General features: G+C 70.2%; 71 protein-coding genes and 6 pseudogenes (1 of these 77 running past the window's edge). 43 read left to right on the top strand and 34 right to left on the bottom strand.

Translation table 11 applies throughout. The annotated features are described in order from the left end of the window. Positions 1-146: 146 nt before the first annotated feature. The 7 genes from ACGFZN_RS31985 to ACGFZN_RS31955 form a co-directional block, all read right to left on the bottom strand. A complete protein-coding gene (locus tag ACGFZN_RS31985) occupies positions 147-1,886 on the bottom strand; it encodes an APC family permease (protein ID WP_393861928.1) in 1,740 nt (579 codons plus the stop codon). A 353-nt stretch (positions 1,887-2,239) separates the two neighbouring features. Beyond that, on the bottom strand, positions 2,240-3,898 hold the full coding sequence (locus tag ACGFZN_RS31980) for a hypothetical protein (protein ID WP_393861927.1): 1,659 nt from the start codon (positions 3,896-3,898) through the stop codon (positions 2,240-2,242). Positions 3,899-4,214: 316 nt separating this feature from the next. Further along, complete coding sequence (locus tag ACGFZN_RS31975) at positions 4,215-5,336, bottom strand: alpha/beta hydrolase (protein WP_393861926.1); 1,122 nt, start codon at positions 5,334-5,336, stop codon at positions 4,215-4,217. 154 nt (positions 5,337-5,490) lie between these two features. After that, on the bottom strand, positions 5,491-6,366 hold the full coding sequence (locus ACGFZN_RS31970) for a polysaccharide deacetylase family protein (RefSeq protein ID WP_393861925.1): 876 nt from the start codon (positions 6,364-6,366) through the stop codon (positions 5,491-5,493). 229 nt (positions 6,367-6,595) lie between these two features. Then, positions 6,596-6,883, bottom strand: a complete 288-nt coding sequence (locus tag ACGFZN_RS31965) for a hypothetical protein (RefSeq protein WP_393861924.1) — start codon at positions 6,881-6,883, stop codon at positions 6,596-6,598. A 557-nt stretch (positions 6,884-7,440) separates the two neighbouring features. Next, positions 7,441-8,280, bottom strand: a complete 840-nt coding sequence (locus ACGFZN_RS31960; protein ID WP_393861923.1) for a polysaccharide deacetylase family protein — start codon at positions 8,278-8,280, stop codon at positions 7,441-7,443. 1,046 nt (positions 8,281-9,326) lie between these two features. Further along, complete coding sequence (locus ACGFZN_RS31955; RefSeq protein ID WP_393861922.1) at positions 9,327-9,761, bottom strand: hypothetical protein; 435 nt, start codon at positions 9,759-9,761, stop codon at positions 9,327-9,329. 476 nt (positions 9,762-10,237) lie between these two features. Between ACGFZN_RS31955 and ACGFZN_RS31950 the strand changes: the two genes are divergently transcribed. After that, positions 10,238-11,401: a metallophosphoesterase family protein gene (locus ACGFZN_RS31950; RefSeq protein WP_393861921.1), complete on the top strand. Its 1,164-nt coding sequence runs from the start codon at positions 10,238-10,240 to the stop codon at positions 11,399-11,401. Positions 11,402-11,503: 102 nt separating this feature from the next. On the opposite strand, the pseudogene ACGFZN_RS31945 reads toward ACGFZN_RS31950, so the two are convergent. Further along, positions 11,504-11,623, bottom strand: a pseudogene (locus ACGFZN_RS31945) (DUF5701 family protein); the annotation flags it as partial. Positions 11,624-12,207: 584 nt separating this feature from the next. Here ACGFZN_RS31945 and ACGFZN_RS31940 point away from each other — a divergent pair. The 6 genes from ACGFZN_RS31940 (at position 12,208) to ACGFZN_RS31915 (ending at position 20,561) form a co-directional block, all read left to right on the top strand. Continuing rightward, positions 12,208-13,035 (top strand): FAD binding domain-containing protein, encoded by an 828-nt coding sequence (locus tag ACGFZN_RS31940; protein WP_393861920.1) that lies wholly within the window; start codon positions 12,208-12,210, stop codon positions 13,033-13,035. Continuing rightward, positions 13,032-15,749: a molybdopterin-dependent oxidoreductase gene (locus tag ACGFZN_RS31935; RefSeq protein ID WP_393861919.1), complete on the top strand. Its 2,718-nt coding sequence runs from the start codon at positions 13,032-13,034 to the stop codon at positions 15,747-15,749. Before ACGFZN_RS31940 ends, ACGFZN_RS31935 begins: the two co-directional genes overlap by 4 nt. Positions 15,750-15,755: 6 nt before the next feature. Then, entirely contained in the window at positions 15,756-16,727 is a 972-nt protein-coding gene (locus tag ACGFZN_RS31930; RefSeq protein WP_393861918.1) for an antibiotic biosynthesis monooxygenase, read from the top strand. Between the two features lie 353 nt (positions 16,728-17,080). Next, entirely contained in the window at positions 17,081-18,181 is a 1,101-nt protein-coding gene (locus ACGFZN_RS31925) for a hypothetical protein (RefSeq protein WP_393861917.1), read from the top strand. A 266-nt stretch (positions 18,182-18,447) separates the two neighbouring features. Continuing rightward, entirely contained in the window at positions 18,448-19,659 is a 1,212-nt protein-coding gene (locus ACGFZN_RS31920; RefSeq protein ID WP_393861916.1) for an NAD(P)/FAD-dependent oxidoreductase, read from the top strand. Then, entirely contained in the window at positions 19,656-20,561 is a 906-nt protein-coding gene (locus tag ACGFZN_RS31915) for an RNA polymerase sigma-70 factor (RefSeq protein WP_393861915.1), read from the top strand. The genes ACGFZN_RS31920 and ACGFZN_RS31915 overlap by 4 nt, the downstream gene beginning before the upstream one ends. Before the next feature lie 123 nt (positions 20,562-20,684). On the opposite strand, the gene ACGFZN_RS31910 is transcribed toward ACGFZN_RS31915, so the two are convergent. Beyond that, positions 20,685-22,223 (bottom strand): nitrilase-related carbon-nitrogen hydrolase, encoded by a 1,539-nt coding sequence (locus ACGFZN_RS31910; protein ID WP_393861914.1) that lies wholly within the window; start codon positions 22,221-22,223, stop codon positions 20,685-20,687. Positions 22,224-22,358: 135 nt separating this feature from the next. On the opposite strand from ACGFZN_RS31910, the gene ACGFZN_RS31905 reads away from it, so the two are divergent. Together ACGFZN_RS31905 and ACGFZN_RS31900 are read left to right on the top strand one after the other, a co-directional pair. Then, complete coding sequence (locus ACGFZN_RS31905) at positions 22,359-23,600, top strand: sensor histidine kinase (RefSeq protein ID WP_393861913.1); 1,242 nt, start codon at positions 22,359-22,361, stop codon at positions 23,598-23,600. Continuing rightward, a complete protein-coding gene (locus ACGFZN_RS31900; RefSeq protein ID WP_393861912.1) occupies positions 23,597-24,268 on the top strand; it encodes a response regulator in 672 nt (223 codons plus the stop codon). Before ACGFZN_RS31905 ends, ACGFZN_RS31900 begins: the two co-directional genes overlap by 4 nt. 203 nt (positions 24,269-24,471) lie before the next feature. Here the strand turns inward: ACGFZN_RS31900 and ACGFZN_RS31895 are convergent, their stop codons facing one another. Together ACGFZN_RS31895 and ACGFZN_RS31890 are read right to left on the bottom strand one after the other, a co-directional pair. Further along, positions 24,472-26,277, bottom strand: coding sequence for an alkaline phosphatase family protein (locus tag ACGFZN_RS31895; protein WP_393861911.1), 1,806 nt, complete (start codon positions 26,275-26,277; stop codon positions 24,472-24,474). A 490-nt stretch (positions 26,278-26,767) separates the two neighbouring features. Then, positions 26,768-26,915 (bottom strand): annotated as a pseudogene (locus ACGFZN_RS31890) (GNAT family N-acetyltransferase); the annotation flags it as partial. 124 nt (positions 26,916-27,039) lie between these two features. On the opposite strand from ACGFZN_RS31890, the gene ACGFZN_RS31885 reads away from it, so the two are divergent. The 4 genes from ACGFZN_RS31885 (at position 27,040) to ACGFZN_RS31870 (ending at position 30,923) form a co-directional block, all read left to right on the top strand. After that, entirely contained in the window at positions 27,040-27,570 is a 531-nt protein-coding gene (locus tag ACGFZN_RS31885) for a hypothetical protein (protein WP_393861910.1), read from the top strand. Positions 27,571-27,637: 67 nt separating this feature from the next. Beyond that, positions 27,638-28,132, top strand: coding sequence for a MarR family winged helix-turn-helix transcriptional regulator (locus ACGFZN_RS31880; protein WP_393861909.1), 495 nt, complete (start codon positions 27,638-27,640; stop codon positions 28,130-28,132). Beyond that, a complete protein-coding gene (locus ACGFZN_RS31875) occupies positions 28,129-30,435 on the top strand; it encodes an MFS transporter (RefSeq protein WP_393861908.1) in 2,307 nt (768 codons plus the stop codon). The genes ACGFZN_RS31880 and ACGFZN_RS31875 overlap by 4 nt, the downstream gene beginning before the upstream one ends. Before the next feature lie 194 nt (positions 30,436-30,629). Continuing rightward, on the top strand, positions 30,630-30,923 hold the full coding sequence (locus tag ACGFZN_RS31870) for a hypothetical protein (protein WP_393861907.1): 294 nt from the start codon (positions 30,630-30,632) through the stop codon (positions 30,921-30,923). Here the strand turns inward: ACGFZN_RS31870 and ACGFZN_RS31865 are convergent. Continuing rightward, complete coding sequence (locus tag ACGFZN_RS31865) at positions 30,904-31,254, bottom strand: hypothetical protein (RefSeq protein ID WP_393861906.1); 351 nt, start codon at positions 31,252-31,254, stop codon at positions 30,904-30,906. The genes ACGFZN_RS31870 and ACGFZN_RS31865 overlap by 20 nt on opposite strands. Here ACGFZN_RS31865 and ACGFZN_RS31860 point away from each other — a divergent pair. From ACGFZN_RS31860 to ACGFZN_RS31840, 5 genes are all read left to right on the top strand, one after another. Continuing rightward, a complete protein-coding gene (locus ACGFZN_RS31860) occupies positions 31,235-31,669 on the top strand; it encodes an alpha/beta fold hydrolase (RefSeq protein ID WP_393861905.1) in 435 nt (144 codons plus the stop codon). The two genes, ACGFZN_RS31865 and ACGFZN_RS31860, sit on opposite strands and share 20 nt — an antisense overlap. 449 nt (positions 31,670-32,118) lie before the next feature. After that, a complete protein-coding gene (locus ACGFZN_RS31855; RefSeq protein WP_393861904.1) occupies positions 32,119-33,057 on the top strand; it encodes an ATP-binding cassette domain-containing protein in 939 nt (312 codons plus the stop codon). After that, on the top strand, positions 33,054-33,905 hold the full coding sequence (locus tag ACGFZN_RS31850) for an ABC transporter permease (RefSeq protein WP_393861903.1): 852 nt from the start codon (positions 33,054-33,056) through the stop codon (positions 33,903-33,905). The genes ACGFZN_RS31855 and ACGFZN_RS31850 overlap by 4 nt, the downstream gene beginning before the upstream one ends. 35 nt (positions 33,906-33,940) lie before the next feature. Continuing rightward, positions 33,941-35,233 (top strand): sensor histidine kinase, encoded by a 1,293-nt coding sequence (locus ACGFZN_RS31845; protein ID WP_393861940.1) that lies wholly within the window; start codon positions 33,941-33,943, stop codon positions 35,231-35,233. Further along, positions 35,230-35,898 (top strand): response regulator, encoded by a 669-nt coding sequence (locus ACGFZN_RS31840; protein ID WP_393861902.1) that lies wholly within the window; start codon positions 35,230-35,232, stop codon positions 35,896-35,898. Before ACGFZN_RS31845 ends, ACGFZN_RS31840 begins: the two co-directional genes overlap by 4 nt. A 185-nt stretch (positions 35,899-36,083) precedes the next feature. Here the strand turns inward: ACGFZN_RS31840 and ACGFZN_RS31835 are convergent. From ACGFZN_RS31835 to ACGFZN_RS31815, 5 genes and pseudogenes are all read right to left on the bottom strand, one after another. Beyond that, a pseudogene (locus ACGFZN_RS31835) lies at positions 36,084-36,323 on the bottom strand (DUF2236 domain-containing protein); the annotation flags it as partial. A 715-nt stretch (positions 36,324-37,038) separates the two neighbouring features. Beyond that, positions 37,039-38,697: a ricin-type beta-trefoil lectin domain protein gene (locus ACGFZN_RS31830; RefSeq protein ID WP_393861901.1), complete on the bottom strand. Its 1,659-nt coding sequence runs from the start codon at positions 38,695-38,697 to the stop codon at positions 37,039-37,041. A 650-nt stretch (positions 38,698-39,347) separates the two neighbouring features. Beyond that, positions 39,348-39,992 (bottom strand): polysaccharide deacetylase family protein, encoded by a 645-nt coding sequence (locus tag ACGFZN_RS31825; RefSeq protein WP_393861900.1) that lies wholly within the window; start codon positions 39,990-39,992, stop codon positions 39,348-39,350. A 353-nt stretch (positions 39,993-40,345) separates the two neighbouring features. Further along, entirely contained in the window at positions 40,346-41,620 is a 1,275-nt protein-coding gene (locus ACGFZN_RS31820) for a glycoside hydrolase family 6 protein (RefSeq protein WP_393861899.1), read from the bottom strand. Positions 41,621-43,225: 1,605 nt separating this feature from the next. Then, complete coding sequence (locus tag ACGFZN_RS31815) at positions 43,226-43,576, bottom strand: hypothetical protein (protein ID WP_393861898.1); 351 nt, start codon at positions 43,574-43,576, stop codon at positions 43,226-43,228. A 283-nt stretch (positions 43,577-43,859) separates the two neighbouring features. Between ACGFZN_RS31815 and ACGFZN_RS31810 the strand changes: the two genes are divergently transcribed. Further along, positions 43,860-44,234: a DUF2690 domain-containing protein gene (locus ACGFZN_RS31810; RefSeq protein WP_393861897.1), complete on the top strand. Its 375-nt coding sequence runs from the start codon at positions 43,860-43,862 to the stop codon at positions 44,232-44,234. Positions 44,235-44,263: 29 nt separating this feature from the next. On the opposite strand, the gene ACGFZN_RS31805 is transcribed toward ACGFZN_RS31810, so the two are convergent. Then, positions 44,264-45,082 carry a hypothetical protein gene (locus ACGFZN_RS31805; RefSeq protein ID WP_393861896.1) on the bottom strand — a complete coding sequence of 273 codons (819 nt, stop codon included), beginning with the start codon at positions 45,080-45,082 and terminating at the stop codon, positions 44,264-44,266. A gap of 352 nt (positions 45,083-45,434) precedes the next feature. Here ACGFZN_RS31805 and ACGFZN_RS31800 point away from each other — a divergent pair, with 352 nt between their 5' ends. Continuing rightward, positions 45,435-45,911 carry a MarR family winged helix-turn-helix transcriptional regulator gene (locus tag ACGFZN_RS31800; RefSeq protein ID WP_393861895.1) on the top strand — a complete coding sequence of 159 codons (477 nt, stop codon included), beginning with the start codon at positions 45,435-45,437 and terminating at the stop codon, positions 45,909-45,911. A 133-nt stretch (positions 45,912-46,044) separates the two neighbouring features. On the opposite strand, the gene ACGFZN_RS31795 is transcribed toward ACGFZN_RS31800, so the two are convergent. Continuing rightward, positions 46,045-46,458 (bottom strand): SsgA family sporulation/cell division regulator, encoded by a 414-nt coding sequence (locus ACGFZN_RS31795; RefSeq protein WP_393861894.1) that lies wholly within the window; start codon positions 46,456-46,458, stop codon positions 46,045-46,047. Positions 46,459-46,578: 120 nt separating this feature from the next. Further along, the gene (locus ACGFZN_RS31790) at positions 46,579-46,950 is read right to left on the bottom strand and encodes a hypothetical protein (RefSeq protein WP_393861893.1); all 372 of its coding nucleotides are present in this window, start codon (positions 46,948-46,950) and stop codon (positions 46,579-46,581) included. Positions 46,951-47,757: 807 nt separating this feature from the next. Here ACGFZN_RS31790 and ACGFZN_RS31785 point away from each other — a divergent pair. From ACGFZN_RS31785 to ACGFZN_RS31775, 3 genes are all read left to right on the top strand, one after another. Then, entirely contained in the window at positions 47,758-48,279 is a 522-nt protein-coding gene (locus ACGFZN_RS31785) for a hypothetical protein (protein WP_393861892.1), read from the top strand. Between the two features lie 153 nt (positions 48,280-48,432). Then, complete coding sequence (locus ACGFZN_RS31780; protein ID WP_393861891.1) at positions 48,433-48,831, top strand: gas vesicle structural protein GvpA; 399 nt, start codon at positions 48,433-48,435, stop codon at positions 48,829-48,831. Positions 48,832-49,221: 390 nt separating this feature from the next. Further along, positions 49,222-49,470: a hypothetical protein gene (locus tag ACGFZN_RS31775; protein ID WP_393861890.1), complete on the top strand. Its 249-nt coding sequence runs from the start codon at positions 49,222-49,224 to the stop codon at positions 49,468-49,470. 310 nt (positions 49,471-49,780) lie between these two features. Here ACGFZN_RS31775 and ACGFZN_RS31770 read toward each other — a convergent pair whose 3' ends face one another. Beyond that, positions 49,781-51,022: a PucR family transcriptional regulator gene (locus ACGFZN_RS31770; RefSeq protein ID WP_393861889.1), complete on the bottom strand. Its 1,242-nt coding sequence runs from the start codon at positions 51,020-51,022 to the stop codon at positions 49,781-49,783. A gap of 222 nt (positions 51,023-51,244) precedes the next feature. Between ACGFZN_RS31770 and ACGFZN_RS31765 the strand changes: the two genes are divergently transcribed. Both ACGFZN_RS31765 and ACGFZN_RS31760 read left to right on the top strand, forming a co-directional pair. Continuing rightward, entirely contained in the window at positions 51,245-51,895 is a 651-nt protein-coding gene (locus ACGFZN_RS31765; protein ID WP_393861888.1) for a carboxymuconolactone decarboxylase family protein, read from the top strand. Continuing rightward, on the top strand, positions 51,888-52,697 hold the full coding sequence (locus ACGFZN_RS31760) for an SDR family NAD(P)-dependent oxidoreductase (protein WP_393861887.1): 810 nt from the start codon (positions 51,888-51,890) through the stop codon (positions 52,695-52,697). The genes ACGFZN_RS31765 and ACGFZN_RS31760 overlap by 8 nt, the downstream gene beginning before the upstream one ends. A 194-nt stretch (positions 52,698-52,891) precedes the next feature. Here the strand turns inward: ACGFZN_RS31760 and ACGFZN_RS31755 are convergent, their stop codons facing one another. Both ACGFZN_RS31755 and ACGFZN_RS31750 read right to left on the bottom strand, forming a co-directional pair. Then, on the bottom strand, positions 52,892-53,050 hold the full coding sequence (locus ACGFZN_RS31755; protein WP_393861886.1) for a hypothetical protein: 159 nt from the start codon (positions 53,048-53,050) through the stop codon (positions 52,892-52,894). A gap of 395 nt (positions 53,051-53,445) precedes the next feature. Next, entirely contained in the window at positions 53,446-55,653 is a 2,208-nt protein-coding gene (locus ACGFZN_RS31750) for a putative Ig domain-containing protein (RefSeq protein WP_393861885.1), read from the bottom strand. Between the two features lie 1,064 nt (positions 55,654-56,717). Between ACGFZN_RS31750 and ACGFZN_RS31745 the strand changes: the two genes are divergently transcribed. From ACGFZN_RS31745 to ACGFZN_RS31715, 7 genes are all read left to right on the top strand, one after another. Further along, positions 56,718-58,964, top strand: a complete 2,247-nt coding sequence (locus ACGFZN_RS31745; protein ID WP_393861884.1) for a HAMP domain-containing protein — start codon at positions 56,718-56,720, stop codon at positions 58,962-58,964. Between the two features lie 15 nt (positions 58,965-58,979). Beyond that, the gene (gene pgsB / locus ACGFZN_RS31740; protein WP_393861883.1) at positions 58,980-60,443 is read left to right on the top strand and encodes a poly-gamma-glutamate synthase PgsB; all 1,464 of its coding nucleotides are present in this window, start codon (positions 58,980-58,982) and stop codon (positions 60,441-60,443) included. After that, complete coding sequence (locus tag ACGFZN_RS31735; protein WP_393861882.1) at positions 60,440-60,922, top strand: poly-gamma-glutamate biosynthesis protein PgsC/CapC; 483 nt, start codon at positions 60,440-60,442, stop codon at positions 60,920-60,922. The genes pgsB and ACGFZN_RS31735 overlap by 4 nt, the downstream gene beginning before the upstream one ends. A gap of 44 nt (positions 60,923-60,966) precedes the next feature. Then, on the top strand, positions 60,967-62,049 hold the full coding sequence (locus ACGFZN_RS31730; RefSeq protein WP_393861881.1) for an NlpC/P60 family protein: 1,083 nt from the start codon (positions 60,967-60,969) through the stop codon (positions 62,047-62,049). A gap of 52 nt (positions 62,050-62,101) precedes the next feature. Then, positions 62,102-64,027 (top strand): ArnT family glycosyltransferase, encoded by a 1,926-nt coding sequence (locus tag ACGFZN_RS31725; protein ID WP_393861880.1) that lies wholly within the window; start codon positions 62,102-62,104, stop codon positions 64,025-64,027. A gap of 449 nt (positions 64,028-64,476) precedes the next feature. Continuing rightward, entirely contained in the window at positions 64,477-65,559 is a 1,083-nt protein-coding gene (locus ACGFZN_RS31720) for a S1 family peptidase (protein WP_393861879.1), read from the top strand. A gap of 906 nt (positions 65,560-66,465) precedes the next feature. Beyond that, positions 66,466-67,116, top strand: coding sequence for an HAD family hydrolase (locus tag ACGFZN_RS31715; protein WP_393861878.1), 651 nt, complete (start codon positions 66,466-66,468; stop codon positions 67,114-67,116). A 421-nt stretch (positions 67,117-67,537) separates the two neighbouring features. Here the strand turns inward: ACGFZN_RS31715 and ACGFZN_RS31710 are convergent, their stop codons facing one another. Then, positions 67,538-67,876 (bottom strand): hypothetical protein, encoded by a 339-nt coding sequence (locus ACGFZN_RS31710; protein ID WP_393861877.1) that lies wholly within the window; start codon positions 67,874-67,876, stop codon positions 67,538-67,540. Between the two features lie 267 nt (positions 67,877-68,143). On the opposite strand from ACGFZN_RS31710, the gene ACGFZN_RS31705 reads away from it, so the two are divergent. The 5 genes and pseudogenes from ACGFZN_RS31705 to ACGFZN_RS31685 all read left to right on the top strand — a co-directional run bounded on the left by ACGFZN_RS31705 (position 68,144) and on the right by ACGFZN_RS31685 (position 75,760). After that, positions 68,144-68,791: a tetratricopeptide repeat protein gene (locus tag ACGFZN_RS31705; RefSeq protein ID WP_393861876.1), complete on the top strand. Its 648-nt coding sequence runs from the start codon at positions 68,144-68,146 to the stop codon at positions 68,789-68,791. Positions 68,792-69,763: 972 nt separating this feature from the next. After that, positions 69,764-70,804, top strand: coding sequence for a LacI family DNA-binding transcriptional regulator (locus tag ACGFZN_RS31700; RefSeq protein WP_393861875.1), 1,041 nt, complete (start codon positions 69,764-69,766; stop codon positions 70,802-70,804). Positions 70,805-71,535: 731 nt separating this feature from the next. Continuing rightward, positions 71,536-72,234: pseudogene (locus ACGFZN_RS31695) on the top strand (coagulation factor 5/8 type domain-containing protein); the annotation flags it as partial. Positions 72,235-72,364: 130 nt separating this feature from the next. After that, the gene (locus tag ACGFZN_RS31690; protein ID WP_393861874.1) at positions 72,365-74,539 is read left to right on the top strand and encodes a discoidin domain-containing protein; all 2,175 of its coding nucleotides are present in this window, start codon (positions 72,365-72,367) and stop codon (positions 74,537-74,539) included. A 126-nt stretch (positions 74,540-74,665) separates the two neighbouring features. Beyond that, on the top strand, positions 74,666-75,760 hold the full coding sequence (locus ACGFZN_RS31685) for a DUF1996 domain-containing protein (RefSeq protein ID WP_393861873.1): 1,095 nt from the start codon (positions 74,666-74,668) through the stop codon (positions 75,758-75,760). A gap of 220 nt (positions 75,761-75,980) precedes the next feature. On the opposite strand, the pseudogene ACGFZN_RS31680 reads toward ACGFZN_RS31685, so the two are convergent. The 4 genes and pseudogenes from ACGFZN_RS31680 to ACGFZN_RS31665 all read right to left on the bottom strand — a co-directional run. Further along, positions 75,981-76,118, bottom strand: a pseudogene (locus ACGFZN_RS31680) (IS110 family transposase); the annotation flags it as partial. Positions 76,119-76,145: 27 nt separating this feature from the next. Then, a complete protein-coding gene (locus tag ACGFZN_RS31675) occupies positions 76,146-76,655 on the bottom strand; it encodes a hypothetical protein (protein WP_393861872.1) in 510 nt (169 codons plus the stop codon). Between the two features lie 899 nt (positions 76,656-77,554). After that, complete coding sequence (locus tag ACGFZN_RS31670) at positions 77,555-77,704, bottom strand: hypothetical protein (RefSeq protein WP_393861871.1); 150 nt, start codon at positions 77,702-77,704, stop codon at positions 77,555-77,557. A 238-nt stretch (positions 77,705-77,942) separates the two neighbouring features. Then, positions 77,943-78,353, bottom strand: a complete 411-nt coding sequence (locus ACGFZN_RS31665) for a DUF302 domain-containing protein (protein ID WP_393861870.1) — start codon at positions 78,351-78,353, stop codon at positions 77,943-77,945. A gap of 618 nt (positions 78,354-78,971) precedes the next feature. Between ACGFZN_RS31665 and ACGFZN_RS31660 the strand changes: the two genes are divergently transcribed. The 3 genes from ACGFZN_RS31660 to ACGFZN_RS31650 all read left to right on the top strand — a co-directional run bounded on the left by ACGFZN_RS31660 (position 78,972) and on the right by ACGFZN_RS31650 (position 82,413). Then, positions 78,972-80,231, top strand: a complete 1,260-nt coding sequence (locus ACGFZN_RS31660; RefSeq protein WP_393861939.1) for a multicopper oxidase family protein — start codon at positions 78,972-78,974, stop codon at positions 80,229-80,231. Positions 80,232-81,064: 833 nt separating this feature from the next. Further along, positions 81,065-81,295, top strand: coding sequence for a hypothetical protein (locus ACGFZN_RS31655; RefSeq protein ID WP_393861869.1), 231 nt, complete (start codon positions 81,065-81,067; stop codon positions 81,293-81,295). Between the two features lie 950 nt (positions 81,296-82,245). Next, positions 82,246-82,413, top strand: a complete 168-nt coding sequence (locus tag ACGFZN_RS31650; protein WP_393861868.1) for a hypothetical protein — start codon at positions 82,246-82,248, stop codon at positions 82,411-82,413. 228 nt (positions 82,414-82,641) lie between these two features. Here the strand turns inward: ACGFZN_RS31650 and ACGFZN_RS31645 are convergent, their stop codons facing one another. From ACGFZN_RS31645 to ACGFZN_RS31630, 4 genes are all read right to left on the bottom strand, one after another. Beyond that, positions 82,642-83,778: an epoxide hydrolase family protein gene (locus ACGFZN_RS31645; RefSeq protein ID WP_393861867.1), complete on the bottom strand. Its 1,137-nt coding sequence runs from the start codon at positions 83,776-83,778 to the stop codon at positions 82,642-82,644. After that, a complete protein-coding gene (locus ACGFZN_RS31640) occupies positions 83,744-85,051 on the bottom strand; it encodes an MFS transporter (protein ID WP_393861866.1) in 1,308 nt (435 codons plus the stop codon). Before ACGFZN_RS31640 ends, ACGFZN_RS31645 begins: the two co-directional genes overlap by 35 nt. Continuing rightward, positions 85,048-85,629 (bottom strand): TetR/AcrR family transcriptional regulator, encoded by a 582-nt coding sequence (locus ACGFZN_RS31635; RefSeq protein ID WP_393861865.1) that lies wholly within the window; start codon positions 85,627-85,629, stop codon positions 85,048-85,050. Before ACGFZN_RS31635 ends, ACGFZN_RS31640 begins: the two co-directional genes overlap by 4 nt. A 70-nt stretch (positions 85,630-85,699) precedes the next feature. Then, positions 85,700-85,903 carry a hypothetical protein gene (locus tag ACGFZN_RS31630; protein WP_393861864.1) on the bottom strand — a complete coding sequence of 68 codons (204 nt, stop codon included), beginning with the start codon at positions 85,901-85,903 and terminating at the stop codon, positions 85,700-85,702. A gap of 306 nt (positions 85,904-86,209) precedes the next feature. Between ACGFZN_RS31630 and ACGFZN_RS31625 the strand changes: the two genes are divergently transcribed. The 3 genes and pseudogenes from ACGFZN_RS31625 to ACGFZN_RS31615 all read left to right on the top strand — a co-directional run. Continuing rightward, the gene (locus ACGFZN_RS31625) at positions 86,210-86,665 is read left to right on the top strand and encodes a histidine kinase dimerization/phosphoacceptor domain-containing protein (RefSeq protein ID WP_393861863.1); all 456 of its coding nucleotides are present in this window, start codon (positions 86,210-86,212) and stop codon (positions 86,663-86,665) included. Beyond that, entirely contained in the window at positions 86,635-87,327 is a 693-nt protein-coding gene (locus ACGFZN_RS31620; RefSeq protein WP_393861862.1) for a sensor histidine kinase, read from the top strand. Before ACGFZN_RS31625 ends, ACGFZN_RS31620 begins: the two co-directional genes overlap by 31 nt. 104 nt (positions 87,328-87,431) lie before the next feature. After that, positions 87,432-87,676 (top strand): annotated as a pseudogene (locus tag ACGFZN_RS31615) (VOC family protein); the annotation flags it as partial. A gap of 178 nt (positions 87,677-87,854) precedes the next feature. Here the strand turns inward: ACGFZN_RS31615 and ACGFZN_RS31610 are convergent. Continuing rightward, a complete protein-coding gene (locus ACGFZN_RS31610) occupies positions 87,855-88,628 on the bottom strand; it encodes an alpha/beta fold hydrolase (protein WP_393861861.1) in 774 nt (257 codons plus the stop codon). Between the two features lie 1,107 nt (positions 88,629-89,735). Continuing rightward, on the bottom strand, positions 89,736-89,883 hold the end of the coding sequence (locus ACGFZN_RS31605) for an MFS transporter (RefSeq protein ID WP_393861860.1). 1,040 nt of this gene lie beyond the right edge of the window; the window shows 148 of its 1,188 coding nt (coding positions 1,041-1,188); the start codon falls outside the window, past its right edge — the gene reads right to left on this strand; it ends in the stop codon at positions 89,736-89,738.

Here is an 89,883-nt window from a genome sequence, read left to right as displayed (position 1 = left end):
CACGATGATCCCGCCAGCGACCACCCCGCTTCGGCGTGCGGTCCGGGAGTAACGGCTCGATCCGCGCCCACTGCGCATCTGTTAACGGCACACCCCGACCAACGACCGACTGATCCAAACGAAACTGCCTAGCTCTGAGTGTGACGTTACGGCTGCGGCTCCCGGGACCGCCCCTGCTCCCGCTCGCGGAGCTGCGAGGTCGGTGGCGGCAGCAGCGGCTCCACGCGCCCGATATGACGTTTCGAGGCCCACACCATGCCGCAGAACGTAGCCAGGGCCATGGCCCCCACACCCCCGCCCCACAGATAGAACGCGAGATGGTGGGGAGTACCGGGCTTCGGGTTGCCGAGCAGGGTACACATCAGCAGCAGTGCCAGCATGCCGAGAAGGTATGCCCCAGCTTGAGCGGCCGGGTCGGAGCCGAGCCGGCGAAAGCGCGTCACATGCTCCCGGGCGTCGTAGAACCGTCCCAGCGTGGGGAACTGCCGTGCCAGGACCGGCAATCCGAGCAGCAGCAGGCAGCCGGCGGCGAGCACGGCCATCCCGTGCCAGAGGTCTGTCCAGCCGGCTCCGTAAAGGATCAACGCGATGAGGACGAAGCTGATCCAGGCCGCGTGCCGGCGGACCCGATTGCGGCTCGGTGAGACCGCCGGCAGCTTGTCGCGCAAGGAGACCAGGGCTACGCCGGGAACGGCGTACACGACGAGGGTCAGCACCCCGTCGGCCGCGACCAGGCTGTGCCATCGCCCGCCCATCGCGAGCAGCGCGACCACCCCGACGACGAAGTCCACCGCCAGCACCAGCCAGTAGACGTCCCTGCCGCGCAGGGTGGTCGTACGCATCGTCTGCAGGCCCCGGTGGGTGAGATGGGCGCGGCTGAGCGTGGCGACCTCGCGGGTCAGGGCATGGGTGAAGACCAGCCCGGCGCCCATGGGAGAGAGCACCGAGTTGATCCGCAGGCACCACCCGAGCCAGGCCATCGACGAGGCGAAGGCGAACTGGGTGTAGGGGGAGTCCGGACGACCCGGATCCCACTGCCCGTGACGAGAGTTGAAGACGATCTGGAGGAGGATGTAGAGGACGGTTGTGCCGACGATCGTGCCGTAGACCGCCCAACGCAGCCGGGCGGACTCGGTCAGCCGACCCTCGGCCTTGACGTTTCCGGCGAAGTCCAGTGGGCCCTGGAACCCCACATAGGCGTAGATCACCCCGCTGTCCACCACGGCGGCCAGGACCGCGCCGAACCCCCCGGCGCCTGCGGACCCGTGCTCGGCCTCGCCCCCGGCTCCGTGAGGGTGATCGAATCCCGACAAGACGAACAGGACGATGGTGAGCAGCGGGACCATGACCTTCACCACGGTCAGCCAGGAGTTGCCGATCCGCACCAGCCGCGGGACCAGCAGATTGGTCGCCGAGATCACCGCCATCAATACCAGCGTGCAGACCCAGCCCCAGGCGGTCAGGGTGGTCCCGGGACCGATCAAGGACGTGTGCAGCTCGGAGGAGAGGCCCTTGGTCATGGCCATGGACTCGCTGGCGGTGTTGATCGCGTAGAAGATCCACAGCCCCGCCGCGGCCACGATCGCCACCAGCGGCCCACTGCTCTGCAGCGGAAGGAAGATGAGCCCTCCGGTTTTCGGGGCTGCCGTCCCCAACTCCACCATGACACCGGCCACGACCAGCATCACCAGCCCGCCGATCAGCCAGGCCCACGGAGCATAGGCACCGGCCTTGTCGTAGGCGTCGACGGCGCCCAACAGCCAACCGGAGCCGATCGATCCTCCGGCGGCCAGCCCGAAGAGCTGGAACAGCGAGAGCCGGCGCCCTTCGTCGGAGGGTATGGACTCCTTCGACCGGCCGCTGGTGGGCCGCACCTGCAAGGCCATCCTGCTCTCCCCCGAGTAGCGTCCGCTGATGGTTGGCACCTGGTGTGACGACAGGTTACAACTCGCAGTTGGCTTTGTCTGATGCTTCGTCAGCGCACTGGCGGCCCATGTGGTGTTCCAGGTTGCGTGTGAGAGGTGGTGTTCTGACTCCTGCCTCATCGGGGCGTGTCGGCCGGCGTCCACCCACACATCGTGGCGTCCGGTTCTCCGGCGCCGCGCCGACCCTGGGGCGGCGCGGCGCCTCGTCGTCACCGCCGCAGCCGGGAGTGGCGTGGGCAGCGGCGGCCCCGTCTCAGGGCCAGGCGAAGATCAGCTGTCACAGCCCGCAGCTACGTCCATGCCACACCCCGGGGTCATCGGGCTGTCGGGGAGCCGTAGCGGTGGCCTTGAGGCTGCTGGGTCGTCGGGGCCGGGGTGGCGGAGCCGCTCGTCGGCGAGGCGGCCGGGGTGGTGGCGGTCGGACCTGCGCCCCTGCCGGCCGACGGGGTGCTCGGCGACGCGGGCGGTGTGCTCGGCGACGTGGACGGGGATGTGCTGGTCGTCGGAGCGGCCGAGGGTGATGTCCGGCCGGGCACGGTCAACGCCGCGTCGGTGACCATGCCGTCCGCGTTCGTGGTGAGGACGACGGGGTCGGCGGCGCCGAGGAGATGATCACAGCCCAGGTTGGTGAACGTCTGATTGGCCCGTGCCGCGAGGAAACCGAAGAGGTTCGGCGCCATGGCCGGGTCCGGCGAGGGCGCCTTCTCGAAGAGCGCCTTGTCCTTGAAGACGCGCTGGATGCCGGCCGGATCACGGAAGAGGGTGGTGCAGAAGGCCGCTCCGTCACCATCGGCTCCGGCACGGACCGCGGGCATGTCGACTCCGGTGCGGTACGCGTTGGTCTTCGCGACGCTGTCACGGCCGTCGACGAGCGTCATCGGGTCGTTCCGCGGGACCAGCGCGATCGGTGCTTTCTGGTGTGCCGCGGCGGACAGTTCGTCCAGCGCGAGGGCGGGGGTGGCCCGGCCGTCGCCCGACTGGTCGGGCGCGGTGAACGGCTTGCAGCCAAGGGCGGGGTCCATGAACTGGGTCAGCAACAGGTTGTCGCTGCCGTTGGCCAGGTCCCTGGGGGCGCGCTTGGTCGCCGACCCGGCCCTGCCGTTGTGCCGGTGATGTCGGTCGCCGCGGTTGGTCAGCCGTGCGGCCTTCTTGAGCGCGGCCCTGCTCGCGGCGTTGTTCTGCGCGGTACGGCCGTGCGCGTCGGCGAGGTAGTGGGTCACCACGTTGTCGCTTCCGTCCTGGTCCACCACGGAGAAGTCCCGCGTGGTCGGGCAGGGCAGGCCGTCCTTGGCCTTCCCGAGCGCCGGAACCCTGAGGTGCCCCTTGGCGATCTGGGCGTTGGCGGCCCGGAAGAAGGCCGACGCATTGCAGTACGCGAACTGGCCGAAGACCGAACCCGGCAGGCCGTTGACACACTGACCCCGGGATGGAGCGGCCCGACGGCCACTTGCCCGCAAGGTCAGGTCGGCGCCGTTGAAACCGAACCAGATGCCCACCGTCGAGCCGCGCGGGACGGAGGGCCGGACGGTGGGCGCGGCCGGTCTCGTCCCCTTGTCGATCACCAACGGGTTGTAGACGGTCAGCCTGCCGTTCGGGGTGATGATCGCTGCTTCCACGAACGCCGACTGGTCGGGGTTGGCCTCATGACAGGGGCCCTGTGCCGGATCGGTCGCGACGAGTCTGTACGGCGTGGCCAGGCCGCGGGCGGTGAGCGGATTGTCCGGCACCAGCAGCGTGCAGCTGGGGTCTGGTTTGCCGCCCGCCGCGTCGGGTCGCGCGGTCTGGTTCCCCTGCGGGCGGTGCTGGGCACGGACATCCGCCGCGAACACCGACCCCGCGACGACGGCGAGAATCACGGGGCCGCCGATCAGCGCGAGTGACATCTTCGACAGCTTCCGGTGCCGGGCGTGCTCCCGCCGCGCAGTACGCGACGACTGTGTCAGGTCCTTGCGGGCCACTGCGGTGCTCCTCACTGTGCGTCCTTCCGTGGGGAGTCGCCCACGGTCGCGCGGGCGCACGACGGTCGTGACAGTGCGGACCCTTCTGGGCGCGGCGGAGGGACAGAGGACCGGATCGCCCCGCACAACGGATCCAATCGCGGTACGTGCCGCGCGCACGGGCGGTTCAACGGCCGCGCCGGTCATTGCCGAACCTTGAACGAACGGGAGACTGAGTCCATGGCGGCGCTGACGAGAGGTCAGCTGGATGGGATACCGCCTGCGTCCGGAGAGATCTCCGCCGTCGGCATGCGGCTTCCCGACCTACCGCGGGGCAGTCGGCGCCGATGGCTCAGTGCGCCACCAGTCGCTCGCTCATCCACTGCAGCATCGGTGGGATCTCCCGCCGCCAGGTGTTGAAGTTGTGCCCGCCGCTCGGGAGGATGATCGACGAAATCCTGGTCACGTTCGTGTCCTGCACACTCTTGATGAACTTGAGCGCGTCCTTGTAGTTGTGCTCGCCCACCCGGCTGCTGGTGACGAGCAGCGACGTCTCGGGCGCGGTCAGATGCTTGATCGCCCAGAAGAGGTCGGCGCGATTCTGCAGGTTCTTGTCCCCGTGGAAGAGGTCGCCGGTGGTGGGGTCGAGCGGCGCCTTGTAGTACGGCGACAGGCCGGCCGCGGCGGCGTACGAGGCCGGGTGGTGCATGGCGACCTTGAGCGCGCAGTAGCCGCCGGTCGAGTCGCCGACGATGCCCCAGCTGGCGGGCGTCTTGTCCACTCTGTACTGGGCCATCACCGCATCGCGCAGATCCTTCGCGAAGAAGGTCTCGGTCTGCGGGCCACCGGGAACGTCGACGCACTCGGTGTCCCGCGGCGGCGCCACGGTCGGGCGCAGCATCACCAGGATCATCGGCTGCATCTTCCCGGCCTTGGCCAGTTGCAGGGCGGTACTCGGGTAGTGCAGCTTGTTCACGAGCGCCTCGGCCGTGCCGGGATAACCGGTGAGGACCACGGACACCGGGAACTTGCGTGCGCCGTTCTTCGGCTGGAAGTACTCCGGGGGCAGGTACACGTACGCCGGTGCGGCAAGGTGGGTCGTCCGGCCGATGATGTCGACCTTCTGCACCTGCCCGGCCACCTGCGGCAGTGTGCTGCTCGCACCGATGACCTTGGACGTGGAGACCACATGGAGGGGGCTGTTGCCGCCCGCTGTGTGGTCGACGACCACTCCCTGGCCGTTCTCCTGGCCGAACAGGTCGGCCCAGCTGGCGTAGAAACCGAAGGCCTGGTTCACGGCGAGGCCCACCGAGGCGAAGAGCGCCAGCTGGGTGGTGAGCAGCAGGCAGGCCCGCCCGCTGACGGTCCGCCAGTCCTGCCGGGCCAGGCGAGGCCACAGCCAGACCGTGCCGAGGAACAGTACGACGGCGAGGACGATCGCCAGCATCAGTACTTTGTTGCTCGTGAGTCCCATGGGCTGTTTCCTGCCTGCGCTTTCCGCCCGGCACCCGCCCGCGCTTCCGTGCGAGGGCCTGTCCGGGGCTTTCCTTGGTCTTCGACCCGGGATTCCCGTGGGGAGTCTCTCCCCGGGACACCGTGCGAGAGGGCGTGACGTCGCCGGGGTCGGTTCAGTGTCCGGCCGGCGGTTGGATGTAGTCCTCCAGGCGCGCCACCGCGTAGCCCTGTTCCCGAACGCGCTTGAGCAGATTCGCGAACATCTCCGTCATGGTGGCGCCCTTCAGCTCCGCCGGGCCGCGGAAATGGGCGAGGATGATGTCGCCGGGACGCAGCTTCTTGTCGGGTTCCTGGTATTGGATATTGCGCACCTGCATGGTCTCGCGCCACCAGACGATCGCTCGGGGCCCGCACGCTCCCACGGCGATCCTGGTGTTGTTGTTGTACGCGCCGTAGGGCGGCCGGAAGAGGAGCGGCGCGGTGCCGTACTGCTGCGTGAGGATCTTCTGGTCGCCGCACACCTCCTTCTTCTGGCGGGCCAGTGGGAGGGTGTTCATCGCGGGATGGTGCAGGGTGTGGTTCTGAATGTGGTTGCCCATCGCCTGCAGCGGCTTGAAGTACCCGTAGTCCGACTTGATGGCGTCGTTCATCAGGAACATCGTGATCGGGACCTTCAGGTCCCGCATCATCTCGATGAACCTGGGGTCCTTCTCCAGTCCGTCGTCGACGGTGATGAAGACGACCTTCTGGGATGTCGGTACGTGACTGAAGACCGGAACCGGGCCGGTCGCGGACAGTTTGATGGGCTTGTCCGCCGGGGGTTCGGGAGCCGCGGGCAGCGGTATCAGGCCCCACTTGTGCCAGGCGGCAGTTTCGGCCGCACCGTGCGACGCGGTCCCGGGCCTGCCGCCGGAGGTGGCGGACGCCGACGAGGTCGCCGCAGGACCCGTCGCGCTGCCACCGCTCGCACCGCAGCCGCCTACCAACAGGGCCAGAAGCCCGCTGGCCAGCGGGGCGTAGATCCTGACGCCTACGTTGCGTCGCTTCACCGTACCGGTCTCCTGACTGCAAAGCCGACCCTGACTCTGCTGGGAACCTAGCCGCGGTATGAAAGGCGAAGTTCAGCGCCATGAAAGGCAAAGTTCAACGGAAGGTGAGAATGGGACCGAGACCGGCATCCCCCGGCACCACGCGGGCCACCACGGCGAGGCGCACGGCAGAAGGCGTCCGGTGCGGCGCCCGAAGGAGCCACGCAGCATCGCCTGACCGCCAGGCCAGCTACCTCTCCTCGCAGGAGGCGTCGAAGGCGACCGTCAGACCCGCAAGGGCGCGGTCGCCGGGGCCGAGTGGCCGGTCGCGGAGGAACATTCCGGCCTCCGCGTCGACGAAGGGCGCCGCGGAGTGGTGGGTGACGGCCACCGCCTTGGGCGCGTGGTCGAGCCGGACGTGGAGATGATCCAGGCGCCGTCCGAGGGAGCGGGTGCGGAGCCCGTGGCCGCTCTGGACGGCGGCGCCGGCTCGGCGGGCTGCGGGTGCGGCCGAGCACGTGGCAGACGCCGGCCTCACGGAACACGGTGGCCGCGCGCTCCTCGGGATCGTCGGCGTCGACCGGCACGTAGGCCGCTCCGCAGTGCAGGACCGCGATGATCGACAGGTACAGCTCCGCGGTACCCGACGGCACCGTACGCCCACCCGGTCGCCGGGGCCGATACCCCGCTCGGTGAGACGTCGCGCCCGGGTGCGGGGCTCGGCGCACAACTCCCGGTAGGACAGCGCCTCCGCGCCTGTGTCCAGCGCGGGTGCGTGCGGGTGCAGCGCCGCCGTCGTCTCCAGGACGTCGACCAGGGGGCGGGGCGGCGCGGCCGCCGCGGAGCGGAAAAGGGCCCGGTTTGCCGGGACTTCCGGGGGTGAGGTGAGATGTCGAGCGCGGTCGAGGTCAAGGTCGTGCCTCTGGATGTCCATGTCCGACGGGCCGGTGGGCCCTTTACGCCCTGTCAGGCACCCTCTGCATGCATGACATGTTCACCAACTCGGCGTAATTGATTCACGACCTGCCTGTGGGATGATATTTATGAACCAAATGCCAGGATTCACTCCGCCGTGCGTGGGCCCGCTCGGCCGCCTCACCGCACCGGGAAGCCGAACGCGTAGCCCTGTTCCTTCAGCCGGGGCAGGAGCGCGGCGAGCGCGGCCACCGTCTGCGACCGGTCCCCGCCGCCGTCGTGGAAGAGGATCGTGGGACCGTTGCGCAGTTCCCGCTCCACGGTGTCGACGATCACCCTGACCCCGGGCCGCCGGTAGTCCTCGGTGTCGATGTTCCAGCCGAGCGGGCGCATCCCCAGCGATGCGGCGATCTGGCGGCTGTACGGGGTGAAGGCGCCGCCCGGCGCGCGGTAGTACAGCGGCTTCACCCCGTCGGAGGCGCGCTCGATGATCCGCTCCGCGTCGACGACCTCGCTGTGCTGGTAGGAGGCCGGTTTGCGGTCCATCGCCGTGTCGTGGCGGACGCTGTGGTCGCACAGCCGGTGCCCGTCGGAGACGACCAGCCGCACCACGTCGGGATACCTGGCCGCGTTCGCCCCGGTCATGCAGAAGACCGCCTTGACGCCGTTGTCCCTGAGCACCTTCAGCACGCGCGGCGTCCAGACCGGATCCGGACCGTCGTCGATGGTGATATCGACGGCGTCTGCTCCCTTGTCCGAGGCGTGGGCGATGTCCATGCTCACCACCGGAGCGGGCAGGTGCGGATCCGGCACGGACTTCTGGTCCGCCGGCGGCCGCTCCGAGGTGTAGAGCGGCGGCGACGGCGAGGCGGTCACCGGCCCCCGGTCGCCCGGACGGCCGTCCGTCGTACTGCCCGTGTGACCCCATGTCGGTCCCAGCATCGCGGCGACGACCACCGTGGCGACTCCCGCGAGCACCGCCCGGGTTCCTTTCTGCACCCCGTGCCGCCCCCTGTTCATGTCCTCGGTGTTCCTGCGTTCCTGCGCCCTCGCACGCACCGGGCAAGACGGCCGGTTCCCATCTGCTACCGGTTCGGGACCCTGCAGCAGGCTCCGGCTCGCTGCGGCCCTCAACCGCCGGGCGCCCGGGGTGAGTTCCCGGTCACGAGCATAGCTTTCCACCCTTCGCAAACGTGCAACCGGGGGGAGCCACGCGGTGAACCAGCCGTACGGAAGAGCCGCTCCCGTTCTGCCGGGCGGCGGACTCCGCCCGACCGGCCTCCGGGGCTCCGCCGTACTCGCCCGGTGTCGGGTTCCGGGCGTACCGGCCGTTGCGGCTGGTGTCGATCACGAGGTGGCGCAGCTCGCCGGCCGGCGGGGCGCCCATATGCTGGTCGAACCAGGCGTCGGTCCACCGCCAGGTGGTGGGGTCCGTAGGGGAGACGGCATTGCCGGGGGCGCCGTGGCCGGGACGGCGGAGGAGTAGGACTGGCCGGCGCACCAGTGGGTGTGGGCACGTGCCTGCTCGGCCGTCGCCGTACCGGACCCCGGCGGTCAGCAGTCGCTGGGCGTGTCGTCGGCAGCCTGCCGCTGTACGTTGCCGGCGTCCAGGCAGAACGCGGTGCGGGGCGCAGACCAGGTGCCGGGCCCGGGCCTTCAGAGTGCCTTCAGGGTCTTCCACGGCGTGGGCGAGGTCGGCGATACGGGCGGCCGTGAGCTCGCCTGACGGATCGGTGGCGGGCCCGCGGTCCCTGGGAAGGTCGGCCAAGCCGGCCGAACGCCGGCTGTGCTCGCGTTCACTTGCTCTCTTCCCGAGCCTTCCTGGCACCCGGGTCCGCGGTCGGGGCGTGCAGCGTGGCTGCGTAGCGGTGGACAGCGGTTGCCGCGTGGCCGAGCAGCTCATTGCGGACGAACGAACCGGTCGGCCGGCCAGGGACCGCCGCCCCTGGCGGGGCGGCGGCCGGTTGCGCCTTCCTGACCAGCAGGCGAAGGATGCGCCGGGATGCCTGGGAGCGTTCGGCGTGTGACCGGAACACCTTAGGGGCGGTGGATGTGCTGAGTCGGGGTTACGAGTTGCTGCGGCGGCGGGCAATCAGCATGGTGCCGGCGCCTGCCGCGATCAGAGTGGCGGCTGCACCGCCCATGACCGCTTCCTTCGTGTGGTCGGCACCGGTGTGGGCGAGCTCCGGCTTGCCCGGGTGCTTTTCGTCGCTGTCGCAGCCGTGCTCGTCCGAGTCGTGGTCCTTGCAGCCCTTCTGGTCGGACCCGTGCTCGTCGGACCCGTGCTCGTCCGAGCCCTGCTCGTCGGACCCGTGCTCGTCGGACCCGTGCTCGTCCGAGCCCTGCTCGTCGGACCCGTGCTCCTTGCACCCCTGCTCGTCGGAGCCGTGCTCCTCGCAGTCGCGCTCGTTCGAGCCGCGCCCGTGGTCAGGCGTATGTGCCTGCTGCGGGGTGGCGGGGTGGCCGTCGGCGTAGGCGGTCGTCGCGCCTACCAGCGGCACGGCAAAGAACGCAGCGGCCACGGCTGCTGACGCCACAACAGAACGCCATCGAGACGTCGTCTTCATCGTTTCCACTCTCCTCGGCTTGGGACGCCCGTCTTCGGTGAGGGCAACTCCACCACCTGGATAACGGAGCGAATGGTGATCCAATAGCGCAAATCGCATGATGTCTCGATCCATCGCCCGGACGGGGTAGCGCGCGGGACTCCGCTCCTTCGACCGGCCGCTGCGGGACCGGGGGGCGGTGGTGTCCCGTGGTACTGGTGACGTCGGGCTCCGGAGCAGTGGCGGCGCTGTGGGCGGAAGACCGGCAAAGGGACTTTCCGGGAGGGCGAACCGGATGATCACGCTCCCTCCCGGCTGGCGGCAGGTGAGAGGAAGAGCAGTTCACCGGGCCGTTGGAACGTGTTGGTAGCGGCCGCCGGATCTACTGCTTAACGTGCGCTGATCACTCCTCCAGTTGGAAGGACACGCGCATGAGACGCGCCACCAAGGTCTCCGCCGCAGCTGTCGGCCTGGCCGTCCTCGCGGTCACCGGCACCGCCGTCGCCGCCGCTCACCAGAGCGGCAACGACTGGCCCTACGCACACCACGGCTCGGCGTCGTACACCCTGGCGGCTGTCGGTGACATCGCCTGCGAGCCCGACGACTCCGAAAACGCCGGCACGCCCACGTCGCTCAAGTGCGGCAGCCCGGCTCTGGGCGGTGTGCGCGCCGAGTTCGCCACCGCTAAGCAGGCCACCGACATGCACCCCGACGCCGTGGCGCTGCTGGGCGACGAGCAGTACCAGGTCGGCAAGCTGACCGACTTCGAGCAGTCCTTCGAGCAGGCATGGGGCGGGCTGAAGATGCTCGAGCGTCCGGCGCCTGGCAACCACGAGTACTACTCGTACACCAAGAAGGGCGACAACGAGGCCGCGCAGAACGGGGCCGGCTACTTCGGCTACTTCAACGGCCACGACCAGGCCGGCACACCGAACGCGCAGGGCCAGGCCGGCGACGACACCGCCGACCGGCAGGGGTGGTACTCCTACAACCTCGGCAACTGGCACATCGTCTCGCTCAATGCCGAGTGCAACTCCGACGCGTTCAACCAGGACTGCTCCACCACGGACAACGGCCTCCTCGGTCAGGAGACCCAGTGGCTCTCGCAGGACCTGGCCGCCAACACGCGTCCGTGCACGATCGCGTACTGGCACCAGCCGACGTTCAGCGCCACGACGGCCTCGACTGCCGCGGTTCCGGCGTCCGCGCCGGGCGCCGGCGGCATCGAGGGCGCGGCGGCCGACGCGTGGTGGAAACTCCTCTACCAGCACCACGCCACGCTCGTCCTCAACGGTCACGAGCACGCGTACGCCCGGCTCCGCCCGATGAACCCGGCCGGCCAGTACGACCCGGACCACGGCATCCCGGAGTTCATCGTCGGCTCCGGCGGCGAAGCCCTCGACACCCTCGCCGGCACGCCGGGGAATTACGACAACCCCAACGTGGTCACCGCCCAGGCCGGCGCCTTCGGCGGAATGAAGCTCACTCTCAAGCCCAACGGCTACAGCTGGGACTACAAGCCCGTCCTGCCGGGCCCGGGCTTCGACTCGACAGCTCTGCAGTACCACGACTCCGGCAGCGGCACCTGCAAGTGAGGCTCACCCTCCCTTCACCCGTGGGGGCGTGAACCGGACGTCACTTCAACTGCGAAGCGGTCATCTGGTTGTGCGGCCGCTGCCCCGCCCGGTCAGGCTGCCGCGACCATCGCGCCCGGTACCCTTGCCGACCCATATTGCCGGCGTGTGGGTGTCCAGGACGCCGTTGGCTTTGCGCAGGCGAGAGCCGATGGTCATGAAGCAGTGGTTGCGCCCCAGGATCGGAGCAGCGGCGCCAGGGCGGAGGCGGGGACGTGGCCGGGTGAAGAGCGAGCAGGGTGCCGCCGCCGCCCGTAGTGGCCTCGGCAGCTCCGGCGAAGCTCGTTGAGTCGCTCGGCCTGTGCGCTCAGGGCCCGGAGTGCGGGGGAGAGTCGCCGAGGTGGCATGCGTCCTGCACGCCGGCGGCGCAGCGCATGTCACCCGGCTCACCGGGCAGCGGCAGGACGATCATGCCGGCATGCGTCCTGCACGCCGGCGGCGCAGCGCATGTCACCCGGCTCACCGGGCAGCGGCAGGACGATCATGCCGGTTTCTCAGCCCCTCCGGGGTCGGCCGGCGATGTGGGCGACTGATGAACACGGTTACAGTCCGGAGTGCCTCGAACGCCTACAGTCATCCATCGGTCGAGCCGTCGTCCGCATGCTGCGATAGGCTTGAGCAGAGACGTCTGTGCCCGGTACTCCCTCGCGGCTCGGTCGCCCCGGACGTCGCGGCATGGGTGGACGACGTCTGATCGGTCAGCGGGAAACCACCAGGCCGGAAGACAGTTGCCTTCCCGTAGGTCCGTACTTCTGTAGGTCGGTTTCATGGACCTGAACACCATCACCGAAGTGATCCGGCGACCGTCCGAGCGGCCAGGTGTGGACTGGCACGAGGGCGACGCCTGGCTGGCAGGCGGAACATGGCTCTATTCCGCGGAGCAGCCGGACCTGCGACGGCTGATCGATCTGACGGCGTTGGGCTGGGAGCCTCTCGTGCCGACGGACGAGGGCCTGGAGATCGGTGCCACGTGCAGCATCCGCGACCTGTACGCCTTCCCGTGGCCGCAGGCCTGGACCGCCGGAATCCTCTTCCGGAAGAGCTGTGAGGCCTTCCTGTCCTCGTTCAAGGTCTGGAACGCGGCGACCGTCGGCGGAAACATCTGCATGTCCTTGCCCGCCGGCCCGATGATCACGTTGACCGTCGCGCTGGAGGCGCAGTACGAACTGTGGGCGCGCGACGGTTCCGTGCGTTGCGTCGACGCCCTCGACTTCGTCACGGGCGACCACCGCAACGTCCTCGCCCCGGGGGAGATCCTGCGGCGTATCGCCATTCCGGAGCACGCCCTGCGCAAACGCACCGCGCACCGTCGCTTCACGCTGACCCGGCTGGGCCGTTCGACGGTGTTCCTCGTCGGCACGCAGCGGCTGGGAGCGAGTGATCTGCTGCTGACCGTCACTGCCGGGACCACGCGGCCGGTCCGCATCGCCTTCGACTCCCTGCCCGACGTTCCGACCCTGCGGCAGGCCATCGACGCCGTGCCGGCCGACGTCTGGTTCGCCGATCCCAATGGAACCCCCGATCATCGCCGGCATCTCACCCGGCACTTCGCCGAGGAGATCTGCCGCGAACTCACGGCTGGGGACCTGGCATGAGCTACCTCGTCAACGGCAGGAACTTCGGCCGGGAACCAGCCCCCGGCCAGTGCCTGCGTACCTTTCTGCGCGAACTCGGCCACTTCGGCGTCAAGAAAGGGTGCGACGCGGGCGACTGCGGAGCCTGCACGGTGTGGCTGGACGGCGTACCGGTTCACAGCTGCATCACCCCCGCGTTCCGGGCGGACGGCCGTGAGGTGACCACGATCGAGGGCCTCGGACGGCCCGGCGCCCTGCATCCCGTGCAGCGGCAGTTCGAGGAGGCCCCGGGGTTCCAGTGCGGCTTCTGCACCGCAGGGATGATCATGACCTCGGCGACCTTCACCGAGGACCAGAAGGCGGATCTGCCACGGGCTTTGAAGGGCAACCTCTGCCGCTGTACCGGATACCGGGCGATCGAGGACGCCGTGAGGGGCGTCAGCGCGGTGGAGGAGGCAGCACCGGGCAAGGCCGTCGGGACGAGCGTCGGCGCTCCCGCGGGCCATGACGTGGTGACGGGTCACGCCGAGTTCACCATGGACACACACATCGACGGCATGTTGCACCTCAAGGTGCTGCACTCACCCCACGCGCACGCCCGGATCCTCTCGATCGACAAGAGCGCCGCCCTCGCGGTACCCGGCGTCCACCGGGTCTACACCTGGGAAGACGTACCCCGCAGACGCTTCACCACGGCGATCCACACCGACCACCTGGTCGACCCGGACGACACCTACATCCTCGACGACACGGTACGCTTCGCAGGCCAGCGTGTCGCCGCGGTCCTGGCCGACACGGTCGGGGCGGCCGAGGAGGGCTGCCGGCGTCTCGCGGTCGAGTACGAGGTGCTGCCGGCGGTGTTCGACCCGGAGGCGGCGATGGCCGACGGCGCACCCCAGCTGCACGGCGCCCACGATCCGTTCGTCCGCGACCCCGCCCACAACATCCTGCTGGAAATCCATGCGCACATCGGTGACGTCGACGCGGGATTCGCCGCGGCCGACGTGATCCACGAAGGCACGTACTCCTCACCGCGGGTGCAGCACGCGCATCTGGAAACCCACGGTTCGATCGCCTGGATGGAGGACGGCAGGCTGAACGTCCGCACCAGTTCCCAGTCACCGTCGATCGCGAAGGTCAAGCTGGAGTACCTCTTCGCGCTGCGTCCCGACCAGCTGCGGGTGTTCTGCAAGCGCGTCGGCGGCGGATTCGGCGGTAAACAGGAGGTGATCGCGGAGGACCTGGTCACCCTGGCCACCCTGGACACCGGACGGCCCACCTGTCTCGAGTACACCCGTGAGGAGGAGTTCACCACGGCATCGCCGCGGCACCCGATGACGCTGACGGTCAAGCTGGGCGCGAAGGCGGACGGAACGCTCACCGCCTTCCAGGTACGCAACGTGTCGAACACCGGCGCCTACGGCAACCACGGCGGCGAAACGCTGCACGCGGGCGGAGCCGCCGTCATGATCTACCGCTGCCCCAACAAGAAGTACGACGCGTTCTCCGTCTACACGAACACCGTGCCGAGCGGGGCGCTGCGCGGTTACGGGATGACGCAGCCGGCGTTCGCCGTGGAGTCGGCGATGGACGAACTGGCCCGCGTCCTTCACATGGACCCGCTGGAACTGCGCCGGCGCAATATCGTGCGGCCCGGTGAGCCCCTGGTCGCCATGGATGACGGCCCCGACGACGTGATCTTCACCGAGGACGGACTCGCCACGTGCATCGACCTGGTGGGCGATGCCTTGGCCCGCACGGCCGGCCAGTCCCCTCCCGGCCCCGAGTGGCTCGTCGGAACGGGCGTGGCGAGTTCTCTGCACGAGACCGCGCCCCCCACGGAACACCTCTCCGAGGCCTGGGTCACCCTGGGCGACGATCTCATCTACGAACTCGCCGTCGGAACCCCCGAGTTCGGAGAGGGTACCTCCACCGCCCACGTCCAGATCGCAGCCAACCAGCTGGGCACGACACCCTCGCGGATCCGACTGGTGCAGTCCGACACCGACCGCACGGGATTCGACACGGGCGCCTTCGCGAGCGCGGGCCTCTTCGTGGCGGGCAACGCGGTTCTGCGCGCGGCCAATGCCGTGCGCGACCGCATCCTGGACTTCGCCGCCGCGCACACGGGCGTCCATGTCGTGATGTGCACGATGGACGACGACGGCGTCGTCTGCGGGGACCGGCGGGTGTCGCTGGCCGAACTCGTCGCGGTGGCCCGGACGCGTGGCATCCGTTTCACCGCCGCACGCAAGGCATACGGCTCTCCCCGGAGCGTCACCTCCAATACGCAGGGGTTCCGCGTCGCCGTGCACCGCGTGACCGGTGAGATACGGATCCTGTACAGCGTGCATGCGGCGGACGCGGGAGTGATCATCAACCCGGCGCAGGTCCGGGGACAGATCGAGGGCGGCGTCGCCCAGGGGATCGGCTTCGTGCTGACCGAGAACCATCACATGGACGACAACGGCGTCATGGTCAACCCCAACCTCCGGAACTACCGCATCCCCGCCTACGCCGACATCCCGCGCACCGAGGTGCTCCTGGTGGGCTCGGCGGATTCGGTGGGGCCCATGCGGGCCAAGGGGATGGCCGAGTGCTGCATCAACCCGGTGGCGCCCGCGCTCGCGAACGCGGTGCATGACGCCACGGGCGTCCGCTACCGCGCGCTGCCGCTGACTCCGGAACGCATTTACGGCCGACTCCCCGCCGCGCAGTCGGTTCCGGCAGGCTGAGCCACCATGAACACCGGGAAGAACATCGGCGCCGTGGCGACGGCGATCATCGGCCAGAAGGTCCTGCCCGGGATGGAGCGCGAGTTCGAGTCGTGGCAGCAGGGCCTCAACACCGCCGCCTCCTACTACCCCGGTTTCCTCGGCGCCGAGATCTCACCGCCGACGCCGCTGCAGCCCGACTGGGTCGTCGTGTACCGGTTCGACTCGGTGGCGCATCTGCAGGCGTGGATCAACAGCGAGACCAGGCAGACCTATCTCGACGTCGGCGCGAAGTACTTCGACGGTCCGGCGACCCAGCAGGTGGTCAGCAGCGGCACACAGTCGCTGGATCCGCTGGTCACCGTGGTGGTCACCCACCGCGTCCATCCCGACCACGTCGACGACTTCCTCGCCTGGCAGCACCACATGGTCCGGGAGGAGAGCAAGTTCGAGGGGTTCCGCGGCACGGAACTCTTCCGCCCCATCGAGGGGCTACAGGAGGAATGGACCACGCTGTACCGCTACGACAGCGCCGAACACCTCGACGCATGGCTGACATCGCCCGAACGGCAGGAGATCCTGGCCGAGGGCGAGAAGTTCAGCGACTACAAGCTGCACACGATCGACAATTCGTTCGGCAGTTGGTTCGCCTTCGAGGGCGACGGCAAGGAGGCACCGCCGCCGCCCTCCGAGACCAGGACCTCCCTCGCCGTCTGGGTCGGCCTGTACCCGACCGTCGTACTGCTGACCCTTGCTCTGTCCCCGCTGCACCTGCCGCTCTGGATCGGCCTGCTTGTGGGAAACCTGCTGTCGAGCTTTCTCATGACCTTCCTCACCATGCCCTTCTACGTGAACCCGTTGCTCGGGCGGTGGCTGCGGCCGTCACCGGACGAACCCGCAAGGGCCAACCTTCGGGGCCTCGGCGTCGTCGTGGCGGCGATGGGCTTTTGGGCCGTCGTCTTCTACTTCGTCACGGTCCGGTTCTGGACACTGCCCTGAACGGCAGCCGCCGGCGAGCAGCGGACTCATTGCCGCTTCGGCCCGGAACCGGGTCATGTCCCATCTTCATGTGACAGGTTGGCCAGGTCCGCCCGGCGCGGTCGGAGATGGTCGGACGTCGGTTGTGCCGATAGTATCCTGCGCCGGTGAAATCACCTGGTTCCTCGATGAGTTGGCGACTGTGGGGGTCCGTGTGCGCGGGTCTGACCGTTGTCGCGGCGACCTTGATGTCCGCGTCGCCGGCTGCGGCTGCCACGCCGTTCGCTCCTTTGCCGTCCTCGACGGTCAGCTCCTTCACACTGAACATCGATCGGACGTCGGACTATGACGCCTACGGGGATGCCATCCGCGGGGTGGAGAAGACCGGCGCCGTCAAGCGAGTGACGCCCCTGGAAGTGGCCGAGTCCGGGCAGCACACGGGACGGGCGGCGCTGTGCCATGACACCGGCCTGGACGGATCCCTGAAGTACGACGGGTTCTGCTGGGACACGACCGACGACGACACCAGCGCCTACTCCAGCGGCGGAGGCTGGCACCCTCAGGGTTTGACCGCCTCCCACGACGCGACGGGCGACACCTACGACGGCCACCACCTCTACCTCGCGTCCTGGTACTACGGCGACGGCACCACCGAGAACCAGTACGGTCGCATCACCATCGCCGAGTCCACCGGCACCTCGGTCACCTACGGCCACGTCCTGCTCGTACAGCCGACGGGCAACGCCGACTCGGGCGACTTCATACCGGTCACCAACATCCATGCCGACGGCATCGTCTGGTACGGCAACAAGCTGTTCGTGGCCAACGGTGGCGAACTGCTCGTCTTCGACATGCAGTACCTGTGGAAGATGGGTTCCACCTCGAGCGGCGACGTCGGCATCCGGGGCGGCGTGTCCTCTGCTCGCTACCACCAGTGGGCCCTGCCGCTGCAAGGCCGCTATTACACCGGTGCCCGGGGCCTGGATCCGCGCGCATGCGCCGGCGGCAGTGGCAGGGCGTGTCTGGGCTCGCTGAGCCTGGACCGGTCGTCCCGGGGACCCGCCCTGGTCTCGGGCGAGTACCGCACGCACGACGCAGGTGCCGGAGGCCGGGTCATCCGGTGGCCCCTGAACGACAGCACCGATCTGCCGCGCGCCGACAACGGCTCCACCGTCGGCACGACGACGGCCGGCGCCGCCTACAGCACGCCGGTCTACCAGATGCAGGGTGTGGCCACGGACGGAACCTGGTACTACATGGCCGGCGAGTGCCCCACGAGCTGGGTTGCGGACCCCATCGCCCGCGGCGCCTACTCGTGCATCCACCGGGCGTCTGCGTCGGGAGGAGAGCCCTCCGTCATCACGCGGTCACCCAGCCTCACGCAGAACCTCTCGTACAGCACCGCCTCCGGCCGCCTGTGGGGACTGAACGAGTACACAGGCCACCGCGTGGTCTTCAGCATCGACCCGCCGTGATCGTCGGTACGCCACGCCGCTGGTGAAAGACGCCAGGCGTCACGGCAGAAAGGCGACACGGCCCGTCCGGGACCTCGCCGTCCCGGACGGGCACGACGCCGGTCACCAGGCCCTCCGGCTGTGCACGCGCTGCAGGGTCAGGAACGCCGAGTCCGCGAACCGGACCACGAAGGCACTGTGTCATGCATCACATCGATCTGATGTCACGGACTGGCCCGCGGCCTCCATCCCCTGGTCGTCAACAGCGAGTGCAGGAGGGCAAGGCGATGAGCGCACGGCACGAAACCGGCACGGAGAACACCACCCACCGCGTTCTGGTCCTGGGCGCGGGTTACGCGGGCATGTCCGCGGTCATACAGCTCGCGTCCCGGGTGAAGCGGCGCGAGGACGTGCAGGTGACCCTGGTGAACGCACAGGAGCGGTTCATCGAGCGGCTGCGGTTGCACATGACGGCGACCGGACAGCAGCTTGCAGAGCTGAGCGTTCCGGAGCTGCTGGAGGGGACGGGTGCACAGTTCGTTCGGGGCTGGGTGACGGCGGTGGACGCGGACGCACGGACGGTGCGGATCGACGACGACCGGGTCCTGCACTACGACACCCTGGTGTACGCGTTGGGCGGCGTGGCCGACACCGCTGCGGTGCCGGGCGTCGGCGACCACGCGTACACCCTCGACAGCCTCCAGGACGCCGAGATGCTGGCCGACCGGCTGTCGCGGCTCGGCAGCGGCACGGTGGTGGTCGTCGGCAGCGGGCTGACCGGCGTGGAGTCGGCCGCGGAGATCGCCGAGCGGCACCCGGAGCTGAACGTCGTGCTGCTGGGCCGGAAGGAACCCGGTGCCGCCATGAACCCGAGGGCCAGGAGGTATCTGCAGTCGGCGCTCGGCCGCCTCGGTGTCCGGGTGCGCAGCGGCGTCGAGGTGGCAAAGGTGCTGCCGGGGTCGGTGGAACTGGCGGGCGGGGAGAGCGTCGCCGCTGACGTCGTCCTGTGGACGAGCGGCACGCGGGTGTCGCCGCTGGCGGCCGCCGCCGGACTGGCCGTCGATGAACGTGGCCGCATCGTCACCGACGCCATGCTGCGTTCGGTGTCGCATCCCGACGTGTACGCCGTCGGTGACGCCGCGGCGATCCGGCAGGGATACGGCGTCATGCACGGCACCTGCCAGGGCGGGATGCCGACCGGCGTGCACGCCGCGGTGTCGATCGTGCGCACACTGAAGGGCAAGCGGCCCAAGCCGTTCCGCTTCGGCTATTACCACACACCGGTGAGCCTGGGCCGCCACGACGCCGTGGTGCAGTTCACCCGCCCCGACGACAGTCCGCGACGCATTCATCTGACCGGTCGGCCGGCGGTCCGGTACAAGGAGACGGTGACTGCCTCGCCGTGGCCGACGTTCGGCCGCATGAAGAAGATGCCCGCCTCGGGGGCGTTCTGGCCGCACGGCGGTCGCTTCACCCGCGTCACCGAGGGTGCCGAGTGAGCGCCGACCAGCAGGTCTTTCATGACTACCGCAGGCTGCTGTTCTCCGTGGCCTACCGCGTCCTCGGCTCCGCGGCCGACGCCGAGGACGCGGTGCAGGACGCCTGGATCAAGTGGTCGTCCGCCGACCGTTCCCAAGTGGCCGATCCCAAGGCGTACTTGACGAGGATCGTGTCCAACGTGGCGCTGGAGCGCCTGCGTTCGACCCGGCACAGGCGCGAGACCTACGTCGGCCCGTGGCTGCCCGAGCCCATCCTCACCAGCGGCGACACCGCCGACGCGGTCACGGACGCCGAGTCGGTGTCGATGGCGATGCTAGTGGTGCTGGAGACGCTGAGCCCGCTGGAGCGTGCGGTCTTCGTGCTGAAGGAGGTCTTCGGCTTCAGCCACGCCGAGATCGCGGAGGCGGTGGAACGGTCCGAGGCGGCGGTACGACAGGCGGCGCACCGAGCGCGTGAGCACGTACGGGCCCGGCGGCCCCGGTTCGCCGCCGACCGCTCCCGGCAACGCGAGGTCACCGAGCGGTTCTTCGCCGCCGCGACCGGTGGTGACATCAACACCCTGATGGAGCTGCTGTCCCCGGACGTCACCCTGTGGACCGACGGCGGCGGCAAGGTCCGTCAGGCGCTCAAACCGGTCGTGGGGGCACAGACGGTGGCCTCGTGGTTCGCGGCCATCGGCACGGTCGCCTACCAGGGCGTCCAGCCCGCCGACATGCGCGCCGAACTCCTCGAGATCAACGGCGGCCCGGGCATCGTGTTCACCGCTCCGGACCGGGTGATCGCCACCGTCACCTTCGACTTCGGCCCCGACGGCCGCATCACCGCCGTCCACAACGTCGCCAACCCCGACAAACTGCAGGCCATCACGGACGGCACCGCCCACGACGTTCCGACGCGGTGAGCGTCCGGCGCCAATTGAGGGACACCGCTGCCTTTCTCGCGGTCCTGTCCGTCGGCAGCGCCTCCACGGGCGAAGGCGTCTTCGTGACGGAGTGGACGGCGCGCGCGGCAGTCGCCCGGTGCCTCACCGGTCCGCCGGGCGCCGGGGCCGTAGGACGGCGGTGGCCGCGAGCGCGGCGAGCGCCGTCAGGCAGAGCCAGGCGAACGCGTCGCCGACGCGGCCGTAGACCGTCGTGGCGCCGTGCACGGGGACGTAGGCCACCATGGTCTGCCGGTCGGTCGTGAAGAAGTCCGCGGTGGCGAGCACATGCCCCTCGGCGTCGTAGGCGGCCGAAACGCCTTCGGCGTCCTGGCGGACCAGGGCGTAGCCGTTCTCGACGGCGGGCAGGGCGGCCTTGGCGGTGTGCGCGGCGCCGTACTCCTTCCAGTCGTGCGACGGCACCAGCATGATGTCGGCCCGGGTGCGCATCAGGGCCGGGAAGTCGGCGTCGTAGCAGATGACGCCGGCGAGGCGGCCGTATGGGGTGCTGACGACCGGGACCCGGCCGTCGCCGGGCGTGAAACGCTCGGATCCCGGGATCGGGTGGGCCTTCTGGTAGGTCCACAGCACCTTGCCGCGCGGGTCGACGAGCAGCGCCTCGTCGCGCCCGTAGGCCGGCGCGGCGGTGCTGTAGAGGCGCACCCCGATCTCCAGGTACACGCCCGAGTCGCGGGCCTGCCGCTGCGCCGCGGCGACGGCGGCGGCCTCGTCCTGCTCCTGGGCCCGCACTGCCTCCTCCGGCCAGATCACGATCTTCGCTCCCGCGGCGGCCTCACGGCGGATGGCCGCGAGCAGGTCGTCCTCGACCGCGGTCATCGCGGGCCGCACCGCGGCGGCGGGGGCGGCGGCGACGCCTCCCGGCGCGTCGCCGTACCGGGCGAGCGTGGCCTTGAGCCTGGCGGTCGCGCCGCGGGCCGGGGTGACACCGGCGATCCGCACGGTCGGGCCGTGCGGCGGGAGGATGGCCAGTCGGGCGCCGCCCGCGAGCAGCACGCCGAGCAGGACGGCCCCGCACACCAGGCCGCTGCGCCAACTCGCATGCTGCCAGATGCCGTTGAGGGTGCTCGCGGCGTAGGCGATCAGAAAGCCGACGCCCCACGGGCCGGTCACCGCGACGATCTGGAGGAGCGGGAGGTCCGCGTGCTGGGTGACGGCGAGGGAGCCGTACGCCGTGCCGAACGGGGAGACACGGGTGATCAGGAACTCCACGCCCGCGACGGCGGCCGGGAAGACGAGGGACGCGGCCGCCGGGTGCAGGCGGACGTGCAGCAACCGGTCGGCGACGAACGGCAGGGTCTGCAGGGCGCTCAGGGCGAGGGCCCCGGCGAGCACCACGGCGTTGCACCCGATCGCCGATTCCTGGATCCAGAACGCGGCCGCCGCGCAGTGCGCCGACCAGACCCACAGGGCGCCCGGCCAGGGGCGGCTCAACCGGGTGAAGCGCAGCAGCAGGACGGGGAAGACCCAGGCGGCGGCAGCAATGTCCCACCGGCCACCGACCGCGAAGAGCAGGGCGGCGGTGCCGAGCGGCAGGAGGGGCCAGGTGCGGGCACGGGACGGCGTCCGCGTCCGGGGCCGGCCGGTCGCGGGCCGGGGCGAGGGCTGTACGGCTGTGTTCGACATGTCCGGGACGCTAGGGCGGCGGACCGGGCGCCGCCTCGGGCGCGATGCCGATCCCGGGGACCGGCGGCGCATCTTTCGATGCGCGCCCGGCGGACGATCCGCCGCGCCCGCGTGTCGTCTAGCCTGACGCCCGAGATGAGCGCCCAGTTGAACGCCCTGCCCCGAGCGGTACGACACCGGCTCGCCGGCCGGCCGCGCCTGACCGACGCGATGTGGGTCGGCGGGCTCACGCTGCTCGACGCCCTGACGGTGGCGGACCGCACGCCCCAGCCGCCCGCCTGGGGCGTGGCCCTGTGGGGGGCGCAGACCGTGCCGCTGCTGTGCCGGCGGACGCGTCCGCGTGCCGTGCTTCTCGCGATGACCGGGCTGTACGTCCTGTTCCAGGCGCTCGGCCCCATCCCGGCGAAGGTGCCCGGACCGTTCCTGCTGATGCTCGGCGTGTACGCCGTGGCCCGGTACACGCCCGCCACGGCGAGTGCACCGCTCGCCCTGTTCACTCTCGCCTCGGCCGCCGTCACGGACGCGCTGACCGGACACTGGGAGCCTCCGCGGCTCGGTTCGCTGGAGCCCATCAGCCTCACGACGTTCGCCTTCTTCTTCGCCCTGGCCTGGCTGCTCGGGCACGGGCGGCAACGGATCGACGCCGATGCGGCCCGGCTGCGCGAGCTGAACCGGCGGCTCGAGGCCGAGCGCGAACTCAACGAGCGCCAGGCAGTTTTGACCGAGCGCGCCCGCATCGCCCGCGATCTGCACGACGTCGTCGCCCATCACGTCAGCGCCATCGCCCTCCAGGCACGGGCCGCCGAGGACGTGCTCACCTCCGGGCCGTTCCAGCCGGAGGAGGCCGCGCAGGGGGTCGGGGTCATCGCGCGGACCGCGGACACGGCACTGGCCGAGATGCGCCGGCTGCTCGGGCTGCTGTCCTTCGGTGAACGGGATCTCGTTCCCGAGCCGTCCCTCGGCCGTCTCGACCGTCTCGTACGGGTCGCGGCCTCGGCCGGGTGCCGGGTGGCGTGCGCCGTCGAGGTGGACGGGGGGTCGGCGCCGGCCGCCGGAATGCAGGTCTCGGCCTACCGGATCGTGCAGGAGGCGCTCACGAACGTGGTCAAGCACGCCGGTCCGGTCGCCGTGCGCATCGCGGTGCGCGGCGACGAAGCCCGGCTCACGGTTCAGGTCGAGAATGACCCGCCGGCCCCGGGACACCGGCCGGTGCCCGGCACCGGACGTGGACTGGTCGGGATGCGGGAGCGCGCGGCGGCCTACGACGGCGTGCTGGACGCAGGTCCGCGCCCGGACGGGGGCTGGCGGCTGCGTGCGGTGCTCTGCGCGCGTGGGGCCGGCCCGGTCCGGCGCCCTGCCGTGCGGGGGGAGCGATGACCGTACGCGTGCTGGTGGTGGACGACCAGGAGATCGTGCGGACCGCACTGCGGCTCGTCATCGACCGGCGCGAGGGCCTGTCGGTCGTCGGTGAGGCGGGCGACGGGGAAGAGGCGGTCGCCCTGGCGGCGGCGCTGTGCCCGGACGTGGTGCTCATGGACGTGCGCATGCCGGGCACGACCGGGGTGGAGGCGACCCGGCGCATCGTGCGGGAGTGGCCGGGACCCGGGCCCGTGCCGCGCGTGCTGGTGCTGACCACGTTCGACCTGGACGAGTACGTGCACGCGGCCCTGCGCGCGGGCGCCGTCGGCTTCCTGCTGAAGACCAGCCGGCCCGAACAACTGGCCGCAGCCCTCCGTGCGGCGGCGGAGGGCGAGCCCGTGCTCTCGCCCACCGTCACGCGGCGCCTGATCGACACCGTCACCGCGCTGCCGACGGCGCTGCTGCCGACGACGCCCGCCCCCGCGCCGGCGGGCGTCCCGCTGACCGAGCGCGAGGTCCAGGTCCTGGTGCTGGTCGCGCGCGGTCTGTCCAACGCCAGGATCGCCGCCGACCTGGGCCTGAGCGAGGCGACCGTGAAGAGCCGGGTGAACCGGATCCTGACCCGGCTGGGCCTGGAGAACCGGGTCCAGGCCGCCCTGTACGCCCACCAGGCCGGTCTCGCCTGATCCCGACCGCGCGCGGCGCCGACGGGCGACGGAAACCCATCGCCGTGAGCGCCACTCCCGCCACGCCGCACACCGAGCTCCCGCCCACGCGCCGGACCGCGCGAGCGAAAGACGCCCGCTCCGGCACGTCGCGGTCGGCCGCGCCTGTCTGCAGACCGCCCGCCGCCGGGACACGCGGGCCCGGTTGCGGCGGGCGGGCCCGGTCAGGCGACGGTCAGGGTGAACGGCCCGGCCAGGACCGAGTAACCGTCATTGGCGAGGTAGTAGGCGTCGTACGTGCCCGCGCCGCCGAGTGCGCCGGTCGAGAAGGTCAGGGCGCCGGCGGCGTTCGGTGCGTAGGACCAGGTGAGCGAGGACCGCTGGCCGGGAGTGACGCCCGCGGGATAGATCCCGATCCAGTTCTTGGCGCTGACCTGGGCCGGTGAGGGCACGGTGTAGCGGAAGGTGACGTTGCCGCCGTCGGACACCGCGTTCAGGTCGCCGGTGAGCGTCGGCGTGGTCGCGGTGGACGGGGCGAACGCGGCGTTCAGCGGTGTCGCGTAGGTGTCGTTGGCGGTGAGGCCGGGCAGGCCCAGGGCGGCTTCGATGGTGCGCCCGATGCCGTAGTGGTCGTAGTGGAGCGGGCTGCTGGTGCCGGCCGGGACGGTGCCCTGGGAGCCGACGAGCGTGGTGACCACGTGGTCGTAGCCCTCGTTCTGGCTCTCGTCCCAGGTCAGGATCAGCAGGGAGCGCTGTTGCGCCCAGGCCGGAGAGGCGAGCACCGGCGCGAGGGTCTGCTTCAGCCAGCCGTCCTGGGTCTTCAGGCTGGTCGCGTTTCCGTTGCCGGAGGCCTCGCCGTCGTAGTAGTCGTCGGCGGCGATCCAGGAGAAGTCCGGCGTGGTGGCCGAGGACTTCAGGTCGGTGGTGAGCTGTGTGGTGTCGAACAGGTGGGCCGCGCAGCGTGTGGCGTCGCCGCTGATGTCGGTGTAGTTGATGAAGGGCGCGTCGTCGGGCTCGTAGTAACTGTCGTGGTCGTTCTTGGTGTTGCAGGGGGTGCCCATGCCCTGCTCGTAGGCCTTCCAGGTCTTGCCGGCGGCCTCCAGGGTGTCGCCGAGGTTGCGCTCGGGCGAGTTGATGTTCGGGAAGTACGTGGCGCCCTTGGCGTAGGTGTCGCCGCCGGCGACGGCCAGGTAGTTCTCGTCGCTCGGGTGGTAGACGCCGTGGGCGTCGGCGAGGGTGGTGCCCTGGGCCATGAGGCTGTGCATGTACGGCGTGTCCGCCGGGTCGTTCATGACCTCGGAGTAGTCGGTGTTCTCCATCATGACCATGAACACGTGGTCGTAGCCGGGGACCTTGGAGACCGGCGGGGTGAGCGGGGCGGGCGCGGTGACCGGGGTGTCCAGGCTGAGGGACAGGTTGTCCAGGTAGCCGGTCTCGCCGCTCGTCGACAGGAACTGCACCTCGACCTGGATGGACCGGGTGCCGGCCGGGACCGCGCCCGTGGTGCTGCGCGCGAGGAATTTCGTGGCGAGACCCCGGTCGCTCGCGGACACGGTGGGCAGTTCGGCGGCGCCACCGACGAGGCGGCCCTGCGCGTCATGGAAGTGCAGGCCTACAGCGACGTGGCCGCTGTAGGTGGTCCAGCCGCCGAGCCAGCCGGAGAGGTCGTAGTGCACTCCTCCGCCGTCGATGGCCGAGGCGGCCGAGGAGACGTCGACGGTCTGTGTCATCGCGCCGTCGCCGAAGGCGCCCGGCGCGAAGAAGGCCTTGCCCGGGGTGCTGCCGTCGCTCGGCAGGCCGAAGGAGGCGACGCTGTGGCACATCACGTTGAGACCGCCGGCCTCGGTGGTCCAGCCGGGCACGGTGGTGGCGGCGGTCCAGTCCTGGGTGCAGTACCCTCCGCTCTCGGCATCGCCGTTGACGATCAGGTTGCCGCTGCTCCCCGTCGCCAGGGCGGGGGCGGGAGCGGCGACGAGCAGTGCGCCGAGGAGGGCGAGCAGCCCGCCGAGGGATCTCCAGCGCAGTCGCATACGTGGTACCTCGTCCCGTTCGTGAGGATCCCGTGCGGGTGTTGTCCGGCACGGCCTGACTGTGCACGTCGAACGGGACATGAGTACTCGTCGTGGCTGTCGAACGGAAGAACCGCGACCAAACTTGACCAGACAAGTTCGCGGCCGGTGGGGCTGCCCGTACCGCCCGGGCAGGTCTTCGAGCAGGCGGCCACCGCGGGCAGGCCTCGACGCATGGCTCCCCGCACGCCGTCGGCGGAGGCCGAGGACCCGCCCGCCGTCACGACGACTCCTGCTCTCCGCTCACGCGTCGGCATACCAGCCGAGTGGGGGAGCGCAGACCCGTGGAAGTCGTCCCGATTCGCCTTGCGGGAGGCTGCCCCACGCGCCCGAGCGGCGAGGCCGCCGAAGGCGGCTGAGACAGCGGAGATGCAGGTGTCGACGTTGCTCAGGGCGGTCAGCGGCCGCAGGGCAGTCGCTGCCCACGCCGGCGCTTCCCGTTGCCCAGGCCCTGCGCACCGAGCTGTGTGAACGCCTTGTCCAGCAGGCCCCGCGAGCCCTCGGTGGCATACCCCCTGCCCCAAACCCGTCTGCCGCAGCCGGTAGCCGAGTTCGGCCTCGTCCAGCGGGCCGTCCTGCTCCGGACGCAAGATGAACCAATCGGGGGTCCTGCTCCATTCGGGCGGCGCGGGCGCATCGGACCGGCCCTTGGGTGGTAGGCCTGGCCGGTGTCCGGGCGTGTCATCCGACCGCCGGTCGCGCATGCGACGATCAGGAGTGAGGATGCTCGCTGCCCCCGTTTCCCATCCCTCCGGTGACGAACGACGCCCCCGGTTGCGAGAGCGGTGGCGTCAGGTGCTCGACCACCGCACCGGCCCCACCCAGCGCTCGCTCATGGCGGCCTGGCTCGGCTTCGGCTGTACGTTCGGCACGGCACGGCTGATCACGCACGGAATCCGGGGCGGCTGGCTGCCCTGGGGGAACGTCTCCGCCGGCAGGACACACCTGCACCACTACAACTTCGGGATCGCCACGCTCGGGGGCGTCGGACTGGTAGCGGTACGCGGGGACCGGGCCTGCGTAGGCCATCCCTGGATCGGCGCCCTGTACGGCGCGGGCTCGGCGCTGATCGCCGACGAGTTCGCCCTGCTGCTGGACCTGGAGGACGTCTACTGGGCCAAGCAGGGACGCATCAGCGTGGACGTGTCTCTGGGCGTCCTCAGCGCGCTGGGCCTCTACCTGACCGCGGCACCGTTCTGGCACGAGATCACCCAGGTCACCGGCAACCACGTCCGTCGGCGCCTCGCCTCCTGAGCCCCACGGAATCTCCATACGGAAATTTTTATAGGCTGCCTATATAGGAGGGTGATACTTAAAGGGTGTGGACCACAGCTCCGAAGACCCGGACGCCCGGCAGACCGCCCGTGCGCTGGCGGATACCGCCTCGGCCGTCATCAGGGCCGTGGCGGACCGCCGTGGCATGAGCTTCACCGCCGCCTCCACCCTGGCCCGACTCGAACGCGAAGGTCCCGTCCGGCTCACCCTTCTGGCGGCGGCGGAGGGCGTGACCCAGCCGTCGATGACCCAGTTGGTGCAGCGGCTGGAACGCCAAGGTCTGGTGCTGCGCGTCGGCGACGAGGCCGACGGACGAGTGACCCTTGTCGCGATCAGCGACACCGGGCGGCAGGTACTCGCCGCACGCCGAAAGGCACGGGACGCCGGCCTGGCCGATCTGGTGGCCGCGTTGCCGGACGACGACCGGCGAGCACTGGGCGCCGCGATGAGGGTCGTCGCTCCGCTCGTCCAGCGCATGCTCGCAAACGGTCCGCAGCCGATTCCCCCGCCTGAACGGCAAGACAACGGGAGCGAGGAATGACGACCAGGGAGACCGATCACATACCTCCTGCCGCCGGCAGAGCGGGGCGCCGTCGAGGTCTGATCCGCTCGGACCATCCCGGCTACAAGTGGGTAGCGCTGACCAACACCACGGTCGGCATGCTCCTCGCCACCATCAACAGTTCCATCGTGCTGATCTCGCTGCCCGGCATCTTCACCGGCATCCGCCTCGACCCGTTGCAGCCCGCGAACGTCAGCTACCTGCTGTGGATGCTGATGGGCTACATGCTCGTCACCGCCGTCCTGGTCGTCGCGCTCGGCAGGCTCGGCGACATGATGGGCAGGGTCCGCATCTACAACGCGGGCTTCTTGATCTTCACACTCACCTCCGTGGTTCTCTCGCTCGACCCCTTCCACGGCGGCAGCGGGGCGCTCTGGCTGATCGGCTGGCGGATCGTACAGGCCATCGGCGGTTCGATGCTGATGGCCAACTCCGCGGCGATTCTCACCGACGCCTTCCCCCTGCGGCAGCGCGGCATGGCGCTGGGAGTCAACATGGTGGCGGGCATCGCCGGCTCCTTCCTCGGGCTGGTCCTCGGCGGAGTCCTGGTCACCTGGAACTGGCGCTCGATCTTCTGGGTCAACGTCCCCATCGGCCTGATCGGCACGGTGTGGGCGTACAAGTCCCTGCACGAGACCGGTGTGCGCAGGCCGGGACGCATGGACTGGTGGGGCAACATCACCTTCGCCGTCGGCCTGACCGCGCTGCTCGCCGGGATCACCTACGGCATCCAGCCGTACGGCGGTCACACGATGGGCTGGACCAACCCGTGGGTGCTGGCAGGGCTGGCCGGAGGTGCCGCCCTGCTCGGGGTCTTCTGCGTCGTGGAGATGAAGGTCGCCGAGCCGATGTTCCCGCTGCGCCTGTTCCGCAACGCGGCCTTCGCCGGGGGCAACGCCGCCACCTTGCTGGGCGCCGTCGCACGGGGCGGACTGCAGTTCATGCTCATCATCTGGCTCCAGGGAATCTGGCTGCCGCTGCACGGCTACGACTACGCCGACACTCCCCTGTGGGCGGGCATCTACATGCTTCCGCTGACCGTAGGCTTCCTGCTCGCGGGGCCCCTCTCGGGTGCGCTGTCCGACAAGTTCGGCGCGCGGCTGTTCGCTGCTTCCGGCTTCATGGTGATGGCGCTGTCGTTCGCCGGACTCCTCGTCCTGCCCAGCGACTTCTCCTACTGGGCGTTCGCCGCCCTGATCCTGCTCAACGGCCTGGGCGGTGGGCTGTTCGCCGCTCCGAACACGGCGATCATCATGTCGAACGTGCCGGCCGACGCCCGCGGTGCCGCCTCAGGCATGCGCGCAACCTTCCAGAACGCCGGCATGGTGCTGTCCATGGGGGTGTTCTTCTCGCTCATGGTGGCCGGGCTCTCCGGCACCCTCTCCCACACCCTCTCGTCCGGGCTGACCGCCCAGGGCGTCCCGGCCGGCGCCGCCCACAACGTGGCGCAACTGCCGCCGGTGGGCGTCCTGTTCGCCGCGTTCCTCGGGTACAACCCGATCCAGCACCTGCTCGGTCCGGCGATCCTCGGCCACCTTTCGCCCTCGGCCGCGGCGCATCTCACCGGACGCGAGTTCTTCCCCCATCTGATCTCGCAGCCTTTCCACGACGGCCTGGTCGTGGTCTTCTCCCTCGCCATCGTCATGTCCGTGGCTGCCGCGCTCGCTTCCCTGATCCGAAGCCGCACCGCGGTGGCGACGAGCCAGACCGGGCCGTCGGCCCCGGCCACCGCGCCGACCCCGGACCCGGCCGAGGCCGGCCCGTCGGCCGGGGTGCTGCGCGGCCGGGTGTGCGACAGCGCAGGACGGCCCGTCGCTCACGCGGCCATCACCGTGGTCGACCGCTCCGGCCGGCAGAGGGCGCTCACCAGGACCGGCGAGGACGGCACCTACTCGCTGGCGACGGCAGAGCCCTCCTCGTCGTACACGCTGGTCGTCTCCGCCGAGGGGCACCGGCCCGGTGTCGTACGGGTGACCTCTGGGACCGAACCCGTCGTCACGGACGTCACGCTGGCCGGCATGAGCACCATTCAGGGGACCGTGCGCCACCAGCACACCGGTCTCCCCGTCCCGGACGCGCGTATCACCCTGCTCGACACGTCGGGCGAGGTGGTGACCTGCGCACTGACCGTCGCTGACGGCACGTACACCCTGGACAACCTCGCCCCGGGCACTTACACCGTCGTGGCCTCGGGTTACGCACCGGCCGCCGTGGACGTGGCGCTGCGGGAGGGAGACGACCGGCAGGTGGATCTCCGCCTGGGGTTTGACGACGCCGGGTGACGGACAGCCGGATGAGGAAGCCGGTGCGCGTCGAACGTCCTTCCACGGCGAGCCGTGGGAACAGGGGCAGTGCGGGCGCGCCGGCCGGCAGTCCACGGTCCCGGCCGGCAGGCGCCCCGGGCCTCGAGCGCAGGAGGAGCCGTCGGACCGTCTGCCCAGCCGATTTCCCGTGACCAGGAAAGGACCCATGGCACATGGCTGCCGATGCGAACTCCCGCAGGATCACAGGGAGAGTCCAGGGCAAGGACATCACCCTGGTGGGCCCATTGTCGAAGGACGAGATCCGGAACAAGGTGTGGTGGTGGCAAGCTCCCACCGCTGAGACCCCCGAGGAGCGGCAACACCGACGCCACGAGTACGACCACGACCAGCGGGACGTGATCGCCACTCTGGGCGGGTACTACACGGTCCCCGGCGACCCCCGGTCCCCCGAAGCCGACGAGCTGGTCGACATGGTCCACACAGAGCTCAGCCCTGACCGGCAGTGACCTGCGCGCAGACGAGCGAAGTGGTCCAGTAGGGGCCCGGCCTGCCGTCGTCCCCCGACTCGGTGTACCCGGTGAGCAGGCCGGTGTCCGGGGCGCCGTCGGCGGCCAGGCCGGGGACGGCACGGTTGGTGGCGATTCGCTTGCCGACGCGGACGCGCGGCATCGACGCGGGGACGACCCTTCTGGTAGGCGGGCTGCGCGTGGACCAGGCTGGTGCCCCTGCGCCGCCCGCGCTGACGCCGAGGTCGGTCCACGTGCCGTGGTCCAGGGAACCGTAGTCGTCGGACCACCCGGTCTCGAAGGCCCGGTTGATGATCGACCCGTACCGCACCAGCGTGCTGCGGATCGGCCTCGGTATCGACGCGGTGATCCGCAGCGTGTACGACGCCCAGTGCGGACCTGCCTGTCCGCGCCTGGACTCGGCCGGCCTGGATCAGTGGCGGCGCCCCCTGCAGGTGCCGGGCGCGGAGAAAGCGCTCTGGAGCATGCTGGCCGCCGGGGTGCCGGGCCTGCCCGCCGACCAGGTGGCCCGGTTCGCCGGAGTGCACATGCCCAAGTCGGTGGTGTTCGGCGCCCAGGACGACGTGTTCACCCGGCAGACACCGCAGGAGACCGCCCGACGCATCGGCGCACCGCCCGCGACCCTCGTTCCAGGCGCCCGGCACCTGACGATGATCTCCAGCCCTCAGGCCGTCGCAAGGGCCGTGGACAGACTCACGGAGGCCTCGGTCAGGTCATCCCGCTGACCCTGCCGTGTCCGTCCCGGAGCCAGAGCCGGTGTCACCGGGTGTTCCGGGATCATGCCGTGCGCCCAGGCGACATGGTCGGTCTCGGCGTCAGAGCCTGGTTGTGACCAGGTACGGGCGGTGCGACTTGGCCGCAGCCGGCTCTTCGTCCAGCAGCCGCCGGTGAAGGTCCCCGCCGACATCCCACAGGGCCACCGTCGGCAGCCGTATCTCGGAGACGAACCGCTTGACCACGTGATCCGCATCAAGCGCCGCCGCGGCCGGGGCGAGGTGGCGCCCTCGCCGCCGTTCCGCATCCACGACGCTGCCGGAGCCGTAGTACCCCGGTACCACCCGCCCGGCGGTGTTCGGTCCCCGGGTACCACCGGATCGGGGAGATCGTGGTCTTAGCGTGGCGGAGGAGGCGTCGGGGGTGCCCGGACGCCGTCGGTCCGAGAGAGAGAACGCGAATGATCGAGGCCCAGCAGCTCACGAAGAGGTATGGGGAGAAGACAGCCGTCGATGGTCTGGACTTCACCGTGAAGCCGGGTACGGTGACCGGATTCCTCGGCCCCAACGGAGCGGGCAAGTCCACGACGATGCGTATGATCGTCGGCCTCGACGCGCCGACCAGCGGCTCCGTGTCGGTGAACGGGCAACACTATGCCCGCCACCGGGCGCCGCTGCAGGAGGTCGGGGCGCTGCTGGAGGCGAAGTCGATCCATCCGGGTCGCTCGGCGTACAACCACCTGCATGCGCTCGCGCTGACCCACGGCATTCCGCGTCGCCGGGTCGAGGAGGTCATCGAACTCGCCGGTCTCGGCGGCGTCGCCAGGAAGCGGGCGGGTGCCTTCTCGCTCGGCATGGGGCAGCGGCTCGGCATCGCGGCGGCCCTGCTCGGTGATCCGCAGACCGTGATGCTGGACGAGCCCGTCAACGGGTTGGACCCCGAGGGCGTCCTGTGGATCCGGAACCTGCTCACCTCCCTTGCGGCCGAGGGGCGCACGGTGTTCGTCTCCTCGCACCTGATGAGCGAGGTGTCGCTGGTGGCGGACCATCTGATCATCGTCGGGCGCGGCCGGCTCCTGGCCGACACGACCGTCACCGACCTGGTCCGCGAGGCCGGCGGCGACACCGTGAAGGTCGCGACGAACGACCCCGCGCGGCTGCGGGAGGTGCTGGCCGGGCCGGGCGTGGAGATCACCGGCCGCGTCGGCTCCGAGGAACTGCAGGTCACCGGGGTGTCCGCCCGGGAGATCGGGCTGGCGGCGGCCGAGCACGGGATCCCGCTGTTCGAGCTGACAACGAAGGCGGTGTCGCTGGAGGAGGCATTCATGGAACTGACCAGGGACGCCGTGGAGTACCACGGCTCCACCACCGGTACCGAGACCTCCGGGAGCGCGGCATGAGCACTCTCACGGCAACTTCTGAGACTCCTGAGACCGTTCCGGCCGATCGGGCCCGCCCCGCCTACCGGGTGACCGGCCGGCGCGTGCTGGCCTCGGAGTGGGCCAAGCTCTGGTCCCTGCGCTCGACCTGGATCACCCTCGGCCTGGGCTTGCTGTTCCTGGTCGCTTTCGGCGTCATCGCGGCGAGCCACTACAAGTCCAATCTCGACTCCGGTCGGCACATGGACCGCGACTTCGCCACGGCGACCGCAGTGAGTTTGTCGCTGTTCGGCACGAACTTCGCGCAGTTGGCTCTCGGCGTGCTCGGCGTGCTGGTCACGGCGGGGGAGTACTCCACCGGCATGATCCGCTCGACCCTCGCGGCCGTACCACGCCGGCTGCCGGTGCTGTGGTCCAAGGCGACGGTGTACGGGCTGGTCGCACTCTTGGTCGCGACGGCCGGCGCGTTCGTCGCCTTCCTCATCGGCAGCCAGATCCTGTCCGGCACACCCGCCGCCATGGGCCTCGGTCACGCCGGCGTCGTACGCAGCCTGCTGGGCGCCGGGCTCTACCTCGGCCTCGTCGGCGTGATCGGCGCCGCTCTCGGGGCGCTGCTGCGGTCCGTCGCCGGCGGCATCTCGGTCCTGGTCGCCGCCCTCATGCTGGTGCCCGGACTGGTCTCCCTGCTGCCCACCTCGTGGCAGGGCGACATCGACCCCTACCTGCCGAGCCACGCGGGCGAGTCGATCTTCGCGCTGACCCATGACTCCACCACCCTGTCGCCCTCGGCCGGGCTGCTGGTCTTCCTCGGCTGGACGGCGCTGGCGCTGGTGGGGGCGGCGTACCGGCTCCTGCGCAGCGACGTCTGAGCAGCAGCCACCTGCATCATGGTCTGGTGACCTCCATGACCTCCGTGACCATCGATGACCTCGGCGGGATAGGGCCGCTGGTCGCCCGGCTCGGCCGGGCCGGCCAGCGGCTCCGGCACGCCGACCGGGCCCGTCCGTGGGTGCTGGACACCGCGGTGGTGGTGCTGGTCTTCCTGATGTTCTGCCTGCCGGACCTGCTGCACGGGATGGACGGGGACGGCGACGGCCCGCGCCGCTTCCACCTGGTGTTCACCCGCCCGCCCACGGCCGGGATGCTCGTGCTGCAGGCCGGGCTGGTGCTGCCCCTGCTGTGGCGGCGACGGGCGCCCGCGGTGGCCTTCGGCGCCGTCACGGCCGTGTTCGCCGTCCAGTGGTCCCTCGGCGTCGCGCTCCGTGCGGACGTCGCCCTCCTCATCGGCCTGTACAGCCTGGCGCTGCACGGACGGTTGCGGCAGCTGCCGTGGGCCTGCGTGACCATGGCGGGGGCGCTGGGCCTGGTCGCGGCGCGGGTCTCGGCGGCGGTGTCCGTCTGGGACGCGCTCTTCTTCCTGCTCAGCACGGCGACCGCCGCCCTCGCGCTCGGCCTGATGATCCGCATCCGGCGGGCCCAGCTGGCCGGGCTGCGGGACCGCGCAGCCCGGCTGGAGATCGAACGCGACCAGCGGGGCAGGCTCGCCGTCGCGGCCGAGCGGACGCGGGTGGCCCGCGAGATGCACGACATCGTCGGCCACAACCTGTCCGTCATCATCACCCTGGCCGACGCGGGCGCCTACGCCACCGCCGTCGCCCCGGAGCGGGGAAAGGAAGCCCTGCACCTCATCGGCGACACCGGTCGCCAGGCCCTGAGCGAACTGCGGCGGGTGCTGGGCGTGCTCCGTGAGGCGGACGGCCCGCGGGGCGAGCCAGAACTGAGCCCGCAGCCCGGTCTCCCGGACATCGACGCGCTGTGCGAGGGCGTGCGCGCCGCCGGCCTGGAGGTCGTCTACCGTACCGCCGGTGACGTCGACGCCCTGGACAGCGGGGTGCAGCTCACGGTCTACCGCATCGTGCAGGAGGCCCTGACGAACACCCTCAAACACGCCGGCGCCGGTGCTCGTGCGAACCTGTCCGTCGTCGTGGAGGACACACGGCTGACCATCACCGTCCAGGACTCCGGCCCACCCGCACCGGTCGGCCGTCCCGGCACGGCGAACGAGGAAGGACACGGCCTGGTGGGCATGCGGGAACGAGCGGCTCTCTACGGCGGACACGTCAGCGCGGGTCCCGCGGGACCGGGATGGAAGGTACGCGCCACCCTCGACCTCGCCCCCCAGGGCGGTGCCCGGTGACCACCGTGCTCGTCGTGGACGACCAGTCGCTGCAGCGCTATGGCTTCCGCATGCTTCTGGACTCCGTACCGGAGACGGAGGTCGTCGGAGAGGCGGCCCACGGAGCCGAAGCCGTGCGCAAGACCGCCGAACTCCGCCCGGACGTCGTCCTCATGGACGTACGCATGCCGGGCATGGACGGCATCGAGGCCACGCGCCGCATCGTCGCCGCCGGCGACCGCTCCCGCATCCTCGTCCTGACCACCTTCGACCTCGACGAGTACGTCCACGCGGCCCTGCGCGCCGGAGCCAGCGGCTTCCTCCTGAAGGACGCCCGTCCCGAGGAACTCCTGGCCGGCATCCGCGCCGTGGCCGTCGGGGACGCGGTCATAGCCCCCGCCCTCACCCGGCGCCTGCTGCACGAGTTCGCCCGGCTCGTGCCGTCCGGCGGCGACCGCTCCACCGAGGATCCGCGTCTGAGCGCCCTCACCGACCGTGAGCACGAGATCCTCGTCGCCATCGGCAAGGGCTGGACCAACGGCGAGATCGCCGAGCGTTTCGTCCTGTCGGAATCCACGGTGAAGACGCATGTGGGGCGCGTCCTGTCCAAGATCGGCGCCCGCGACCGCGTCCAGGCGGTGATCTTCGCCTACGACCACGGCCTGGCCCGGCCCCAGCCGGACTGAGGGCGGCCTTCGTGCCTGGGCAGGCAGCGCACCGGCTTGTGCCCCCTGCCCCAAGGCCGCGGTCGCCTCAAGCCCGACTTTCCGGACCTTGTCGACCTGAGATGCCGTCGGCCGGTCCTCCACCTCGGCGTGAGGGATCCCGAAGGGCTATGACCGGACGACGTCGTGGCCGTGCCGGTGATCGGCTACCTGGTGCTCATGAGACGGATGGTGGTGGCGGGTGGTGTCCATCGGTGGGTCGTTGCAGATTGCTGCTGACACCTGAGTCTTTCTTCAGTTGTTCGGGGATGGCTTAGTGCACGACGCGTCCGCGGGTGAGGGAGAACAGTTCGAAGACGGCGGATCAGGGCGGAGACGATGGGGTCGAAGAAGGTGCCGGGCACGACCTCCTCGCAGAGATCGATGAGTTGCCGGGTCGGATGGGCTCTGACGAGGGCGTCCGCACACGACGAAGACCTGCGCACCCGGCCTGCCACCTGATGGACGCGCCCAAGTCGCCCTCGCCAACGCTTCCAGCGGCCGGCCGGCACTCGTGCACTCCATGGAGAGTGGGTGAGGCCGAAGTCATCAACCCTATCTTGGTGGCCCGGGCGCGGGTGGGACAGCACCGCCTGATGGAACGGGGGCCCGGCCGTCGAAGACACCGACCGGGCCCGCCTGCTGCGTATCCTTCCCGATCCCCCAACAGGCTGCACAACCACATCCGGGCCCTCACCGGGAGACCGGCCGCGGCGAGTTGGGGATCGTCGCGGAGGAGACCGGCGCGGTCATCGTCTGCTGCGCCCACCTCAACCGCGGCTCCGAGCATCGGGGACAAGCGGCCGATGGTGGCGGACCTGCGGGACTCGGGGCAGATCGAGCAGGACGGCGATCATCCTGCTGCACCGGCCGGACGCCTACGAGCCCGGCAGTGCACACGCCGGCGAAGTCGAACTCATCGTCGGCAAGAACCGCAACGGCCCCTGCACCGTGACCGTGGCCCACCGACTGCACTTCGGCCGCATCCGGGACATGGCCAGCGCCGACAGGAGAGGAGAAGGCCTCAGTGGATCGCCTGCGCAGTGGCGATGCACCGAAGGGCCGCGGTTGAGGTGCGGCCCTTCGACGCGCCCCGCTTGCTTCAGACAGGGCTCTGCTTGCTCATGCCGGCGAGAACTTCTGGGCGGCGGAGCCGTTGCAGTCCCAGATCTGCAGGCGGGTGCCGTTCGCGGTGGCACCCGACGGCGAGTCGATGCACCTGCCGGTGGTCGGATTGGACATCGAGCCGTCGGCGTTGGCGACCCAGTTCTGGTAGCCACCGCCGTTGCAGTTGGCCAGCTGGAGCTTCGTGCCGGCCGCGTTCACACCGCCCGCGATGTCCAGGCACTTGCCCAGCGTGCGCAGGGTCTGGCCGTTCCAGGTCCACTTCTGGTCGAGCGACGTGGCCTGCTGGCAGTCCCAGAGCTGGACCGCGGTGCCGTCACCGCCGGTGTCGTCACCCGCCACGTCCACGCACTTGCCGCCCGGTCCGTAGATCGGGGTGCCGATGGCGAACTGCTGGGCGGCGGAGCCGTTGCAGTCCCAGATCTGCAGGCGGGTCCCGTTCGCGGTGGCACCCGACGGTGAGTCGATGCACCGGCCGCTGGTCGGGTTCCGCAGCGAGCCGTCCGGTTGCCGCACCCAGTTCTGGTAGCCGCCGCCGTTGCAGTTGGCGAGCTGGAGCTTCGTACCGGCGGCGCTGTTACCGCCCGCGATGTCCAGGCACTTGCCGAGGGTCTGCAGGGTCTGGCCGCTCCAGGTCCAGTGCTGGTCCTTGGCCGCCGACTGGCAGTCCCAGAGCTGGACCGCGGTGCCGTCGCCGCCGGTGTCGTCGCCCGCCACGTCCACACACTTGCCGCCGGGTCCGGTGATCGTCTGACCGCTCACCGAACCGCCGCCACCGCCTCCGGAGCCGGGCGCCTTGTTGTAGACGGCCACCGAGTCGATGACCAGCTTGCCGCCGGACACCGTGGACGCGTTCGGACCCCCGCCGAAGGCGTCCGGGAAGCCGCCGCCGATCGCCAGGTCGTAGATGATGAAGAAGGGATGGTCGACCGCGTCGGACCAGGTCGTGGCGTCCACCTGGTTGGCGTTGATCGTGTAGAAGTTGTTACCGTCGAGATAGAACCTGATCTGCTCCGGCGACACCGAGCGGTCGATCTCCACCGCGTAGTCGTGGAAGCCGGTCTGGCAGCCGGAACAGGCGCGTTCACCCGAGCCGATGCCGGTCGACTCGTTGCACGGTCCACCCGGGTTCACACCGCAGTGCAGGGTGCTGAAGACGGAGCTGCGACCGTTGATGTCCTCCATGACGTCGATCTCGCCGGACTTCGGCCAGGTCACACCGTCGCGCAGCGGCGCGCCGAGCATCCAGAACGCCGGCCAGTAGCCCGCGCCGTTGGCGGTGGTGACGTCGGGCTGCTGTAGGACGGACTCGATGCGTACGACACCGCCCGCCGGGGCGCCGAAGCTCGCCGACTGGGTCTCCACGCGCCCGGAGGTCCATCCGCTGCGCGCGTCGGAACCCGAGTGCAGGGCCTGGAGCACCAGATGACCCTGACCGTCGTAGTAGACGTTCGAGGTGCTGTTGGTCATCGTCTCGATCTCACCGGTGCCGAAGTTGCTGCCCGGCCCGGTGTCGTACTTCCACAGGCTCTGATCGATGCCGGTGCCGGATGCACCGTTGAAGTCGTCGCTCCAAGTGAGTGTGAAGCCCGACGGTGTCGGGGGCACTGATGCCTGGGCGTTCAGTGTCGTGGTGACGGTGGCCGCCACAGTCACCACGACGACGGGAATCAGAGAGAGCGCTCTCTTCCATCCGCTGCGCTGTGCCCTTGCGGGGGGTAATTGCATAGGTCTGGCCTCCGAAGAAGGACATGATCGCGTCTGTTCGCTATGCCGCCTCTGGTGATCTCCATCAACGGTGAGGAGTGCACGCGCCCTTGCAGATCTGGATGACGACGAACGGGGCGACGGTCGTCGCTTGGACTGCCGTCGACTGGCAGGCCCACAACGGACGGCCGGGTCTCGTTCCGCAACCGGGGGATGCATCACCAACTCTGGTGAGGATTCCTGGTGTTGAGCCATGTGGAGTTCTGTGCGAAGCAGACGGTATTGGCCCAGACCAATACCGTCAAGGCTGCGCAACAGACTGAGAAGGGCTTGGGTGCTGAAGTCCGTGGCTCGACAAGTAGAGGGCGTTCGGCCTGTCGGACGAGGCGCCTTGGACACCCTGACCCGTGCGCACGACACCCGGGCCGTCGGAACGTCCCCGCGTCGGCGGGCAGGTCCGGGGTCAGGCGTGTCCGAGACCACACCGCGCGGAAGATCCCCGCTCCTCCGCGCGGCGACGGCGGTCTCCCGGCCACCCCCACCGAGCGCGCCTGTCGGGTACCGGCCCGTGTTGCGGCGCCTAGTCGGTGCCGTCGTAGTTACACGGGCCTTCGTCGGGAGAACTCCGCGTGCCGGTTCACTTGGCGCCGCCGGGGGCGGTGGTGGTGTCGCGGAGCCATGCCGAACGGATGCAGCACGTACAGCGGCTTCACCCCGTCGGAGGCGCGCTCGATGATCCGCTCCGCGTCGACGACCTCACTGTGCTGGTAGGAGGCCGGTTTGCGGTCCATCGCCGTGTCGTGGCGGACGCTGTGGTCGCACAGCCGGTGCCCGTCGGCGACGACCTCCCGCACCACGTCGGGATACCTGCCGGCGTTCGCCCCGGTCATGCAGAAGACCGCCTTGACGCCGTTGTCCCTGAGCACCTTCAGCACGCGCGGCGTCCAGACCGGATCCGGACCGTCGTCGACGGTGATATTGACGGCGTCTGCTCCCTTGTCCGAGGCGTGGGCGATGTCCATGCTCACCACCGGGGCGGGCAGGTGCGGATCCGGCACGGACTTCTGGTCCGCCGGCGGCCGCTCCGAGGTGTAGAGCGGCGGCGACGGCGAGGCGGTCACCGGCCCCCGGTCGCCCGGACGGCCGTCCGTCGTACTGCCCGTGTGACCCCATGTCGGTCCCAGCACCGCGGCCACGACCACCGTGGTGGCCCCCGCGAGCACCGCCCGGGTTCCCTTCCGCACCCGTGCCGCCCCTTGTTCATGTCCTCGGTGTTCCTGCGTTCCCGCACTCTCGCACGCACCCGGCAGGACGGCCGGATCCCTTCGGCCGCAGGTCCGGGACCCGCGGCCGGCCTCGAGACGCCGCGGCCCTCATCCTCCGGGCGCGCGGGGTGAGTTCCGGGTCGCGAGCATAGCTTTACAGCTTGCGCAATCGTGCGACCGGGGGCACGCGTACGCACGGTGAACCGGGAGCACTCGCCGTAGGACCCGTCCCGCCGTCGCCGGTGTTCATCGCCGCGACGATGAGATCGTGGCCCGTACTCCCCGAGAGGAAACGGCTCGGTGGCCGGTGCGTGCGGAGGCGCGCGACCGGTTCAGCGGTTGAACGTCAGACGCGGTACCGCGTTTGCGGCGAGCGCGTGGGCCTGGTCGGGCCACCAGGCGCCGGCGGGCGGATCGACGATGCCGTACTCGGGGTCGATCGTGCCGCCGGTGTTGCGCGTGCAACTGCCGTCGGATTCGCCGGGAGTCTTGATCCACAGGTAGGCATCGACGAGCGGTACGCCGGTGTCGGCGGTCGGGCGTGGACCGAGACCGCGGCCGGGTGCGTTGCACCAGGCCTCCGGGTCCCCGCTGTACTTGCCCGGCGGCGGGGTCCAGGCGCCCTGGCCGTTGCGGCTCGTGTCGATCACGAAGTGGTGCAGCTCGTCGGCCGGCGAAGTGCCCACGTGCTGGTCGAACCAGGCGTCGGTCCACCGCCAGGTGGTGGGGTCCGTGGGGGAGACGGCATCGCCGGGTGCGCCGTCGTTGGGGGCGGCGGACGAGTAGTACTGACTGGCGCACCAGTCGGTGTGGCCGCGTGCCTCCTCGGGGCCCTCGGTGGCGAACCACATGCACTTGGCGATCCAGGTGCCGTATCTGGCGTTGTGGTCGGTGGGGTGGTAGTTGGACACGTTCAGGGCGAAGCCGTCGCCGTACTGGACCCCCGCGTCCAGCAGTCGCTGGGCGATGTCGCCGACGGCCCGCCACTGTACGTTGCCGGCGTCCAGGTAGACCGCGGTGCGGGGCCGGGCCTTGAGGGTCTTCACGGCGTAGGCGAGGTCGGCGATGCGGGCGGTCGTGAGCTCGCCGGTCGGATCGGTGGTGGGCCCGCAGTCCTCGGGAAGGTTGGCCAGGCCGTCGGGTTCGACGACGACCACCGCCTTGTCACCCCCGATGCCGGCCGCGAAGGCGTCGATCCACTGGCGGTAGGCGGCGGAGGATGCGGCTCCGCCGCTGGAGTACTGCGAGCAGTCCCGGCCGGGTATGTCGTAGGCGACCAGCACGGGCGTCCGGCCGACGGCCCGGGCCCGGCGGACGAGCCTGTTCACCTTGGCGCGGACCTCGTCGGGCGTGCCGCCGGTGAACCACTGGGCCTGTGGCCAGCTCGCGAGCCTGGCCATGTTCGCGGCGTTCTGCAGGTCGCCGTGCCCCAAGTCGACGCGGGCCTGCTGCGCGGCCTCGCTGTCGGGATCCACGTAGAACTTTGTGGCCGGGGTGATGAGGTTCTGCGCGGGTGCGGCCTGCGCCTGTGTCGCGGTGAGGGCGGCGCAGACGGTGAGCGCCGCGATGGCGGCGGCCGCGCGGCGCCGTAGGGTGCGTGGGTTCATGACTGCTCCTGACGTGGTGGATGGTCGGGGTGCGTCTGCCGCTGGGCGGGCTGCCGACCGCCTGCGCGGCAGACGTTGACCGGTGGCCGCGGCAGGCCGCGGCGGACGGTGCCCAGGGCCCGTGACGGGACAGGACCGTGGCCCCGCCCGCGAGGCCCGGATCAGTGGCCGCAGGGCAATCGCGTAGGCGATCTCGGGGTGGAACCGTCCTGCCGGGGAGCCCGCTTGGACACCGCGGCCGCCGTCGGACTCACCCGGGCTCGACTCGGACACGCCTCGGTGCCTTCGTCCGTCCGAGTGGGGCCGGGAGGTGCGGCGGTCCCTCCAGCACGCTCGGTGGTGCGGCCCCAGGAGTTGAGATCGGCGGGCCGCCGGGGCGCGGGCGAGGGAGGAGCTGATCGGCCGTCACCGGCACTGACGGCCGTCCACCGCTTCGCGCTGGAGCCGAGGTCCACGTAGAACCCGGTGGCCGGGGCGGCCGGATCGGCGGCGCGGGCGGACGGTGCGACGGCGAGCGCTGCCACGAGGGCGCGGAGTCTGCGGCGCATGACGGTACCTCGGTTTCCTGGCAGGGATGCGCCGCACGTTCTCGTCCCGACATGCGACGTCCTGGGGAAGAGCGGTGGTACGACGTTCTGGGTGGGAGCGCTCCCATTTGAAGCGTTCCTCATAGGCGCTGAGAAGTTCTGGGGTGTGGCCGGTATCGTGTTTCGTTCTGATGAACCTGTCAAGTGCTGGTGTGCGACCCGCACTTCAACGGGCTCTGGGGCCCTGGGGCCGGAAGCGCTTCGAGTTGACCGGGCCCGGCCGGGACGCTTGCGCCGGGGAGCCGATGCCGGGAGCCGAGGCCAGGAGGGGCGGGCTCACAGTTCATGGCGGAGGATGTGCCGCGCCGGTGGTCGGCGCTCGCCGAGGTGGCCCAGCGCGTGGGCGTATCCCGCTCGGTGGCCTACGGCGTCCTCGACACCCCGCGCGTCAGCGCGCCTCACGCGAGGCGGGCGAAGCGCGCTGTCCGGCGACTCGGATACGTGCCCGGTCCGACCGCACGCCCTCCAGTCACCCGGCCCTCACCCGCCGGTCACCCGCCGGGTCACTCGCCGGACGGGAGCGGGCCGCCCTGATCGTCGCGGAAGAGAATCCGCCCCGATCGGTAGCGGAAGAGCATCCGTCGCGGCGTCGCGTCGGCGTTCCGTCGACCGTGCTCACGCGTGGCTCCTTCGGGACGTCGCGGTTCTCTCGCCGCGGCCGGATGCCTTTCACGGGAGGCTGCGATCGCCTCGAGGGTCTGTGGCCAGATCCGCCAGAACGATCCGACGGCGAGCCGTGATGCGTCCTGGACGGGCCTCAGGGGCGCGACAGGGCTTCTGTCTGGTGCGCCCTGGTAAGACGCACGTCGGCTGCGCTCGCCTCCACGAGCCCTCCTGGTGCCCAGGGGCGGTGGTCGGGGATGTCGGCGGCCGTAGCGGAGGTGGTAGGCCGCCGCCACTGGTGCGCGGCGGCGGCCGGCGGCGCGTTCCCGGCCGGCCGATCAAAGATGCTGGGAGGCCCGGGGGTGCGGTGTGTGACCGGGACGCTTCGCGGGATCGGTGGATGTGGCGGGGCGAGTTACGGGTTGCTGCGGCGCCGCGCGATCAGCATGGTGCCGGCGCCTGCCGCGATCAGAGCGGCGGCCGCACCGCCCATGACCGCTTCCCTCGTGTGGTCCGCGCCGGTGTGGGCGAGTTCCGGTTTGCCCCCTGTCTTTTCGTCGTTGTCGCAGCCGTGCTCGTCGGAGCCGTGCTCGTCCGACCCGTGCTCCTTGCAGCCGTGCTCGTCCGAGCCGTGCTCCTTGCAGCCCTGCTCGTCGGATCCGTTCTCCTCGCAGTCGCGGTCGTCCGAGCTGTGCTCGCGGGTGGGCGTGTGTGTCTGCTGCGGGGTGGTGGGGTGGCTGTCGGCGTAGGCGGTCGCAGTGCCCATCAGCGGTGCGGCAAAGAAAGCAGCGGCCACGGCTGCTGACGCCACAACAGATCGCCGTCGAGACGTCGGCGTCATCGTTTGCACTCTCCTCGGCTTGGGACGCCCGTCATCGGCGAGGGCAGCTCCACCACAGGGATAATGGAGTGAATGGGAATCCGGCACACCGTCCGGCCCGCCGCGCCGGCATGGGTCGCCGTCGCTGGCATCTCTCGGCAGTGAGGGACTCTTCTGTGCGGAAGACGATGACCGCTGCGCTGGCGGTGGCCGCTCTGGTCACCGCGGGATGGTGACGGCACCAGCCGCACAGGCCCAACCGGCAGCCACACGCCAGGCTGACGGACGCATCGACAAGGACCCCATCCAACCAGGGTGTTCAGGCGACGCGCAGACGGTGGCGTACGTGAACTACGGGCACCAACAGCTCCAACTGCGGTACGGCAACACCTGCAAGGCCGCGTGGGCACGACTCGTGAATGCCGTGGTCGGCACCCCCTTCCAGGTGGAGGAATCCTCCGGCGGCCGCGTCGTAGCGGAGATCACACTGATCCCACCGGGCTGCACCACCGGCTACAGCAATCAAGGTCACCCGCGGGGTCGGCTCCCGTACCGCTGTCCTGGCCCGGTCTTCTGGCCAGGGTGCCCGAGCGGCCACGCGTAACCGCCCTGGGCCGGTCCCTTCGGTGGTCGTCAGCGTACGGTGAGGCGGCTGCTCCAGGCAGCGCTCCAGCCGCCACGCCAGATGGCCAGACCTGCGTAGGTGAAGGTGCAACCGACGCCGATGCCCCACTCGTCACCTTCGTACCGGACCGTGGGGTCAGCCAAGGCAGAACGGAGGCTGCCGAGAGGAATCACGGTGAAGGCGTCGCTGTCGGCCTCGGGATGGTGCTGCACCTCGATCCAGCCGGCGCGGACAAAGGGCAACAGCGGAGCCAGTTGCCGGTCGATCCAATCGAGGCGCGCGGCGCCACTCAGATCGTTCGGCGGGTCCTCCCAGACACCGAACGGACCGGTCAGCATGCCGCTGGCCTCAGCGGCGCAGACCAGGACGTCACGCTGGGCGGTGCTCAGCTCGTCCCAGGCGGGGAGACCACTGACATCCGCCGTCGGGTACATATCGCTGCCCCACCGCTCACGTACGGCGTCCGGCGCGGCAAGACGGAAACGGCAAGGTGAATCGGGGTTCCAGACCCAGTTGACCGGATCCGCGAGAACGACACGAAGCTGCTCGCCCGTCACGGCAGGGGCGGAAGCGGCGGGAGCACAGCCCTCGACCTCCCGGACGCTGACGAGTCCACGCTCGGTGAGCCCCAGGAGCACAGCGCCAAGGCGAGGAACCAGTTCCCCTTGCTCGGCCTCCGAGTAGCTGCGCGGAGGCGGGGCATCCTCAGCGCCCGCCCAGCGCAGCGCCGTACCGATGGCCTGAATCGTCCCGGCCAACGGATTCTGGGCCACGGCCCGACGCATCAGCGTCTGTTCGGCGATGGTCAGAGAGTCCCAGGAACACATGACACGAATGGTCCCACCTCCTTCGCTGATCCACGACTCTGACAATGACTCGCGCAAGCGTCGGTGCGTCCTGCTGCAGGTGTCGGATCGCGGAGGACTTCACGGGCGGCCGGTGTCTCCCGCGGAGCCGGATGCGCGGGAACGGTCTCAGCGACGAGGGAGGGCACGGGCTCTGAGGGGGCAGCCGCCCGACGACCAGAGGTCTCTTCTCCCCGCTGGCGGCTCCGCTTCGGCGGCGCCCTTTGACGGCTGGAACCACGGCGATCGACGACCGGATCGGCCGACCAGTTGTCAGCGCCCGGCGTCATAATTGATCAGAATGACCCGTGCGCGTGGGAGGAGTGGTCACAGGATGGCATCACGAGCGGATTCCGCAGCCGATCCAGATCCCTTCTTGTCGGGACTGTGGCGATCGATGATGGAGATCCACAACGCAGTGCTCCGTGACATCGAATCCGAGCTTGCGAAACACCACCGGATTTCCCTCAACGAGTACGACACGCTGGTGAACATCCCGCCCCAGGGCATTCGCCTGCGCGAGCTGAAGAACCGCGTCGTACTGACTCAGAGCGCGGTCAGTCGGGTGTGCGACAGGCTGGTGGAGCGCGGCCTTGTCACGCGCTTGCCCGTGGCGGAGGACGCACGCGGCGCGGTGATCCAGCTGACGGACGCCGGCCGGAAGCTCCAGCGCAGAGCCGCCCGTACGGATGCGGAGGTACTGGAGAGGGCGTTCGCCAGTCGGCTTTCCCGGGCTCAGCTGGAGTCCCTCCGTGACATTCTCGTCCAGCTCGGTGCCGGCGATCACCCGGAGAGCAGTGGCGAAGGCTGACCCGCCGGCAGGGTGATCCCGACTTCACGTACGTCCTTTCCAGGGCCAATGGACGATTCCCGGTGACCAGACGCTCGACGTCCGCCGAAGGTGCCCCGCACTCCCACTTGCTCCGGCAGAGATGCCGCTCCGCTCAGCTGTCCGCGAAGATGTGCGCCAACTCGCTGTCCACGTCGAGGTGTTCGTGCTCGATGCCGGGTGGTACCGCTGCGTCGGTTCGTTGGAGGAATGAAGCGAGCTGCTGCGCCGGGGCCTCAAGGAGCGCTGTGCCCGTGGGGGAGGCAAGGGTGACGCGCATGGCGCTCCGCGCGGGTGACTGGATCGGCCGCACGTGGACGTCGCCTTCTCCAGCAGGCTGGTGCAGCCCTTCCGCGAGCAGTTCGCGCGCGAAGACCCACTCGACCGTCTCGTCGTCGCTGATGCGGAAGACCACACGTACGGCGTAGGGGTCGGTGGATTCGTACCGGAGCGTCATCCACACCGGCACCGAGGACTCCTGCGACACGACAAGATGCGCACGCATGTCAGTGAGAATCGTCGTGATCACGTCCTTGGTCCTTTCCGAAATGCGCGGGGCAACCCGCCGCGCCAGGACCGGAGTGGCACGCGGAACGGGCGGGTCCTGGACGGTTTCCGCGAAGCAGCCGGGGCGGCTCCTGTGTCGGAGTCAGTCGGCCTTGGTGTGGGCGGGGTGCTGGGTGTCGTGGTGGAGGTGGGGGCAACCGGAGCGGTGGTGACTGTCGAAGGTCATCAGCTGGTCGGAGACCCACGGGAAGTAGCGGGGGTCCAGACTGCCGTGGGGGCGCTGCACGCGCCCGCTGCCGAAGAGGGCCAGCTGGTCGGCCACCCACTGGCAGCGCGGGTCCTGTGTGTCGCGGTGGCCGTGAGTGAGGGGGTCGGCTGTGGCGCCGGCGGCGGTCTGATGGTGCCCGGCGGTGAGTGGGGTTGCCGGGGCAGAGCCTGCGGCGCCGAGGACGGCGCCGCCGACGAGCGCTGCGGAGGCGCTTGCGGTGAGGATGCGTCGTGTGAACCTGTTCATGATCGCTCCTGTTCGGGTCCCGGGTTTGCCGTGACCCTGACGGTGATTCGGTGTCTCCGAAGGTAGGCCAGAAACGTTGATTGAACAATTAACTAAGTCGGTGAGGCGGGTCACGTAACACCAGGTCACGCCCGCTTCTCGGAATGTGGGCATTCGGCTCAAGATCTCGTTCGAGGGCCGCACAGCGCTTGGAGCCACATACGGGAGAGCTGTCGTCGAGGCTTAATCCGTCATTGGTCAGAGCCGGCCGGATGCAGGGTGAGGACGGCCTGGACGCGGCAGCCGGCGGTAACGGCGTCTCCCCGAGTCCACCGTGTGGTGCTGGCACGACAGATGATCGACCTGCTCGCGGGCAAGAGGCCGCGCCTGGACCGGGCACTACGCAAGGCGGCCAGACCCAGCGGGGCGGTCGCGCCGATCGACGGCCCTTGATCCCCGTCCAGCGCTGTACCGGGAAGGCGAACCGGCCCAACTGCTGCGGCAAGCACTACCGCCACGGCCTGCACTTTCTCGCCAGACCGACGAGGCGGGCCGCCTGGGCCGGACCTCCGTCGCCGGGCCCGGTCGGACCCGCGACGCCACCGCCACCTGCTGCGACAAGACCGTCCGACACCCCAAGGCCAGGTCATCGTCACCGGCTGCAAGGCCGCCCGCCACCGCTCGATCGGACCTCCTGCTCCGTTGCTGCACCCTCGGATGGGGGGGAGTGACGATCTCCCTCCGACCCCGCCTCACCGCCTTGCGCGTCGGACTCGCGGCTGACGGGCGAGCGGGCTGACCTTTGATGAACCCGCGGAACGTAACGGCGTGGCCAGGCGTGCCCTCGTCGACCTTGAACACGGCCGCACACCGGCAGGATCACCACCCGGTGCGGCCGGCGCGCCGCCGGCAGCCGGCGGGGACAGCGCGGGCGGGACGCTGGCCGCCTGCGCGGCTCTGGCCCGGCGCGCCCGGAACGAGCCGTTGACCGCGCAGGTGCGGCCTACCCGCCGCTGGACCCCGGCTGCACCGGTCCCGCTCACGCGCGGGGCCCGCACGCGTTCCCGGCCGCGGACGACCTGCGGCGGGCGTGGCGGATGTACCGCGGCGGCGCGGGGACGGCCGTACGCGGACCTGCGGGACGGCACTCACGGCGAGGGCGGCGACACGGTCACGCGCCAGAGCAAGGAACGGCACTTCGAACGCGCCGTGGAACTGCTCCACCCCTACGCCGTCCAGGTCCTCCAGGAGTTCGACGCCGCCCTGTTGCTGAACACCGGCGAGGTGACCGCGAGCGGGGTGCGGCGCACCGCGGACGGAGGGCTCGGGGCCGAGTGGACCCTGTCCTGACCCGAACAGCGGGAGGCGGGTTGCCTCTCGCCAAGCTCGTACATGTGTTTGTGTGCGGGAAGCGGGGCTACTCGCTCTCCGGAACAGCCTGCATCGCACAGCAGGCAGCGTCGGCGGGACCATGCGGAGACAGATGGCAAGGGGCTGGTCGCCATGACCGTTGCGACACAGCAGGGCGGCGGGGGCGGTACCAGCGGCCTGTACGACGTTCTGGAACTCATCCTCGACCGTGGGGTGGTGATCGACGCGTTCGTCCGGGTCTCCCTCGTCGGTATAGAGATACTCAAGATCGACATACGCGTTGTGGTCGCCAGTGTTGACACCTACCTCCGCTTCGCCGAGGCGTGCAATCGCCTCGACCTGGAAGCGGGACCGAGCAAGCCGGCCGGGCTCCCGGAGCTCACGGGACAGCTGACCGAGTCCGGCGCCCGCGGCAAGACCAAGGGCGCCCTGTCGGGCGCCGCGGAGACGATCGCCGATGCGTTCCAGCAGGCACGTGACGAGGGCCGCCAGAGGCAGGCCGATCGCGCCGCACGCAGCAGAGGGGAGTGAGGGGGAGACGTCACCCATACGGGATCATCCGGGCCTCGCACTCGCCTTCACGCCGTGACCACGAGACGTAGCCCACAACCCCGATCCCGGGCCGCATTCGTTGTCTGGAGCGTCGTTCCGGTTTGCGGCTGCCGGCGGGCACCCACGAAGCGCTGGAACCTGGTCTCCCGCTCGCCGACAGCTCGCTCATCGCATCCACCGACGGATGCGAGCAGGAGCTGAGGATTCCGCCACACCACATCGGGACCCGCGTAGGAGGTGCGGGAGGTGCGCGAGACCGGCTGTGCGTGTGCCGGGCAGATCGTTCAGCGGTGAGCCGGGGGCCGGCTGAGGGCGGGCGCGGGTTCGTGGGGTCCCGACGGTCACCCGCAGGAAGGCAGGAGGAGATCGATGATCACTGCGGATCATGTGCGTGACTTGCTCAACCGTACCGAGGGGGACGCGACGCTCGTGCTGCTCCGCGGCCGAGTCGAGGTGATGGAGTGCGCCGACGCGGACGCAGAGCGTTGTCGGGGCGCGATGAGGATCGTCTCCCGCCGGGATCTTGTCGAGCGCCTGGGCGGCGACCGGTTGGCGTCCGGGGACCTCGAGGCGGTGGCGGCCGAGCTCGACTCGGTGGTGACGCATCAGGGCGGTTGAGAGTGCCCGCGCCGGAAGGAACCGCGCCCGGCCACCGGAGCGGATTCGAGGCAGCGGCAGGCAGGTCCAAGGTCGATGCCATCGCACTCGCCTTGCTGAATGTCCCATTCGATGACGCGGCGGGCGGGCGATCGAAGATCGACGAGGACGCCTCCACCCGCTCTGCCGGGCCTGCGGTGACGGCTGCGGCTGGTCTGGGCGTGACCACGTGGATTTCCTGACCGTTGCGCAGGTGCGAAGAGTGGCCTACGCGTGCGTGCATGTGGAAGGAATCGTGCGAGACGAAGCGGGCACGGAACGCGCAGCGCGATCAGCCTTCGCGCGCCCGTCGGCGGACGCGGCGGCCCTGAGGGATTGCTGCGGGTCCGCCTGCCCGGTCGTGCGGGGCCTGTGCCGATGTCGTGCCCAGCTCTCGTGCGGCCAGGGCCCAGCTGAGTTCCACCACGGTCTCCAGAGCGTCCAGGCTCCTGCCGGTCAGCTCCTCGAAACGGCGCAGCCGGTAGCGGACGGTGTTGACGTGGACGTGTGCGCTGCGGGCGACTTCGCGGACCTGCCGGCCCTGCTCCAGGTACGCCCGCACCGACTCCTCGATCAGCGTACCGAACTCTCCTTGCGCCTCCAGGGGGCGCAGGTAGCGGTCGCACAGCAGATCGGCGAGTTCCGGTTCGGCGACGACCGCCGCCCGCCAGGACAGGTCGCTCAGGTCGTACACACCGCGCAGACCGTAGGCACGGGCGGCCTCCAGCATCCTGCCGGCGGCACGGAAGGAGCGGTGCGCCGCGGTCAGGTCCGCCGGCGGGCCGAGCCCCGCCGTCACCGCCAGGTCACCGGTCTTAGGCTTCCCCTCGACGACTCCGGCGACTGCCTCGTCCAGCACCGTGAGCAGCGCGCTTCGACCGTTCCGGCGGCAGTGGAACTCGAGGGAGCGCGACAGCGTGTCCGAAGCCGCGTCGCCGTCCGGCACGGCCCTGACGGCCCGGTACGGCCGCGACAGGTCCAGACCGTAGATCGCGGCGCCGCTGTGGATCTCCGCCGCGCTCAGCGTCCCGTAGAGCAGTCCGCGCAGGAAGTCGGCGCGGCGGCGGGCGTCGAACAGGGCTGCGGTGACCTCCGTCTGCCGGTGGACCGCGGCGATCTGCAGGCTCGCGACATCCGCGAGTTCCCAGAGGCAGGTGGTGCGGTCGATGACGAGACCGGGGTCGAGACCGTGTTCGGTCGCCTCCGCGATGAACAGATCCCGTATCGCGCTCAGCGCCCGGCGGAAGGCGCGGAGCCCGTCACTGAGCGGCACGCCCTGGGCGACCCGGTCGCGGGCGACTTCTGCCTCGCAGAACTCTTCGGGTGGAGGCACCGTCCCCTCTCGCAGCACGGTCAGAGCCCGCCGGAAATGCCGGTGCCAGATCTCGTCCAGCAGTTCCTGCGGCACCGCTCGGTAGGACGGGATGTGATCTGTCAGGTCCGCGTGCAACCGCCCGCCCAGGTGCCCCTGCTGACCGGCCATCGCGGCGATGACCTGTTCGAGGGGCGCTGCCGTACCCGACTGTCCGGGCATGGACCTCACCTCCGCCCTTCCAGAAACCCGCCGTTGTGCAACGGAACAATATGCCGACTTCCTCCCTTGGCCGGCGAGCCGGCGACAGGCGCCCGCCTCCGGCAGGACAGTGGCACTGCGGCGGAAGCAGCGCGCAGGCGCTCGCAACGCGGCGCCGATCATCCGTGCTCCGACCGCCGCCATGGCAACGATGCACCCCCGACGAACCGTGCGGAGACCTCCATGCCCGACGATCACCCCCCGCGGCCCCGCCCTGCTGCCGCCGACACCGGCCCGCGCCTGGCGCCGCTGCCCGAGGACCGCTGGGACGCGACCACCCGGGAACTGCTCGCCCCGATCCCCAGGGATGCCGACGGCCGCGTCGCCAACGTCTTCACGACCTTGGTGCGCCACAGCGGCCTGTTCCGGCACTTCCTGCCGTTCGGCACCCACCTGCTGCGCGGTGGCCGTCTTCCGGACCGGACCCGGGAACTGCTGATCCTGCGTACCGCGTACAACACCCGGGCCGGTTACGAGTGGGGGCGGCATGTACCCCTGGCCAGGGCCGCCGGGATCACCGGCGAGGAGGTCCGGCGGGTGGGCGCGGGCCCGGACGCCCAGGGGTGGGCGCCGGCCGACGCCTGTCTGCTGCGTGCCGCCGACGAGCTGCACCGGGACGCACGCCTGTCCGCTGCCACCTGGTCCGCACTCGCCGCGGACCACGACGAGGCGCAGCTGATCGAAATCACCATGCTCGTCGGCCAGTACCACATGGTCGCCTTCTTCCTGAACTCCGTCGGCACCCCGCTCGAGCCCGGCTATGCAGCGGAAACGCTGCCCGCCCCCGCCGAAGCCGGCCGGGACGCGGCGGAAGGAGCACACGGTGATGTCTGAGCCCCTGCACCCCACCACCCGGCCGAACGGCCTCCTGGCCGGCCGGAACGTCCTGGTCGTCGGCGCCGGCACCCGCCCCAGCGATGATCCGGGGGCCCCGGTGGGCAACGGGCGGGCGGTGGCCGTGCTCGCCGCCCGCGAAGGAGCCTCCGTGGCCTGTGCCGACGTCTCCGCCGGCGCCGCGGCGGCCACCGCCGCACTGGTCGGCGAGGAGGGCGGCCGTGGCGTCGCCGTGGTCGGAGACGCCACGGACCCCGGCCGGTCCTCGGCCGTGGTCGCCGAGGCCCTCAGCGAACTCGGGGCACTCGACGCTCTGGTGGTCAACGTCGGCATCGGCCTCGGTGCGGGCCTGGCGGGCACCTCACCGCAGCAGTGGGAGCGCGTGCTCGCGCTCAACCTGGGCGCCCCTTTCCTCGCCGCCAAGTACGCACTGCCCGCGATCGCCGACGGGGGCTCGATCGTCTTCGTCGGTTCCGTGGCCGGCCTGCGCGCCGCCACCAACTCGCCCGCCTACGACAGCTCCAAGGCAGGCCTCTTCGGTCTCACCCGGCATGTGGCCAAGGAGGGAGCGCCGCGTGGCGTCCGCGCGAACCTGGTCGTCCCGGGGCTGATCGACACGCCGATGGGCCGCGAGGCCTCGGCCCGACGGGCGTCGCGTACCGCCTCGTTCACCCGCATACCGCTCGGACGCCAGGGCACCGCCTGGGAGGTGGCCGAAGCCGTCACTTTTCTGCTCTCCGACCGTGCCTCCTACATCACCGGTCAGAGCCTGGTGGTGGACGGAGGACTGAACGCCGTCTGAGCAGCCGGAGCCAGTCCCGGGGTGAGGGCGGTCCCCGGCGTGCGCGGCGCCGACCGGGACCGCCCCGCCGGCTCGGACTCCTCGGCCGGACCACAGGCGCCGCGCTCCGTTCCCTCGCCGGGCTCCCTCGCCCGGGGACGGGGTGGCGGATCCAGCGGGAGGGGCCGCGGATCGCGTGCCAGGTGCATGCGTTCTCAGCCGTCGCCGCCGCGTACGGCGCCGTGCGCAAACGACCGCGGCGGCACTTCCTCGCTGTGCGCGACCATCAGCCGCCCGCGTCGCCTGTCGACATGAACTGCATCCGGCCACACGCAGCTGCGGCGGCGCGCCAGCTCGGCCAGGTTGTCGATCACGCCGTGCAGGGGAGTGTCGCAGGTGGCACCACCATGGCGCCCCGCAATGCGCCGCAGCCTCGTCCGCAGCCCCGAGGTCTCGACACCCGTCGTGTCGTCGGGCCGCGAGACCGCACGCTCACGGTCCAGTCCCAGCAGCTCGCACGCCCGCCGCACCCCGGGATTCTCCCCGTCGTACACCGGCGCGGCGGGCGGTGGCCAGTCCGTGCACGAGCGCCTTGAAGACCGTGCTCGGGCTCCCAGGCGCACTCGCACGCGCGCTACCCAGAGACGTACTCCGGCCGGCCACCGTGAGCGTCCGCCCGCTGGACCGTCACCTCGCTCCGGGCCGGATGAACACCAGACGTCGTCCGGCCCGGGGAGTGCGGTGCTGGCAGATCGGAGTCGGTTGAGGGTCAGCTGAGGGTAAGGGCGGTGTCGTCGATGACGAACGAGGTCTGCAGGGATGCGTCTTCGGTGCCGGTGAAGGCGATGGTGACGGTCTGGCCGGCCAGGGACGAGACGTCGAAGGTCTTCTGGGTGTAGCCGGTGGCGGCGTCGAGGTTGGAGTAGGTGGCCAGTGTGGTGCCTGCGGCCTTGACGGTGAGCTTGTCGTACGCGGTGGAGGTCGTGGTCTCGGCGGTGTCGACGTGCAGGTACAGGCTGAGGGTGGCCTTGCAGCCGGCCGGGATGGTCACGGGCTGCGAGAGGGTGTCGGTGTGGGAGCTGCCGTAGCCGTCCAGCCATGCGTCCCATGTGCCGCCGTGCGGGGGCTCGCCCTGTGAGCCGTACTGCCCGATGACGCCCGAGCTGGCGGACCATACCGTGTTGCCGGACTCGAAGCCCGGGTTGCCGAGCTTCTGGCCGGTGCTGGTGCAGGTTCCGCCGCCTGCCGGGTTGACCGTCCAGGTGAACGTGGTGGAGCCGGTGGCGCCTGTGTCATCGGTGGCGGTGGCGGTGACGTGGTAGGTGCCGGCGGTGGTGGGTGTGCCGGAGATCAGGCCGGTGGTGGAGGCGATGGTCAGGCCGGGTGGCAGGCCGGCCGCGCTGTAGGTGAGCTTGGCGGACGAGGAGGAGTCGGCCGCTGTGATCTGCAGGTTCACGGAGGTGTCGGCGGTGCCGGTCTGGTCGCCGGGGTTGGTGACGGTGACGGTGTTGCCGCCTGGCCGGCCGCTGCCGATCGGCAGGCCGCCGGTCGGTGCGTACATCGCCACGTCGAAGGTGCTGCCGCTGGGGGTGTGGGCGATGGGGATCACGGTGACAGCGTTGCCGCCGGACAGGACGGACGTGGATATGTAGTCGCCGAACATCCGGCCTTGCGTGGTGTTGGGCAGCCAGGCCAGTGTCATGGGGCCGGCGAGCTGGGTGGGTGCCGTCCACGTGGTGCCGCCGTCGGTGGACGAGACGTAGCCTGCGTCGAGTTGGCAGGTGGTGTCCGTGCAGGAGGCGTTCGGGTAGTAGTAGTACGTCAGCCCGATGCGGGCGGTGCTGCCGGAACTGCTGGGGTCCACGCCGATCCCGGGGACGAAGTGGTCGGCGGCGCTGTTGGCGGCGTCGATCGGTACGCGGGTCGGCGCGCTCCACGAGGTGCCGTTCGTCGAGGTCGACATGATGATGTCGTTGCTGGTGCAGTTGGTGCGGAAGCGGCAGTCGGACCAGACCACGTAGACGCGACCGGAGGCGTCGATCTCAGCGGACGGCAGGGGCCCCTCGCGCAGGGTGTCCAGCCTCGACATGTCGGCTGCGTCGTCCTCCAGACCGGCGACCGGGTGGTGCGAGACGGTGGCGATCTGCACGCTCGAGCCCCAACTGCTGCCGCCGTTGGTGGAGATGAAGGCCCGTTCGCTGTCCTCGCTGCCGGAGGAGAACGGTACGACGACGGTGCCGTTGGGCTGCACGACCGGCTGGCCGCCGAGTCCGCTGGGGCTGTCGGCGGGGCTCCGCTGCGCGCCCCAGGTCGCGCCACCGTCGGTCGAGGTCTTCATGTGCTCGGCGTCGCCTGCGTTGGCGTCGTCGTATTCGGTGTAGCAGTGGCCGTAGTACGGGCTGGACGGGTGGTTGTCGCAGACCGTCCAGTTCTTGTCGTCGAAGGTGCCGGTGGAGAGGGTGACCGGGGCGCCCCAGGTGTGGCCGCCGTCCGTGGAGCGGCTGACCTCGACGTCGACGCTGTTTCCGGAGCGGATGCCCAGCCAGGAGACCATCCACACCCCGTCCTTGGCGTCGTATGCCACGGAGGCGTCACTGGCGGCGGAGTACGGGCCGCCGGTGTTCGTGGTGGAGCTTGGCAGGAAGCCATGCGTCCAGCTCTGCCCGTTGTCGGTGGAGGTCGCCCACCCGATGTTGGACGCCCCGCCGCCGGAGACCCGGCCGACCTGGAAGGCGGCGACGACGGTGCTTCCGAAGCTGTAGGTGTCCGGCTCGACTTCGGTGGCGTGCTGGGCCTGTGAGTCGGAGTACGGGTCACTGCTGACCTGTGCGAGGGAGGGAGCAGTTGCATGCGGGGCCGCCAGGGCGGCCGCGGAGCTCGATGGGCTGGCGAAGGCGGGGGTGGGGGCGGCGAACGCCATCGCCGCGGCCAGTGCACCGACGAGCAATGGCGTTCTTCCTCTTGCCGGTCTGGACATGTCTCTCCTGGCGGTATGTGTGGGGGCCGGCGGCCGCAGACGGACACGGCAAAACCGGCGGAACGCGACAGAGTGGACTCGCGTCAGGTGATGCAAGGGGGTCTTTCGCGTAGTTGCGCCACGGGCTGACGCAGGCGCGTCGCGTGCATGCGACGCGGCCACACGCCATGGCTCAGCGTGGAGGCGCGCTCCAAGCGGCGGCACCGTGCAGCGTGTTGGTCGTCCCGGTCGTCCCCATGGCCGGCGTCGCCAGCTCGGCTCCCCGGTTCCCGCCGCGCCTGGTTGCTGGGCCGACCGTGGCCGGGAGCGTGGTGAATGCGGTGATGAGGCGTCTTCGGCCTGGAGTCATGCGTGGCACTGAACATCCCTTCAAACAGCCGGTGTTCCACCGGAGGTGGGGGTGAAGGACGTTCGCGCAAGGTGCACGCGTGTTCGCAAGCCGGATTCTGAACCTGTGCATGACATCACGCAAGGGGTGGCGCCAAGTCGGCCGACACCCAGCACCTCCGAAACCTGGCCGGGACTCAAACTTCATCTTGGTGGCGGTCCGGTCGTGGCGGTGCTGTGGCTGGTTCCCGAGTCGGCTGTGGCACCGCCATCCGTGGCGGAGCGCCTGCCCGCAGCCCTTGCCCGGCCGTCGTCCTTCGGCCCGGCGTGGCGGACGAGTTGCGCGTTCGTTGAGATGGAGCAGCGGCGTGCCGGCCAGGCCGGCCTTGGGGCAGCGCAGTCCAGGGCTCGGATCGCCATGCACGGGTGTGGCGAGGAGTGGCCTGTTCCTGCGCTGAAGGTCGTCACGGGGTGTAAGCGGCGTCCTGCGGACCGGCGGAAGCCGTGCGGCATGCCGGACGAGCCTGTGGCGCCGACCATCACCCGATGCTCCTCTTCATACGCACGGCTCACGAAAATGTGATGGTTATGTGATCATACGGGGCTAGCGTGTTCGCTCCATCGAACACCGAGGCGCCCGACGCCAGTTGAGGAAGGATCGAGTTCTGCCCTCCGCACCCCGAGCGCCGCGCCGGCGCCGTATCCGTCGTCGCGCCGACATGCCGATGCTCGGCGGGGTGCGCCCGCCGATCGCCTCCCTTGTCGTGCTTTTGCTGGTGGTCGCCGCACTGACGGTGATCGGCCTCGACGGCGTCCACGTCGGTCAGGTGCCGCAGGCCGTGCTGAGCGACGAGCAGCAGATCGCCGCGGACACCGCGCTGTCGGTGCGCACCACGATCGACGTCGAGGCGAGCACGCTGCGCCGTACGGCCGCCGTCTACCCGGCGACGAGCACATCCGCCACCACCGCGCTCAAAGCGCTGACCCCTGGCAGGAAGACGATTCTCGGCAGCGCGTTGCTCGACCCGCACACCGGCAGACTGCTGGCGACCGGCGGCAAACCGGTGCCACTGGCCGGAGGGGACGTCAAGGCGGCGTCCGGACACGGCAGGATCCGGCCCTGGCTGGTGACGTCGGGCGGTGTGCGGCAACTGCTGTACTTCGCCAGGGTCGTGCTGTCCGCGCAGCAGGAGGACGCCAACCAGGACCAGTACCAGGCATCGAGCCGGACCGAGCGGCAGTGGCTGCTGGTGGTCTCCGAGGCGCTCCCCGCCCTCAGGACGTACGGTGACGGACGCGTCGCCGCAGTGCTGGACGCGAGTGGCGCGGTGCTCGCCACCACCGCCCGTGGCACGGCGTCACCGGCGGCCGCCGACAGCGGTCTGCCCGCGGCGGCGGCCCGTGCGGCGACGGCGTCGGGGCGTGGCGCCGACGCCGCGGGAAGCCTGCTGGGCACCACCACGGGCAGCGTGCGTACGGTGGCGGGCTGGGCCCAGGTCGCCTCGACGACCGGTCCGGGCGACACCGACGGCCTCGGTCTGGTGTTGCTCACCTCCCGCACGGTGCCCGTCACGACCAGCACCGCCGACTACGCGCGCTTCGCGCTCGAAGCCGCCGGGGCGCTGGCCGGAGTCTCGCTGCTGCTGGGACTGGCGCTGCACTTCCTGGTGCAGCGGCCACTGCTTCGGCTGTATCTGTCCGCCGGCCGCCTGTCCCGGGGCGCGACCGAGGACGAGCCGACCGCGCTGGAGGGACTGTACCGGCCGGTTCCGGTGCACGGTTACGGGGAACTGGCCCGGATCGGACGGGCACTGGAGTCACTGCGTCGGCAACTGCTCGGCCAGAGCGGCCCCGAGGAGTTCCCAGCCCGGCGAGGACCGGGCTACCGGGCACTCGCCGTGGCCGGCTTGCTGGTCGTGGCCTGCTGGGCAGTACCCATGATCTTCCTTTTGAACCGGGCGGATGCCACGACCGCGGTTCCGGCTCCTGTCCTCGCCGCCCATCAGGCGCGTACCGAACTCGCGGCGAACCGGATCCGGCAGTCCCTCGACCAGTCGTACACCGACCTGAGCGACGTGGCCGCGGGACTGCCGGGCCTGAGCCGCGCCGCCCAGACCCGGGTTCTGCGGCACACCCTCGCCGACCACAAGCAGTACCGCTCTCTGTACCTCCTCGGCCGCTCGGGCGGCATCACGCTGCGGGTGGGCGAGGTACCGCTGCGCACCCTGCTCCACGTGCCGGACGGCGGCGGGATCACCACGGTCAACACCTCGGGCCGGATCCCGGCGATCGCCGCCTACGCCCAGGTCCGGGCCGTGCGGGGCAAGGCTCCCGCGGCCGGGGTGGTCCTGTTCGGCGAGATCGACGTGAAGGCGCTCAACTCCATCCTGCCGAGGCCGAAGTTAGGCAGCGTCTGGGTGACGGACGGCCACGACAGGGTGCTGGCGGCGAGCGTGGGCTACCGTGCCTTCCAGTCCTTGCCCGACTCCGGCCTGACCCGTCTCGTCCGCGCCGCCCAGGGCGCCCCGGGGACCGCGGGCACCTCGAACTCGGCGGTTCTCCGCACGTCCTCGGGGCCATCGGTCGACGCCGCCGCGCCGCTGGCGCAGAGCGGACCGACGGCCCGCCTCGGCTGGCACGTGGTGGCTGCGGAGCCCGCGGCGGCGCTCCAGATCCCCGCGGTGCAGGCCGAGCAGCGCACCATGCTCGCGGGGCTCCTCGGCCTCGCTGTGGGCGCGGCCTGCCTGGGCTGGCTGCATGTCGTGGTGATCCGGCCGCTGCGTGCGGTCGCCGTACTGGTCGAACGGCTCGCCGCCGGAGACCGCCGCACCGTGCTGCACCCGGTCAACCACGACGAGGTCGGCTCGGTGACCCGCAGCCTGGAGCTGATCCGCCAGGCCCTGGCGGAACGCGACCGGGCGGCCAGATCCGGCCACGCCACCAGGCCCTCGCGGGGCCCGCGCGCGACCACCCTCCAGCGGTAGAAGGGCGGAAAACTGGTGCTCTTCCTCTATGTCGTCGTCCTGCTGTGCTCCGCCGTGCTGTGGATCGCCGGAATCGTGGAGCAGCGGCGGCACTTCGCCTCACTGGAGCAGATACCCACGCGGGTGCTGGTCAACGGCATCCGCGGCAAGAGTTCGATCACCCGGCTGTGCGCGGGCGCGCTGCGCGGCGGCGGCCTGGTCACGGTGGCCAAGACCACCGGCACCGCGGCCCGGTTCATCCACCCGGATGCCACCGAGGAACCGGTGTACCGCAAGTTCGGCCTGTCCAACATCGTCGAACAGATCGGCATCGTGCGCCGGGCGGCGACGTACCGGCCGGACGCGCTGGTGATCGAGTGCATGGCGGTGATGCCCGCGCTGCAGGAGATCAACCAGGAGAAGCTGATCCGCTCCACGATCGGCGTGTTGTGCAATGTCCGCGAGGACCATCTGGAGGAGATGGGGCCGACGCTGGACGACGTCGCACGGTCGCTCTCCCGCTCGATGCCCGTGGGCGGGGTGTGCGTGACGGCGGAGAAGGAGCGCTTCCACATCCTCAAGGAGGAGGCCGACGCCCGGAACTGCACACTCGTCTACGCCGATCCCGAGACGGTCACCGACGAGGAACTGCGCGGCTTCAGCTGGTTCACCTTCAAGGAGAACGTGGCGATCGCGCTGGCCGTCGCCGGACTGCTCGGCGTGGACCGGCAGACCGCCCTGCAGGGCATGTGGGACGCACCGCCCGACCCGGGCGTGCTGTCGGTGGAGCGCTACGTCACTTCGGACGGCAAGCGGCTGCGGTTCGCCAACGTCTTCGCGGCCAACGATCCGGAGTCGACGCTGCTGAACGTCAGGCAACTGGAGGAACTCGGCGCGATCCGACGGCCGCTGAACGTGGTCGTCAACTGCCGCCCGGACCGGGTGGAGCGCAACGGCCAGATGGGCGCGATCATCCCCGACCTCGGCGCCGAGACCGTGTTCCTGATCGGTCATCCGACCAAGAGTGCCCGCGATGCGATTCCCGCCGGCTTCACCGGGCGCGTGGTGGATCTCGGCGGCGACCGCCGGCACCCCGGGGAACTGACCGCGGCGGTGCTCGCGGAACTCGGCCCGACCTCCTCACTGGTGGCGATCGGCAACATCCACGGCCAGGGCGAGCTGTTCCTGGAACGCCTCGCCGAACTGCCCCTGGACGACTCGGAGGACCCGCTCGACGCCGTTCCCGGCGGTGACGGCCTGGACCAGGAAACCATGCAGATCGCGGTGCCCCGCACACGGCTCGCGGTCGCCCGGCCGCCCGAGCCGGAGCCGTACAGCTGGGTCGCGCCGCTGGAGACACCGGCGTACGGCTTCCACATCCCGGACCAGCGCCAAGTCGCCCACCGGTTCGCCGGCCGCCAGGGCCGGCCGGCCGGCGAAAGCGCCCCAGGCGAGCCGCACCACTCCCACGATCCGTCCCAGTCCACGAGGAACCCGTGATCCCCGCCCACCTCACCGCACAGACGTCCGCGCTCGGGATCGCCCTGGGGCTGATCCTCTCGCTCGTCTGCTACCTGACCACCAACCTGTCTCCCGGGGGAATGATCACACCCGGCTGGATCGCCCTCACGCTCATCACCGACATGCAGATGGCCGCCCTGATGGTCGGCGTGGCGGCACTCACGTACGTCATGACCAAGCTCGTGCAGCGCACAGTGATCCTCTACGGCAAGCGGCTGTTCGCCGCCGTGGTGCTGTGCGCGGTGCTGACGCAGACCACCGTGATGCTGGCGCTCAGTCACGAATTTCCGCTCCTGTACACGTCACAGACCCTCGGCTTCATCGTCCCCGGCCTGGTCTCCTACCAGATGCTCCGCCAGCCGATGGCGGCCACGCTCATCTCGACCACAGCAGTGACGCTCGCCACGTACGTGGTGCTGGTCTGCGGTCTGCTGGTCGGCCTCCTGCCCACCGGCTGACCTGTCCACCACACTCTCACCTCGCACGTCCAGGAGGATCGGCCATGCACTTCGAACCCACCGGCAGACGCAGCCGCCCGACGCGCCGCGCCCTGCTCGGTGCGATCGCCGGCGTGGCGGCAGCCGGGGTGGCGGGCGGATACGCCTGGGACCGCCTCGGCCACGGCAGCGGCGACCTCGGCGGCACCGCCGCCGACGGCAGGGGCGCCGGCCCGAGCGCCCGGCCCACCGGGCCCCGTACCTTCGAGCGGCTGTCCGCCCCGCCCCGCACCGTGGTCCGCGCCGCCGACGGCGGCACCCTCGCCACGTTCACCGACGGCGCCCGAACGGCCGTACTCACCGGCCCCGAGCGCACCTTCAGCGAGCCGCGGACCACCCAGGCCACGGTGACCACGAACGCCTGGGTTCGGGTGCTGCCGCACCCGTGGCAGCAGGGGATGGAGAAGTCCGCCTGGTTCACAAGCTGGTTCCCCAGGACACTCGCCGACTCCAGCCCGGACGTCTTCGCGGTGGCGTTCGAGTACTCCAGCGCCGGAGCACCCGACAAGCACAACGCGGCCGGCGTGCGCTACGCGGGCACCGCCCACTTCGGCCCACGCAACGCCAAGGTCAACAATCCTCTGGACTTCGCCTACCACGCCGAACAGTCCGACTTCTACGACTACCTGGGCATTCCCTGGACCTTCCCGGACGGCACGCGCGTGAGGCCGGAAAGGGCCCGCTACGGCGACGTCGACTGCTCCGGCTTCCAGCGCCTGGTGTGGGGCTACCGCATGGGCATCCTCATGCACAACACCAACACCCGGGGCGTGGGACTGCCACGCCGTGCCTTCGCCATCGCCGCCTACGGCCCCGGACGCATGGTGATCCGCGACAACCAGCAACAGCCCACCGACCTCGGCGCCCTGCAACCGGGCGATCTGGTCTTCTTCGCGATCATCAAGGACCGGCCGAACTTCATCGACCACTGTGGCATGTACATGGGTCTCGACGACCAGGGCCGGCACCGCTTCTACTCCAGCCGCTCCGCCGCCAACGGCCCCACCCTGGGAGATCTGTCGGGCCGTTCGCTGCTCGACGGCACCGACTTCTACGCCCGCGGCTTCCGGGCGGCGCGCCGTCTGTGATCACGCCCCCGCACCGAAGCCTTACCTGACTGCCGATACGAGGACCACCGCCATGCCCGCCTTCACCGCCGTCCAGCCCACCGGCACGCACCGAGGCCGCCGGGCGGCCGGGCGCCGCTTCGACCCACCGGGAGACGGCCCGCACTGGGAACGCCCGGCGCTCGCCGTGGTGCTGGTCATCGCCGCGGTGCTGTATTCCTGGGGCATCGGACACGCCGCGCTCCACCCCTTCTACGGCGCGGCGATACGTTCGATGGCCGACAACTGGCGGGCCTTCTTCTTCGGCGGACTCGACGCGTGCGCCTCGATCACCATCGACAAGCTCCCCGGCGCCTTCTGGCCCGATGCCGCCACCGTCTGGCTCTTCGGCCCGCACACCTGGGCGGCCGCGCTTCCGCAGGCCGTGGAGGGCGTACTCACCGTATGGCTGCTCCACCGGATCGTACGAGCCTGGGCCGGCCCCTTCGCCGCGCTGATCGCCGCCCTGACCCTCACCCTCACCCCCGTCACCGTCGTCCTCACGCGCGCCACCATCCCCGACACCGCGCTCACCCTGCTGCTGGTCGCGGCTGCCGGGGCACTGCAGAAGGCCGTGCGCACCGAGCGGCTTCTGCCGCTGATCACCTGCGGGGTCTGGGTGGGGCTCGCCTTCCAGACCAAGATGCTGCAGGCATGGCTGGTGCTGCCCGTCTTCGCCGCCGTCTACCAACTCGCCGCGCCCGGAACCAGGGTGCAGCGAGGACTGCGTGTCCTGCTGGCCGGCGCGGTCGCCCTGACGGTCTCCTGCTCCTGGGTGCTCATCACCTGGGCCACACCGGCCGCGCACCGCCCCTACCTCGACGGCACCTCCGACAACGACCCGTTCACCCTGGTCTTCGGCTACAACGGCCTGAGCCGCTTCAGCAGCGACTCCACCGCCTTCGGCGCCGTCGCGGGCACCGCCGCCAGCCGCACCACCGGCAACACAGGCTGGGGCATGCTGATCAACCACACCGTCGGCCCGCAGATCGCCTGGTTCCTGCCGCTGGCCCTGCTCGCGACGGTCCTGGGCGTCGTCTGGCGCGCCGGGCAACCGCGAACGGACCCGATGCGCACGGGACTGCTGCTGTGGGGCGGCTGGCTGGCCGTACACGCCCTGGTGTTCAGCTCCTCCAACGGCAACCACGCCTACTACACGGCCGTCATCGCCCCGGCGCTCGCCGCGCTGACCGGCGGCGGCCTCGCGCTGTTCCGAGCGGAGTACGAGGCCCGGCACGAGGCGGTGCACGAGGCGGGCGGCCGGCGGCACATGGCACTGCCGGCGGCGATCGTGCTGACGGTGGCGTGGGCGCTGGTGCTGGACTGGCCGACCCGGTTCCTCGCACGGCTGCTGCCGATCGCCGTGATGCTCGCGGTGTGCGGCGTGGCAGGCCTGTGGACCCGCGGGCCGCGCACCTCCCCGCGGATGGTCAACGCCGCCCTCGCCACCGGGATCGCTGCCATGCTGGTCGTACCGGCGGGCTGGGCCGTCTCCAGCCTCGACCCGCTCTACGCGGGCGCCGCCACCTCGCCGATGGCCGGTCCGGTCGGCAGGGCGTACGGCGTCCACCACGCGCCCAAGCGGGTAGGACTCGACCGGCCCAGCGCCCGCGACACAGCCCTGCTCGACTACCTCACCACGCACCGCCGCAGCGAAAAATACCTGCTAGCCACCCAGGCGGCCTACAGCGCCGAGCCCTTGCTGCGCGCGAAGTCCGAACCCATCCTCGTCATGGGCGGCTTCACCGGCAGCACCCCGTTCCCCACCACCCAACAGCTCGGCAGGCTCGTCGCCACCCACCAGCTGCGCTACGCCCTGCTCACCACCCAGCGCCCCATCACTCCCGCCACCACCTGGGTGAGGTCCCAGTGCACCCGCATCCGGCCCACCGCCTACGGCCGCCGCTCCGACGGAAGCTTCACCCTCTACGACTGCGGTGCTCCCGTGTTCTCCCGGTGATCACGGCTGGTCACCAGCAGAGCGGTTCCTTCGAGGAACCGGAGCCGGTCCTCGGGCCCGAGGGCGTCGCCTCTCGTGGGACAGGTCATCAGTGACCCAAGAGTGCTCCAAATGAAGGACGGCGACTCCGAATTCCGGACGCCGTGGTCGGGTACCGGCCAGTCCTGGGTGAACCGAGCGTGAGCGGCAGCGGGGCGATCAGCACCGTACGTGAACGTCGGGCGTGGAGGCAGTGTTCGGGCGCGAGGACGGCGACCGCGCCCGCCGGTCTGCCGTCGGGGACGTCCGGCCGGAACCTTTCCTTGTTGGGGTGCGGAAGCCTCGCCATACTCGTCGGCGCTTGGCATGGGCACGACCGATCTGTGCGGGTCGGGGAAGGCCCATGCCCCTCATCCCTCCGGCCCCGGCCCGACGAGTGGGCGGGGCAACCCCCACTGGAGGCTCTCCCCATGACGCAACGCCGAACAGGCTTGACCACCCGCGCGCTCACCGGTGCGAGCGTCGCCGTCCTCATCGCCGGCGCGGCCCTGCTCCCCGGGGCCGGCCCGGTCGCGGCGGCCCCCTCCGGGATGCAGGCGTCCCCGGCCGCGGCCCGCGCCGCGTCCGCTGCGGCCCTCGTCGCACGGCTGGGCGGCCGTGCCGCCGGTTCCTACTACGACGCCGCGGCTCACCGCTTCGTCGTGAACATCACCGACCCGTCCGCGGCCGGGTCGGTGCGCGCCGCCGGCGCTGTGCCGAGAACCGTGCGCTACTCAGCCCCCCAACTCCGAGGAGCCATCGGCACGCTGACCCGGCGAGCCCGGATCGCGGGCACCGCCTGGTCGATCGACCCCCGTCAGGACAAGGTGGTCGTGACCGTCGACCCCACGGTCACCAGGGCCGAGCGCGCCCGGCTGAACAGCGTGGTCGGCTCGCTCGGTGACAAGGTGGCCGTACGTCGGGCCGCCTCCGCGTTCAAGCCGTTCCTCGCGGGCGGCGACGCCATCTGGGGCAGCAGTGTGCGCTGCTCCCTCGGATTCAACGTGACCGTGAACGGCGCACCCTACTTCCTCACCGCCGGGCACTGCGGCAACGCCTCCTCGACGTGGTCCGACTCGCAGGGCGGAGGAGAGGTCGGCCAGACCGTCGACTCGCAGTTCCCCGGGACCGACTACGCCCTGGTCCAGTACGACGACGCCGGCAGCGACCACCCCAGCGCCGTCGACCTCTACGACGGGAGCAGCCAGGAGATCACGCACGCCGCGGACGCGTACGTGGGCGAGACGGTCACGCGCAGCGGCAGCACCTCAGGGCTGCACAGCGGCACGGTCAACGGGCTCGACGCGACCGTCAACTACCAGGAGGGATCGGTCTCGGGGCTCATCGACACCGATGTGTGTGCCGAGCCCGGCGACAGCGGCGGCGCGCTCTTCGACTCCGACGCGGCGATCGGTCTGACCTCGGGCGGCAGCGGTGACTGCACGTCCGGCGGTGAGACCTTCTTCCAGCCCGTGCCCGCCGCGCTGAGCGCGGAGGGAGCCACCCTGCCGTAGCCGGCGGCTGACCGCACACCGTGCCGGTCCGGGAAGGATGCACGTTCGTGGCCTCAACCAGTCTGGCCCTCGGCTGGTTGAGGCCCATGCGTACCCAAGAGGGTCTGGCTGCGGGCTTCCCGGCCGGCGATGGCTTCCGGTAAGCGAGGCGGCCGACCAGGCCGGCGAGGGCGAAGGCGGTCATGCCCGGACCGGCCGGCGCAGGGGAGGAGCCCACGTCGTCCAGCTGAGCCGGGAGGAGGCCTTCACCGCCTGGCGGGCGGAGATCGAGCACACACGCCGTATCGAGGCGGCGATCGAGGCCCTGGACGCCCCGGCGCACGACCGCCGCAAGAACCAGAGGTGACCGTAACCGAGGCGACACGGGTGAGCGACCTGGCCCTGTGCCGAGACCGCACGGCGGCAGCCGGACAGCGGCGGGAGCCAGGCGCGTGCCGGGCGGTGTTCCTTGGGCCGCGACATGGTCTCCCGGGTCAGCCCCAGGGGAGCGGGGCCGTTTCAGAGCCGTCGAGCGGCGTTCCGCCAGGCGCTCCAGCAGCCGTCGGCCGTCCGGGAAGACGGGACCCGTGTGCCCATGTGCCGTCTGCCACCGCGATGTGTAGTCCCTTCGCGGAACGCCTTTCCAGCAGTCCGGCAGGGCCGTGCTCCGCCACGCGTCCCATCCAGTCGACGTTCTCCACGGTCAAGCTCCGCACCAGGCTCACCCGTGGTGCGGGCAGCCACGCCGCGGCCCCGGCCATGGTGTGCAAGCTCGTCGAATCCGCACAGGAACGCCGGCGCGCGATCACCGGAGTCCACCTCGTCTGGCCGGTGCGGTGCCGGAGCCAGGCTCGGTCGAGTGGCATCCCGGTAGAACGCCCCGGGAGTACGACGGCCGGGTGACGCGCGAAACCGTATGCTGCCGGGATGATCAAGCCCATCGAACTCGTCATATTCGACTGCGACGGCGTGCTGGTCGACAGCGAACGCATCGCCGCACGCGTGCAGGCCGCCCTCGGGGCCGAGCTGGGCTGGCCACTGACCGAGGAGGAGATCGTGGACCGCTTCATCGGACGCTCACACGCGGCCATCCGCGAACAGGTTGCCGCCCGGCTCGGCCACGACACGGCTGCCGTCTGGGCGGACAGGTTCGAACAGCTCCACCACGAGGCCGTCGACGCTGATCTGACGCCGGTCGAGGGCCTGCCGCAGGCCCTCGACACGCTCACCGTGCCGACCTGCGTCGCTTCCAGCGGCTCCCACGACAAGATGCGGCACACCCTTGGCCGCACCGGACTCTACGAGCGATTCGAGGGCCGTATCTTCAGCTCCACCGAGGTTTCACGCGGCAAGCCCGCCCCCGACCTGTTCCTGCACGCCGCCCGGCAGATGGGCGTCGACCCCGCAGCCTGCGTGGTCGTCGAGGACAGCCGGCCCGGCGTCCGCGCCGCCCGCGCCGCCGGCATGCGGTCTTTCGGCTACGCCGGCGGGCTCACCCCAGCTGAACGACTTGAAGGTCCCGACACCACCGTCTTCCACGACATGCGCGAGCTGCCCGCACTCATCGCGGCACCGTAGCCGCCCCTGGCGGACCCCTCGGCAGCGAACGTGGACAACTCGCCACCTCCGCCGCATCGCCGGTACGGCTTGAGGGCACGACGGTGAAGAACTCCGCAGCGCGGTCGTTGCCCGACGTCGTCGCCGAGTGCACGCACGACTGGCGCCGCCGAGGGACAAGAACCTCGACGTGCTGGTCCGCCACAGCCTGACGCCTGCGTCCCGGTCGGCGGCGGCACCTGGCGTCCGTTGCGTGACCCGGACGTTCCGGGGCTGGACGACGACGAGGACGGAGCTGAGCCGTGAGGGCCTCGCGACAAGGGCGACCTGGACCCCTGCGACCCCGTCCTCAAGGAGCAGTCCTCGCAGTGTCTGGGCTGCCGGGCCTGCGAGGTGGGGACCAGGGTGCAGTCCACGCTGCGCACAACCGGTTACTGCCTGATCATTCCACCGCTTCAGGAGCTCCCTGCTCAAACGCGAGGCGGCAGCGTTCGACCTGCTCGGCCACCTGCTCCATGAACCAGCGCATGATCTCGTAGGGGATGACGTGCTCGTCGTGGCTGTGGATATGGACGGCCGGCTCCAAGCTCGGGTCCTCGTCGGGTATCACCGCCACCATGAAGGCGGCTCCGGGCAGGTGCGTCCCGGCGTTGGGAATCTCAGCCCACGCAGCTGGCGCCGGCACGGCCTCGCTCAGCTCCAGACACCACGCGTCGTCCGGCAACGCGTAGTGGAACTGGACGGCGTAGTGGCGGCCTGCATGAACACGCAGCTCTGGCATGCCCGCAGGGTGCCACAGCTGCCGCGCCGGAGTCTCGCGAGTATCCGCCCGCACCTGGCGCCGCCGTCCCGCCGACCATATGCGGGACAGCTCTTCGGGCCTGTGAAAGCCCGTAGGCCGCCTGGACTCGACCACCCAGGCAAGGCTTTCTCCCAGCTCGCGGGCGACTGGGGTGCTCGAAAGCCGCCTCCCGAAATTGCCGCGTTCTGCCGGGAGCACGGAGATAGCCTCGACGCTGTCATCGTCGCGACGGGGAGGGGCCGGGGCATGCAAGGGCAGGACTGGATCGAACGTGCGGGAGAGCTGTTCGAAGCAGCGATGTTCGGCGGAGACACGTCTGCGCTGGACCGCTCTGATGAGGTGCTGGACTCGGTCGAGGCGCCGCTTGCCTTGGCGCGCGGCAAAGTGCTGCACGTCCGCTTCCTGAACGACCGCAAAGAGAACTCCCAGGAACTGGTGCTGTTTGAGCGCGCGGCCGCGTTGTACGAGCGTCTGGGGGATGCGTCAGGTGAGGCGGACGCGCTGTTCTGGGTCGGCTGCTGGTACCAGGTGGTCAAGGGCGACGGCGTCGCTGGCAGGCCGTACTTCGAGCGGTCGTACACGCTGGCGAAATCCGTCGACGACCGGATGACGATGTCCTATGCGATTCGGCATCTCGGCTTCACCGACAAGGATGCGGGCCGCTTCGATCAGGCCCGCGAGCGGTTGACCGAATCGGTGAAGCTGCGCCATGAGATCGGCTTCAGGCCTGGGGAAGCGGCTGGCCTGGTGGCACTGGCCTACCTCGCGGCCGAAACGGGTGACGCAGCGGCGGCGTTCCACCACCTTGACGAGGCGCAGTCGGTCGCCGAGAGCTGCGGCGCCAAGGCCGTGCTGGGGTGGATCGAGCAGGCCCGCACGCACATCCGCTCCTAGGTTGTGACCAGTAAAGTGTTGGGCACAGCCATTCGTTGAGGACTGCGATCGGCACGGTCGCCTCGTAGCGGACAGCGGGCTTGTCGTACCTCGTGGCCACGGCCCGGTGGTGCTTGAAGCGATTGATCCCGCCCTCGACGGCATGCCGCTCGCGGTAGTCGGTCTTGTAGAACTTCGGCGGCCGGCCGCTTCGGGAGCCGAGCTTCTTGCGGTTGCGGACGCGGTCGGCAGGACTGGGATGGTTACCTGATTTCGTGCCTTCGCAGGTAGGCGCGGTTGCGGCGGGAGTCGTACGCCTTGTCGCCCGGTCCGGTCCGGTCTGCTGCGGGGACGCGCAGCACCGAGCCGGGGCGCCCGAATCGCCTCCAGGACCGGCTCGAACTGCGGAGAATCACCTCGCCGGCCGGCCACGACCAGCACGGACAACGGCTTCTGCCCCGGCTCGACAGCGAGGTGGACCTTGGTGGTCAGCCCGCCCCGCGAGCGTTCCAGGCCGTGGTCGGCCGGCTCGACGGCGATGCCGCCGGGCGGCTCCTTTTGCAGGTCCCCCGTTTCGACGCCCCCGTCGGCGTGCTGGTGGGCCGCGCAGATGGTGGAGCCGATGTTCACGTCCCAGGTGATCGAGCCATTGGCGTCGGCTTGAGCCTGGAGCCGGGTGACGAGCCTGGCCCGGGTGCCGTCGCGCTGCCAGCGCCGGAACAGGTCGTAGCTCCGGTCCCAGGGTCCTTAGCGTTCCGGCACATCACGGCAGGGAGCAATGGTCCGGGTCCGCCATCGTATGCCGTCTATCAGCTGCCGTCGCGTCCACACTGGGGGCCGGCCCGGTTCACCCCCTGCGGCAGCAACGGCTCCAGCCGGGCCCACTGGCTGTTCGTCAGATACCCACGCTCACAGAGTGTGATCATCCACGGCCGAGATCCACTTCCGCAACAGACCCTGGCGGGGCCTGTAGCCTGCCTTTAAGGTGTGGGCATGAGCAGACGGGGTCCTACCTTGGAGGACGTCGCTCGGCATGCGGGGGTTTCCCGAGCGACCGTCTCCCGGGTCGTCAACGGCGTGCGCAACGTGGACCCGCTGATCCAGGACCTGGTCCACCGGGCGATCGCGCAGACAGGGTATGCCCCCAACCGGGCCGCGCGCTCGCTGGTGACAAAGCGCGCCGAGACGATAGCTCTGGTGGTTTCCGGAGCCGGTGATGTGCCGATCGAGAGTCAGGAGGCCTTCGCCGCCCGTGTCTTCTCAGACCCGTTCTTCGGTCGGGTGGTCGCAGGAGTCGTCGGCTTCCTGCGGCCCCGCTCGATGCATCCCGTGCTGATGTTCGCCGATTGCGCCGACGATCGGCAGGAGGTTCTCGCCTACCTGCGGCAAGGTCGCGCCGACGGCGCGCTCGTCGTCTCCACGCATGCAGACGACCCGTTGCCCGGCATCCTGGCCGGCGCAAAGCTGCACGCCGTGCTGTTCGCCCGCCCGGCGGGCCCGGTACCGCTGAGTTATGTGGATCTCGACCATCGGGAAGGCGGACGGCTCGCGGCGCAGCACCTGTTGGAGCGCGGCTGCCGCAGACTGGTCACGGTGGCCGGCCCGCTGGCCGTTTCCGCCAGTCGGGAGCGACTTGCCGGTTTTCGCGAGACGCTGGCCCGCAACGGTCATCCGGACGTCCCCGTCGTCGAGGCCGGCTTCACTCTGGACAGCGGTATGGCCGCCATGACGCAACTGCTCGCCGAGCATCCGGACCTGGACGGCGTCTTCGCAGCCAACGATCTCATGGCCCAGGGCGCTTGCCAGGTGCTCCGGGAGGGCGGGAGACAGGTGCCGGACGACGTGGCAGTGATCGGCTTCGACGATTCCGGCATTGCTTTGAAGTGCCGGCCTTCGCTGACAACGGTCCGTCAGCCGATCGAGCTGATGGCAGCGGAGATGGCGCGCCTCCTCGACGGGCATATCCGAGGGGAACGCGCCGAACCGACGTCCGTCATGTTCGCCCCTGAACTGATCGTGCGGGAAAGCGCATAGGGGCTTGCCGTAGGCGGCCTCGGCATGCGAGCCGCGTTTACGGCGCTGCGGCCGCCGCTGGGTCGCCCGGTTCGCGACGATCATTGCACGCCAAGCCGAGCAGGCCGCTGACGTGAGAGGCGAAGCCCACGTCGGCTACGTCGCGTTCGCCCTTGTCCGGCCCCACCGCGGACAGGGGGCGAGCCGGCCGTCGACGGAGCGGCTCATCGGCCACGGCGATCACGCAGGCTCAAGGTTGACTTGTTCTGTCGGCCCTCGCCCGCGGCCATGTTGTCCGCCGGGCTGAACGTGGATGCGCTGCTGTCGAGCCGGGCCGGTGGCGGTCGCGCATGAAGGCTCGCAAGGGCATAGCTCCTGGGCACCGGGCGCGCCGACGACGGCATCAACCATCAAGGGCATCCGCCGACTTAAGTCAAGCCGAAAGAAAAGTGTGTTGGCCTTATTGACGGATACATGCCGGAGGCGCATGGTGCGGGAGAGCGCTCTCCCGATCCTCCTGTTCCCAACTTCTCCCTCGAGGAGACGACTTCGTGTCCGTAACCGGTATGCCCGTGGTGAGACCGCCGCACCGGCGACATCTCGACCGTCCGCGCGGTGCTCTGGTAGGCGCGCTGGTCAGCGCCCTGCTCGTGCTGTTGCCAGCCACCCCTGAACAGGCGGCTCCCGCACTGCTGTCACCTGGGAAGCCTGTAACGGCGTCGAGCCGGGAGAACTACGGAACGCCGGCCTCCGACGGAGTCCGGCTCGCCGGCTTCCTCATCGACGCCGGCCCGGTCAACTGTCCGACCCCGCTGGAGATTGGTCCCACCGGCGCGACGGTGGACCATTCGGCCAACCCGACCACCATCCAGGACGTCTACTACCGCATCGGCGGTGCGGGGCCAGGCAAGGCCACCACCAGCCTGGTCGTCGACAGCAACGACACGATCACCGACCACACCTGGGTGTGGCGCGCCGACCACGGCGACGGAGTGGGCTGGGATACGAATCGGGCCGACTACGGCGTCCGCGTCAAGGGCGACGAGGTCCTGGCCACCGGCCTGTTCGTCAAGCCCTTCAACAAGTACGACGTCGAATGGCACGGCGAGCGCGGCCGGACCGTCTTCTTCCAGAACGAGAAGGCCTACGACGCACCGAACCAGGCCGTGATCCAGAATGGTGCCACCAAGGGGTACGCCGCCTACAAGGTCGACGACTCGGTCACCACGCACGAAGCCTGGGGCATGGGCAGCTACTGCAACGACACAGCAGACCCTTCCATCCGGCAGGACCGCGGATTCGAAGCGGCCGTGCAGCCCGAAGTGAAGTTCCACGACCTCCTGGTGGCCTCCCTGGGCGGCAGTGGCCAGTACGAGCATGTCATCGACGACACAGGGCAGCCGACCTCGGGCACCTCGACTGTCCCGTCGACAGTCGTCTCCTACCCCTGACCCCGCGCCGGGGACCGTACCGCTCCCGCGCGGCCCTGGTAACGACTCCCCTCCGGACCGGACGAACCCGCCCCGCACTTCGGCCCGAAGGGGCCACACCCGCAGCGAACCGACTGTCAGGAGCACACCCGTGTTCAGACCACCCTCCCGGATCGTCCCCACCCCACGCCGGGCCGACGTGTCTCTTCTCGCCCTCGGCGCCCTTCTCGCATCGTCGATCACCGTGGCGCTCGCACCGAGCGCACACGCGGCCGACACCCTGCTGTCCCGGGGCAAGACGGCCACCGCCTCCTCGCAGGAAGGGGACGGCTATTCGGCGGCCGCCGCGGTGGACGGCGACCTCACCGGCACCCGGTGGGCCAGCCAGTGGAGCGACCAGCAGTGGCTCCAGGTCGACCTCGGCCAGGAGTCCGACATCAGCCGTGTCGTCCTGACATGGGAGACGGCCTACGGCAAGGACTACGAGATCCAGGCGTCCGACAACGGCACCGACTGGCACACCCTGAAGACGGTGACCGGCGGCGACGGCGGCACCGACGACCTCGCCGTGTCCGGCACCGGCCGCTACATCCGGATGAAGGGACTGACCCGTTCCAGCGGGTACGGATACTCGCTGTGGGAGTTCCAGGTCTACGGCTCCCCGGCCGACACAGGACCCCCCGCCTTCGGCGCCGTCAAAGTCGAGGGAACCCAGGGCAACTGGCGCCTGACCGTGGGCGGCCAGCCGTACACCGTCAAGGGAGTCACGTGGGGCCCGGCGGTCTCCGACGGCCCAAAGTACCTGCCGGACGTGAAGGCGATGGGTGCCAACACGATCCGCACCTGGGGCACTGACGCTTCCAGCAAGACACTCCTGGACGCCGCGGCGGCCAACGGCATCCGCGTCATCAACGGATTCTGGCTCCAGCCCGGCGGCGGGCCGGGAGCCGGTGGCTGCGTCGACTATGTCACTGACACGACGTACAAGAACAACTCGCTGGCCGAGTTCGCCAAGTGGGTCGAGGCCTACAAGAGCCATCCAGCGACGCTGATGTGGAACGTGGGCAACGAGTCGGTGCTCGGTCTGCAGAACTGCTACAGCGGCAGCCAGTTGGAGGCGGAGCGCAACGCGTACACCAGCTTCGTCAACGATGTCGCCAAGAAGATTCACAGTATCGACCCCGACCACCCGGTCACCTCCACCGACGCCTGGACCGGCGCGTGGCCGTACTACAAGCGCAACGCACCCGACCTCGACCTGTACGCGGTGAACTCGTACAGCAACGTGTGCAAGGTCCGCCAGGACTGGATCGACGGCGGTTACACCAAGCCGTACATCATCACCGAGACCGGACCGGCCGGCGAGTGGGAGGTTCCGAACGACGTCAACGGCATTCCCGACGAGCCGACCGACGCGCAGAAGGCCGACGGCTACACCAACGCCTGGAACTGTGTGACCGGCCACCAGAGCGTGGCCCTGGGAGCCACCCTCTTTCACTACGGCACCGAACACGACTTCGGCGGCGTGTGGTTCAACCTCGTGCCCGACGGCTTGAAGCGCCTGTCGTACTACGCCGTCAAGAAGGCGTACACGGGCTCGACAGCGGGTGACAACACGCCCCCGGTCATCAGCAACATGACCGTCTCTCCCGCCTCCTCCGCGCCCGCCGGCGGCGAGTTCACCGTGCACGCTGACGTCCACGACCCTGACGGCGACCCGATCACGTACAAGGTGTTCCTCAGCGGCAACTACGCGAACGGCGACAAGAGCCTCGTGCCGGCCCAGTGGCGCTCCACCGGCAACGGCACCTTCGTCGTCACCGCACCGAAGAAGCTCGGCGTGTGGAAGGTCTACCTCCAGGCGGAGGACGGGCACGGCAACGCCGGCATCGAGACCAAGTCCGTCAAGGTCGTCGCCCCGCCGGTGAGCGGGACAAACGTGGCCCTGAACCGGCCCGCGACCGCCTCCTCCTCCCAGCAGTCCTACGGCGACTGCCCCTGCACCCCCGGGCTGGCCGTCGACGGCAACACCAACACCCGCTGGGCCAGCGACTGGAGCGACCCGCAGTGGTTCCAGGTCGACCTCGGCGCCTCGAAGGCCCTGCACAAGATGCAACTCGTCTGGGACCCGGCCTACGCCAAGTCCTACGAGGTGCAGGTCTCCGACGACGGCACCACCTGGCGCTCGGTGTACTCCACGACCGCAGGTGACGGCGACGTGGACACCATCGACGTCTCGGCCACCGCCCGGTACGTGCGTCTGCAACTGACCGCACGTGGCACCAGTTGGGGCTACTCCCTCCATGAGCTGGGGATCTACAGCTGACCGCTGTAACCCCGAGCACGCTGGTGGAACACGCACCTGGTTCCACCAGCGCCGAACCGATGGCAACCGCCCCGTGTGCACTCCGGCGCGGGGCCCCTCTTCCCACTCCACGGGCAGGAGACCCCTATGAGATCGAGTCCGAAACGGCTCTCTGCACTGCTCCTCGGCACCGCCCTGGTCGCCGGCGCCCTCGGTGTCGGCACCATCGCCTCCGCCGCCACCGACCCCGGCATCGGCCGTCACGCCCCGGTGGGGAGTGTCGCCGCCCACACGGGGCACACGTTGGCCGTGTCCACACTGCCGTCCGGTGACGACCCGGACGGCGACGGCTACATACCGGCCGTTCCACAGGTCACCGGCGTCACGCCGTCCTGGGCCGACCCGCCACACCGCTATTTCCACGAGTTCCAGGCCAACTGCTCGGTAACGCACACCGCTCCTGACGACCCGATCGTCTATCCGGGCCAGCCCGGCAAGTCCCACGACCACACGTTCATGGGTAACACCTCGACCAACGCGTACAGCACCACGGCCTCTCTCGACGGCGGCGCCACCACCTGCAAGGCGCCCGCCGACGCCTCGGGATACTGGATGCCCTCCCTCTACAACGGGGACCAGAAGATCCTCCCCGTCGGACCGCAGACCATCTACTACAAGTCCGGCGTCACCGACTACACCAGCGTGCGGCCGTTCCCCAAGGGGCTGCGGTTCGTCGTGGGCAACCCCATGCAGAGCGCTGACGAGTTCCGCCACCACCCCGGCTTCGTCGAGGGCTGGGAATGCGGCGACAGCTACTTCAACACCGACTTCCCCGCGAGCTGCCCCAACAGGGCCGACGTCCAGCTCAACATACGTTTCCAGGCGCCCAGCTGCTGGGACGGCAAGTACCTCGACACACCAGACCACAAGAGCCACATGGCCTATCCGGTCGTCAAGCCCGGCACGAACGACAACGTCTGTCCCGCCGACCATCCGGTGGCGGTGCCGATGATCGAGTTCAAGATGGCCTTCCCGGTCAACGGAGACATGTCCCAGGTGCACCTGGCCAGTGGCCGCGGCTACTCCTTCCACTACGACTTCTTCAACGCCTGGGACGACCGCACACTCAAGGCGCTGGTCGACCACTGCATCGTGGGCGGCCTGCAGTGCGACGCCCGCGGCTACGACCAGTCGCATCCGGAGGCGGGCGCAGCTTTGAACGAGGACTACCGGCTGCCCTGACTGCCGATCCGATCCATGCGGCCCGGCCACTCCCGGCGACTGCCAGGAGTGGCCGGGCTCTCGCCCTGCCTTCGGCGGGCGGCCCGTCACATGTCAGAAGCAGGGCGCGGATGACCAACCGAACGAACGACGCAACGAACGGCGAATCAGCCGAAGCATCACTCGAGGAGACGATCGACTGGTCGATCGGCGAGGAGCTTGTCGCAGAAAGTACGCCTGCGGCCCGGCGTTGTTCGTGAACGGCGGCCAGCGACTTCGCCGGGGACGGCACGATCAGATCGAGCGTGCCGGTGCCGGGAACGACCACGCTCTGTTCGTCGAGGGCGGTGAAGATGTCCTCGACCAGCCGCTGGGCAAGGGGGCGTGCGGTTCGCGGGGGCTGGTGTCAGCGCCGACGAAGCCGGGCCAACGCCAGCGTTCCCAGAATCAGCAGCAGACCGCCGGCCGCGAACATGATGTGCTTCCCGCTGAGCAGGCTGGCGCTCCAGTCGGCTGCCCTGGCGTCACTCGGATCAGAGGGATTGGCGCTCCCCGCCGGGGAGCCGGACGAGTCCCCGCCATCGGCACTGGCGCCACCGTGAGGGCGAGCACCATCCTTGCCGCCACCGCGGTCGTCCTCGTCGATGCAGTGGGTGGCGGGGAACGGGAAGACTCGCTTGTGCTGGGCGAAGGCCTTCACAACGAGCAGCGGGTGCACCCTGAAGAAGTCACGGATTTCAAACTGGTACCTGTCAGAGGTTTTGGTGGGGTACATCACGCTCAAGTACCCGACGACGGTGAAGCTGCTCCACGGCGCCTCCGGTGACGAGACATTCGCGGGCCCCTGCAGGAGGATGGCCTCGGGCCCGCGTTGAGCGTTGATCAGTACCATCCTCAGGTTCTTGTCGATGAGCACGACCCCGCGCGGGCTGTGGCAGTTGCGCCAGGGATTGCGGGGACCACCGGCATCATCGCCCCCGTCGTAAAGCCTCAGGGAACTGGACGTGTGCCGCGTCGACGCCTGCGCAGTGGCGCTGGCCGTCGGAGACACCAGGACGACGGCCGCAACCGCCAACGGCGCTGCAACCCAGGGACGAAGACCCACTCGACAACCTCCATAGGCGACGGATGTGGCAAACACGCTGCAGCGCGGCATCTTGGAGAGCCGACAAAAATCTAAGGAAACCGACTCGCCACATCGTGAATGCTCGCGGGCCCGTATTCGTTGTCACTCAACCGCAGCAGTCTCATAGACCAACTGCGCGTCTTCGCCGCTGGCGCCGTCGTCCCCGCGAAGTGTGCCGGAGGAGAAGCCCTCGTGCCATCCGCCCGTGAGGCCGGCTTGTGGCCCAGTGGCCGGTGCTCGTTGGCCGCGAAGACCCAGCCCGCCAGGACGGACAGTGCGATGACGACCTTCCGGTGATGGATCGGGCCGTGCGCCACCAGTTCAGCGAGCGCAACAGCGCCTGCCTCGACACCCTTGCCCAGCATGCCGGACCGGCGTAGTGGACCAGCCGGTCCCCGGCGATGCGCAGGCCGCCCTTGGCTGCGATCATGACCGGCTCCGGGCCGAACCACTTCATCTGCCACTGCCACTGCCACTCGGCGAGGCCGCTCAGAGCGGCCGAACCACCCGTAGGCCAGGGCGGTTTCGAAGAAGTCGGCGCCCTGCGGCCTCGTGTACGCGGTCGCCTGGGGCGCGGCGCGCCCCCGACGGCTCCCCAAACGCTGCCAGCGGAGTGGCCGGCCGATGCCGGAGGCCGAGGGCTGGCCGACGACCGCACACGCAGACGACACGGAGCGGGGGCCGGGAGGTCAGGAGGCGGAACGGAGGGGGATGCCCGCGCCGGTTGCGGCTCCGGGCCCGATGCCGGCCTGCGTGTCCGCCTTCATCCGCTCGCGGTGCGCGGCCTCGAGGGCCGTGGTCGTGCTGGTGGCGGAGGTCATCGCACCCGCTCCCTTCATGGTTCCTCCCTCCAGCCTGGGCCAGTCGTGCGCCCTGCACCACGGGCCGCTGGGTCCCGACCAGGCCCTTAGGCCTGCGTGCACCTTCACTGCGCCGCAGCCGGGGTCCGCGGCGACCGGCGCCTCGCACACCACCGGAACCTCCACCCCACCGCCGGCGCGAACTGGCGATTCGATCAAGAGGACCACCGTTGCTGGAACGCGGGGGGCCGCGGGGATCTGCCGGGTCGGGAATTCGTCAGCCTCCTTGGGCCCCGTCGGTTCCTGTGAGAGATGTCAGAGCGGCGTCGAGGCGGCGGGTGGCCTCACCTGCGACCGGGCGGAGGGCGTCGAGTCCGGTCAGAGCCATCATCGTCTGCGGTTCCAGGACCCGTACGACGGCTCGGTCGCCGTCGGTGCGGACGACCACGTGGCACGGCAGCAGCAGACCGGTGGTGCGGTCCGCCGCCAGGGCCGGGTGGGCCAGCACCGGGTTGCAGGCGCCGAGGATGACGTAGTCCTCCATGTCCTGGTCGAGTTTCGTCTTGAGGGCGGCGGTGACTTCGATCTCGGTGAGGACGCCGAAGCCCTGCTCGGCGAGGGCCTCGCGAACCCTGGTGACGGCGGTGGCGAAGTCTGTGTCGAGGTGAACCGCGCGGTCGTAACGCATGGGGTCGGCCTTTTCTGTCCGTTGCGCTGACGGATGCCAAGCCGTCGGCCAGGCATCCGGGAGTTGTTGCGCAGGGCTCTCCATGCCCTGCTGAATGCCCCTGGTGACGTCACCGATATCGGCATAGCGGCCTTGGCCTTGCGTACGGGCGCAGCCCAAAAGCTCTCGCGTGTGCCTCGGTCCGACGCCCCCTCCGACGGCCCGATGGTGCAGGCACCACGCTCTTTCTTCCCTGGAGATACAGGCGACCAGGTGCCATGACGCCGCCACAGCAGGACGCGTCGGTTTCGAGGCAGAGTACTCACCGTGTGTAATCTCAAAAACGCTCAGGGTGCCCGCGGTCTGAGTGGGTCGAGCCGGGCAACAGGAAGGGAACGGAGCCATGCCCATCTCTCGTCGCGATGCCTTCAGGCTCGGGGGCGTGGCCGCGCTGGCCGGCGCAGGTGTATGCAGGGTCGTCGGTTGTGACTCGCGGGCGGGGACGAATGAGGCCGTTCGGCTTCCGCGGCTCTCGCGGAAGGCGGACTACACGCTGCGGATCGCGACCGGTCAGGTCGAGCTCGCGCCGGGGTCGGTCGTCACCACCACGACGTACAACGGCGGCTTCCCCCCGGTCCGCTGCTGCGGTTCACCGAAGGCCGCCCGGTGGTGGTCGACGTGCACAACGACACCGGCACCCCCGAGCTGCTGCACTGGCACGGCCAGCGGGTTCCCGCCGACGTGGACGGGGCCGCCGAGGAGGGCACGCCGTACATCCCCGCGCACGGGATGCGGCGCCTGTCCTTCACCCCCGGCCCGGCCGGTTTCCGCTTCTACCACACCCATGTGGCAGCGCTCGGTGACCTGACGCGGGGCACTTACTCCGGTCAGGCCGGCCCGGTCTACATCGAGCCGAAGACGAACCCCGGTGCCTACGACCAGGAGGTGTTCCTGACGCTGAAGGAGTTCGAGCCCTCCCTCAGCCACGGCGGGGAAGAGACCCAGGCACCCCTCGCCGGTTCCCAGGTGCCGGACCTGAGACGCAGGGGCGAGCGGGCCATGGCCGACTCCCTGGCCCGGGGCATGCCGCGCGGGTACGAGGTCGGCTACCGCGCCTTCAGCGTCAACGGCCGCAAACTCGGCCACGGCGAGCCGATCAAGGTCGGGACCGGACAGCGCGTGCTGTTCCACGTCCTCAACGCCAGCGCCACCGAGATCCGCAGCCTCGCCCTGCCCGGCCACACCTTCCAGGTCGTCGCGCTCGACGGCAACCCCGTACCCCGCCGGGCCGACGTGCCGGTGCTGTGGATCGGGACCGCAGAACGCGTCTCGGCCGTGGTGGAGATGAACCACCCGGGTGTGTGGGTGCTGGGCGACCTGTCGGACGACGACCGGAACGCAGGCATGGGCACCGTGGTGGAGTACGCCGGCCGCGGCGGGGCCCCACAGTGGTCCGCGCCGCCCGCGTTCACTTGGGACTACCGTACCTTCGCCGGTTCAGGCTCCGCCGCCCGGCGGCCCGACCGCACCATCGACCTGCTGGTGGAGAAGCGCAACGCCGCCCAGAAGGGATTCAACGTCTGGCCCCTCAACGGCGTCCCGTTCTCCCTGGACGCCGACAAACCGGTGCTGGAGATCGAGCGCGGCAAGCGGTACCGGATGCGGCTGCGCAACGCCTCCGACGACATCCACCCCGTCCATCTGCACCGACACACCTTCGAGATCACGCACATCGCAGGCACCCCTACCAGCGGGCTGCACAAGGACGTCGTCATGCTCGGCGGCTACCAGACCCTCGACTTCGACTTCACCGCCGACCAGCCGGGGCTGTCCTTGTTCCACTGTCACCAGCAGCTCCACATGGACTACGGGTTCATGATTCTGCTGCGCTGCTCCTGACGCGGGGCGACTGCCGGCCGGGGCCCCGCCCAGGTGCATGGTCAAGGCCGAGCGCCGGTGCCGGGCATGCGGCCCCTGCCCGCGGTGCGTGCCCGGGGGGCTCACCCGTAAGAGGGGCCGCCCGCACGATCGGGCGGAAGAGGGCCGCTGTGCCGGCCACCGGCGGCACCCGGCAGTGGCACACCGCAAGCGGCGGCCCTGCGGACGGTTCGCCGTACGGACCGGGCCGGGAGCGTGAGCGCGGATTTGTCCCGCATCCCAGACCGCCGCCCCATATCCTTTCCCACCTCCAGGGATGCTGAGATCACCTTTGTTCAACTGACATTTCACCCTGCCGAGGAGCCTGATGATGAACCAGCGCCCGTCCAACTCCCGCCCGCTCTCGTCATCCGCCCGGATGAGTCCGCCCGGCCGTGTGCCCGCCCCACCGAGGACCTCGCCGCTCGCCCGTTCACCTCGTACGCGGCGCGCCCGTAACGACCACAGCCCCGTCCAGCCCAAGCGGCCGCCCGGGCTCTCAACGCAATCCCGGGCGGGCGCCGACACGACCGGGGCCCCGCACGGCTCCCTCCCCGACCTGGGCAGACGCCTGCGCCCAAAACAGCGTGCGTGGCGTTCCGCCGTGCCGCCTGAGGCAAGGCGCCACGCATGCGGCCGCCCGCACCGTGGTGACGTGGCGGCCCATGCCGCCCGGATCGAGTTCCCTGGCAGCACTCGTGGGCCCCGATCGCCCCGATCGGGCGTCTGGGGGGCCGTCATCGTCTTAGCTGCGGCGCGCACGAGCTGGGGGCAGCTCTGCAGCCATGGCGGAAGCCGGACGCTGGATAAAGGAAATGGACTCAGCCGGTATCGCCAGCACTCTCGGCCTCTATGCGGAGCGGGTGATCACCCCGCGCGGCTCACCCGCCCTGGCAGGCCTGGAGTTGATGACCGCGCTGCGCCCGCCCACCCGCCCGGTCCGGGATACGGCGACCGGGAACTGGGTGCCTGCCCCGAATCCCGGCTCGCTCGGACTGGAGCCGGTGGACCCGGCGCCCCCGGAAGCCGGTCCCGCTCACCCTTAACGAGGAGCCGTACGAGTGGGTCCAGAACAGTGACCTGCTGACCGATGAAGAGCGTCGCCTGCCGCTCGCGGTGGGCGTGGAGGTGAACGCACCGCTCCTCGCGGCCGCCTCCCGGCTGCCGGTGGGCTTGTCGGCGCCCGAACATGTCGTGGCCCCCCGTTCGCCCCCAGGATCCCGGGTTCCTGGCTGGTTGACCTCTCCCACGTCGAGGTGGATCCCCGTATGCCCAGCCCGTCACCCCGACCGGATCTCGCCCCGCCCCAGCCCGCCGGTTTCCTGGGTCCTGCCCCAGGCGTGGTCCGGCTGAAGGGCGTCCGTCCGATGCCCTGGGCGGTCGGGCTCATGGAGCAGGGACAAAGCCCCGCCTGCCACATTCAGGACGGTGACCCGGCCCTCGACCAAGGCGAATAGATCCATCTTTCGTGACCGGCTCAGCTCGGGCCAGGGCCAGCATGCAGACGACGGGCTGCGAGCATCACGGTCGGACAGCCCCGGCCGGGCACCGGCCAGCCGGCAGACGAGCGTGGTGGTGAGGTGTTGTCAGCTCACTCCGAGCTTGTGCAGGGCGGTGGTCCAGTCGGTGGCGACCGCCTTCTGTGCCGTGACGAGTGTCACCCTGCCCGTGCAGACGGCGGTGTACAGCTGTGGGGTCGGTGGCCCGGGCCGGGCTCTTCCGCCCCCGGTTCCGGGGGGGGGGGCGTTTAGATCGCCGCCCAGCTCGAGGCTGCACGTGGGATCCGGCAGCGGTTCCCCGCTTTCGGTGCGGTAGTGGCAGCTGCCCGGCGCGGGCTGCTGCTGGACCCGCTAGACCTTCTGCGGGCCCGGCCCGACGGGCAGTGCGCCAACTGAACAGGGAGTGGGCGGAGGCCACCAATGCCACCCGGCGGGCGGTGAACCTGGGCGGCTGGACCCTCTGGGACTAGCCGGGCCGCACCTACACCTTCCACCACGTGTGGCTCCAGGGCCGGGCCACGGTCCGCGTCCACACCGGCTACGGCCGTGACCCCCGCACCGACGTCTACCAGGACCGCGGACGCGAGGTGTGGGACGACCGCGGTGACACCGCGACCCTGCGCAACGACCGCCGGGTTCGTCGACGCCGTCTCCTGGGGACATGACCGCGACCTCCGCGGCGGCGACCGCGACCACCGCAGCGGGCACCGTCACTGACCTGCCGGCCGGGTACTGACACCGCTCGCGGAACCGGACCCGGACACGCGCAGGGTGCCGTCTTCTCCGTACACCCCGACCGTCCCACAGTCCAGCCGTCCAGGACTACCGCCAACTGACCGCTGCCCGGAGGGCCGACGTCACAGTGGTGCGGGGAGCCGGTTCACGAAGTGACTTCAGGGACGGTGGGCCCGCAAGAACTCGGTGATGTCGTGGGCCAGCAGGTCGGGTTCCTCGTGGGCGGCGAAGTGTCCGCCGCGGGGCATGTGTGTGTAGCGGGTGATGTTGTAGGTGCGCTCGGCCCAGCTGCGTGGCGGCCGGCTCAGGTCGGCGGGGAACAGGGCGACGGCCGTGGGGACGGTGACCCGCTCCACGCGCCGGGTCAGGCCGTGGGCGTACTCGTAGTAGGGCCGGAAGGAGGTGGAGATCGTGCCGGTGAACCAGTAGAGGGAGGCCTGGGTGAGGAGGAAGTCGTCGCTGAAGCGGGCTGAGAGGTCACCGCCGCAGTCGCTCCACGCCCGGTACTTCTCGACGAGCCAGGCGAGCAGCCCGGCGGGCGAGTCCGCCAGGCCGTGGCTCAGGGTGAGGGGGCGGGTGCTCTGCTGGTGCTGGTAGCCGCCTTCTTGCGTCTGCCAGGCTGCCACGGATTCGAGGTGGGCCCGCTCCTGCGGGGTGAGGGTGGCGGGGTCGTAGGCGGCTGGGGCGGCCACGGCCAGCAGGTGGATGCCGACGACTGCCTCGGGGTGGGCCTCGGCGAGCCGGGAGGTGATGCCGGCGCCCAGGTCGCCGCCGTGCGCGGCATAGTACTCGAAGCCGAGTTCGTCGTGCATGAGCCGGTGCCAGAGGTGGTGCGTCTGCTCCTTGTCGGTCAGTTCGGGCCGCTGCGGTGAGAACGCGAATCCGGGCAGTGAGGGGACGATCACGGTGAAGGCGTCGGCCGGTGAGCCTCCGTGGCGAGAGGGGGCGGCCAACCGCTCGGCGAGGGCGGTGAGTTCGAGGAAGGAGCTGGGCCAGCCGTGTGTGAGGAGGATCGGCAGCGCGTCCGGGTGTTCGCCGTCGAAGCGGAGGTAGTGCACGGGTGTTCCGTCGAGGTCGGCGAGGTGTGAGGGGAGGGCGTTGATGGCGGCCTCGTGGACTCGCCACTCGTAGCCGCCGGCCCAGTACGCGACTAGGCGGCGGAGTTCCGCCGTGTCGGTACCGGCCTCCCAACCGTCGACCGGCCAGGGCTCGGCCCATCGCGTGCGTTCCAACCGGTCGCGGAGCTCAGTCAGTTCGGCGTCACTGACCGCGATCAGGGGCGCATTGTTCGGCATCGGGTTCTCCTTGGCGTGCTCGGGGCCTCGGCGTGACGGGGGTGGTGTTCTGGGCCGGTGCGCGGGAAATCAGCGGGTCGGGGCGGGCGGTGCTGGCGAGGGGAACGGACCCCGCCATGAAGACCGCGACGACGAGCAGGGCGGGTGCGAGTGCGGTGTGGCCGGCGAGGAATCCGATCAGGGGAGGACCGCCGACGAAGCCGCAGTATCCGATCGAGGTGATGACACCGACCCGGTCGGCGGCACGGACGGGTTCATCGGCACCGGCGCTCAGCGTGACGGGGAAGCCGAGCGCCGCGCCTGTTCCCCACAGCACTACACCGGTGAAAGCCGTCCAGGAGTTCGGCCCGAGCGCGAACAGGACGACACCGGCGGCGGTGGCAGCGGCGGCTGCCCGCAGGGCGCCGGGCCGGCCCAGCCGGTCGACGATCGCCGGCCCGAGCCAGCGGCCGAGCGTGAGCGCGGCGAGGAACGTGGCGTACGCCAGGGTCCCGAGGGTGGCCGTGGTGTGGTGGCGGTCGCTCACGGTGAGGCTTATCCAGTTGCTGCCCGCCCCTTCCGCCACCGTGAAGGCCAGTGCGATGAGACCGATGACGACCGTGCGGGGGTCGCGCCACGGGGTCCGCCCCGAGCGGTCCGCCTTCGCCTGTGGCGCACCGGTCCCGCCGGGTGCGGACCCAGGGAGGAAATGCCGGGCGGCCGCAGGCGTCACGAGGGCGATGAGCAGGGCGATCCCGCCGATGTGGAGACTTACGGGGACCTGCCACGCAGTCATCAGCGCACCGAGACAGGCGCCGGCGACCGTACCCAGACTGAACCCGGCGAAGAAGCGGGGCATGAGCGATCGGCCGAGCCGTTGTTCGACGGCAGCGGCGTGGACGGTCACCGCGACGTCCCAGAAGCCCGTGGTCGTGCCCAGCAGAAAGAGCCCGGCCACCAGCAGCGGCGCCCGGAGGGCGTACCCGAGCGCCACGGCACCGAGAGCGACGCCGACCAGTACGGCCACTGCGGTGACGGTCCGGCGGGGTCCGACACGTGTGACGACCGCTCCGGCCAGCGGCAATGCCACCACACCGCCGACGGCCATCATCAGGAGCACGAACCCCAGCGATGCCGGATCCCAGTCCACCCGTGCCCGTATCTGCGGCAGCCGGGACGCCCAGGTCGCCCCGGCGAGTCCCAGACCGGCGAAGACCGCGTGCGTCGACCTGACCGCGGCAGCGGTCTCTCGCCGCCGCGGCTCGGGGGCGACGACCGCGTACACGTGCCTCATCCGGCGACCGGTGCGAGGGCCTGCACGATCGCCGCTCGCGTCGCCTCCCGCGGCTCCTGCTCCGTCGCGAGGAGGGCATGCATGATCAGCCCTTCCAGCAACGCGTCCAGACGGCCGGCGGTCTCCGACCCGGTGAAGCGGGCCAGAACAGCGCGGCTGTCCCTGGTCCACTTCTGTGTCAGGGCGCGCAGAGCGGGATCGCGCAGAGCCGCGAGGTGCAGCTCGAAGCCCAGGACGGCGCTGCGGCGCCGGGACGGTCCCCCTTGGACAAGCTCCACCAGGACCCCGATCAGGTCCTCGCGCGTCTTCACCTCCGTGAAGAGGCCCTCGAACTCCGCGGTCCGCTGTTCTACGTACCAGGCGAAGGCCTGTTTCTGAAGCTCGGCCAGGCTCGCGAAGTGGTAGGTGACCGACCCCAACGGCACGTCCGCACGTGCGGCAACCTTCCGATGCGTCATACCGGCCGCCCCGTCCGTCACGAGCACGTCGAGCGCGGCGTCCAGGATGCGCGTTCTGCGCTCCGGGTCATGCCGACGAACACGCCGCCCTTCGCCTGCCGGGAGTTCCGCCTCGTTCATAAGAACAAACGTACACTACTTAAGAACAGATGTACGCATCCAGGCAGGTGCGATCAATAGAGATCCGGCGTCAGCTCGTGTCGTCGAGCCAGTCGAAGACGCGCGCCATCGCCAGACGGAGAGCGCCGGGGGGCCAGTGGGCGTCGCCGCCCTCTTCCTCGGTGAACGTCAGAAGCTTCTTCGGTGCTGTCAGGTGCCGGTACAGCTTGCGCGGATCGGAATCCTCGTTGGCGTCCGAGGGCGGGATCGAGAAGTTCGTCCATGCGGGGCGCAACGGAGACGCCCGTCGGTCCCGGCAAGGGCGGTCATCACGTCGAACCAGGCGTCGATGGCGAACAGCGGGGCAGTCGCGGAGGCCATCGGAGCCAGGTAGGTCGATCGGGAACGCAGCAGGACGGCTGTCGCAATCAGCCCCGACACCGCCAGCACGTCGAGTCCTATCCAGGTACTGGACCAGTCGCGGGCCTCGGCGTGGCCGTGTGGGGCAGCCCCCCATCGGGAAGGCCCAGACGACAAGGGAACGGGCTGGCTGCTCAGCACCCTCGCAACGATAAGCCTGGCGGTTGCCGGGGCTGGCAGCGTGCCGCTGGCGCGCGTCCGACGCCGCTACCGCTGGATCCTGGAGGACCGGCGCTGGCTGCTGGAGCGCGAGCGAGAGACCGCCGCCCGTACGGCCGTAGCGGCCGAGCGTGCCAGGATCGCCCGCGCCCTGCACGACATCGTCAGCCACAAGATCAGCCTTATGGTCGTTCAGGCGACGGCCGCCCGCGAGGTACTGGCCGTTCTGCCGGACCCGGCGGAGACCGCACTGGAGGCGGTCGAGGGTGCCGGCCGTGACGCGATGACGGAACTGCGCCCCCTGCTGGGCCTGCTGGCGCCGTCACCGGAGGCGACCACGCCACCGGGCACAGCGAAGGGGACCTGTCCGGGCTCGCACCGCAGCCGAGCCCGAGCCGACTCGGCACCCTTGTCGACCGGGTCGCGTTCGCCGGCCTGCCGGCCGCGGTGCGCATCTCCGGTGAACCGCGACCGCTGACGCCCGGCATCGACGTCACCGCCTACCGGATCATCCAGGAGGCGCTGACGAACACGCTCAAGTACGCCGACGGCGGCACGGCGACCGTGACCGTGCGCTATGCCGACCATGGCCTGCGGGTCGAGGTGCTCAACAGCGGACCGAACGTGCTGTCGGCCGACGCCGTGAGCACGGGTCGTCATGAGCGCAAGGACGACGGAGCAGGGCGCCGTCTGATCGGTCTGCGCGAGCGCGTCGCCGTCTACGGCGGCCACTTCAATGCCCGCCGCCGGATCGGCGGCGGCTACCGTGTGCGAGCCTGCCTCCCGCTTTTGCTTGAGCATGGGACAGGTGCCGCACACCGAACTCCGCGCACTGTCATCGGTGACGCGGGCGTTGTGCGCCTGATCGAGCTCACGCGGGGCCGTTGCGGCGGTGTGCCGTCAGCTCAGCCCGAGCTGTTGCAGGGTGGTGGTCCAGTCGGTGGCGATCGTCTTCTGTGCCGCGGCGAGTGTGATCTTGCCGGAGCAGACGGCGGTGTGCAGCTGAGCTTCGACGGGGTCCTTGCGGTCGTTGACGCCGCCGTGGGTTCGGTGGCCGGGGTCGGGTTCTTCGATCGAGAGGTTGCGGGGGTCGTTGGCGTCGCCCCCCAGTTCAAGGCTGATGAGGTGATCGAATTCTGAGCTACCGAGTTGGCCGGTGTAGCCGTAGAAGGCGGCGTTGAGCCTCTGGCAGCATCCGGAGCTGCTGGGCGTCCCCGACCTGATCCACGACGTCGCACGTCTCCAGCACCAAGACGGTCCCCCTGCCGCCCCGGGCTCTGCCCGTCCGGCGGACAACCACAGCGTGATCACCGAGTTCCTCGTCGACGACGTGGACCGCGTTCACCAGAACCTGACCGGCTTCGTCACCGACTTCGCCACCGGGCCCACCACGATGCCCTGGGGCCTCCGGTCGCTGCTGTTCCGCGACCCCAGGCAACTGGTCAATTTCACACCCCCGACCCCGGCGGCCATCGAGAAGTTGGCACGTCGACGCCACGCACAGCCGTTCACCCCACAAGCCCTGAGCTCCGAGACCCCGCGGCGCATGCGTCCACATCCAGGGCGGTCGGCCGCCGCCATCACGCGCCGGCCGCAGGTCCGCGCCGGCGGCGCCGCCCGGGTACCGCCCGATCAGAGACCCGAGCCGCCCGCAGTCGGACGGCCAGCTACTTGATGCGCCCGTTGCTCCCACTGGTTCCCGGCCGCGGAGTGGAGCCGGCCGCGTTCGCCGCCTTCAGGATGAGATCGGCGACGGCGTCGGGGTGGGCGATGAGAGAGACATGGCAGGAGTTGATCTCCACTGTGTGGGAGTGGGCCCTCTTGGCTTCGAAGCGCTCCTGCGCGGGAGTGATGGTCATGTCCTGACGACCTATCAGGGCCCAGGACGGAATGTCCTTCCACGCGGCGACCTCGGCCTTCTCCGAGAACGCGGTCGTGGCCGCCGGCCGCTGGGTGACACCCAGGAGGTACGCCTGAGCCGCCGGCAGGCAGGCGGCGAAGACGGGCTGCACCTTGCTCCGCTTGAGGTAGAGGTCGGTGCCGCTCATGTCACCGGTGCGGTACGGCACCGAGTCGGTGGCGGTGGCCAGGGCGCTCGGGAAACGGGCGGACAGCGACATGCCGCTCTCGCCGACGTCGGGCATCAGCGCGTTGATGTACACCAGGGACTTCACCTGGGCATTGCCCGCGGCGGCCGAGCTGATGACGGCACCTCCGTAGGAGTGGCCGGCCAGCACGATGGGACCTTTGACCGACTTGAGCACCGAGGCGATGTACGCGGCGTCACTGTGCAGGCCCCGCAACGGGTTGGCCGGAGCCATCACCGTGTAACCGCGCCGCTCCAGCCGCTCGATCACCCCGTTCCAGCTGGAGCCGTCCGCGAACGCGCCGTGGACCAGGACGATGGTCGGCGCGCCGCCGCCCGTCCCGCTTTGCGCCACGGCCGGCGCCGTGGGCACGGCACACAGGACGGCAGCCGCGCACCCCGCCGCTGCAATGCGTCGACGCCGGCTGTCCAGCAGCGCGCCGCGTATGGCAGATACCGTCATGCCCGTCTCGCTTTCACTCGGAGTTCACGGCAACACCGTTCACGATGCGGCTTGCACAGGCTCGGCGAGCTCGCCCGAGCGGGTGACCGGAACGAAGCATTCGAGTGACACTCGCACCCTCCCCACAACGGCTCACACCCGACCGCGGCCATTGCCACCCTGTCGGACGCACACGATCACTCTTCTGCCCAGCCGGAGGAGGACCCCTGAGCGGGGCTGCCTACGTGCCTTGGGGCGTGGTGCCGGCCATGGCTCCTCCAGCGGCGGCGGATTGCACACGCCGCCGTCCTGAACGGCCGGGGTCTGCGTTTGCCTGTACGGCAGCACGCCGGCGTACAGGCCGTCCGGCATCGGCAGCACCTCGTCGTACGCGCGAGCGGCAGCACCACCGCTGAGGAGGCGTCGGGGGTGCGGGCGAAGCGCAGGATCCACGGGCGGCTTGCACAGCCGGTCGGCGGCTGGCTGCTGTGCGGGATCCGCCCACCCTCGGGCGCCAGTGGCAAGACCTCCCGCACGTCGGCAACACTCACGATGTGTCTCTCCTTGATGCGATTGATGATGGTCTGACTGGCGGGCATGCCCCCCGCCGACGTTTTCCGGAACACCGACGGGACGGGCGTCCAGGGGATGCGGCCCTGACCCGAAGCGGCCGCCATAGGGGTGCATCAGGGAGGAGGTCCGCGCCAGCACCAAGGCGAGGACGGTGCTAGCAACGGCCGTCACCTACAAGGCAAGCCCGGTGATGATCTTCAGAGTTGTTCGCCTGGCGGGGCTGGCCGTCCAGCTGTTCCTAGTGGCGGCACAGGGCAGTGAGGCAGCGGGCGAGCCTGCGCGCCACGGCGCACGGACCGCAGGCGTCCACCCGTCACCGACCCGGAGCTTCCTGTTTGCCTCGTCAACGCAGGAGAGCGCGCAGTACCGGCGCACACTGTCCTTGGGCAACAGCCTCCGAGGCAGGAAGCCTGCGCGGAGCGCGGTCAGGTCGCTCCGCGCAGGCGGTCATGAGGTCAGCTCGACCGCGCGCGCCCGGTCTGGCGAGGGGCGCACGATTCCGGCCGCGGCGGCGGCTGTCGCGCAGAGCAGGGCGGGGAGCAGGAAGGTGTAGTTGAGCGCCATGAGGTGGGTCATCCAGCCGATGACGGCGGGG

Source organism: Streptomyces sp. NPDC048192 (assembly GCF_043202415.1).
Lineage (GTDB): Bacteria > Actinomycetota > Actinomycetes > Streptomycetales > Streptomycetaceae > Streptomyces.
The sequence above is the reverse complement of the archived record's forward strand: the minus strand, read 5'-3'. Positions and strand labels throughout refer to the sequence as shown.

Coding starts and splice junctions, on each gene's coding strand:
- ACGFZN_RS31895 (WP_393861911.1), bottom strand. CDS start 26,277: ATGCGACTGCGCTGGAGATCCCTCGGCGGGCTGCTCGCCCTCCTCGGC.
- ACGFZN_RS31920 (WP_393861916.1), top strand. CDS start 18,448: ATGAGCGCACGGCACGAAACCGGCACGGAGAACACCACCCACCGCGTT.
- ACGFZN_RS31985 (WP_393861928.1), bottom strand. CDS start 1,886: ATGGCCTTGCAGGTGCGGCCCACCAGCGGCCGGTCGAAGGAGTCCATA.
- ACGFZN_RS31910 (WP_393861914.1), bottom strand. CDS start 22,223: ATGTCGAACACAGCCGTACAGCCCTCGCCCCGGCCCGCGACCGGCCGG.
- ACGFZN_RS31885 (WP_393861910.1), top strand. CDS start 27,040: ATGCTCGCTGCCCCCGTTTCCCATCCCTCCGGTGACGAACGACGCCCC.
- ACGFZN_RS31645 (WP_393861867.1), bottom strand. CDS start 83,778: ATGCCGAACAATGCGCCCCTGATCGCGGTCAGTGACGCCGAACTGACT.
- ACGFZN_RS31905 (WP_393861913.1), top strand. CDS start 22,359: ATGAGCGCCCAGTTGAACGCCCTGCCCCGAGCGGTACGACACCGGCTC.
- ACGFZN_RS31750 (WP_393861885.1), bottom strand. CDS start 55,653: ATGTCCAGACCGGCAAGAGGAAGAACGCCATTGCTCGTCGGTGCACTG.
- ACGFZN_RS31805 (WP_393861896.1), bottom strand. CDS start 45,082: ATGTGTTCCTGGGACTCTCTGACCATCGCCGAACAGACGCTGATGCGT.
- ACGFZN_RS31975 (WP_393861926.1), bottom strand. CDS start 5,336: ATGGGACTCACGAGCAACAAAGTACTGATGCTGGCGATCGTCCTCGCC.
- ACGFZN_RS31775 (WP_393861890.1), top strand. CDS start 49,222: ATGATCACTGCGGATCATGTGCGTGACTTGCTCAACCGTACCGAGGGG.
- ACGFZN_RS31810 (WP_393861897.1), top strand. CDS start 43,860: ATGGTGACGGCACCAGCCGCACAGGCCCAACCGGCAGCCACACGCCAG.
- ACGFZN_RS31760 (WP_393861887.1), top strand. CDS start 51,888: ATGTCTGAGCCCCTGCACCCCACCACCCGGCCGAACGGCCTCCTGGCC.
- ACGFZN_RS31800 (WP_393861895.1), top strand. CDS start 45,435: ATGGCATCACGAGCGGATTCCGCAGCCGATCCAGATCCCTTCTTGTCG.
- ACGFZN_RS31770 (WP_393861889.1), bottom strand. CDS start 51,022: ATGCCCGGACAGTCGGGTACGGCAGCGCCCCTCGAACAGGTCATCGCC.
- ACGFZN_RS31780 (WP_393861891.1), top strand. CDS start 48,433: ATGACCGTTGCGACACAGCAGGGCGGCGGGGGCGGTACCAGCGGCCTG.
- ACGFZN_RS31725 (WP_393861880.1), top strand. CDS start 62,102: ATGCCCGCCTTCACCGCCGTCCAGCCCACCGGCACGCACCGAGGCCGC.
- ACGFZN_RS31765 (WP_393861888.1), top strand. CDS start 51,245: ATGCCCGACGATCACCCCCCGCGGCCCCGCCCTGCTGCCGCCGACACC.
- ACGFZN_RS31845 (WP_393861940.1), top strand. CDS start 33,941: ATGACCTCCGTGACCATCGATGACCTCGGCGGGATAGGGCCGCTGGTC.
- ACGFZN_RS31670 (WP_393861871.1), bottom strand. CDS start 77,704: ATGAAGGGAGCGGGTGCGATGACCTCCGCCACCAGCACGACCACGGCC.
- ACGFZN_RS31950 (WP_393861921.1), top strand. CDS start 10,238: ATGAGACGCGCCACCAAGGTCTCCGCCGCAGCTGTCGGCCTGGCCGTC.
- ACGFZN_RS31790 (WP_393861893.1), bottom strand. CDS start 46,950: ATGAACAGGTTCACACGACGCATCCTCACCGCAAGCGCCTCCGCAGCG.
- ACGFZN_RS31855 (WP_393861904.1), top strand. CDS start 32,119: ATGATCGAGGCCCAGCAGCTCACGAAGAGGTATGGGGAGAAGACAGCC.
- ACGFZN_RS31960 (WP_393861923.1), bottom strand. CDS start 8,280: ATGAACAGGGGGCGGCACGGGGTGCAGAAAGGAACCCGGGCGGTGCTC.
- ACGFZN_RS31710 (WP_393861877.1), bottom strand. CDS start 67,876: ATGCCAGAGCTGCGTGTTCATGCAGGCCGCCACTACGCCGTCCAGTTC.
- ACGFZN_RS31715 (WP_393861878.1), top strand. CDS start 66,466: ATGATCAAGCCCATCGAACTCGTCATATTCGACTGCGACGGCGTGCTG.
- ACGFZN_RS31685 (WP_393861873.1), top strand. CDS start 74,666: ATGAGATCGAGTCCGAAACGGCTCTCTGCACTGCTCCTCGGCACCGCC.
- ACGFZN_RS31720 (WP_393861879.1), top strand. CDS start 64,477: ATGACGCAACGCCGAACAGGCTTGACCACCCGCGCGCTCACCGGTGCG.
- ACGFZN_RS31930 (WP_393861918.1), top strand. CDS start 15,756: ATGAACACCGGGAAGAACATCGGCGCCGTGGCGACGGCGATCATCGGC.
- ACGFZN_RS31940 (WP_393861920.1), top strand. CDS start 12,208: ATGGACCTGAACACCATCACCGAAGTGATCCGGCGACCGTCCGAGCGG.
- ACGFZN_RS31815 (WP_393861898.1), bottom strand. CDS start 43,576: ATGGGCACTGCGACCGCCTACGCCGACAGCCACCCCACCACCCCGCAG.
- ACGFZN_RS31730 (WP_393861881.1), top strand. CDS start 60,967: ATGCACTTCGAACCCACCGGCAGACGCAGCCGCCCGACGCGCCGCGCC.
- ACGFZN_RS31935 (WP_393861919.1), top strand. CDS start 13,032: ATGAGCTACCTCGTCAACGGCAGGAACTTCGGCCGGGAACCAGCCCCC.
- ACGFZN_RS31700 (WP_393861875.1), top strand. CDS start 69,764: ATGAGCAGACGGGGTCCTACCTTGGAGGACGTCGCTCGGCATGCGGGG.
- ACGFZN_RS31860 (WP_393861905.1), top strand. CDS start 31,235: ATGATCGACCCGTACCGCACCAGCGTGCTGCGGATCGGCCTCGGTATC.
- ACGFZN_RS31875 (WP_393861908.1), top strand. CDS start 28,129: ATGACGACCAGGGAGACCGATCACATACCTCCTGCCGCCGGCAGAGCG.
- ACGFZN_RS31705 (WP_393861876.1), top strand. CDS start 68,144: ATGCAAGGGCAGGACTGGATCGAACGTGCGGGAGAGCTGTTCGAAGCA.
- ACGFZN_RS31870 (WP_393861907.1), top strand. CDS start 30,630: ATGGCTGCCGATGCGAACTCCCGCAGGATCACAGGGAGAGTCCAGGGC.
- ACGFZN_RS31850 (WP_393861903.1), top strand. CDS start 33,054: ATGAGCACTCTCACGGCAACTTCTGAGACTCCTGAGACCGTTCCGGCC.
- ACGFZN_RS31640 (WP_393861866.1), bottom strand. CDS start 85,051: ATGAGGCACGTGTACGCGGTCGTCGCCCCCGAGCCGCGGCGGCGAGAG.
- ACGFZN_RS31900 (WP_393861912.1), top strand. CDS start 23,597: ATGACCGTACGCGTGCTGGTGGTGGACGACCAGGAGATCGTGCGGACC.
- ACGFZN_RS31820 (WP_393861899.1), bottom strand. CDS start 41,620: ATGAACCCACGCACCCTACGGCGCCGCGCGGCCGCCGCCATCGCGGCG.
- ACGFZN_RS31665 (WP_393861870.1), bottom strand. CDS start 78,353: ATGCGTTACGACCGCGCGGTTCACCTCGACACAGACTTCGCCACCGCC.
- ACGFZN_RS31655 (WP_393861869.1), top strand. CDS start 81,065: ATGGACTCAGCCGGTATCGCCAGCACTCTCGGCCTCTATGCGGAGCGG.
- ACGFZN_RS31635 (WP_393861865.1), bottom strand. CDS start 85,629: ATGAACGAGGCGGAACTCCCGGCAGGCGAAGGGCGGCGTGTTCGTCGG.